General features: G+C 69.4%; 110 protein-coding genes and 1 pseudogene (2 of these 111 only partly in view). 61 read left to right on the forward strand and 50 right to left on the reverse strand.

All coding sequences use genetic code 11. From position 1 onward, the window contains the following. Positions 1 to 90: the beginning of a serine hydrolase domain-containing protein gene (locus BJ964_RS30215; RefSeq protein ID WP_188123846.1), read on the reverse strand. It extends 1,008 nt beyond the left edge of the window; only the first 90 of its 1,098 coding nucleotides appear in the window; the start codon lies at positions 88 to 90; the stop codon falls past the left edge of the window. 391 nt (positions 91 to 481) lie between these two features. Here BJ964_RS30215 and BJ964_RS30220 point away from each other — a divergent pair, with 391 nt between their 5' ends. Then, entirely contained in the window at positions 482 to 2,542 is a 2,061-nt protein-coding gene (locus tag BJ964_RS30220) for a cellulase family glycosylhydrolase (RefSeq protein ID WP_188123847.1), read from the forward strand. A gap of 67 nt (positions 2,543 to 2,609) precedes the next feature. On the opposite strand, the gene BJ964_RS30225 is transcribed toward BJ964_RS30220, so the two are convergent. Further along, complete coding sequence (locus BJ964_RS30225; RefSeq protein ID WP_188123848.1) at positions 2,610 to 4,271, reverse strand: extracellular solute-binding protein; 1,662 nt, start codon at positions 4,269 to 4,271, stop codon at positions 2,610 to 2,612. Between the two features lie 159 nt (positions 4,272 to 4,430). On the opposite strand from BJ964_RS30225, the gene BJ964_RS30230 reads away from it, so the two are divergent. From BJ964_RS30230 to BJ964_RS30245, 5 genes are all read left to right on the forward strand, one after another. After that, positions 4,431 to 5,915, forward strand: coding sequence for a glycoside hydrolase family 43 protein (locus BJ964_RS30230; protein WP_188123849.1), 1,485 nt, complete (start codon positions 4,431 to 4,433; stop codon positions 5,913 to 5,915). A 10-nt stretch (positions 5,916 to 5,925) separates the two neighbouring features. Beyond that, complete coding sequence (locus BJ964_RS30235; protein WP_188123850.1) at positions 5,926 to 6,954, forward strand: LacI family DNA-binding transcriptional regulator; 1,029 nt, start codon at positions 5,926 to 5,928, stop codon at positions 6,952 to 6,954. A gap of 120 nt (positions 6,955 to 7,074) precedes the next feature. After that, entirely contained in the window at positions 7,075 to 8,238 is a 1,164-nt protein-coding gene (locus tag BJ964_RS30240; RefSeq protein ID WP_239163898.1) for an ISAs1 family transposase, read from the forward strand. Between the two features lie 136 nt (positions 8,239 to 8,374). Then, positions 8,375 to 8,503 (forward strand): hypothetical protein, encoded by a 129-nt coding sequence (locus BJ964_RS48260; RefSeq protein WP_262479375.1) that lies wholly within the window; start codon positions 8,375 to 8,377, stop codon positions 8,501 to 8,503. A 136-nt stretch (positions 8,504 to 8,639) separates the two neighbouring features. Then, positions 8,640 to 9,173, forward strand: a complete 534-nt coding sequence (locus BJ964_RS30245) for a hypothetical protein (protein WP_188123851.1) — start codon at positions 8,640 to 8,642, stop codon at positions 9,171 to 9,173. 698 nt (positions 9,174 to 9,871) lie between these two features. Here the strand turns inward: BJ964_RS30245 and BJ964_RS47450 are convergent. The 5 genes from BJ964_RS47450 to BJ964_RS30270 form a co-directional block, all read right to left on the reverse strand. Further along, the gene (locus BJ964_RS47450; protein ID WP_223149633.1) at positions 9,872 to 10,384 is read right to left on the reverse strand and encodes an excalibur calcium-binding domain-containing protein; all 513 of its coding nucleotides are present in this window, start codon (positions 10,382 to 10,384) and stop codon (positions 9,872 to 9,874) included. A 140-nt stretch (positions 10,385 to 10,524) separates the two neighbouring features. Beyond that, positions 10,525 to 13,710 (reverse strand): BTAD domain-containing putative transcriptional regulator, encoded by a 3,186-nt coding sequence (locus BJ964_RS30255; protein ID WP_188123852.1) that lies wholly within the window; start codon positions 13,708 to 13,710, stop codon positions 10,525 to 10,527. Between the two features lie 58 nt (positions 13,711 to 13,768). Further along, positions 13,769 to 15,163, reverse strand: coding sequence for an amino acid permease (locus tag BJ964_RS30260; protein WP_188123853.1), 1,395 nt, complete (start codon positions 15,161 to 15,163; stop codon positions 13,769 to 13,771). A 56-nt stretch (positions 15,164 to 15,219) separates the two neighbouring features. Next, the gene (locus BJ964_RS30265) at positions 15,220 to 17,547 is read right to left on the reverse strand and encodes an ATP-binding protein (protein ID WP_188123854.1); all 2,328 of its coding nucleotides are present in this window, start codon (positions 17,545 to 17,547) and stop codon (positions 15,220 to 15,222) included. 43 nt (positions 17,548 to 17,590) lie between these two features. Beyond that, entirely contained in the window at positions 17,591 to 18,373 is a 783-nt protein-coding gene (locus BJ964_RS30270; protein WP_188123855.1) for an alpha/beta fold hydrolase, read from the reverse strand. 116 nt (positions 18,374 to 18,489) lie between these two features. On the opposite strand from BJ964_RS30270, the gene BJ964_RS30275 reads away from it, so the two are divergent. Together BJ964_RS30275 and BJ964_RS30280 are read left to right on the forward strand one after the other, a co-directional pair. Next, a complete protein-coding gene (locus BJ964_RS30275; RefSeq protein ID WP_188123856.1) occupies positions 18,490 to 18,696 on the forward strand; it encodes a 2TM domain-containing protein in 207 nt (68 codons plus the stop codon). Positions 18,697 to 18,760: 64 nt separating this feature from the next. Further along, positions 18,761 to 19,405: a hypothetical protein gene (locus tag BJ964_RS30280; protein ID WP_188123857.1), complete on the forward strand. Its 645-nt coding sequence runs from the start codon at positions 18,761 to 18,763 to the stop codon at positions 19,403 to 19,405. 432 nt (positions 19,406 to 19,837) lie between these two features. Here BJ964_RS30280 and BJ964_RS49460 read toward each other — a convergent pair whose 3' ends face one another. After that, entirely contained in the window at positions 19,838 to 20,341 is a 504-nt protein-coding gene (locus tag BJ964_RS49460; protein WP_328515440.1) for a transposase, read from the reverse strand. A gap of 216 nt (positions 20,342 to 20,557) precedes the next feature. Here BJ964_RS49460 and BJ964_RS30290 point away from each other — a divergent pair, with 216 nt between their 5' ends. Both BJ964_RS30290 and BJ964_RS30295 read left to right on the forward strand, forming a co-directional pair. After that, positions 20,558 to 20,887 (forward strand): hypothetical protein, encoded by a 330-nt coding sequence (locus BJ964_RS30290; protein WP_188123858.1) that lies wholly within the window; start codon positions 20,558 to 20,560, stop codon positions 20,885 to 20,887. 191 nt (positions 20,888 to 21,078) lie between these two features. Next, positions 21,079 to 21,327, forward strand: a complete 249-nt coding sequence (locus BJ964_RS30295) for a hypothetical protein (protein ID WP_188123859.1) — start codon at positions 21,079 to 21,081, stop codon at positions 21,325 to 21,327. Between the two features lie 61 nt (positions 21,328 to 21,388). Here BJ964_RS30295 and BJ964_RS30300 read toward each other — a convergent pair whose 3' ends face one another. Beyond that, entirely contained in the window at positions 21,389 to 21,718 is a 330-nt protein-coding gene (locus tag BJ964_RS30300; protein ID WP_188123860.1) for a cold shock domain-containing protein, read from the reverse strand. Between the two features lie 583 nt (positions 21,719 to 22,301). Beyond that, positions 22,302 to 22,814: a nitroreductase family deazaflavin-dependent oxidoreductase gene (locus BJ964_RS30305; protein ID WP_188123861.1), complete on the reverse strand. Its 513-nt coding sequence runs from the start codon at positions 22,812 to 22,814 to the stop codon at positions 22,302 to 22,304. A 277-nt stretch (positions 22,815 to 23,091) separates the two neighbouring features. Here BJ964_RS30305 and BJ964_RS30310 point away from each other — a divergent pair, with 277 nt between their 5' ends. Continuing rightward, positions 23,092 to 23,550, forward strand: a complete 459-nt coding sequence (locus tag BJ964_RS30310) for an SUKH-3 domain-containing protein (RefSeq protein ID WP_188123862.1) — start codon at positions 23,092 to 23,094, stop codon at positions 23,548 to 23,550. A gap of 153 nt (positions 23,551 to 23,703) precedes the next feature. On the opposite strand, the gene BJ964_RS30315 is transcribed toward BJ964_RS30310, so the two are convergent. Next, entirely contained in the window at positions 23,704 to 24,588 is an 885-nt protein-coding gene (locus BJ964_RS30315) for a helix-turn-helix domain-containing protein (protein ID WP_268248038.1), read from the reverse strand. Positions 24,589 to 24,733: 145 nt separating this feature from the next. Between BJ964_RS30315 and BJ964_RS30320 the strand changes: the two genes are divergently transcribed. The 4 genes from BJ964_RS30320 to BJ964_RS30335 all read left to right on the forward strand — a co-directional run bounded on the left by BJ964_RS30320 (position 24,734) and on the right by BJ964_RS30335 (position 29,003). Next, on the forward strand, positions 24,734 to 25,420 hold the full coding sequence (locus BJ964_RS30320; protein ID WP_188123864.1) for an SDR family NAD(P)-dependent oxidoreductase: 687 nt from the start codon (positions 24,734 to 24,736) through the stop codon (positions 25,418 to 25,420). A gap of 275 nt (positions 25,421 to 25,695) precedes the next feature. Then, complete coding sequence (locus BJ964_RS30325) at positions 25,696 to 26,055, forward strand: hypothetical protein (protein WP_188123865.1); 360 nt, start codon at positions 25,696 to 25,698, stop codon at positions 26,053 to 26,055. 13 nt (positions 26,056 to 26,068) lie between these two features. Continuing rightward, positions 26,069 to 26,410 carry a hypothetical protein gene (locus BJ964_RS30330; protein ID WP_188123866.1) on the forward strand — a complete coding sequence of 114 codons (342 nt, stop codon included), beginning with the start codon at positions 26,069 to 26,071 and terminating at the stop codon, positions 26,408 to 26,410. A gap of 73 nt (positions 26,411 to 26,483) precedes the next feature. Further along, positions 26,484 to 29,003 carry an FAD-dependent oxidoreductase gene (locus BJ964_RS30335; RefSeq protein ID WP_188123867.1) on the forward strand — a complete coding sequence of 840 codons (2,520 nt, stop codon included), beginning with the start codon at positions 26,484 to 26,486 and terminating at the stop codon, positions 29,001 to 29,003. Here the strand turns inward: BJ964_RS30335 and BJ964_RS30340 are convergent. Further along, entirely contained in the window at positions 28,987 to 30,606 is a 1,620-nt protein-coding gene (locus BJ964_RS30340) for an FAD-dependent oxidoreductase (protein ID WP_188123868.1), read from the reverse strand. The two genes, BJ964_RS30335 and BJ964_RS30340, sit on opposite strands and share 17 nt — an antisense overlap. A gap of 155 nt (positions 30,607 to 30,761) precedes the next feature. On the opposite strand from BJ964_RS30340, the gene BJ964_RS30345 reads away from it, so the two are divergent. Together BJ964_RS30345 and BJ964_RS30350 are read left to right on the forward strand one after the other, a co-directional pair. Continuing rightward, complete coding sequence (locus BJ964_RS30345) at positions 30,762 to 31,472, forward strand: alpha/beta fold hydrolase (RefSeq protein WP_188123869.1); 711 nt, start codon at positions 30,762 to 30,764, stop codon at positions 31,470 to 31,472. A 126-nt stretch (positions 31,473 to 31,598) separates the two neighbouring features. Then, on the forward strand, positions 31,599 to 32,207 hold the full coding sequence (locus BJ964_RS30350) for an LGFP repeat-containing protein (protein WP_203832785.1): 609 nt from the start codon (positions 31,599 to 31,601) through the stop codon (positions 32,205 to 32,207). 13 nt (positions 32,208 to 32,220) lie between these two features. Here BJ964_RS30350 and BJ964_RS30355 read toward each other — a convergent pair whose 3' ends face one another. Then, positions 32,221 to 34,257 carry a PAS domain-containing sensor histidine kinase gene (locus tag BJ964_RS30355; RefSeq protein WP_188123871.1) on the reverse strand — a complete coding sequence of 679 codons (2,037 nt, stop codon included), beginning with the start codon at positions 34,255 to 34,257 and terminating at the stop codon, positions 32,221 to 32,223. Positions 34,258 to 34,687: 430 nt separating this feature from the next. Here BJ964_RS30355 and BJ964_RS30360 point away from each other — a divergent pair, with 430 nt between their 5' ends. Next, positions 34,688 to 35,272, forward strand: a complete 585-nt coding sequence (locus BJ964_RS30360; protein ID WP_188123872.1) for a DUF4291 domain-containing protein — start codon at positions 34,688 to 34,690, stop codon at positions 35,270 to 35,272. Here the strand turns inward: BJ964_RS30360 and BJ964_RS30365 are convergent, their stop codons facing one another. Both BJ964_RS30365 and BJ964_RS30370 read right to left on the reverse strand, forming a co-directional pair. Further along, the gene (locus BJ964_RS30365) at positions 35,273 to 36,058 is read right to left on the reverse strand and encodes a maleylpyruvate isomerase N-terminal domain-containing protein (RefSeq protein WP_188123873.1); all 786 of its coding nucleotides are present in this window, start codon (positions 36,056 to 36,058) and stop codon (positions 35,273 to 35,275) included. A 58-nt stretch (positions 36,059 to 36,116) separates the two neighbouring features. Next, complete coding sequence (locus BJ964_RS30370) at positions 36,117 to 36,335, reverse strand: hypothetical protein (protein WP_188123874.1); 219 nt, start codon at positions 36,333 to 36,335, stop codon at positions 36,117 to 36,119. A gap of 143 nt (positions 36,336 to 36,478) precedes the next feature. On the opposite strand from BJ964_RS30370, the pseudogene BJ964_RS30375 reads away from it, so the two are divergent. Next, a pseudogene (locus BJ964_RS30375) lies at positions 36,479 to 36,724 on the forward strand (hypothetical protein); the annotation flags it as partial. Positions 36,725 to 36,752: 28 nt separating this feature from the next. Continuing rightward, positions 36,753 to 37,043, forward strand: a complete 291-nt coding sequence (locus BJ964_RS30380; RefSeq protein WP_188123875.1) for a hypothetical protein — start codon at positions 36,753 to 36,755, stop codon at positions 37,041 to 37,043. A gap of 63 nt (positions 37,044 to 37,106) precedes the next feature. On the opposite strand, the gene BJ964_RS30385 is transcribed toward BJ964_RS30380, so the two are convergent. The 3 genes from BJ964_RS30385 to BJ964_RS30395 form a co-directional block, all read right to left on the reverse strand. Beyond that, complete coding sequence (locus BJ964_RS30385) at positions 37,107 to 37,808, reverse strand: NAD(P)-dependent oxidoreductase (RefSeq protein ID WP_229807214.1); 702 nt, start codon at positions 37,806 to 37,808, stop codon at positions 37,107 to 37,109. Positions 37,809 to 37,995: 187 nt separating this feature from the next. Continuing rightward, positions 37,996 to 39,636, reverse strand: a complete 1,641-nt coding sequence (locus BJ964_RS30390) for a thiamine pyrophosphate-binding protein (protein ID WP_229807213.1) — start codon at positions 39,634 to 39,636, stop codon at positions 37,996 to 37,998. Beyond that, positions 39,633 to 40,406 carry a cyclase family protein gene (locus BJ964_RS30395; RefSeq protein WP_188123876.1) on the reverse strand — a complete coding sequence of 258 codons (774 nt, stop codon included), beginning with the start codon at positions 40,404 to 40,406 and terminating at the stop codon, positions 39,633 to 39,635. The genes BJ964_RS30390 and BJ964_RS30395 overlap by 4 nt, the downstream gene beginning before the upstream one ends. Before the next feature lie 149 nt (positions 40,407 to 40,555). On the opposite strand from BJ964_RS30395, the gene BJ964_RS30400 reads away from it, so the two are divergent. Next, positions 40,556 to 41,593 carry a hypothetical protein gene (locus BJ964_RS30400; RefSeq protein ID WP_188123877.1) on the forward strand — a complete coding sequence of 346 codons (1,038 nt, stop codon included), beginning with the start codon at positions 40,556 to 40,558 and terminating at the stop codon, positions 41,591 to 41,593. Then, positions 41,590 to 42,114, forward strand: a complete 525-nt coding sequence (locus BJ964_RS30405) for a SigE family RNA polymerase sigma factor (protein WP_188123878.1) — start codon at positions 41,590 to 41,592, stop codon at positions 42,112 to 42,114. Before BJ964_RS30400 ends, BJ964_RS30405 begins: the two co-directional genes overlap by 4 nt. Before the next feature lie 21 nt (positions 42,115 to 42,135). Here BJ964_RS30405 and BJ964_RS30410 read toward each other — a convergent pair whose 3' ends face one another. Further along, a complete protein-coding gene (locus tag BJ964_RS30410) occupies positions 42,136 to 42,738 on the reverse strand; it encodes a TetR/AcrR family transcriptional regulator (RefSeq protein WP_188123879.1) in 603 nt (200 codons plus the stop codon). A 112-nt stretch (positions 42,739 to 42,850) separates the two neighbouring features. Between BJ964_RS30410 and BJ964_RS30415 the strand changes: the two genes are divergently transcribed. Then, positions 42,851 to 43,387, forward strand: a complete 537-nt coding sequence (locus BJ964_RS30415; RefSeq protein WP_188123880.1) for a cysteine hydrolase family protein — start codon at positions 42,851 to 42,853, stop codon at positions 43,385 to 43,387. Positions 43,388 to 43,574: 187 nt separating this feature from the next. Continuing rightward, on the forward strand, positions 43,575 to 44,297 hold the full coding sequence (locus BJ964_RS30420; protein WP_188127581.1) for a hypothetical protein: 723 nt from the start codon (positions 43,575 to 43,577) through the stop codon (positions 44,295 to 44,297). A gap of 38 nt (positions 44,298 to 44,335) precedes the next feature. Here BJ964_RS30420 and BJ964_RS30425 read toward each other — a convergent pair whose 3' ends face one another. Next, positions 44,336 to 45,463 (reverse strand): flagellar basal body-associated FliL family protein, encoded by a 1,128-nt coding sequence (locus tag BJ964_RS30425; protein WP_188123881.1) that lies wholly within the window; start codon positions 45,461 to 45,463, stop codon positions 44,336 to 44,338. Between the two features lie 140 nt (positions 45,464 to 45,603). On the opposite strand from BJ964_RS30425, the gene BJ964_RS30430 reads away from it, so the two are divergent. Genes BJ964_RS30430 through BJ964_RS30440 form a run of 3 tightly spaced genes read left to right on the forward strand, consistent with a single transcriptional unit; the run spans position 45,604 to position 48,058 of the window. Then, the gene (locus BJ964_RS30430; RefSeq protein ID WP_188123882.1) at positions 45,604 to 45,960 is read left to right on the forward strand and encodes a hypothetical protein; all 357 of its coding nucleotides are present in this window, start codon (positions 45,604 to 45,606) and stop codon (positions 45,958 to 45,960) included. Next, positions 45,957 to 47,600 (forward strand): alpha/beta hydrolase, encoded by a 1,644-nt coding sequence (locus BJ964_RS30435; RefSeq protein WP_229807212.1) that lies wholly within the window; start codon positions 45,957 to 45,959, stop codon positions 47,598 to 47,600. The genes BJ964_RS30430 and BJ964_RS30435 overlap by 4 nt, the downstream gene beginning before the upstream one ends. Next, entirely contained in the window at positions 47,597 to 48,058 is a 462-nt protein-coding gene (locus tag BJ964_RS30440; RefSeq protein ID WP_188123883.1) for a hypothetical protein, read from the forward strand. The genes BJ964_RS30435 and BJ964_RS30440 overlap by 4 nt, the downstream gene beginning before the upstream one ends. A gap of 37 nt (positions 48,059 to 48,095) precedes the next feature. Here the strand turns inward: BJ964_RS30440 and BJ964_RS30445 are convergent, their stop codons facing one another. From BJ964_RS30445 to BJ964_RS48275, 3 genes are all read right to left on the reverse strand, one after another. Then, positions 48,096 to 49,073 (reverse strand): helix-turn-helix transcriptional regulator, encoded by a 978-nt coding sequence (locus tag BJ964_RS30445; RefSeq protein ID WP_188123884.1) that lies wholly within the window; start codon positions 49,071 to 49,073, stop codon positions 48,096 to 48,098. A 137-nt stretch (positions 49,074 to 49,210) separates the two neighbouring features. Continuing rightward, entirely contained in the window at positions 49,211 to 49,507 is a 297-nt protein-coding gene (locus BJ964_RS30450) for a hypothetical protein (protein ID WP_188123885.1), read from the reverse strand. 7 nt (positions 49,508 to 49,514) lie between these two features. After that, positions 49,515 to 49,649, reverse strand: a complete 135-nt coding sequence (locus BJ964_RS48275; protein ID WP_262479376.1) for a hypothetical protein — start codon at positions 49,647 to 49,649, stop codon at positions 49,515 to 49,517. A 392-nt stretch (positions 49,650 to 50,041) separates the two neighbouring features. Here BJ964_RS48275 and BJ964_RS30455 point away from each other — a divergent pair, with 392 nt between their 5' ends. Genes BJ964_RS30455 through BJ964_RS30485 form a run of 7 tightly spaced genes read left to right on the forward strand, consistent with a single transcriptional unit; the run spans position 50,042 to position 60,789 of the window. Further along, positions 50,042 to 51,325, forward strand: a complete 1,284-nt coding sequence (locus BJ964_RS30455; RefSeq protein WP_203832783.1) for an adenylosuccinate synthase — start codon at positions 50,042 to 50,044, stop codon at positions 51,323 to 51,325. Between the two features lie 36 nt (positions 51,326 to 51,361). Beyond that, positions 51,362 to 52,867, forward strand: coding sequence for an FAD/NAD(P)-binding protein (locus tag BJ964_RS30460; protein WP_188123886.1), 1,506 nt, complete (start codon positions 51,362 to 51,364; stop codon positions 52,865 to 52,867). A 20-nt stretch (positions 52,868 to 52,887) separates the two neighbouring features. After that, a complete protein-coding gene (locus BJ964_RS30465) occupies positions 52,888 to 53,799 on the forward strand; it encodes a formyltransferase family protein (RefSeq protein ID WP_188123887.1) in 912 nt (303 codons plus the stop codon). A gap of 43 nt (positions 53,800 to 53,842) precedes the next feature. Continuing rightward, a complete protein-coding gene (locus BJ964_RS30470; protein WP_188123888.1) occupies positions 53,843 to 54,898 on the forward strand; it encodes a thioesterase domain-containing protein in 1,056 nt (351 codons plus the stop codon). A gap of 35 nt (positions 54,899 to 54,933) precedes the next feature. After that, positions 54,934 to 56,214, forward strand: a complete 1,281-nt coding sequence (locus BJ964_RS30475; RefSeq protein WP_188123889.1) for an MFS transporter — start codon at positions 54,934 to 54,936, stop codon at positions 56,212 to 56,214. 13 nt (positions 56,215 to 56,227) lie between these two features. Beyond that, the gene (locus tag BJ964_RS30480) at positions 56,228 to 59,245 is read left to right on the forward strand and encodes a non-ribosomal peptide synthetase (RefSeq protein WP_188123890.1); all 3,018 of its coding nucleotides are present in this window, start codon (positions 56,228 to 56,230) and stop codon (positions 59,243 to 59,245) included. Positions 59,246 to 59,253: 8 nt separating this feature from the next. After that, entirely contained in the window at positions 59,254 to 60,789 is a 1,536-nt protein-coding gene (locus tag BJ964_RS30485; protein WP_188123891.1) for an amino acid adenylation domain-containing protein, read from the forward strand. 48 nt (positions 60,790 to 60,837) lie between these two features. Here BJ964_RS30485 and BJ964_RS30490 read toward each other — a convergent pair whose 3' ends face one another. The 3 genes from BJ964_RS30490 to BJ964_RS30500 form a co-directional block, all read right to left on the reverse strand. Beyond that, positions 60,838 to 61,398, reverse strand: coding sequence for a dihydrofolate reductase family protein (locus tag BJ964_RS30490; RefSeq protein ID WP_188123892.1), 561 nt, complete (start codon positions 61,396 to 61,398; stop codon positions 60,838 to 60,840). A 162-nt stretch (positions 61,399 to 61,560) separates the two neighbouring features. After that, on the reverse strand, positions 61,561 to 62,058 hold the full coding sequence (locus BJ964_RS30495; protein WP_188123893.1) for a hypothetical protein: 498 nt from the start codon (positions 62,056 to 62,058) through the stop codon (positions 61,561 to 61,563). Positions 62,059 to 62,074: 16 nt separating this feature from the next. Next, complete coding sequence (locus BJ964_RS30500) at positions 62,075 to 62,932, reverse strand: hypothetical protein (RefSeq protein ID WP_188123894.1); 858 nt, start codon at positions 62,930 to 62,932, stop codon at positions 62,075 to 62,077. Between the two features lie 287 nt (positions 62,933 to 63,219). On the opposite strand from BJ964_RS30500, the gene BJ964_RS30505 reads away from it, so the two are divergent. Then, complete coding sequence (locus tag BJ964_RS30505; RefSeq protein WP_188123895.1) at positions 63,220 to 63,801, forward strand: hypothetical protein; 582 nt, start codon at positions 63,220 to 63,222, stop codon at positions 63,799 to 63,801. A 26-nt stretch (positions 63,802 to 63,827) separates the two neighbouring features. Here BJ964_RS30505 and BJ964_RS30510 read toward each other — a convergent pair whose 3' ends face one another. After that, complete coding sequence (locus BJ964_RS30510; protein WP_188123896.1) at positions 63,828 to 64,361, reverse strand: hypothetical protein; 534 nt, start codon at positions 64,359 to 64,361, stop codon at positions 63,828 to 63,830. Between the two features lie 260 nt (positions 64,362 to 64,621). Here BJ964_RS30510 and BJ964_RS30515 point away from each other — a divergent pair, with 260 nt between their 5' ends. Beyond that, positions 64,622 to 65,251: an ATP-dependent endonuclease gene (locus BJ964_RS30515; RefSeq protein WP_229807211.1), complete on the forward strand. Its 630-nt coding sequence runs from the start codon at positions 64,622 to 64,624 to the stop codon at positions 65,249 to 65,251. 3 nt (positions 65,252 to 65,254) lie between these two features. Here BJ964_RS30515 and BJ964_RS30520 read toward each other — a convergent pair whose 3' ends face one another. The 3 genes from BJ964_RS30520 to BJ964_RS30525 are packed head-to-tail and all read right to left on the reverse strand — an operon-like array spanning position 65,255 to position 66,277. After that, positions 65,255 to 65,716, reverse strand: coding sequence for a YdeI/OmpD-associated family protein (locus tag BJ964_RS30520; protein WP_188123897.1), 462 nt, complete (start codon positions 65,714 to 65,716; stop codon positions 65,255 to 65,257). A 9-nt stretch (positions 65,717 to 65,725) separates the two neighbouring features. After that, positions 65,726 to 65,851 carry a hypothetical protein gene (locus BJ964_RS48280; protein WP_262479377.1) on the reverse strand — a complete coding sequence of 42 codons (126 nt, stop codon included), beginning with the start codon at positions 65,849 to 65,851 and terminating at the stop codon, positions 65,726 to 65,728. 54 nt (positions 65,852 to 65,905) lie between these two features. Further along, positions 65,906 to 66,277 (reverse strand): ArsR/SmtB family transcription factor, encoded by a 372-nt coding sequence (locus BJ964_RS30525; protein ID WP_188123898.1) that lies wholly within the window; start codon positions 66,275 to 66,277, stop codon positions 65,906 to 65,908. A gap of 44 nt (positions 66,278 to 66,321) precedes the next feature. Between BJ964_RS30525 and BJ964_RS30530 the strand changes: the two genes are divergently transcribed. The 3 genes from BJ964_RS30530 to BJ964_RS30540 all read left to right on the forward strand — a co-directional run bounded on the left by BJ964_RS30530 (position 66,322) and on the right by BJ964_RS30540 (position 69,067). After that, complete coding sequence (locus BJ964_RS30530; RefSeq protein WP_188123899.1) at positions 66,322 to 67,374, forward strand: cation diffusion facilitator family transporter; 1,053 nt, start codon at positions 66,322 to 66,324, stop codon at positions 67,372 to 67,374. Between the two features lie 10 nt (positions 67,375 to 67,384). Further along, positions 67,385 to 67,771 carry a hypothetical protein gene (locus BJ964_RS30535; protein WP_188123900.1) on the forward strand — a complete coding sequence of 129 codons (387 nt, stop codon included), beginning with the start codon at positions 67,385 to 67,387 and terminating at the stop codon, positions 67,769 to 67,771. Between the two features lie 96 nt (positions 67,772 to 67,867). Continuing rightward, positions 67,868 to 69,067, forward strand: a complete 1,200-nt coding sequence (locus tag BJ964_RS30540) for a hypothetical protein (protein WP_188123901.1) — start codon at positions 67,868 to 67,870, stop codon at positions 69,065 to 69,067. Between the two features lie 90 nt (positions 69,068 to 69,157). Here the strand turns inward: BJ964_RS30540 and BJ964_RS30545 are convergent, their stop codons facing one another. The 3 genes from BJ964_RS30545 to BJ964_RS30555 form a co-directional block, all read right to left on the reverse strand. Continuing rightward, a complete protein-coding gene (locus BJ964_RS30545; protein ID WP_188123902.1) occupies positions 69,158 to 69,859 on the reverse strand; it encodes a GH12 family glycosyl hydrolase domain-containing protein in 702 nt (233 codons plus the stop codon). 120 nt (positions 69,860 to 69,979) lie between these two features. Next, complete coding sequence (locus BJ964_RS30550) at positions 69,980 to 71,749, reverse strand: FAD-binding dehydrogenase (protein ID WP_188123903.1); 1,770 nt, start codon at positions 71,747 to 71,749, stop codon at positions 69,980 to 69,982. A gap of 99 nt (positions 71,750 to 71,848) precedes the next feature. Continuing rightward, a complete protein-coding gene (locus BJ964_RS30555; protein ID WP_188123904.1) occupies positions 71,849 to 73,018 on the reverse strand; it encodes an alpha/beta hydrolase in 1,170 nt (389 codons plus the stop codon). A 155-nt stretch (positions 73,019 to 73,173) separates the two neighbouring features. Between BJ964_RS30555 and BJ964_RS30560 the strand changes: the two genes are divergently transcribed. Together BJ964_RS30560 and BJ964_RS30565 are read left to right on the forward strand one after the other, a co-directional pair. Next, positions 73,174 to 75,552 (forward strand): penicillin acylase family protein, encoded by a 2,379-nt coding sequence (locus BJ964_RS30560; protein WP_188123905.1) that lies wholly within the window; start codon positions 73,174 to 73,176, stop codon positions 75,550 to 75,552. A 62-nt stretch (positions 75,553 to 75,614) separates the two neighbouring features. Beyond that, positions 75,615 to 76,055, forward strand: a complete 441-nt coding sequence (locus tag BJ964_RS30565) for a hypothetical protein (protein ID WP_188123906.1) — start codon at positions 75,615 to 75,617, stop codon at positions 76,053 to 76,055. Between the two features lie 34 nt (positions 76,056 to 76,089). On the opposite strand, the gene BJ964_RS30570 is transcribed toward BJ964_RS30565, so the two are convergent. Together BJ964_RS30570 and BJ964_RS30575 are read right to left on the reverse strand one after the other, a co-directional pair. Beyond that, entirely contained in the window at positions 76,090 to 76,374 is a 285-nt protein-coding gene (locus tag BJ964_RS30570) for a hypothetical protein (RefSeq protein ID WP_188123907.1), read from the reverse strand. Positions 76,375 to 76,490: 116 nt separating this feature from the next. Beyond that, positions 76,491 to 77,525 (reverse strand): YncE family protein, encoded by a 1,035-nt coding sequence (locus BJ964_RS30575; protein WP_188123908.1) that lies wholly within the window; start codon positions 77,523 to 77,525, stop codon positions 76,491 to 76,493. An 80-nt stretch (positions 77,526 to 77,605) separates the two neighbouring features. Here BJ964_RS30575 and BJ964_RS30580 point away from each other — a divergent pair, with 80 nt between their 5' ends. Continuing rightward, a complete protein-coding gene (locus BJ964_RS30580) occupies positions 77,606 to 78,535 on the forward strand; it encodes a LysR family transcriptional regulator (RefSeq protein ID WP_203832782.1) in 930 nt (309 codons plus the stop codon). A gap of 159 nt (positions 78,536 to 78,694) precedes the next feature. Then, positions 78,695 to 79,459, forward strand: coding sequence for a DUF6348 family protein (locus BJ964_RS30585; protein WP_188123909.1), 765 nt, complete (start codon positions 78,695 to 78,697; stop codon positions 79,457 to 79,459). Positions 79,460 to 79,675: 216 nt separating this feature from the next. On the opposite strand, the gene BJ964_RS47455 is transcribed toward BJ964_RS30585, so the two are convergent. Further along, on the reverse strand, positions 79,676 to 79,891 hold the full coding sequence (locus BJ964_RS47455; RefSeq protein ID WP_203832789.1) for a hypothetical protein: 216 nt from the start codon (positions 79,889 to 79,891) through the stop codon (positions 79,676 to 79,678). Positions 79,892 to 79,956: 65 nt separating this feature from the next. Between BJ964_RS47455 and BJ964_RS30595 the strand changes: the two genes are divergently transcribed. Continuing rightward, positions 79,957 to 80,265: a glycoside hydrolase family 3 C-terminal domain-containing protein gene (locus tag BJ964_RS30595; protein ID WP_229807210.1), complete on the forward strand. Its 309-nt coding sequence runs from the start codon at positions 79,957 to 79,959 to the stop codon at positions 80,263 to 80,265. Between the two features lie 31 nt (positions 80,266 to 80,296). Here BJ964_RS30595 and BJ964_RS30600 read toward each other — a convergent pair whose 3' ends face one another. Together BJ964_RS30600 and BJ964_RS30605 are read right to left on the reverse strand one after the other, a co-directional pair. Then, the gene (locus BJ964_RS30600) at positions 80,297 to 82,309 is read right to left on the reverse strand and encodes an NACHT domain-containing protein (protein ID WP_188123910.1); all 2,013 of its coding nucleotides are present in this window, start codon (positions 82,307 to 82,309) and stop codon (positions 80,297 to 80,299) included. A gap of 229 nt (positions 82,310 to 82,538) precedes the next feature. Next, positions 82,539 to 83,330, reverse strand: a complete 792-nt coding sequence (locus BJ964_RS30605; RefSeq protein WP_188123911.1) for a hypothetical protein — start codon at positions 83,328 to 83,330, stop codon at positions 82,539 to 82,541. A gap of 93 nt (positions 83,331 to 83,423) precedes the next feature. On the opposite strand from BJ964_RS30605, the gene BJ964_RS30610 reads away from it, so the two are divergent. Next, positions 83,424 to 84,065 (forward strand): hypothetical protein, encoded by a 642-nt coding sequence (locus BJ964_RS30610; protein WP_188123912.1) that lies wholly within the window; start codon positions 83,424 to 83,426, stop codon positions 84,063 to 84,065. Between the two features lie 15 nt (positions 84,066 to 84,080). Here the strand turns inward: BJ964_RS30610 and BJ964_RS30615 are convergent, their stop codons facing one another. Further along, positions 84,081 to 84,608 (reverse strand): NUDIX domain-containing protein, encoded by a 528-nt coding sequence (locus BJ964_RS30615; RefSeq protein ID WP_188123913.1) that lies wholly within the window; start codon positions 84,606 to 84,608, stop codon positions 84,081 to 84,083. A 183-nt stretch (positions 84,609 to 84,791) separates the two neighbouring features. On the opposite strand from BJ964_RS30615, the gene BJ964_RS48285 reads away from it, so the two are divergent. The 7 genes from BJ964_RS48285 (at position 84,792) to BJ964_RS30645 (ending at position 87,882) form a co-directional block, all read left to right on the forward strand. Next, positions 84,792 to 85,067 (forward strand): MarR family transcriptional regulator, encoded by a 276-nt coding sequence (locus BJ964_RS48285; RefSeq protein ID WP_229807209.1) that lies wholly within the window; start codon positions 84,792 to 84,794, stop codon positions 85,065 to 85,067. A 9-nt stretch (positions 85,068 to 85,076) separates the two neighbouring features. Then, a complete protein-coding gene (locus BJ964_RS48290) occupies positions 85,077 to 85,292 on the forward strand; it encodes a hypothetical protein (RefSeq protein ID WP_229807208.1) in 216 nt (71 codons plus the stop codon). 35 nt (positions 85,293 to 85,327) lie between these two features. Next, complete coding sequence (locus BJ964_RS30625) at positions 85,328 to 85,579, forward strand: hypothetical protein (RefSeq protein WP_188123914.1); 252 nt, start codon at positions 85,328 to 85,330, stop codon at positions 85,577 to 85,579. After that, positions 85,576 to 85,872, forward strand: coding sequence for a hypothetical protein (locus BJ964_RS30630; RefSeq protein ID WP_188123915.1), 297 nt, complete (start codon positions 85,576 to 85,578; stop codon positions 85,870 to 85,872). Before BJ964_RS30625 ends, BJ964_RS30630 begins: the two co-directional genes overlap by 4 nt. 102 nt (positions 85,873 to 85,974) lie before the next feature. Further along, the gene (locus BJ964_RS30635) at positions 85,975 to 86,184 is read left to right on the forward strand and encodes a dodecin (protein ID WP_188123916.1); all 210 of its coding nucleotides are present in this window, start codon (positions 85,975 to 85,977) and stop codon (positions 86,182 to 86,184) included. A gap of 67 nt (positions 86,185 to 86,251) precedes the next feature. Then, the gene (locus BJ964_RS30640) at positions 86,252 to 86,806 is read left to right on the forward strand and encodes a hypothetical protein (protein WP_188123917.1); all 555 of its coding nucleotides are present in this window, start codon (positions 86,252 to 86,254) and stop codon (positions 86,804 to 86,806) included. Between the two features lie 167 nt (positions 86,807 to 86,973). Then, positions 86,974 to 87,882 (forward strand): hypothetical protein, encoded by a 909-nt coding sequence (locus BJ964_RS30645; protein ID WP_188123918.1) that lies wholly within the window; start codon positions 86,974 to 86,976, stop codon positions 87,880 to 87,882. Positions 87,883 to 88,070: 188 nt separating this feature from the next. Here the strand turns inward: BJ964_RS30645 and BJ964_RS30650 are convergent, their stop codons facing one another. Then, positions 88,071 to 88,895, reverse strand: coding sequence for an alpha/beta fold hydrolase (locus BJ964_RS30650; RefSeq protein ID WP_188123919.1), 825 nt, complete (start codon positions 88,893 to 88,895; stop codon positions 88,071 to 88,073). A gap of 711 nt (positions 88,896 to 89,606) precedes the next feature. Between BJ964_RS30650 and BJ964_RS30655 the strand changes: the two genes are divergently transcribed. Together BJ964_RS30655 and BJ964_RS30660 are read left to right on the forward strand one after the other, a co-directional pair. Next, positions 89,607 to 90,650, forward strand: coding sequence for a hypothetical protein (locus BJ964_RS30655; RefSeq protein WP_188123920.1), 1,044 nt, complete (start codon positions 89,607 to 89,609; stop codon positions 90,648 to 90,650). 10 nt (positions 90,651 to 90,660) lie between these two features. Beyond that, positions 90,661 to 91,803: an alpha/beta fold hydrolase gene (locus BJ964_RS30660; protein ID WP_188123921.1), complete on the forward strand. Its 1,143-nt coding sequence runs from the start codon at positions 90,661 to 90,663 to the stop codon at positions 91,801 to 91,803. A 13-nt stretch (positions 91,804 to 91,816) separates the two neighbouring features. On the opposite strand, the gene BJ964_RS30665 is transcribed toward BJ964_RS30660, so the two are convergent. Then, on the reverse strand, positions 91,817 to 96,850 hold the full coding sequence (locus BJ964_RS30665) for a CHAT domain-containing protein (protein WP_188123922.1): 5,034 nt from the start codon (positions 96,848 to 96,850) through the stop codon (positions 91,817 to 91,819). Beyond that, complete coding sequence (locus BJ964_RS30670) at positions 96,850 to 97,680, reverse strand: hypothetical protein (RefSeq protein ID WP_188123923.1); 831 nt, start codon at positions 97,678 to 97,680, stop codon at positions 96,850 to 96,852. The genes BJ964_RS30665 and BJ964_RS30670 overlap by 1 nt, the downstream gene beginning before the upstream one ends. 40 nt (positions 97,681 to 97,720) lie before the next feature. On the opposite strand from BJ964_RS30670, the gene BJ964_RS49220 reads away from it, so the two are divergent. Then, a complete protein-coding gene (locus BJ964_RS49220) occupies positions 97,721 to 100,084 on the forward strand; it encodes a tetratricopeptide repeat protein (RefSeq protein WP_188123924.1) in 2,364 nt (787 codons plus the stop codon). Positions 100,085 to 101,184: 1,100 nt separating this feature from the next. Here BJ964_RS49220 and mraY read toward each other — a convergent pair. Next, positions 101,185 to 102,288, reverse strand: a complete 1,104-nt coding sequence (gene mraY / locus BJ964_RS30680) for a phospho-N-acetylmuramoyl-pentapeptide-transferase (RefSeq protein WP_188127266.1) — start codon at positions 102,286 to 102,288, stop codon at positions 101,185 to 101,187. A 548-nt stretch (positions 102,289 to 102,836) separates the two neighbouring features. Here mraY and BJ964_RS30685 point away from each other — a divergent pair. The 3 genes from BJ964_RS30685 to BJ964_RS30695 all read left to right on the forward strand — a co-directional run bounded on the left by BJ964_RS30685 (position 102,837) and on the right by BJ964_RS30695 (position 106,064). Continuing rightward, positions 102,837 to 103,298 carry a DUF2690 domain-containing protein gene (locus BJ964_RS30685; protein ID WP_188123925.1) on the forward strand — a complete coding sequence of 154 codons (462 nt, stop codon included), beginning with the start codon at positions 102,837 to 102,839 and terminating at the stop codon, positions 103,296 to 103,298. Positions 103,299 to 103,590: 292 nt separating this feature from the next. Further along, on the forward strand, positions 103,591 to 104,796 hold the full coding sequence (locus BJ964_RS30690) for a sensor histidine kinase (RefSeq protein WP_188123926.1): 1,206 nt from the start codon (positions 103,591 to 103,593) through the stop codon (positions 104,794 to 104,796). 350 nt (positions 104,797 to 105,146) lie between these two features. Then, positions 105,147 to 106,064: an SMI1/KNR4 family protein gene (locus tag BJ964_RS30695; protein WP_188123927.1), complete on the forward strand. Its 918-nt coding sequence runs from the start codon at positions 105,147 to 105,149 to the stop codon at positions 106,062 to 106,064. Between the two features lie 188 nt (positions 106,065 to 106,252). Here BJ964_RS30695 and BJ964_RS30700 read toward each other — a convergent pair whose 3' ends face one another. Together BJ964_RS30700 and BJ964_RS49225 are read right to left on the reverse strand one after the other, a co-directional pair. After that, the gene (locus BJ964_RS30700; protein WP_188123928.1) at positions 106,253 to 106,624 is read right to left on the reverse strand and encodes a response regulator transcription factor; all 372 of its coding nucleotides are present in this window, start codon (positions 106,622 to 106,624) and stop codon (positions 106,253 to 106,255) included. After that, complete coding sequence (locus BJ964_RS49225) at positions 106,621 to 107,742, reverse strand: sensor histidine kinase (protein WP_188123929.1); 1,122 nt, start codon at positions 107,740 to 107,742, stop codon at positions 106,621 to 106,623. Before BJ964_RS49225 ends, BJ964_RS30700 begins: the two co-directional genes overlap by 4 nt. A gap of 166 nt (positions 107,743 to 107,908) precedes the next feature. Here BJ964_RS49225 and BJ964_RS30710 point away from each other — a divergent pair, with 166 nt between their 5' ends. Continuing rightward, entirely contained in the window at positions 107,909 to 108,412 is a 504-nt protein-coding gene (locus BJ964_RS30710) for a DUF6326 family protein (protein ID WP_188123930.1), read from the forward strand. Here the strand turns inward: BJ964_RS30710 and BJ964_RS30715 are convergent. Together BJ964_RS30715 and BJ964_RS30720 are read right to left on the reverse strand one after the other, a co-directional pair. Beyond that, complete coding sequence (locus BJ964_RS30715) at positions 108,371 to 108,817, reverse strand: PASTA domain-containing protein (RefSeq protein ID WP_188123931.1); 447 nt, start codon at positions 108,815 to 108,817, stop codon at positions 108,371 to 108,373. The genes BJ964_RS30710 and BJ964_RS30715 overlap by 42 nt on opposite strands. Before the next feature lie 336 nt (positions 108,818 to 109,153). Continuing rightward, complete coding sequence (locus BJ964_RS30720; protein ID WP_188123932.1) at positions 109,154 to 109,837, reverse strand: Ltp family lipoprotein; 684 nt, start codon at positions 109,835 to 109,837, stop codon at positions 109,154 to 109,156. A gap of 304 nt (positions 109,838 to 110,141) precedes the next feature. Here BJ964_RS30720 and BJ964_RS30725 point away from each other — a divergent pair, with 304 nt between their 5' ends. Beyond that, positions 110,142 to 111,197 carry a hypothetical protein gene (locus BJ964_RS30725; RefSeq protein WP_188123933.1) on the forward strand — a complete coding sequence of 352 codons (1,056 nt, stop codon included), beginning with the start codon at positions 110,142 to 110,144 and terminating at the stop codon, positions 111,195 to 111,197. A 13-nt stretch (positions 111,198 to 111,210) separates the two neighbouring features. Here BJ964_RS30725 and BJ964_RS48310 read toward each other — a convergent pair whose 3' ends face one another. Both BJ964_RS48310 and BJ964_RS48315 read right to left on the reverse strand, forming a co-directional pair. After that, positions 111,211 to 111,384 (reverse strand): hypothetical protein, encoded by a 174-nt coding sequence (locus tag BJ964_RS48310; protein ID WP_229807207.1) that lies wholly within the window; start codon positions 111,382 to 111,384, stop codon positions 111,211 to 111,213. 29 nt (positions 111,385 to 111,413) lie between these two features. Beyond that, positions 111,414 to 111,605, reverse strand: coding sequence for a GntR family transcriptional regulator (locus tag BJ964_RS48315; protein WP_229807206.1), 192 nt, complete (start codon positions 111,603 to 111,605; stop codon positions 111,414 to 111,416). Positions 111,606 to 111,861: 256 nt separating this feature from the next. Between BJ964_RS48315 and BJ964_RS30735 the strand changes: the two genes are divergently transcribed. Continuing rightward, complete coding sequence (locus tag BJ964_RS30735; RefSeq protein WP_203832865.1) at positions 111,862 to 112,275, forward strand: NUDIX domain-containing protein; 414 nt, start codon at positions 111,862 to 111,864, stop codon at positions 112,273 to 112,275. Between the two features lie 17 nt (positions 112,276 to 112,292). Here the strand turns inward: BJ964_RS30735 and BJ964_RS30740 are convergent, their stop codons facing one another. Next, on the reverse strand, positions 112,293 to 113,006 hold the 3' portion of the coding sequence (locus BJ964_RS30740; RefSeq protein WP_229807205.1) for a tetratricopeptide repeat protein. Its footprint extends 459 nt past the window's final position; the window shows 714 of its 1,173 coding nt (coding positions 460-1,173); its start codon lies beyond the right edge, outside the window — the gene reads right to left on this strand; the stop codon is at positions 112,293 to 112,295.

Below are 113,006 nucleotides of genomic sequence, written 5' to 3' on the forward strand. Positions count from 1 at the left end.
CTCCGCGCTGCCGAAGCCGGCGTCCACGAAGGTCTCCAGGATCTGCTGGAGTTCCGGACGCTCCTGGCCGGTGGTGTCGGACTTCTGCATCGTGCTCTCCTCAGGTCGGTTCCCGCTGGCGGGGGCGGATGTCGTGGATGTCGTCGTTGAGCTGTTCACGAGAGCCACGATCGCCTGCCGCTCTGACACCGGACGGCCATCGCTCTGACACGGCCTCTGACACGGCGCCCGCGACCGTTGCCGTCTCCTCGCGAACGCCGGACGGGCGCTGCGTGGAACCGCTCCCATTGACCGGTCTGGATGTTACTTGTAGGGTGCCGAGGCAGAAACTTTCGTAGTTCACCGCGAAAGTATCCCGCCCGGAGAAGTGCCCCTTACTGCTTCTCCTGAAGGCCTCGCGTTCAGCTCGCCATCGCATGTGCACCGTTCTTGAGGCACTTCCTCCGGCCGGCCGAAGAACCACGACAAGAGGAAGAACCTCATGAACGTGCGGAGCACACGAAGAACGCGATCGCGCGCGGGTCTGGTCGCCGTCCTCGCGGCCGTCCTGCTGGTCGCGGGCGTGACGACGGCGACCAGCGCGCAGGCGGCCACCGGCTGCCGGGTGACGTACGCGGTCTCGGCGCAATGGTCCGGTGGGTTCACCGCCGACGTGCGGGTTACCAACCTGGGTGATTCGATCACCGGCTGGAATCTGGGCTGGACGTTCGCCTCCGGGCAGCGGGTGACGCAGGCCTGGAACGCGACGGTCAGTACCGCCGGTGACCGGGTGACCGCGACCAACGCGGCCTGGAACGCGAGCGTCTCCACCGGCGCGACCGTCTCGTTCGGATTCAACGGGTCCTGGTCCGGCGGCAATCCGGTGCCGGAGTCGTTCGACCTCAACGGCGTCGCCTGCACCGGCACTGTGGGCGGGTCACCGAGCCCGTCGGCGTCGGCGTCGCCGCGCCCGGCCGATCCCCAGGCCACGGTGGCCGCGATGCAGCCGGGATGGAACCTCGGCAACACCCTCGACGCGATTCCCGACGAGACGGCCTGGGGCAACCCGCTCACCACCCAGGCACTGCTGCGGCACGTCAAGGCGCAGGGCTACAACAGCATCCGGATCCCGGTCACCTGGAGCAACCACCACGGCGGCGCCCCGGATTACACCATCGACGCCGCCTGGCTGAGCCGGGTGCGGCAGATCGTCGACTGGTCCCTCGCCGAAGGGCTCTACGTGATGATCAATCTGCATCACGACTCGTGGCAGTGGATCAATGCGTATCCGTCCGACCGTACAGTCGTGTTGAACCGGTACACCCGGCTGTGGACGCAGATCAGCGCGGCGTTCCGTGACCACTCCGGCAAGCTGGTGTTCGAGAGCATCAACGAGCCACAGTTCACCGGCACCTCCGGTGACGAGCAGAACTACCAGGTGCTGCACGAACTCAACGCCGCCTTCGTCGACCTGGTGCGCGCCTCGGGCGGCGGCAACGCCACCCGGCTGCTGGTGCTGCCGACCCTCTACACCAACGCCGACCAGGGCCGCCTCGACGCGCTGACCGCGAGCTTCGACGAGCTGGACGATGCGAACCTGGCAGCGACCGTGCACTTCTACGGATACTGGCCGTTCAGCGTCAACATCGCCGGCGGCACCCGCTACGACGCGACCGTCGAGCAGGACCTGATCGGCACGTTCGACCGCGTCAAGACCACGTTCGCGGACCGGGGCATCCCCGTGATCATCGGCGAGTGGGCGCTGCTCAACTGGGACCACAACCGGCCCGGAATCATCGAGCGCGGTGAGTTCCTCAAGTTTCTCGACGCCGTCGGCTACCACGCCCGTACCCGAGGGCTGACCACGATGCTGTGGGACGCCGGTCAGTTCCTGAACCGGACCGAGCTGCGCTGGCGGGACCAGGGAGTCCACGACACGATCCGGGCGAGCTGGACCACCCGGTCCGGTACGGCCTCCTCGGACCAGGTGTATCTGCCGCGGACCGGCACGATCACCGGCAGGACGCTGACGCTCAACCTGAACGGCCTCACCTTCCAGGGGCTGCGCCAAGGGAGTGCCGATCTCGTCCAGGGCGTCGACTACACCCTGTCCGGGAACATGCTGACGCTGACCGCGGCAGCGCTCACCCGGTTGGCCGGAAACCGCGCCTACGGTGTGAACGCGACAATCGAAGCCCGGTTCTCCGGCGGGGTGCCCTGGCCGGTCAGCATCATCACCGCCGACCCTCCGGTGCAGGCCGCCGCCACCGGGACGACCGGCTCCTTCGCCGTCCCGACCCAGTTCCGGGGCGATCAGCTGGCCACCATGGAGGCGAGGTACGCCGACGGCAGCAACGCCGGACCCGCGAACTGGACACCGTTCAAGGAGTTCTGGACGCACTTCCAGCCCGACTACGCCGCCGGCGCGATCCTGCTCAAACCGGAGTTCTTCGCCGAGGTGAACGACGGAGCCGTCACGTTGACCTTCCACTTCTGGAGCGGCACGCAGGCCGCCTACCGGATCACGAAGTCCGGTACGACCGTGACCGGCGCCGTCGGCTGACATCGAGCGCGGCCGCGCTGACCTTCGTCGTGGCGGCCGCGCTTCACCCGTACCCGATGAATGGGTTTTATCGCCCGGCCTCGGACAACGCCTTCGCGAGCAGGGCACGCGCCTGCTCGCCGCCGTTCTCGCGCCACTCCCGGACGATCGCGTCCACGTCGGAGAGCGGGCGGCGGCCGCGCAGCACATCGGTGAACTTCTCCTCGAACGGCACCGCGCCGGCCTTGTACGCCGTAGGCATCTCCAGCTTCAGCCCCTCCCACGGGTCGCGCTCCAGGTATCGCACGATGCTGTTGGAGTATGTGAGCACGTCCCAAACGTAGTTCGGGGTGTCGGGGAACGGGCCGACCGACGGGTTCCGGCCGCTGATGAAGAAGTACTGGTTCACATTCTCCGTCAGGGCCAGAGGGGTCCGGACCGGCCCGTCCGGTGTCGCGGTGTGGTGCTTGCCGGTGACGCCGTAGTCGCGCAGCTGTGCTTCGGCGGTGCCGAGCGGGGCCGAGCACCAGTTGATGATCCGCAGCAGTTCGTCGACCCGGTCGGGGGAGAGGTCCTTGCGGAGGAAGGTGTAGGAGATCGGCTGGTCGGCGCCCCAGACCAGCGGATCGCCGCCGGCGGCGGCGAAGACCGGCACCGGCTGGAAGTTCACCTTCGGGTTGATCTTCTGTTGCCTCGCCTGTGCCGCCTGCCAGAATCCGAGGCCGGCCTGTGCGAAGACGATGGCGCCGGAGGCGAACAGCTGGTCCTGGTCGGCGCCCTTGCTGGCGGCCAGGGCAGGGTGGACCAGCCCGTCGCGGTAGATCTTCGTCATCACCTCGAGGGCCTGCCGGTACTCGGGTGTTTCGTATTTGAACTCCGGTGTCCGGTCCGAAGTCAGGCGCCAGCCACCTTTGGCGCCAGGCACCCGGTGGTACATCTGCATCATCGCGAAGAGGTCGCTGAACGCCCACACGCCGCGGGCCGGGTCGGTGATCTCCTTGCCGAGGGCCAGCAGCTCGTCGAGGCCGGCCGGCATCGCGCTCCCGCGTGCGTCCAGCAGATCTTTGCGGGTGAACAGGGCGTAGGGGAACGGGGTGTCGGCGGGGTTGGGGATCGCGAACAGGCGCCCGTTCCACACCGCGTTGCGCCAGGCGGCGGTGGGGAAGGAGCCGAGCATGGGGTACGAGCGGACCGCCTCGCCCCGCAGCCGATCGGTGAGGTCGGTGAACAGCAGTTGGGTGGCCTGGGCGAACCGTGGGATCTTCTCGATCTCCCAGCCCGGTACGCACAGCAGCTCGGGCACGTCGCGGGCGCCGAGCATGGCGTTGAGCTTGTCGGCGTAGGTGTTGCCGTCCTGGACGGTGAACTCGACCGGCGTACCGAGTTCGGCGTTGACCGCCTGGAGGTAGGCGCTGCGTGCCGTGCCGGGTGGTGCCGGGCCCCAGACCGGGGTCATCGCGGTGATCGGCTGTCCGCTCGTGCCGGGTTTGCCGGGGATCGCGTCGATCAGGTCGGTGGGGTAGCGGGTGTAGCCGTCGGGCACCGGGCGGGTGCCGAGGATGTCGGGCTTCACGCCTATGGCGAGATCCTGCTGAGCCGGCAGGATCGCGTCGAACGCGTTCAGGTTCTGTGCGGTGCCGGATCCGGCCGGGCTCTTGCTGCACCCGGTGAGCAGGGAGCCGGCGGTGGTGGTGGCCGCGCCGAGGGCCAGCAGTTCGAGGAAGGCCCGTCGTGAGGGTGGGGATGCCATGGGTTCTCCCGTCCATGCCGGCCCAGCTTCTTTCGCGACACCGGACCCGCCTGGGATAGAAACTTTCGAATGTCTGGCGGAAACGTAGCATGGTCATTGATCGAGATCCATGATTGAATGATCGGAAAGTTTCGCTGCGAAGTGGGAGAAGAAGACCGGATGACCTTCACCAACCCGGTGATCGCCGGCATGCATCCGGACCCCAGCGTCTGCCGCGTCGGCGACGACTACTACCTCGCCTGCTCCAGCTTCGAGTACTTTCCCGGCGTACCGATCTTCCACAGCCGCGACCTGGTCGGCTGGGAGCAGATCGGCAACGCCCTGGACCGCCCCGGACAGCTGGCCCTGCCGCCGGACACCCCCTCCTCGGGCGGCGTCTACGCGCCGACACTGCGCCACCACGACGGACGGTTCTGGCTGATCACCACCAACGTCGCACCCGGCGGCGGCACCATGATCTTCACCGCGGACGACGCCGGCGGCCCCTGGTCGGATCCGATCCCGGTGCCGGGCATCGGCATCGACCCCGACCTCGCCTGGGACGACGACGGCAACTGCTGGTGCACCTACGCCGGCATCTCCCAGGTGCGCCTCGACCCCACCACCGGCCGAACCCTCGACGGCCCGCACCGCCTGTGGTCCGGCGGCCCGCACGCCCTGGCGCCGGAAGCCCCGCACCTCTACCGGATCGGCGACCACTGGTACCTGCTGATCGCCGAAGGCGGAACCGAACGGGGACACGCCATCTCGGTCGCCCGCGCCACCTCACCGAACGGGCCGTTCGAGCCCTGCCCGGCGAACCCGATCCTGACCCACCGGGGCAGTAACCTGCCCATCCAGAACACCGGCCACGCCGACCTCGTACAGGGGCCCGACGGCTCCTGGTGGATGGTCCTGCTCGGAGTGCGGCCCGGCGGCGGAACCCCCGGCTGGCACGTGCTCGGCCGGGAGACCTACCTGGTGCCCGTGACCTGGACGGACGGATGGCCGGTGCCCGGCGACCTCGTACCCGACATGACCGCACCCTGGCCCGTGAAACCACCGGCCCTGCCACCGGCCCGCGACGACTTCGACGACCCCGAACTGCATCCCCGGTGGATCTCGGTGCGATCCCGGCCCGCCGGAAGCTGGTCCACCAAGGAAACCCCCGGCTGGCTCGCGCTGCACGCCCGCGGTCCCTCCCTCGACAATCCCGGCGTCACCTTCGTCGGCCGGCGCCAGCAACATCCCTCCTGCCGGGTACGGGTCCTGCTCGATCCCGGGGCGGGGCGTGGGGGCCTGGCCGTACGCCTCGACGAACGTCACCACTACGAGCTGGAGGCCGGTGACGGCATCGTGCGGGTCACCGCCCGCCTCGGCTCCGTGCTGCACACCGTGACCACCAGACCGCTGCCGGCCGGACCGCTCCGGCTGCGCATCGACGTCATCGCCACCCCCGACGGCCACTGGCACCCCACGCAAGGGCCGGACGAACTGCACCTCGGGATCGAGACCGCGGACGGTACGTTCCAGACGCTGGCCCAGCTCGACGGGCGATATCTGTCGACCGAGGTGGCCGGTGGCTTCACCGGCCGCGTGATCGGCATGTTCGCCACCACGGGTACGGTCCTGTTCGACTGGTTCGACTACGAGCCGATCCGGTGAGGGAGGACCAGTGACCGAACATCCGCCGACCGACACCGTCAAGCCGGTCACCATCTCCTACATCGCGCAGACCGCCGGTGTCTCCATCCCGACCGTCTCCAAGGTGATCAACGGCCGTTCCGGTGTCGCCGCCGAGACCCGGGCCCGCGTCGAAGCCCTGATCAGCCAGTACGGCTACCGAAAGTCCAACCCGGTCCAGCGCACCAACCTCATGGAACTGGTCGTCGACGACCTCGAACACATGTGGGGCCTCGAGATCATCCGCGGCGTGCAGCACGTCGTCCGCGAGCACCGCGTCGGCCTGGTGCTCACCGAGTTCGGCCCCGACCGCAACACGATCCGCTACTGGATCGACGACACCATCGCCCGCCGGCCCGACTGCATCGTCACGGTCGCCCAGCTCTCCGACACCGAGCAGAACCAGCTCCGCGCGCGGGGCATCCCGTTCGTCGTACTGGATCCGGCGAGCGAATTCCCCGAGGACGTCCCGTTCGTCGGCGCGACCAACTGGGCCGGCGGCCGCTCGGCCACCCGTCACCTGGCCGGGCTCGGGCACCGCGACATCGCCATGATCAGCGGCCCGGGGCACCTCTACTGCCAGGCGCGGGTGGACGGGCACCGCTCCGCCCTACAGGCTGCCGGCCTGCCGATACGCGACCACGACATCATCCGCGCGCCGCTCACCGAGGACGGCGGTCACGGCACCGCCCTGGAACTTCTGAACCGGCCTCAGCGGCCCACCGCGATCTTCGCGGGCAACGACCTGCAAGCGGTCGGCGTCTACCGGGCGGCACGTGAACGCGGACTGCGAATCCCGGACGATCTGAGCGTGGTCGGATTCGACGACCTGCCGATCGCCGCGATGATCGACCCCGGGTTGACCACCGTGCACCAGCCGCTCACCGAGATGGCCATGGCCGCTACCGAGTTGGCCCTCGCCCTCGGCCGCGGCGAACCCGTCTCACAGACGGGCATCGAGCTCGCGACGAAACTCGTCATTCGCGGAAGCACCGCTCCCAGGGCCCCGGCAAAGTCGTGACGGTGTCCGACTTGGGGGATCTGGAGTAGAAGCGCCGCTGTTGGGTGTAGCAAGACGGGCATGACCGGTTCGAAAGATCATCAAGGTTCCTACGCCACGATGATCTATCCGAAGTGAGTCATGCCCGCACTGCCATCATCGCTGATCTCCTCTTTGTCCTGCGCACCGGCTCTGACCGTGCCCGAAACCGCTGGCGGCCTGGTGGCAGTGCTCGATTGCCTGCCTGATCCGCGGGCACGTCGTGGGGTCCGGCACCGGTTGACGGCGGTAGTGATCGCAGCAGTCTGTGCCGTGATCGCCGGCTGCCGTTCCTATACGGCGATCGCCGAATGGGTCGCCGACGTTCCGGCCTCGACAGCTCTCGCCCTGGGTATCGCCCCTGACCGGCGCCCCTCTGAAGCGATGATCCGCCGATTGCTGCAGGCCCTCGATGCGCAGCTGCTGACCACGGCGATCGCTGTCTGGCTCGTAGGCCGGGCCGAGACCTCGACAAGCCGGCAGGCCATCGCGGTCGACGGCAAGACACTGCGCGGATCCCGCACCGGCGACAGCACCGCCCGGCACCTGCTGGCCGCCTGCGATCAGAACGCCGGCATGGTCCTGGCCAGCACCGATATCGACAGCAAGACCAATGAGATCACCCGATTCGCGCCTCTGCTGGACCAGATCGGCGACCTACGAGACGCCGTGATCACCGCCGACGCGATGCACTGCCAGCGCGAACACGTCGACTACCTCGCCGAACGGGGCGCCCATTGGATCCTGACCGTCAAAGGCAACCAACCGCACCTGCACAAACAGCTCTCCCGTCTGCCCTGGCGGCAAGTCCCGCAAGCTGCCCGCCAGGATGACCGCGGCCACGGCCGCCGGGAGATCCGCACCCTGAGGATCGTGACCGTCGCCGCAGGCATCGACTTCCCGCATGCCGTCCAAGCCCTGCAGATCCGCCGTCGTAGACGCCGCCTCGACCAGCCACGGCGCTTCACCACCCAAACCGTCTACGCCATCACCGACCTACACGTCCACCAGGCAAAACCTGCCCAACTGGCAGCCTGGATCCGCGGGCACTGGACCATCGAAAACAAGATCCACTGGGTTCGCGACGTCACCTACGCAGAAGACCGCAGCCAAATCCGTACCGGCACCGGACCACACGTCATGGCCGCCCTCCGCGACGCTGCCATCAGCGCATTACGGGCAGCCGGAACCACCAACATCGCCGCCGCCACCCGCCATCACGCCCGCGACAGCAACCGCCCGTTGACACTCCTCGGCCTCATTTAGGACTTTGCCGGGGCCCTGGCACCGCTCCGCCCATCGGATAGGGCGGTTCCGCCGATGCCGGAACTTTCAGCAACGCTCGAACGGTCGCCACCTGTCACCTGGAAGATCACCCATTCCGGAACGAAACCGACCAGCAATGAGATACCTCCGGCTCCGCATGCAACTCGCCGCCATCGAATCCATGGGCGACGTCCTCGACAGCGAGGACGATCCGGAACCAGACTCGGAAGCCGACAACGACAGCGGCGATCCCGCCCAGAGCTGACACCTGTGATCTCCGTCCGGCGCTCACCAGCCGGGCGGAGATCTGCGTCTATCGGTCAGGATCGGTGGGCATCTCGTGGGGCCAGGTGAGGAACCGCCGGTAGAGCACACCGGCGTTATCAGGTGGGAGAGTTCTGATGTCGATTGAAAGGGTTGGAGCCATCCTTCGGGCTGCGTTTCCAGACGTTGCTTCCGACGATCCGGTCGCATATTTCAAGAATGAGGGTGATGTTTTCCAGGCTCTGAGTTTCTCCTGGCTCTTCTGGCCTAGACTAGTTGAGTTGTATGGAGCTGTTTTCATCGCCCTGCACGGGAATGATGAGGTTGAAATTTCTGAACGATTGAGCAAGCCGCTAGCCGATGGCCATTCTAATTGGCCGCGAATGGTATGGTCGGATGCGGTGGACAGTTACAACTGGTTTGAGCTGGATCAACTCTTCACCAGATGGAGAGGGCCGCGTGAGTTTGTGGCTGAGGCCGAAAGTGAGCTGGCTGAGATCTTGGTTCACACGTGGCGCGCGCGGTTAGTCAGCGGGTTTCCTGATCGTAGGTTCGCTGTAACTCTAAGTCCGGCCGACGAATCGGTGGGGTTGGCAATTCGGGTACGCCAGGAGTCGCCTCAGCTGGAAGTCCCGCAAGGCTGGGACGAGCGGCGGAGGTTCATTTCCTGAACCGACCGAAGAGGGGCGCTGGTGGCAAGGCACACTGGTGGCTGCAAGAACGAGTTCTGGCCCCATCTGCGGACGTGAATCGCCAGGCAGGAAGCTGCACGAGACCAGCATCGCCGCAGAAGACCGCTGACACCGGCGGACGCCACGAATCACGCCAGCCCTTGGATGAACTCCAGATCCGGGACACCGCGTTCGGCAAGCGGCCGATGTTTCCGTACCCCGCCGAGGCCAGGTTTCCCGAATCAGAGGACTGCCGAAACCAACTTCGGTACGGTCCGCTCATGACCACCGATGGCCAGCCGGATCGTGCTGATCGCGCATGATTTCCGACCCGTTGTACGACTCGGTCGCATTCTGGCGGTCGATTGCCGCCCTCTGGCTGATTTGTATGGCGACAAGTGCTTCCAGGCTTCTCTTTCAAGGCGGTCAGCAAATATTTCACGCTGCCGTGATAGCGGCCGCAATTCCATCGATACTCTTTTGCCGATGGAGAGTCGCCTCGATCAAAGAAGTTCGCGGGTTGGAGAAGATCTATAAAATGAACCCAAGGTTCCCGCCGCCCTCCTGAACCAGGTCGTGCTGGCTGATGAGCGCCGGGAACCACGTGTACTCCTCGGCGAAGCCGTGCCCCGTTTCGCGGCCCTCGTTGGCCATGTCGCTGACGGCCGGCCGGGCCTGATCGGTCCTTCTGCTGCCGGCTATTCGCAGCCGACGCCGTCGCCGTCGCGGTCGAGGTGCCGTCCGTAGCCGGGATCACCGCGGTGGATCGGGTCGGCGCCCGCGTTCCGGACGGCGGTGCAGTTCTTGTAGTACACGGCGGTGTCCGGTTCTTCGGTGGTCGGGGCGGGTTTCGGCTTCTTTGTGGTTGGTTTCGGTGTGGGTTTTCGGGTGGTGGGCCGTACGGTCGGCTTCGACGTCTTCCGGATCGCGGGTGTCGGCGAGGTAGTCGCCGCCGTGGGTCTGGTCGTCGGCGTAGTCGTGGCCGGACCGGTCTTCTGGTCCTCGTCCGGAGCCGCTGCCGCGGTCGTGGTCAGGCCGGCGGCCCTCTGTTGTCGAGGGCTGTCGGTGAAGGTGCTGATGATGCCGGCGCCGCCGCAGCAGAGGACGAGGGCGCCGAAGGCGATGAGGCTGATGAGCGGCCAGTTTGGTCGCTTGCGTGTGGGCGGCATGGCCTTGGTGGGATGTTGCCGATGCGGCGGCTGGTGAGTCACCTGGTCCACCTTGGCGCTCTCGATGATCGGCGTCGATTCTACGTTCAGGTGGTGGCGGCTCGCTGTTCGACGGGACGGGGTGGATGTTCGGGCGGGCCGCGACAGGACTGGATCCCCTGGTGGAGGACGGTCGCAGCGAGTCAGGTCCGTGCCCCGGTGTGTGGTGAGTCGACCGGCGAGGTTTCGTCGAGGGTTGCCAGGAGTCTTGTGGCCCGTTCTGCGAAGAGGTGGTCTTCGCGCTGGGCCGACCGGGTCCGCGCCTTCTCGGCCGCGGCCCGGACCGTGGTCGCTGGTTCGCCGTTCGCTTGCAGCAGGCGTGCCCGCATCAGCAGGATCAGGCCCTCGGCGTACCGCTGGCCGTGGTCCCACACGGCCCGGTCGGCGCGTTCCAGGGCGGCGGCGGCCTCGTCGGGTCTTCCGGCGGCCAGCCACATCTCGGCGATCAGCGCGTGGTGGTAGGCGATGCCCCACTGTGGGGAGTTCAGCAGGCCGGCGGCGAGAAGCCGTTCGGCCTCGGCTGCGGCGGCGGCCGGGTCGTCGCCGGTGAGGGCTCGCGCCCAGCACTGGTACTGGCGGATGTATTCGTCGGTCAGGGTGCGGAGGCGGTCGAGGCCGGCGTCGGCCCACCGGTCGCACGCCTGTTTCGCCACGGCCGGGTCGCCGGCCATGGAGGCGATCATGGTGGTGTAGTAGACCCAGACGGTCAGGGCGTACGGGTCGCCGGGCCGGTCCCAGGTGTCGACGAAGGCCAGGGCCGTCGCGACGTCTCCGTGCAGTGCGGTGATCACGGCCCGCCAGCCGGGGCCCTCGCCCGGGATGCTGCCGTCGCGCCGCAACGGGGTGTCGTGCTCCGGGGTGGCCGCTGTGGCCGGGCGGGCGCTGTCGGGAGCCGTGAACGACCGGTAGGCCGATCCGATGTTGCCGATGTCCCACTGGTGCAGACCCCAGGCGCTGTGGCCGTACGACCGGACGGCCGGATCGCTGGACGCCTGACCGTGCTGGTGCATCCGGCGTGCCAGCGTGGCGCGTTCCTGCTCCATGGAGGTGTAGGCGCCCATCGTACGAATGAAAAGGAAGTCCGCGGCCTCGGCGTCGCGTCCCAGGCTGCGGGCCAGGTATTCGGCGCGGTCGAGCAGGTCGAAGGTGGAGCTGTCGTATCCGGAGTGCCGCCGGACGACGATGGTCAGCAGGGTGAGGGCGGACAGTTCCTGATCCATGAGGCCCGCGGTCCGCGCGAGCTGCGCGGCCAGCCGCAGCTGCCGGTCGGCCGCCTGGTAGGCCAGCTTCGACGCGGCGCGGCGGCCCGCGCGCATGAGCGCCTCCGCGGTGCGGGCCGGCTCGGCGAGGGGGCCGGCGGCCCAGAGGTGGTAGGCGAGGCGTTCGGCGGCGGCCTCGTCGCCGGCGTAGATGTGATCGAGCGCGTCCGCGACGCGCAGATGCAGCCGTACGGACCGCTGCCGTGTCGTGGTCTCGGTGATCGACTCGCGGACCAGGTCGTGCGCGAACCGTACGGTCGACGGGTCGTCCGGGTTGATCTCCAGCAGGCCCAGCGCGTGCAGGGGTTCGAGGCGTTCGAGGCAGTCGGCGGCGTCGACGGCGGTGGCCCGCGACAGCAGCCGCAGGTCGACGTCGCGGCCGATGAGTGCGGCCACGTCCAGCAGTTCGGACGTGCCGTCTTCGACGCCGGCCATCCGGTCACGGACGACGTCACGGACCGTCGACGGCACTCCGGTGCCGGGTGTGGGGTCGCCGGCGAGCAGCCGGGACAGTTCCCGGACGAAGAACGGATTGCCGGAGGTACGGGTGTGGATCGAGTGGGCGACGGCGTCCTCGGGGTCGGCGCCCGTTTCGTTGCGGATGAGTGCGGCGACCTCGGTCAGGCCGAGTGGGCCGAGCCGGAACCGGCGGTGATCGGGCAACCGGCTCGCCGCGGCCAGTACCCGGGACAGGTCCGAGCCGGGCAGGGGCGCCCGGTCGCGGAGCGCGCCCACGATCGCGGTCCGGTCGGGGAGCCGGGCCGCCAGGTGACCGAGAAGCTGTAGTGATGCGGTGTCGGCCCAGTGGAGGTCGTCGAGGATGAGAAGGGTCGGCCGCTGTGCCGACGCCTGATCGATGACGGCGACGACCTGTTCGAAGAGCCGGAACTGGGCGTTGCCGTCGGGAAGTGAACGGATGCCGGCCGTGTCGTCGCGCTGTTCGAGAAGGATCCCGAGCTCGGCGGCGAGCCATTTCTCCCGTGACGGTGCGGGCAGGCTGTCGACGACCGGCCTGAGCGCCTGCTCCCACGGCCACATCGCCGGGACGCCGTCGCCCTGGAGGCAGGCGCCCCAGACGACAAGAGTGCCGTACCGGTCGGCGATGGCGGCCGTCTCCGTCAGCAGGCGGGTCTTGCCGGCGCCGGGTTCGCCTTCGATGAAGCCGATCGCTGTGTGGCCGGCGAGTGCCCGCTCCACGGTGCCGCGCAGAATGGCGAGTTCCGCGGTCCGTCCGACGAGGCCGGCGGTCGTGGCAGTGGGCGGTGGAGCGGTGACCGGGATCGTCGCCGGGCCGGCGGACGGGGACGGCGCCGAGGTCAGGACGTGCTGGTGTGCTTCCACGAGCGCCGGGCCTGGATCGACGCCGAGTTCGTCGGCGAGGCGGTCGCGGACCGTGCGGAACACCGCCAGCGCCTCCGCCTGGCGGCCGGCGGCGCCGAGGACGCGGATGAGGGCGCCCTGGACGGGTTCGTGGAACGGCGCCATCGACGCGGCCAGCTGCACCGCCGGGAGTACCCGCTCGGGTTGGCCCTGCGACGCCGCGACCCCGGACGCCGCCGCGCACGCCTCGTAGAACTCGTCGTCGAGTGCGGCGAAGACCGGCGCCGCGGCGGTCGCGGTGGCGACGCCCCCGCCGGCCGGTCCCCGCCAGAAGGCGAGGGCCTCGGCGTACAGGTCCACCGCCGCCGGCCCGGCGGCGGCTTTCGCGCGGGCGACGAGGTCGCGGAAGGTGACCAGGTCGAGCGTGCCGGGGCCGGCGGTGAACAGGTACGCGTTCGCGCGGCGGTTCACGAACGACCCGTTTGCCCGGGCGGGGAGTTCCGGCTGGAGCAGCCGGCGCAGCGAGCCGACGTACTTCTGGATGATGTTGAGGGCGCTGGCCGGGACGTCGTCGCCCCAGATCAGGTCGATCAGCTCGGTGGTGCTGGTCGGCTGGCCGACCCGGGCCAGGAGCAGGGCCAGCAGGTACGCCTGTTGCCGGGGCCCGGTGTCCACCTCGGAGCCGCCGCGCCACAGACGCAGCGGTCCGAGGATCTGCAACCGCAGAGAGTGATGGCCAGTGATGGACACGCCAGGATTGTCTCCTGCCGGTGTTGCGTGGTGGTGTCCGTGGCCGAGGCGGATTCGGCTACGCACGGGACCGCTTACGCAGAACGGTCCGGGTCAGCGTGTACGTCACCACGATCACCAGCACGGTCGGCGCGCCGACGGTCCATGCGACCCGGAAGATGTCGACGAACAGCATGCTCACGACCACGGTGGCCATCGCTACCGCCGCCGCGGCGCTGGTGCGCCAACCGCCCGGCAGCGACAGCGGTGACCGGCGTGTCTCGTCAGCGGATCGGCGGCGGCGGAAGGCCACGTGGGTCGCGAAGATGAGGATCCAGGTGAGGGCGGCGCCGAACAGGACGATGCCGAGCAGCTTCGCGAACGCGTCGTCGGGCGAGACGAGCGACACGGTCACCGCCAGGGGCAGCCCGATGGCCGACGCGGCGATCGCGTTCACCGGTACGCCGTGGCGGTTGACCCGCCTCGCCCAGGCCGGCGCCTGGCCGTCGACGGCGAGCGAGTGCAGCGTACGCGTCGACACGTAGAACACCGTGTTGAGTGCCGACAGTGCGGCCGTGAGCACCACGAAGTTCATCACCGCGGCGGCGGCCGGAATCCCCGTCCATGCGAAGACCAGCACGAACGGACTCGCGGTGAGCGCGCCGTCCGGAGCCTGGCCGACGGCGTGCGACACCGACACCACGACCACCATGCTGAGCAGGTAGAACAGGAATACGCGCAGGATCGTCGTGCGGGCGGCGCGCGGCAGGTCGCGTCCGGGGTCGGCCGACTCGGCGGCGGTGAGCGCGAGCGCCTCGGTGCCGCCGAAACTGAACGTCGCCACGATCAACGCGACGACGAGGCCGGTGAGCCCGTGCGGCAGGTACGACGGCGCGTCGGTGACCGGTGACAGGCCGGTTGCCGGCTGGCCGGGCAGCCCGACGGTGACGAGGACGGCGCCGAGGACGAGGAACACCACGATCGCGGCGACCTTGATGGACGAGAACCAGTACTCGACCGTGCCGAAGGACCGTACCGGGAACAGGTTGACCGCGATGATCGCCGTGGCGGCGAGGGCCACCGGGATCCACAGTGGCACCTGCGGCCACCAGTAGCGGACGTAGATTCCCACGGCGACGGTCTCGGTGCCGGTGCTGATCGCGACGACACCCCAGTACAGCCAACGCTGGGTGAACCCGGCGAGCGGGCCGAGGTAGCGGTGGGCGATCGCACCGAACCCGTGCAGGCCGGGGTGGGCGACCGCCATCTCGACGGCGGCGTAGGTGAGGGCGATCGCGAGGAGCCCACCGACGGCGAAGGTGAGCAGTACGGACGGGCCGGCCATGGACACGGCGAGACCGGAGCCGAGGAACAGCCCGGTGCCGATGACCCCGCCGATCGTGAGCATGCCGATCTGGCCCGAGGTGAGGCCGCGATGAAGAGAAGACCTGGTAGCAGGCGGTGACGTAACCATGTCACCATGCAAACAACGCGGTGTGGGCCGGACAACGAAGAGCAATACGCAGAACGTCAGGCAGGACTCTCGCCGGCGAGCGTCTCCAGGGCACGGGTCAGCTCGGCATGGGCCTCGACGGCGCCGGTGGCGTCCAGTGTGGGCAGCATTGCCCGGGCCTCGTTCTCGAGCCCGCTGGGCAGGCTGTCGGCGAGCATCTCCAGGGCACGGGTCAGGTTGGCGTGGGCCTCGGCGGGCTGCCCGAGCTCGGCCTGGGCCTTGCCCTGCAGGATGAGGACGAAGGCCACCAGGTCGTCATCGCGGTTCTCGATCAACGCCGGCAGCGCCTGTTCGACCGCCCGCAGCGTCTCCTCACGGCGCCCGGCGCGGTGGAAGGTCGACGCCACGCCGTACCTCGCGTGGGCCCGGACGGCGACGGCCGGCCGGGCGCCCACCGGACGCCGGTCGAGCTCGGCCAGGGCCCGCCGGAACTCGCGGACCGCCTCGTCGGGGCGGTCCAGGTACTCCAGCGCGTGGCCGCCGCCGACCACGTGATCCACGTACAGGTCGTGGTCGCCGGCCCGGTCGGCCAGCTCGCACCCGGTCTGATGGGCCCACAGCGCGTCGTCCATCCGGCGAAGGTTCAGCCAGGCGATGCCGGCCGCACTGAGAGCGCGGGCCTGCTCCCGGAGGTCGCCGATCGACTGTGCGAGCCGGTATGCCTCCATCGCCGCCTCCGCGGCCTCCTCGTAGAGGCCCATCAGATACACCGCCGTCGAGGCGTAGAGGCTGGTGTGGAAGGCCAGCTGACGCCGGTCGGGCAGCGCGCCGGCCGCGGTGCGGGCCAGCCGGCGCACCTCCCACCAGCCGCGCCACCGCAGTGTCGACTCGGAGTACCAGTGGGTTGCCGCGGCGACGTCGGCGACGAGTTGGTTGCGGCCGTCGGCGGCGGCGGTACGCAACGCCGGAAGCCAGTTGTCGACCTCCGCCCGCAGCCAGGCGTCGGCCTCCTCCAGGGTGGCCAGGGGCGCCAGGCCGGCCCAGCCGTCGGGCAACCCGCCGTACTCGGGTTCGTACCACCGGCCGGCGACGACGGCGGTGTCCAGCAGCCAGGTGTTCATCCGTTCGGTGGTCTCCGCCCGGGTGCCGGCCGGTTCCTCGGCGCTCAGCCGCTCACCGGCATAGAGCCGGATCAGGTCGTGGAACCGGTAGCGGTGGGCGCCCTCCGTTTGCAGAAGTCCGACCTCGACCAGATCCTCCAGGAGGTCCTCGGCGTCGGGCAGCGCGGCCTCGATGAGGACCGCCGCGAGCGGCGCCGCGAAATCGGTGGCCGGAATGTGGGCGAGGCGGCGGAACAGTTGGGCGGTCGCGGCGGGCAACTGGGCGTACGACAACGCGAACGCCGTCGCCACTCCGGTGTCGCCCGCCGACAGGACGGCCAGCCTGCGGCCGGCATCGGCGAGCCGTTCGATCAGCTGCCACACCGTCCATTGGGGGCGGCTGGCGAGGCGGGTTCCGGCGATCCGCAGGGCCAGCGGCAGGTGCCCGCACAGGTCGGTGACCTGGTCGACCAGCGGCGCCGTCTGAGGGTTCGCGGCCTGGATGGCGAGGGAACGGAGCAGTCCGGCGGACTCCTCCCGGGTGAGGGGCGGCAGGGCGATCCGCAGCACCCCTTCGAGGCCGCCGAGCGTACGCCGGCTGGTCACGATGATCAGGCATCTGCCACCCGCGGGTAGCAGCGGCCGGACCTGCGCCTCCGAACCGGCGTTGTCGAGCAGCAGCAGGCATCGCCGGTCATGCAGAATCCCACGCAGTTGTGCGCAGCGTTCGTCGTCGCTGTCGGCGACCTGGTCGGGCCGGACGCCGAGCGCACGCAGCAGGCGCAGCAGGGCGTCTCCGCTGGTCAGTGGCGTGGCGTCGACCCCGCGAAGGTCGACGTGCAGACAGCCGTCGGGGAAATCGGCACGCAGTTCGTTCGCGGCCCGGACGGCCAGCGCGGTCTTGCCCAGCCCCGGCTGCCCGTGCACGACGACGACCGGCGGCAGACCGTCGCCGTCGACGGCCTGCCTCGCGGCGTGCCGGACGATCTCGATCTCGGCCTGCCGGCCGACGAAGTCCGTGACGCCGCGAGGCGGCTCGCCCAGCCGGGGGCGGCCGGCCGGGCTCGGGAAACGGGCCTGCTTCGCCGCGGCCGTGAGGCCGGCCCCGGCCTTGTCGTCGAGGCCCAACCCGCCGACGAGAGCGGCAAGGGTACGGGCCTGCGGTGCGCGACTGTGCCCACGTTCCATGTCGGAGATGGCCCTGGCGCTGACGCCGGATCGCTCGGCCAGCTGCTCGATGGTCAGGCCGGCTGCCCGGCGCAAGGTTCGAAGGCGGTCGTTGAACGGGGACGTCTGGCCCGGCACCCCGTCATGATAGATCGGCCAGGCCTCAATGGACGGCGGCGCATCAGCGTGCCGCCCGCTTGATGAGATCGACCGTCGCGGCGGGCTGCGACATCATCGCGACGTGCGATGCGGCGACCTCGGTGACCCGCGACCCGGCGCGCTGCGCCATGAACCGTTGCGCCGCAACCGGAATCACATGGTCGTCACGGGCGGCGAGATACCAGGACGGGATCGTCCGCCACGCCGGAACACCGGACGGCTCCTCGAACGTGCTCGCGTTCAGCGGCCGCTGACCCGCCCACATCAGGGACGCCGTCGCCCTCGGCAGGTCGCCCGCGAACGTGTCCCGGAAGAACGCCTTCTTGATGTACGCGTCCGCGCCCGCCGGGTGCGGACGGAAGTCGAGCGCCTCCGGGGTGACCCTGCTGCCCGGGAAGCGGTACTGCAGATCCGGGAGGGTGTCGCCCTCGTCGGGAACGAACGCCGCCACGTAGACCAGCGCCTTCACGTTGGCGTTGCCGGTCGCGGCGTTCGAGATGACCATGCCACCGTACGAGTGCGCGACGAGAACGAGCGGGCCGCTGAGGGTGGCGAGGATGCTGGCCAGGTAGGCGGCGTCGGCGGCGATGCCACGCAACGGGTTCGGCGGGGCGATCACCGGAAAGCCGGCATGGGCCAGCCCGGTGGCCACCTCGTACCAGCCGGAGGCGTCGGCGAACGCGCCGTGCACGAGCACCACCGTCGGTTCGGATCGATGGTGTGCCGGCGCCGCGGGTTCCGCGAGCACGGCGCCGGTGGCGGCGGCGGTGGTTCCGGCCAGCAAGGTTCGGCGGGTAATCCTCATCTTCGTGTCCTCGGGTTCGTCTGCGGCAGTGTGCGGCTGAACCTAGGGACGGGCACTCGACGAACAGTGAACGGTCGATTCACTCGCCGGGAAGTCGGTCCTCCTAGCGTGCCGGCATGACTTCTTCGACGAGCGAGGCGGCCCGGAAATGGGGCCTACGGATTCACGTGCTCTGCTACGTGGTCTTCAATGCGGTGCAGGTGATGGTGTGGTGGATCTTCGACTCCAGCAACCACTTCTGGCCCATCTGGTCGATCGTGGCCTGGGGAATCGGGTTGATGTTCCACATCTGGGGCGTCTCCAGACCGGCCCGGGTCGGTTGACGCCGTGTCGTTCATGCTGGAGCTCGACCTTGCACCGGCGCTGGTCCACCGTTGACGTCGACCCTTGCTCGAACCGGGGCGGCCGATCAAGTGCGGGCTGGATGATCCGGCCCGGGCCGAGCTGAGTGCCTGGCTGTGGCACATTGACCCCATGATCAATGGGATGGGCCGCTTGGCGTTCGTCGTGGCGTTGGCGGCAGTGAGCACCGGCGGTTGCAGCGATGGGTCCGGCTCCGCTGTCGCCGCGACGGAACCGGCCACCGGCCTCACGGCCTCTGCGACGGAACCGCGCATCGGTGCCGAGTACGTCGCCTTGGAGGGCACCGTTCGGACCGTGCAGATGTGGTCCTGGCAGCGTCTTTCCACGAGCCTGGACAAGGCGGACCGGGCCGGCAGTGTGCCCGCTGGGCTGTGGGACGAGGCTGTGACCGATGGGATCAGGGTCGCTGGGAACAACCATGCGGGCTGTGCGGACGCCGAACTGTCACGCAAAGAAGGCGATCGGGTCGAGGTGAAGGTGACCGACTGCACGGTCGCGAGCGGGGCAGTGATCTCGGCGGTCGGGTGCGTGGTGCTGGCCCCGCCGTCCGGAACCGCGCAGGCGGCATTGGAACAGTCCTTCCAGAACGCCGGCGGGTCGGGGATGCGGTTCGTGGGGTCGCCCGCTCAGGCCACCGCGGGCACCTGGTATGTCGGTGCCTGCGACTGAGCTTGTGCTTTAACCCGTGCGGCGGGGTTTGGTGCCCTTCTTGAGGTGGGCCGGTCGTTGATGCGCCTGGCCGGTGACCAGCATGAGTCCCACGTCGTGACGGGTCGCGGTGTGTCGGTTGCGGGAGCCGGGCGGTCGTCCAGGACCGGGTCGACTCGGTTTCGGTGCACGCGTTGGCGAGGTGCTGGTCGCGCGGAGGTTTCTCAACCCCCGCCGCACCTGGGCCGCTCCGGCGCCGTCGGGCGTTCCCATGGCTGGCGCAGATCCTGCGCGAGCGGCCGGGCCAGGCGCAGCTGAGTATGCGCGGCCGGCGTGGCGTCGACCGTGGACCACCACAGCCATGCCAGCTTCGGCTCGCCCCGGTTCGGCAGGTGCTCGACGGTGACCCGCCGGGCAGCAGATCGTCGTGGCCGACCCACGCCGCCTGGCGGGTCAACCGTGGGTGCAGCCGGTACCACGCTTGGGCCCGTGCTTGGCCGTTGAGGCGGGTGTCGGTGACCGTGACAGCCTGCTCGACACCCCAGGCGTCGGCGTGCCTGGCCGGCCGCCCAGCGGCTGGTAGACGCGCGGCGGCGTCGGGCGGCGCAGCACCCGGTCGGAACGCATCCGGCCCAAGACTTCGACCGGCAGGTCACGCAGTAACCAGGCGATGCCCGGGGCCTCGTAGCCGGCGTCCAGCACGATCAGGATGTCGCGGTCTCCGGCTTCCACTGGCCGGCCTCTGTGAGGCGGGTCGAGGAACTGCCGGATCTGCGCGCACGTGATCGTGGTGACGTCCGCGCCGGCGGCCTTAGGTGTGGCAGAACGAGCGCTGCGGACTACACGCGTCGTCGGGACGCAGCCACGGCGAGATGTCCACGGCGAGCACCAAACGGCCGCCCGCTGCCCGCAGCAACGGCGAGCCGGCCACCTTCGGCGCAGCGCGTCTACCTCTATGCGACCGTCATCGCATGACGCTCAGTTACCGAAGTCGGCTCGGAGGCGGACCTGACGAGTACACGAATCTGCCGAGATGAGGGCGTTCGATCATGCAGGCCTGTGAATGCGAGGCGTGATTGCTGTGGTAATCCTCCGGGTGGTCCTCCGTGCGAGGATCGCTGTAGTTTCCACGTCCTTCACCCAAGCCAGATCGACGGCCAAGGGAGCGCCCGCATGTGGCAAACGCTGATGATCAGCCTGCTCGCCGGTGTCCTCGGCGGCAACGGCCTGCCCCATTTCATCCGGGGCATCACGCGGCGCCGTTACCCCTGCGCCCTTGGCAACGGCCCGATTCCGAACCTCATCGCCGGATGGACGGCACTGGTTCTCGCCATGGTCCTCCTTCAATGGGCCGACTACGTACGGCATCCCTGGCCCGCATTTGCCGCCGTTGCCGCCGGAGTGCTGTTGATCGGTCTGTTCCATGCTGGACCGGGTGCCTTCGGCCGGCGCGACGAGACCTCAGGTCGCGTGGAAGCCGGCGCAGGGCCACAGGCTGGTTGATCCTCCGCGTCCTCATCGGCCGCCGTCCGCTCGCTGCGTAACGTTGCATCTGATGGTGCAGTCTGAGTGCACGGTCGCACCGAAAGAGTGCATCCGGTCGAACGTCGCGGAGTCTCACTCAGGGCGAGGACAGTGACGTCGTCCCCGGCGGCCCGCCGGTGGGGGTGCATGATCATACGGAAAGGGAACCCGTGGACCGCGTTGTCGAGGCGCTGTTATCAGCCGTGGCTGTGCTGGAGGACTTCCTCCAGCACTACTCACACGAACATCTGGCGATCAACGCGCTGGAGGAGATTGCTGACAAGCTTGGCGACATGGATTCCGACGAACGCAGGAGGTCCGACGATGCGATCGCGCGTATCGCGGCCGCGCGTGATCGAGAGACGCCAAACAGCGGCGACTGGGTTCGAGAGGTCCCAGGAAAATTAGGGCTCACATAGTCAGGTTGCGGGACAAGGACGAGGCATCCTCATTTGCCGCGTAGTGCGCGGCATGCAAGGTCTACGCCTGCGTCCCCGCCACGTCGCCCGGGTGGGGCGGATCGAATATCAGAGTCAGCGAGCTCTCGTAAGCGGCAGAGTTGCCCTGGACTCCGGGCTGGTCGGGCGGCTCACTGCCACCCATCCAGACCTTCACAGCCCGATAGGCAAACCCGTCCTGGCTCGCCGCCTCGGCGCGGAATGAAACATGCTGCCCTCGCGCCAATTCACGATATCCATCAATGGCGATGGCGGAGAAGTGCACCCAGCAACCGCCCGGCACATCTGGGCCGTCAATGACGCCCCAACCTTCGTCGGCGTCGAAGGTGCGCACTAAACCAACGCTTGTCATCAGCTCAGTCTGTATGACAGCCGTCGACGTTCTTCGCCGGGCCTGCATCCTCATCTGGTAGCCGCGAGTCGCTCGCCACGGACCGTCACGGCCGCCCGGCGTCGGCCGACGCGCGCTCGTGCCGATGAGCGCTCACGTGACTATGCCGATCCCGGCTGTCCAGCGGGGCCCAGGTAAGCCCGGCTCACGCAGCCCGTCAATTCACGGGTCGCCAGGACGGCCGCCGTGGTCCGAACCTGCGCCGCGATGCCCCGGGGGCTACGGCTTGCGCGGAGGCGGGCCGCAGCGACTGGCACATCTGGTCCCTGAACTGGGAAAACGCGGTTCCCATTCTGCCACGTATGGTCCACCCGAAGCGCGTACCTATGCGCGGCCTGCCACGGTGGTAAGTCCGCTGAGTCGAGCCGGCGTGACGACACGCGACAGGTACGAGGTCGTGCTCCTGGATGGAGGCCCGGTGCGGCTGAAGATCCAGGTCGATCGGGAGTCGGCGACAGTGCTCGATCGGCTGGGCGGGCAACTGATCTAGCCGAAAGTAGTGCGGTCGAGGACCCGCGTCTCTTCGCCGCATCTGCTGCGCCGTTCATGGGTGCGACTCCGGCTCGACGGTCCGCTGAGAGTGGGAGAACGCGACCATCGGCATCCTCGTCATCATCACAACGCGACCATCATCGGTTCCGTCGTAGCTGTTGCCCATCGAGGCGAGCAGTCGCCGCGCTGTCCGCGGATGCAGTTCCTCGTAGCGAGCAAACCTCTGGGCCGCCTCCCGCGTATCCAGTATGCGCTGGTGGGGTCGCCAACGCCGGTTGCAGACCTGCACCTGTTGGGCCGGCTGTTCAGCGATGTTGCGATACCAGTCTGCAAACAGGCCCGTACCCGAGCAGACGATGTACTCGCCTGTCTCCTGATCGTGCTCGACGACCTCGACCGGTGTACGGAACACGCGCCCGGAGATGCGGCCACGGTGGGTCAGGAGGAGAATTCGCTGCCCCATCAAGAATCCGAGCCGGGCGCGGTAGAGGTAGACGGGGAGGCGGAGCAGTCGCCTCCACATCCCGGTCGGCTTCTGACGGAAGTTCCAGTTCTTCAAGCTCATCTGACAGTCCTCGATCGAACGGGTCAGCTTCAAGACACGACGCCCATTCAAGCGCCACACGCAACGAGTGGTCCAGATGCCCGCCCCTGGTTCGGACCGATTATGTCCGTTGCGGCCCGTGCGTCGATTCGCCGCGATGGTCGTTTGGATCTGCCGCGAGTCGCTCGCCACGGACCGTCACGGCCGCCCGGCGTCGGCCGATGCGCGCTCGTGCCGAGTTGAGGACGCTCTCGTTGCGTCCTGGTACTTCATTTCGCCATGGGTTACGGTCCATGTCGTGGAGGCGTCCGCCAATTTCAGCCAACAGACTCGTGCAATCTTGGAAGTGGTTGGCTGGCGACCGGGTCGCGTTGTCAGCACGACGCGCTGGGAGGTTGAACTAGCCGGAGATGGCTTCCCCGCTCTGCATCCGGTCGCTCGTCGATTCCTCGCCGAGTTCGGAGGGCTTGCAGTTCCGCATGGTGGTCCGGGCGTCACATGCGCACGTGAGCCTGTCAGCTTCACCCCGACCGACTGCTCGGGCGAGGCTGACAGATTCATCGCATGGAGTGAGCGCGTCGGCCGCGTTATCGCCCCGATAGGAGAAGTAGCCGGCGACACCTGCGGGATGGCCTGGTTAGGCATCGACGAACACGAAGAGGTCTATCTCGTCGTGAACCGTCTGGCTTCCTTCGGCCGTCTGCCCGTAGCCATGGACCACCTCGTGCTCGGTTATATGCCTGACGAGATCGACTAGCGCTTCTCGGGTAATTCGTCGCCTGCCGCACATGTAGGTACAGCATGACAGAACGGGTTACTCAATTGCCGCTGTCATCGCGTGTCCATCGACGTGACTGGCTGTGAGGTGCCCGGCGCTTCGGGGCGCTCCCGCCTCGATTCCTTGGCGGGCTCAGCGGGAAGCGTCGTTGTCCGTCGCGGCGCCGGTCCGCTGGAGTTGCGGGTAGGAGTTTGAAGTGGGCAGGCCGACCGAGGCCAGGAGTGCCAGCTTGTCAGCGTTGCTGGTGCCGGCGTTCGGGTGGTACACGACCAGCATCAGGCCGTCGGTTCCGTCGATGCGCAGCCGCTCGCGGTTCAGGGACAGTTCCCCGACCTGAGGATGATTCAGGCGGACCGGCGCCCCTTGTTGCCCGCGCACCTCATGGCGGCCCCAGAGCTGGCGGAAGCGCGGGCTCGCCAGGGAAAGCTCGCCGGTCAGCTCGATGAAGCGGGGATCGTCGACGTCGTTACCCACGGCCTGTCGCAGGTTGGCGATGAAGCACTCCGTGACGGCTTCCCACTGTGGGTGCAGGGCCTGCTCCGCCGGGTCGAGGAACAGGTCTCTCAACTGGTTGCCACCCACGGCCAGGCCGGGAGAAAGTGCTCTCGCCAGGCTGTTCGAGGCCAGGATGTCGAAGTAGCGGTCCTCGATGAAGGCGGGCTGGACAAGGGAGTCCATCAGTTTGAGCGCGCCGGGTGGCGGGGTCTGTTTGCGCGGTCGGCGTCTGCGCCGGCGGGGAGCTTCGCATGCCAGCGTCAGCAGATGAGCGAAATGCTCCTCGTTGAGGTGCAGAACGCGGGCGATCGATTCCAGCACCTGCACGGAGGGGTTGCGGTTGCGGCCCCTCTCCAACCGCAGGTAGTAGTCGGCGCTGATGCCGGCGAGCATGGCGACCTCCTCGCGTCGCAGTCCCGGCACACGCCGCACACCCACGTCGGGAATGCCCGCCTGCTGAGGCGTCACCAACTCGCGTCGAGCCCGTAGGTACGCCCCCAGGGCATTCGTTGTCTCACGCACTCGGCCAGCGTAAAGCTCCGTGCGGGGTACAGCGGGGGCCCTGTCGTACCCCTGGCATCGCAGTGCTCTGGCTCGCGTCATGAGTCGCTCATAACGTGCCTCATGGCCCGATCGGGCTACGCGATGCGATAGGAGACACCGACAAATGACCGTCACCCTTATCACTGGAGCCAACAAGGGCATCGGTTTCGAGACAGCCCGCCAGCTCTCAGCATTGGGCCACATCGTCTACGTCGGCGCGCGTGACGCCGAGCGGGGCGAAAAGGCCGCGGCGACGCTGGGTGCGCGTTTCGTACAGCTCGATGTGACTCGCGACGAATCGGTGGCCGAGGCGCTGGCGACGATCGGTGCGGCCGAGGGCCGGCTCGACGTTCTGGTGAACAACGCCGGCATCCTCGCGAACGAGGCCCCCACCGGTCCGGCGGCTCTCCGGGCTTTCGACGTCAACGCTGTGGGAATGGTCCGCGTCACCGAGGCAGCCCTGCCGCTGCTACGCAAATCAGCGAACCCTACGGTGGTCACCGTATCGAGCAGCATGGGATCTTTCTGGGCAGTGACCAACCCCGAACGGCCGGAATTCGGCATCCCGCTGGCCCTCTACGCGGCGTCCAAGGCAGCAGCGACCATGCTCACCATTCAGTACGCCAAATCCCAGCCGGGCATCAAGTTCAACGCGCTCGAACCCGGCACCACCGCCACCGACATGACCGCCGCCTTCGGCATCGGAAGGCCCGTGCAAGAGAGTGCTGCGGTCGTCGTGCGCCTGGCCACGCTGGGCGCTGACGGCCCAACCGGAACCCTACGGGACGAGAACGGCGAGTTGCCCTTCTGAACCGCCAATCCGTGTACGCGGCGCAGCCGCGTACACGGATTGCTTCTCCCGGCCGAGGCTCACTTCTCTTGCCGCAGACAACGCGCGCTTGGTTCTGTCTCTGCCCCGGCTCCGGCACTTGCTGTAGTCGCCGTTGATGACGCAGCGGTCTAGCGCGTGGCGATGCTGCGGTGGAGCCGGAGGCTGAAGCACGAGCTCAGTGCCTGTCCCTCTGGTCCACCTGGCATGCGGCGTCGATGCGGCTGCGGCGTGATCACGGCGGATAGGGTTGGGGGGTGACCGATCCTTTCGTGCACAGTGATCCGGCCCGGCACCTGCTGGTCCAGGCGCACTACCGGCGCCTGCCGGACGGTACGCAGCAGCGCACCCCGATCGCGCTGGACGAGGCGGCGGCGAGCTTCACCGAGCTGATCGAGCTGGGCCGCCCCGCCGAGGTGCGGCTCGATCCGGACGAGGGGCGCGACGAGGTCGCGGCGTTCTCCCGGCAGCGCGCCAAGGTGATCGCCACCCTGCTCGACGAGTTGTCCCGGCGGCTTGCGCCCGGCTTCGGGGCCGGTGCTATCGAGAGTGACGGCTCGCTCAGTGAGCTCGCCGCCCGGACCGCGTGGCATCTGCGCAGCGGCACCGGGTACTGAGCAGGAGCCGGCCGTGACCATGCCCCAACCCGAACGCGACCCGGCCCAGCACTGGCTGAGCCGGTTCGCCGTCGAGCGGCACCCGGACCGGCTGCGGGCCGAACCGCTCGACGAGTACGTTGCTGCCGCCCGTCCCGCGCTGGCGGCCGGCGCGGCGATCGACGATCCCGGCGCCTCCGGCTCGCGGGACATCGTGGCGATCTCCGTTCAGCGCGCCGGCGTGATCGCCGACCTGCTGGACGAGTTGGCGGAGCGGCTGCGGCCGGGCGTCGAGGCGGGCCCGATCCGGTCCGCCGGCGAGCTCAGCGGCCTGGCCCGCGAGCTGGCCGAGGACATGTACCGCCGGGCCACCTGACCGGCACCTGTTCACGATGGTGGTAGCGGGCCGCGTTCAGAGATAGTTCAGTGGCGCCGTGTTGGTTGCGGGTATGGCCTTCGAAGAAGTCGATGCGGTTGTGATCGGGTCGGGCATGGGTGGGCTCGCCGCCGCCCGGATGCTCGCGCAGTTCGGCGGGAAACGCGTTCTGGTGCTGGAGCAGCACTACACGGCCGGTGGGATGACGCACGAGTTCGCCCGGCAGGGCCGGTACCGGTTCGGGACCGGTGTGCACTACATGAGCGGGAACGCCGGCCCGTTCCTGAACTTCATGACCGACGGGCGGGTGCAGTTGCAGCCGCTGCCCGACGACTACGACGTCCTGCACTTTCCCGGATTCGACTTCGCGGTGCCCGCCACCAGGGAGAAGTTCCGGGCGCGGCTCGTGCAGCTGTTCCCGGACGAGGCGAAGGCGATCGACCGCTACTTCCGTAAGGTGCGGCGGGCGATGGTCGGGCTGGCGGCACGCAATGTGCTGTCGTCGATGTCGTCACCCGTACGGATGATGGGTTTTCCGGTCGTTGAAAGGCTTTTTCCGGCGGCCTACAGGTCGCTGCGCGACGAGGTGCATCGCAGTGTCACCGACCCGCGGTTGCGGGCGATTCTGGAAGCGCGCTGGGGCCTGTACGGGACACCGCCGGCGACGAGCGCGTTCGGCTATCACGCGGCGGTGCCGACGACGTTCTTCATGGACGGCACCGCGCATCCGGTGGGTGGCCCGAAGGCGATCAACGAGGTGGTTCTGGAGATCCTCGCCGAGCGGGGTGTCGAGGTGCGGGTCCGGCAGCTGGTGCGGCGCATCGTCGTCGAGCGGGGCCGGGCGGCCGGTGTCGACGTGGTGGATCAGGCCACCGGGCGCGAGTACCGGGTGACGGCGCCGGCGGTGGTGTCGGCGGCCGGGGTGCGCAACACGTATGCGCTGCTGGGCCGGGAGGTGGATCTGCCCGCGGAGCCGTCCGCGGTCATGTTGTTCCTCGGGCTGAAACGTTCGCCGGCCGAGTTCGGGGTGCACGGGGAGAACCACTGGTTCATGCCGGACCTGGACGGGTCCGCGCGGGGCACGCTGTACGTGTCGTTCGCGTCGCTGAACAATCCGGCCGCCCGCTTCCACACCGTGGAGCTGCTCGAACTGGTCGACCCCGGCGACTTCGAGCGGTGGCGGGACCGGCCGGAAGGCTACGAGCAGTTCAAAGCGGAGTGGACGGACCGTCTGCTGGACCGGCTGGAGCAGCGGTGGCCCGGTTTCCGGGAGCTGGTGGACTTCGCCGAGCTGGCGACGCCGCTGACGTTCGAGAACTATCAGCACAGTGTCCGGGGCTCGTTCTACGGGCTCGCGGCGACTCCGCAACGACTGCGGTCGCGGGCCGCGGGTGCCCGTACCCCGGTCAAGGGTTTGGTGGTGGCCGGTCAGGACGCCTGGGGTTCCGGGGTGGTCGGCGCGCTCGCCGGCGGTCTGATGGCGGCGAACGCGGTGCTCAGCGGCCGCCGGACCGGCGCGATGTGGCGCGCCCTGCTCGCGCCGGTGCCGCCGGTGTCCGGTGTGTGGCGCGGCTATCTGCGGGTGGCCGCGATGGACACGGTGACCCCGCAGATCCGGAGGATCCGGCTGGAGCCGCTCGACGGTGGTGTGCTGCCGTTCGGGTTCGTCGCGGGGCAGTATCTGAAGGTCGAGCTGCCGGTGGCGGTGGAGCCGATCGAACGGTCCTACTCGATCTGCAGCGGTCCACAGGCGACGGGGTACGCCGAGATCGCGGTCAAGCGCGAGCCCGACGGTCTGGGCTCCACCTTCCTGCACGACGAGCTGCGGGTGGGGCAGGCCCTGCGGGTGGCCGGGCCGTCCGGCACGTTCACCTGGGCGCCCGGCACCGAACCGGGCGACGGCACGCTGCTGCTGATCGCCGGTGGCGTCGGCGTGACCCCGCTGATGAGCGTCCTGGCCTGTGCGGCGGATTCCGGGTATCGCGGGCGGATCGTGCTGCTGCTCGGCTGCCGGGGCGAGGTGCCGTTCAAGGGTGAACTCGACCGGTTGGCGGCCCTTCTTCCCGCACTCGAGGTGTTCGTCTTCCGCAGTGGGCCGGCCGGGTCCGGTCGTATCGATCTCGGCGTGCTGCGCCGGCACGCGGCGGGGGCGTCCCGGGTGCATCTGTGCGGGCCGGCGCCGATGATGCAGGACGTTCTGGGGCACCTCGCGACACTCGGCGTGCCGCGCGACATCGTGCACACCGAGGCGTTCGTGTCCGGCAGCAGCGGCCGGACCCGCCGGGAGCGGGCGCACGCCGTCGCGCTCGCTGCGCAGCAGGCCGGTGTCGCCGAGTACCGGATCGGTGTGGCCGGCGGCGAGTCGTTCCCGTGCCCGCCGGGGCAGACGGTTCTCGACGCCGCCAACACCGCGCGGGTGCCGTTTCCGCAGTCCTGCGGTGAGGGATCCTGCGGGACCTGCCGGGTACGGGTACTCAAGGGCGACTACGAGACCGACAGCCGGGGCATGTTCTCCGCCGCGGAACTCGACGACGGCTGGCGGCTGGCGTGTCAGACGCTGCCGACCGGTGACCTGGTCATCGAGGCGCCGTAGGAGGTCGGTCGTCGGCGAGTGCGGCGTGCACCGAGGACACGGCGCTGGCGCCCTCGCCGACCGCGGTGGCGACCCGCTTGATCGAACCGGAGCGCAGGTCGCCGACCGCGAAGACCCGCGGGCTGCTGGTCTGGAACGGCAACGCCGACCGGCCGCCGGTGTGCACGAAACCGCGGTCGTCCTTGGCGACACCGGTCAGCCAGTCGGAGACCGGGTCGGCGCCGATGAAGCAGAACAGCGCCCGGCAGTCGAGCCGCTGCCCCGGCGTCCCGTCGCGTCCCACGACGATCGACTCGAGTGTGCCGTTGCCCAGCAGATCGCGGACCGTGGCGCCGGTGTGCAGGCGGATCGCCGGGTGGGTGCGGATGCGGTCGGCCAGATAGGACGACATCTTCGCGCCCAGGTCGTCGCCGCGGACGATCAGGCGTACGGCGGCGCCGCCGGCTGCCAGCGACAGGGCCGCCTGCCCGGCCGAGTTGGCGCCGCCGACGACGGTGACCGGCAGGCCCTCGTAGCCGCGTACGTCCAGCTCACCCGCCGCGTACCGGATGCAGCCCGCCTGCTCGAACGCCGCCCATCGCGCGATGTCGAGACGCCGGTACCGTGCGCCGGTAGCGGCGATCACCGCCCGGGCCACGACCCGGGAGCCGTCGGCCAGGACGACCGCCGGGTGGCGCGGGTCGGTCAGGTCGAGGCCGGTGGCGGCACAGGGCGAGAAGATCCGTACCCCGAACTTCAGCGCCTGGACCATCGCGAGCCGGGTCAGGGTCTCGCCGCTGACACCCTGCGGAAAGCCGAGGTAGTTCTCGATGCGGGCGCTCTTGGCCGCCTGCCCGCCGATGCCGGAGCAGTCGAGCAGGACGGTGTTCAGGCCCTCGGACGCGGCGTAGACGGCGGCGCCCAGGCCGGCCGGGCCGCCGCCCACCACGATCAGATCGGCCGGCCGGTCGCCGGCCCGGTAGGTGAGGCCGAGCGCCTCGGCCAGCGCACCGGGTGTCGCCCGGCGCAGGACCGAACCGGTGATCACCGCGGCCGGCAGATCCGCCTCGGCGATCGCGGCCGAGCGCATCAGGGCGAGCCCGGAAACCCCGGACGCGTCCAGCCAGGCGTGCGGCAACAGCAGTTGAGAGACGTACGTGCGCAGCTCCCGCGCGGCGGCGTCACCGGGCCGGCCGACGATCTCCAGGGCGTTGCCGGCTGCCGCCCGGATGGTGTCGCGGCGGGCCCGGAACGCCTCGATCAGCACGTCGGCGATGTCGACCTGCTCGGCCAGCACCCGGCGCAGCGCCCCGGCGCCGACGCGGACCACCGTGCCGGCCTGCACCACCCGCGCGGTCAGATAGACGTGCTGGCCGGTGAGCAGGCTCAACTCGCCGAGGAAGTCACCCGGGCGGCCCTGATAGACGCGACGCTCCGGCTCGATCGTGGTTGCCTCGCGGACGATGTCCACGGTTGCCGAGCGCAGCAGGAACAGGTCGTAGGTGTCGTCGCCGGTGACGTACAGCCAGCGGCCGTGCTCGGCGTGCTCGATGTCGCCGTACACGGCGAGCCGGCGGAACTGCTCGTCGTCCAGGCGCGGCCCGCTCGGCAGGTTGTCGGTCATTGCCTCAGGGTGCGGGTTCGGTGTGGACGCGGACTTGACGCGGAGTCAGCGTTCGGGCACCGCCGCCTGACCACCGTCGCCCGGCGTTCAGTGCCTGTTCAGAGCACCCTTTTAGGGTCGTCGGCGTCAACGGTCCCACCGATGAGGAGAGAAGCATGAGCAAGCCGACGATCGTCCTGGTTCATGGCGCGTTCGCCGATGGCAGCGGCTTCGCCGAGGTCGCCCGCAGGCTGCTGGCGGCCGGTTATCCCGTGGTCGCGGCCGCGAACCCGCTGCGTGGCCTGTCGTTCGACGCGGCTCGGGTCGCGGCGCTGCTGGCGAGTGTCGACGGTCCGATCGTGCTGGTCGGGCACTCCTACGGCGGCGCGGTGATCTCGGCGGCCGCCGTCGGGAACGAGGCGGTGCGGGCGCTGGTCTATCTCGGGGCGTTCGTTCCGGACACCGGGGAGAGCGCGGAGCAGTTGGTGAACCAGTTCCCGGGCAGCACGGTCGGTGCGTCGCTCAAGCCGGTGCCGTTGCCGGACGGGCAGGTCGACCTCTACATCGACCCGCGGGTGTTCCACGCCAATTTCGCCGGTGACCTGCCCGAGGAGGAGGCCGCACTGTACGCGGTCACGCAGCGTCCGGCGTCCGGCGCGGCGCTCGGCGAGCCCGCTTCCGGGCCGCAGGCGTGGCGTACGATTCCGAGCTTCCACCTGATCAGCGGCGCCGACCGGATCATCCCGCGGGCGGCGCAGGAGTTCATGGCGAAGCGGGCCGGTGCCGAGGTGCGGGTGCTGGACGGGGCGTCGCACCTGCTGTTCGTGTCGCGGCCGGGGGAGACGGTGGCGTTCATCGAGGATGCCGCCCGTGAGTCGGTCGGGTGATCCGGTAGATCGGCGGTCTTTCCGGCCAGGGCCACGCGGAACCTCCGCCGGCCGCTAGGCACGAGTGGTATGCCTACCTCTTCGGCGTTCACAAAAGGTAAATGCCGGACTATTAGGAGGAATGCCATGTCCAAGCGGCTGATGTTCAGGGCGGCGACCGTTTCGGTGAGTCTCGCGGTGACCGCGCTGATCGGTTCCGCGCCGGCGCATGCCGGTGAGGGCAGCTACCACTGCGGCGTGCTCGTCTACGGCGCGATCGAGGACAAGTACCTGTCACTCAACGCGCAGAACGGCAAACTCGGGTGTCCCACGACGACGGAGGCGGACGCGGCGGGCGGCGGCCGGCAGCAGTGGTTCAAAGGCGGAAGCGTGTTCTGGCATCCGCGGACCGGGGCGCACGTCGTGTGGGGCGCGATCCTCGGGAAGTGGGTGCAGTACGGGCGCGAGAGCGGCTACGGCTACCCGCTCACCGATGAGCTGACCACACCTGACCGCGTCGGCCGGTACAACCACTTCGAGCGCGGCGGTTCGATCTACTGGACGCCGGCGACCGGAGCGCACACCGTCTACGGCGCCATCCGTGGCGAGTGGGCGGCCAAGGGCTGGGAACGCAGCTGCCTGCGCTACCCGATCGCCGACGAGGCGGACACGCCGGGAGGCGGCGGCCGGTACCAGCTGTTCCAGGGCGGCTCGATGTACTGGACGCCGAACGGTGGGGCGCACTCCACCTGCTGACCAGGTCGCGGGGTCACCTGTCCGCCGTGGGCTGGGTGGGCAGGTTGACTGTGAAGACGGTCAAGGGTTCGGCGGGGTCGCTGACGGTGATGGTGCCGCCGTGCTGCTCGACCACGGCGCGCGCCAGGGTGAGGCCCAGACCGGAGCCGGGTATGCCGCTGTGCCGGACGGCGCCACCGCGGAAGAACAGGTCGAACAGGTGGCCGCGCTCGCTCGCCGGGATCGGCTCGCCGATGTTGGCGACGTCGAGCACGGCGGCGTACGCGTCGGCGGCCAGGCGTACCCCGACCGTGGAGTGCTCCGGCGCCCAGATCAGCGCGTTGTTCAGCAGTTCGTCGGCGACCTGGCGCAGCCGCTCCGGATCGCCCCGGATCGGCATCGTGGCGGGTGCGTCGACCGTGATGGTCACGTCCCGGTCGGCGCGCCCGCGTGCCGCTTCCACCGCCTGACGGACGACGGAGACCAGGTCCATCGGCCGCCGGTGGACCTCGAGCTGGCCGGATCGCAGCCCGGCCACGTCCAGCAGCTTGTCGACGATGATGGAGAGGATGCCGACGTTGCGATGCATCACCTGCACCATGTCGCGGTGGTCGCCGTCGAGGCCGGGCTCGTCGAGGAGCAGCTCGGTGCAGGACAGGATGCTGGTCAGCGGGGTGCGCACCTCGTGGCCGACCAGCGCGGCGTACTCGTCCCTGGTGCGGTCCAGTTCGGCGGCGAGGCTGTCGCCGCGGCGGCGTTCGAGGAATCCGCCCAGTTGCGCGCCGATCCCGGTCAGGATCGCGGTCCGGGTGTCGTCGGGCATCTCGGCGGTCTCGCTGTAGCAGACCAGGACACCGAGCACGTCGGTGCCGCTGGCCATCGGGATGGCCAGCGCGGCGGGCAGCGGCGCCCGGTCCTCGTCGAGGTCCGTCGCCCAGAGCGGCTGGTTGCTCTGCCAGGCCCTGGCGGGAAGTCCGCCGTCGGGCGGCAACGGTTCGTCGGTGGCGCAGACCCGGCTGCACCCGCTGGCGTCCCAGCAGGCGGCGCGGCGCAGGACCTGCCCGACCTCGTCGACGATCCAGACCTCGGTCGCCGCCCAGCCGATCATCGAACCGACGAGCTGCACCACAGTGACGAGCACCTCGTCGGTGGGTTCGGCGCTCGCGAGGAGCTTCGCGGTCCGCAGCTCGCATTCCTGGAGGCGGGCGGCGCGCCGCAGCGCCGTCACGTCGTTCATCGCCACCACGGCGACGACGTCGGTGCGGCCTTCGATCGGGCCGGCGTGCATGAGGAAGGTACGGGCCGGGGCGTCCGGTGTACGCATGACGACCTCGGCGTCGTGGACGTGTCTGTCGTGCAGCGTGCCGACCAGCGGGTTGTCGGCCTCCGCCAGTGGATTCCCGGCCGGGTCGAACAGGTCCAGCCGCTGCGGCCACTGCTCGGCGGGGGCGCCGGCGAGCCGGTCGCCGATCAGCGCCCGGGCCGCGTCGTTGCACAGCACCGGCAGCCCGAGGCAATCGCAGCCCAGCACTGCGGCTTTCAGGCTGTCGGCGAGCACCTGCATGGTTTCGTGCTGCTGTCGTTGCAGCTGTTGGCGGGCCAGGATCTCGGCCTCCGCCTGCCCGATGCGCTGGCGTAGTTCCTCGGTGAGCCGGCCCAGCTCGCCGCCGGCGGTCTGGGCGAGCATGTACGCCGTGACGTCCTCGGGCCGTTGCACGATGAATTCCAGGTCACCGTGGGCGTTGATCAGCGGGGTGTGCAGCGGCGCCCAGTAGCGGGTCGCGAAGCCGCCGCCGGGCTGCGGGACGTCGTACTTCTGGACCGGCATCACGTCGGGGGCGCGGTCGCGCAGCACCCGCTGCAACGATGCCTCGATCGCCTCGACGCCGCGGGCCTCCGGGTCGTCGGGGTTGTCGGGGAAGGCGTCGAAGATGTGCCGGCCGACGATGTCCTCGCGCCGGGTGATGGTGGCCGCGAGGTAGGCGTCGCTCGCCTCGACGATCATCAGGTCGGGATCGAGGACCAGCAGCGGCGTCGGAGAACGCCGGAACAGGAGCCGGTAGTCGATCACGCCTTACCATTTTAAGGGAATACGAGGTATATGTCCGGTCATTGGCCCCTAGAGAGTCATTCGTGATCATGAATCGAGGGCGAGGGTGGCTGCGGTGCTCGAGCCACTCCGCCGCACAAGGTGACGACAAATAGGTTCCCGAACGGAGGAATACGGGTGATACTGCCGCCGAAAGCAAGACCGATGAACGGGGAGCCAGTATGTCCGTGAACGCTGTGGAGTTCCGTGGTGCAGACCACCGGCCAGCGCAGGACGATGCGCCGAAGCAGGAGACCGACCGCAGCGCCGAAGCGATGCAACGGCTTCGTCAACCCTTCGACCTCGACCTCGGGAGTACCCCCGCAACCCGCCGCTGAGCCGGCTGCTTCGCTGTGGGCGATGACGCCGTTGTGCGGAAATCCGGTCGCGGTGGCGACCGCGAACCTCGACCATGGGGCGCGTGAAACACGAGATCAGAGCGGTGTACGACGACAGCACGATCACCGTCTACCAGGCCTACTCGCCGCTGATCGCCGTGCCGGCCGTCAGCGCGGGACGGTTCGTGCCGCCGTTCAAGCGGGAGCGGATGACCTGGATCAAACCGTCGTTCCTGTGGATGATGTACCGCTGCGGCTGGGCCACCAAACCCGGCCAGGAGCACGTCCTCGCCATCTCGATCACCCGGGCCGGCTTCGAGTGGGCGCTCGACAACGCCGTCCTCAGCCACTACGTGCGCGATGTCCACCCCGACCGGGTCACCTGGCAGCGTGCGCTCAAGCAGGCGCCGACCCGCGTGCAGTGGGACCCGGAACGCGATCTGCACCTGCGTGAGCTGCCCTACCGTTCCCTGCAACTCGGCCTCGGCGGTGTGGCGGTGCCCCGCTACGCCGACGAGTGGATCACCGGGATCACCGACGTGACCCCGCTGGTGCGCCGCATCCGGGGTCACCTCGACGCTCGTGACGTGGACGCGGCGACCGCGCTTCTCCCGGTGGAACGGCTCTACCCGTACCACCGGGATCCGGCCCGGATGTGATCAGAAGCCGGGGAAGACGGCGCGCAGTTGGTCGAGGGTGATGTTGCCGGTCACCGTGGTGCCGTCGGGGGTGTGCTCCGGGGCGAGCCGTCCATAGAGCAGCCGCAGCACGGACTCCAGCGAGCCGGTGAACGTCGCGGTGGCGGGCAGGGTTTCGGTGGTGAGCCGCACCGAGTCGTCGATGACGATGCGGTACGCCGTGCCGCTGATCTCGACGACGGCGTGGTCGGGTGCCTCCTTCGTGCGGCCGATGAAGCCGAGCAGGAAGCCCAGGCCGCCGCTGAGGTGTTCGGCGAGGACCTCGGCCGAGCCGTCGGCGAGGGTGGCCGCCGGGTCGAGGCCCGCCCGTACGTCCCAGGTGTGGTGGGCGACCTCGCTCAGCCGAAGCGCGGCGAACGACGCGAACGGCACCGGATCGGGCAGGAAGGTTCTGACCCGCAGGTCCGCGTGACGGTCCTCGGGCACTGATTCGAGCCCGGCGACCAGCGCCTGATTCGCGTCGATCGAGCCGGTGGCCTGGTCCCGTGGGCTCATCGCGTTCCAGCGGTCCCACACGCCCTGGTTGAAGTCGGGGCCGGGCGCCTGGGCCTCACCGGTCGCGGCCCGGAAACCGGCGTGGGTGATCTCGGCGCCGCTGCCGAGGTGCGACAGCACGTCGGCGACCGTCCAGGCGGAGGCGCCCGACGGGCCGGTGAGCTGCCCGTCGGACAGCCCCGCAACCAGATCCGCGAGACCGTCGTGCTCACTGCGCAGGGCCGCGATGGTGCGGCCGGCAAGAGTCGTCATGCGGCCAGCGTATGTCCGGACGAAGCCGTCCGCGGTGGGGGAGCGAGATCGTTCAGTATCAGACCGTGACATCCAGGGTTGTGCCGATGGAACCGGTCGCCGCGGCCGAACGCTCGACCTGCTGCACCGCCTGCTCGGCCTTGGCCACGGCCGCCCGGTCGGCGTTGATCACCTTGGCTGCGGCCTTGGCCGCGAGGTCTTTGGCCAGCTGCTGCTGGTACTTGACGAGCTGCGCCCGGGCATCGCTCGACGAGGTGACTCCGCTGATGGCGTCCATCGATTCGCTCCCTCAGGATGTGCGTGGTTCGGTCACCCGCCCATATCGTCGGAAGCGGTGTCGACCTGCCCCGATCGCACCTGTGGATCACCTATGTCCTGAGCGGGCACGACCAGCTCCGGCGATCAGGACTTCCCGGTCTCGCCGGCTGTACCGGGCTGGTGATCGCCCACCGGCTCACCCAAGCCGCCGCGTGCGACCGGATCGTGGTGATGGAGCACGGCCGCATCACCGAGAACGGGACGCACTCTGATCTGATCGCCGCCGGCGGCGTCTACGCCAGGCTGTGGTCGGCGTGGGAGGCCGGGCAGGGCGCCGCGGTCCGGACGCTGCCGGTGGAGCGGGCGGCGTGCGGAGGAGGTTCTCTTCATATGATCGATCCGCGATGACCCTCATCCGAGACAGACAGGAGCCGGGATGCCGACGCTGAGCGAACACGTAAATGTCTACACGACAGCGATCGCAGTTCTGGAACAGAAAGGATTCTCGATCTGGTACGACCGGGAAAACGATACCTTTTGTGCTCAGCGGGACGGCTGGGACTTCTGGGCAGACAACCCGATTTCCCTACTCGGCCTGGCGGCGATATTCGAATACAAGAACCCAAGTGAGTACACCAACCGTTGGTGGGAGACCGAGGGCAGCATTCGCTACCCGAACGTTCCCGAGACCGCACCCGAGTACACGCCGGCCTACCGGCTCCGGTAACCGTCCGCCCGCAGCGTGAACAGCTGGGCATATGCCCTCCGCGGACGGTCCGGTGTCCGCGGCTCATCGGCTTGCGAGTGCCTCGCGCCTGATCCATTGGAGAATGGTGGGAATGCCTACGGTGGTGATGATGCCGGCGGTGGCGCGGACGTAGCGGTCGTCGGTGAGCATGGCCAGCATGCCCGCCGCCAGGTCCACGCGTGCGGTGAACCTGCCATCGGCGTGGCCCTCGACGACGGCGTATTCAGTGGCCGAATCCAAGTGGTAGAGCCCGCTCGGGCGCAGGATCGTCCAGTCGACGTCGCTGGCGCGGACCAGTGCTTCCATTCGGCGCATGTCGTCGTACATCGTCTTACCCAGCACCCGTGTCACGTAGGGCATCAGCACGCGGTTGAAGAGGAACCCTCCGTCGGAGTACGGGTGCGGATCGACGCCGCTCGAACTCACCACGACGAGCCTGCGCAAGCCGTGCCGCCTCATCGCGGCGACAATGTTGGCCGCCCCACGTGAGTAGGTGTGGATCGGCTTCCTTCCGGCCGGTACCCCGAGCGTTGAGAGCACCGCGTCCGCCCGCATCACCGCGGCGTCGACGGCCGCTGGATCGAGCACGTCGGCACCGAACACCTCGAGTCCGTCATGGCGCAGGGGGAACACGTCCGGCCGGCGTGTGACCGCGGTGACCTGATGCCCCTTCTCCAGCGCCTGGCCGGTGAGGAGACGACCGGTGGGACCGTTAGCTCCAAAGACGGCGATACGCATGACCATCTGCCCTTCCTCGTTGTGCCGGAGTGCCCGGTGCCGGTCACGGTGCGGGCGAGCGCATCCGGCGGATGGCTCCGTTTCCGCCACGCGGCGACGTCCGGGTCCTTGCTCAAGACACGGCAGCAGTCCGTTCTGTGACATGCGAGAAAGACATGCGAGAAAGGTGGGCGAGCGCGTCCGTGGTCATCCGTCAGTGGCCGCGGAACGCCTCCTCCAGCCACCAGGACGGGCGGCCGGCGGCCACCTTCGCGTCGATGACCATCGGGACGTCGCGTGGGCCGGCCAGCCACTCGCGGACCGGGGCGAGATCCTTCGGGCCGCGTACGGTGACCGCCGCGCAGCCGTGCCCACGGGCGATCGCGGCCAGGTCGGTGTCCGGGAAGACGACCGTGGAGATCGGGTGGCCGGCCGGGCCGAAGTGGTGCACCTCGGCGCCGTACGCCTCGTCGTTCCAGATGACGATGAGCATGCCGAGGCCGAGCCGGCGGATGGTGTCGAGCTCGGCGATGCCCATCAGGAAACCGCCGTCGCCGCACGCCGCGACCGGCAGCCGGCCGGGGCTCGCCAGGGCCGCTCCGAGGGCGGTGGCCAGGCCCAGGCCGATCGACTGGAACGATTGAGTGAAACAGAACCCGTGATGATCCGGAACGGACATGAACATCGACGGGTAGCCCATGAAGTTGCCCGAGTCGACGGACACCACCCGCTCGGCGGGCAGCAGGTCGTCGAGGGCGATCGCCAGCGTCCGCGGGTCGATGTGGGTGTCGTCGCCGTCGTCGTCGAACGGCACGTCACGCCATCGTGAGCCGGCGCGCAGCTTCTCCCGTACCGTATCGGTCCGATAGGAAACCCGGTGGCCGGTGAGCGCGGCAGCCACCGCGACCGCCGTCGGCCCCGCGTCACCGCAGACACCGAGATCGATGCGATGATGGGCGCCGAAGGCGGCCTCGTCCAGGTCCACCTGCACCACTACGGTGTCCGGGGCGATCAGCGAACCGTGCCGGCTGGTCCACATGTTCAGCGACGCGCCCCAGGCGACCACCACGTCGGCGGCCTGGATCAGCTCGGCCGCCACCGGGGTGGCGAAGCCGCCGGAGACGTCCAGGTTCCAGTCGTCGCCGGCGAACAGGCCCCGCGCCGCGGCCGACGTGGCGAGCAGCGCGCCGCATTTCGCGGCCAGGTCGGCGACCTCGGCGCCGGCCGTGACCGCGCCCCGGCCGGCGATGAACACCGGCCGTTCGGCCCGGTCCAGCAGATGGGCCAGAGCGGTCACCGCGTCGTCGGAGGCGCGGGGCGGCTGCACCGCCGGCGCCGGTGGCGGATCGGCCGGCTCGGCGGCGGCGGCCTGCACGTCCAGTGGCAGGTTGAGCACCACGGTCCGCCGTTCACGCACCGCGGTCCGCCAGGCCCGTGCGGTGTCGGCGACCGCGGTCGCGGCGCTGTGCACCCGGTCCGGGACCGCGCCGACCGCGCGGGCCAGCGCGTCCTGGTCCACCCGGAAGTTCGAGTTCAGCGCGGTCGCGGCCGGCTCCGCGGCCAGAACGACCATCGGGGTACGGCTTTTCGCCGCCTCCGCGATGCCGGTCATGGCGTTCGTCAGCCCGCAGCCCTGATGCACCGTGACCAGCCCGGGGCGGCCGCTGACCCGCGCGTACGCGTCGGCCGCCGTGGCCGCGCCGCCCTCGTGCCGGGTCGCCACGAACCGTGCCCCGTGCGCGACGAGCGCGTTCGTGACGTGGAAGTTGCCGCTGCCCACGACGCCGAACACCCGGTCCGCGCCGAGTTTCGCGAGCGTCTCGCCGACCAGGCCGGCCACGGTCAGGTCGCTCACTTTTCGATCAGGGCCAGGACTCGCACCGGGCTGCCGGAACCGCCGACGATCGGCAGTGGCGGCGCGATCACCACGGACCCGGTCGGTGGCAGCCGGTCCAGGTTGCGCAGCTGGGTGAGCCCGTACTTGTTCGCCCCCAGCAGGTAGGAGTGGCACGGGAACGGCGGGTCGAACGAGTGCGCGGCGCCCGCGTCGGTGCCGACCGTCTCCACGCCGATGCCGATCACCGGCGACTCCTCGGCCAGCCATCGTGCGGCCTCCACCGACACGCCGGGGGTGTGCGGGCCGGTCTCGTCGGCGTTCAGGAACGCCTGCTGGTCGCCGGAGCGGGTGTCCCAGCCGGTGCGCAGCAGCAGCCAGCCGCCCTCGGGCAGTGGCCCGTGCCCGGCCTCCCATTCGCGGATGTGCCGTACTTCGAGCAGGAAGTCCGGGTCCTTCGCGGTCCGGTCGGCGACGTCGACGACGACCGCGGGGGCGACCAGCCGTCGCGGCGGCACCTGCGACACGTCGTCGCCGTCGCGGCCGGTCACCCAGTGGATCGGAGCGTCGAAATGGGTGCCGGTGTGCTCGCCGGTGTGGATGTCGTTCCAGTACCAGGCGGGGCCGCGGTCGTCGTAGCGGCTGATCTCCTCGAGTCCGAAGGGGATCGTGTTCGCGAACGGTGGCGGCAGTTGCAGGATCGGGGTGCTCGCGGACAGTGGCGCGGTGAGATCGACGACCTCGATCGTGCCGCCGCTGAGTCCGGACAGCAGGGCCTTCAGAACGCTCATCGGCTTCTCCACGCGGGCGAGGTCGTCGGTGACGGCAGTGAGCCTACGACCGCCCCGAGCCTTTCGGCGTGCACCGACGCTCCGGGCTGTCGGAATTTCGCCGGTGCTTCCATGGAACCGAACCGTCCGGTGAGGGCTTTGGGAAGGGTATGACGGAACGGATCAGCCAGTTGTTGAACGAGGCGGTGGCCGGAGTCGAACCGGTCGCCCCGGATCCGGTCGGGGCGGTGCTGCGGCGTGGCCGGTCAGCGCGGCGACGGTCGGCTCTGATGGCGGCGGCCGTGGCGTGTGCCGGGCTGGCCGTCAGCGGTGCGGTGGTCGGCCCGCGGTTGACCGGCGGACCGGACGCCGGGGTCGTCGCGGCCGTGCCCGCGGCACCCTACGCCGACGGCCGCACGGTGGTGGCCGGTGCGGTCCGGTTCCCGGTTCCCGATGGTTGGCGGGCCGCGACCTCGGACCAGCCCTGCACGGACACGTCGAGGACCATTCTGATCCGCGTCCACCGCGACGAGCAGTGCCGGATGTCCGCGGTGGAGATCTTCAGTGCGCCGGTGACCATCACCGGCGGCCGGGTGATCAACCTCGACAGTCCGGTCATCCAGGGTGGTGTGGTCGCCCCGCCCGCCCTGATCACGCTGCCGGGCGGCGAGCCGGGCTGGTTGGAGCGCGCCTCCGGTTCCTCCGTCGTACTGACTCTGCCCTGGTCCCGGGTCAGGCTCCTGTTCCGCCTCGACAGCGCCGCCGCCGGCGAGTTCATCGCCTCGATGCGGAGTGCGCCGGCCGGCGCCGGAACCCTTGCGGTGCCCCGCACCGCGGCGGTCGCCGACCTCGTCATCTCGGACGCCGCCGGCCTGGTGCGGCCGGAGGACATCGGCCGGATCCGGGCGCCGGCGACGATCGACCGGCTGCTCGGGCTGTTGCGTGAGCAGGAGGACGCGGTCGCCGACGCGCAGGCGTGCGCCGGTAGTGCGCAGGCCACCGTGGAGATCGTCATCAAGGCGGCGGAGGGTGAAACTTCTCCGGTCCCGGAGCCGTCCCCGGCCCCGGGGCCGGGGGACACCACCGTCGTGGTGATCGCTCTCGGCGGCGACTGCCAGGAAGCGGTGTCGTCGCACGGTGGACGGGTGCGGCTCAGCGACGAGACGGTCGCCGAGCTGAAGACCATTTACGGGATCGGGGTACGGTGAACGAGGCGCCCGACTTCGCGCAGTTCGTCACTGCGCGCTATCCGGCTCTGGTCCGTTACGGCACGCTGCTGACCGGCGACCGCGGCCACGGCGAGGACCTCACCCAGGAGTCGCTGGTGAAGACGTACCGGGCCTGGCGCAGGTTGTCTCCCGAGGGCGACCCGGAGGCGTACACGCGGACGGTGATGGCCCGGGCGGCCTGGCGTTTCGGGCGGCGCCTGTGGCGTGGGGAGATCCCGGCCGCGGCGCCACCCGACCGTGCCGCGGCCGGCGACGCCTATGCCCGCCACGACACCGCCGAGGCGGTGCTGGCCGCCCTGCGCGCGTTGCCGGCCGGGCAGCGGGTCGTGCTGGTTCTGCGCTATTGGGCGGGGCTCTCCGAGGGGGAGATCGCCGCCCAGTTGGGGTGCTCGACGGGCACGGTGAAGAGCCGGGCCAGTCGTGCCATCGCCAGCCTGCGCCGTACGGACGGGCCGCTGGCCGAGGCCTTCACCCACGCCGGGACCGGCTCGGTTCGATAGCTGCCCCGCGCGTGCGGAGAGTCAGGCCATCAGGCCGTCGACGATGCCCTGGATCGGGCCGGCGAGTTCCTCCGCGGAGACGCTGGCCAGCGGCTCGAGACCGACCGCCGAGCGGAGCACCGCGACGCCGACGCCCAGCGCGACGAGCAATTCCGCCCGTAGCAGGCCGTCCGCGCTCCGGTCGGCCGGCGAGGACCCGGTGCCGAGCGCGTCCAGGATGCGCTGCGCGGCGCCCTCCAGGGCCTCGCGGCGCAGCGCGGTCACCTGTTCGTCGCCGGACGCGCGCAGCAGCATCAGGACCGGGTGCTTGTCGAACTCGGGCCAGGAGTCGGTGGCCAGTTGCCGGCTGAGGGCCTCGGCGAGGGATGCACGGCCGGCGGGGACGTCGTTCATGAGTCGCGGTGACGCGGCCAGGGCGGCCTTGAACAGGCCCTCCTTGGAGCCGAAGTATCGCTTGATCAGTGCCAGGTTGACCCCGACGTCGGCGGCGACGTCCCGCAGTGTCGTGCTCTCGTAGCCCACCTGCGCGAACCGGGCCTGCGCGGCTTCCAGGAGGGCCTGTTTCGTCGCGCCCGCGTCCCGTCGCCGCCGCCCGGCCGGCGCGGACGTTGAATCGGAAGACATTCGGGCATGATAAGTCATCAGCTGTTGACTAGGTCGGAGGTGGGCGCCTACAGTCGCCAAGTCATCAGCTGATGACTTGAAAGAGGGGGCTGTGATGCGTGCGCTGTTGGTCATGGATGTTCAAGAGGCCGTGGTCGCCCGCTACCCCGACCCCGGCTACCTGCCCCGCCTGGCCGGGGCGATCAAGAAAGCCCGTACGGCCGGCATCCCGGTCATCCACATCGCGGTCGGCTTCCGCCCGGGCGGGCCGGAGATCAGCACCCGCAACCGGATGTTCGGCCGGCTCGCCGGCTCACCGCACGCCGGCGGGCCCAACCCGATCCACCCCGAGATCGCCCCCGCCGACGGAGACGTCATCGTCACGAAGCGCCGGGTCAGCGCCTTCACCGGCAGCGACCTCGACCTGGTCCTCCGCGCGCAGAACATCGACCACCTGGTCCTCACCGGGATCGCCACCAGCGGGGTCGTGCTGTCGACCCTGCGCGAGGCCGCCGACCGCGACTTCGAGCTCACGGTCCTGGCCGACGCCTGCCTCGACAACGACCCCGAGGTCCACCGGGTCCTCGTCGAGAAGGTCTTCCCCATGCAGGCCGCCGTCACCACCGTCAGCGAATGGCAGCCCGAGACCGTCGCGGCGGTAGCCGCTTGAGCTGCGGTGTTACGGAAATCAGCCGGTCCCGTGCGATCCGGTTCCGCTGGGCCGGTCGGGGGTCACCGGACTCTCGCCAAGATGCCCCGTCCTTTGAATATGTATGAGAAAGAGCCACCGGCCCCTGATCCGGGGTGTCGGGCGAGCCTGTCCGAGGTAACGTGTCGCCGCGCCGCAGAATCGGCCTGTGACGACAACTTCTCTCGCACGGCAAGCGGTCGACCCGTCACCCTCACTGCACTACTACGTGATCCACGATCATGTCGGTGAGCTGGACGGGTTGCTGGCCGAGGAGTTTCTGCTCGCGGTGGACCACTCCTCGGCGGGGTTGGTGAGCGCCTTCTGGAGCCGGCGAGACGGTGGCTGGCGCGACGGCGCGGACACCAGTCGGCGCCTGCGCCTCGATGCCGCACTGCGGGCCCACGTGGTTGCCGTCGGCCGCGCCGCAGCAGCGGAGGTCTATCGGAACGCGTGTGGCGCCGATCTACCGGGTGAGGCCGCGTTGCGGGCGTGCTTCGGTGACCTTCCCGCTGCTCAGCCGCCGCCGCTGCGGCTCAGCGGGCCGGCGGCCACCCCCGGGTTCCGGGAGACGCGTGTCTATCGGATCCTGTTCGTCAACGAGTTGACCCGGGATGGCCTTGATGCGCTCAGCCGTGTGTGGCGGATGCCGGTCACCGGTGATCTTGCCGATCCCGGGGCCCGCGTCGTGGGAGTGGTGCACCGCCACGTGTCCGGCGATACCTTCCGCTGGGATCTGCGCAGGGTCGCCGCAGGTGCTGCCTGGGGTCTGGACGTGACCTGCGACCTGGGGGGAGAGCGGGACGAAGCGGTCGGTGTGTTGCTGCACGGCCTGACGGCGCAGATGCGGCAGCAGGGGCTGATCCCCGTCACCGTCGACCGGTTCCGCTGAGCTCAAGTGGGTTTCGTGTTCGGCCTGACCTCGGTGAGTCACTGCGTCACGAACGTGGTGTAGTACACGTCCAGGACGGTGCCGGGGTAGGCCTCCCGCAGCCGGGCCAGAAACTCGGACTTGAGCTGAGCCCGGCCGTCCTTTGACTCGACAGCGGCGATCGGGCGGCCCGTATAGGTGTCGAGGGCGGCGGTTCTGGCGGCGTCGAGATCGGGCTGGGTGGTGACGTCGTCGCTGAACTGCACCGCGAATCCCAGCTTCAGGTAGTGATCATCGGCGAGATCGATCGTCCGCGGCGGGTCCACCGGTGTCACGACGCCCTTGGCCGTCGAGGCGGCCATGACCACGTTCGGGCTGGTCGTGGTGTCCTGTTCTCTCATCGTGACCACGGCTGCGGCCAACACGCCGGCAACCAGCACCGCGGCACCGGCAGCGCCGGCCACCTTGCCCGGGCCGCCTCGACCCGTTACCGCGATGAGCAGGGCGATGGCGCCGACCAGCCCCGCGGCGGCCACCAGCCACAGTCCGAGGCCGGGTTTGACCTGCACCGCGTTACTGATGGCGGCGCCGATGCCGAGCGGGTCGTCGTGATCCGCCATCGTGGACCTCATGTCGTCGGCCTTCGACCGCAGGTCGACGAACTCCACGATCGCGAGGCCGATGAGCAGGGCGGCGACGAGGCCGGCCAGCGCGGTCACCGTGCCGGGCAGATGTCTTGGGCTCAGCCGCACAGCGGCGTAGGCGGCGAGTAGCGCGCCGAGTACGATCGAGACCCAGCCGTCCGATCCGTCGACGCCGGATTTGCTGATGGTGCCGATGATGGGCGCGCTTATCACGGCCCAGGGCAGGAATGAGCCGAGGATCGCCAGGATCCCGGCGGCCAGCACCGCCCACATGGCGACCGGCCGCTCGGCGGCGCCGGGTCCGGCCACCCCGGCGACGGGGTTGCCGCACTGCGGGCAGAAGCCGGCCGCGGCCGGAAGAGCAGCGCCGCAGGCCGAGCAGAAGTTGGCCGGTGCGGTCGCCATCTTGTGCACGATCTCGTACACGGCCTCGGGGCTGATCTGATGCTGAGCCGCGATTTCGGGAACGGGCTGACCCGCACTGTAAGCGGCGATGACGGAGTCGTCGTTGCTCAGTGGGTTGCCGGATTCGCCGGTCGACATCTCCCGAACGTAACCTCGCCAGGCCGGCACTCGCACCGGATCGGCAATCTTGCGCCGGCCGGCAGGCCGAGCCCGTACGCCGGGCTTGTTTCTTGATCGTAGGCTCTGCTGACGTTGTCATCGTGCGGGGGAGGTCGGGTTTGCAGCCGGATGTGCACATCGACGTGGAAGGGCTACGCCGGACCGGGGTCCGGGTCAGGACGCCGCTGATCGCGGTCGACCACGCCATCGAGCAGGCTGTTCCGCACCTGACGGTCGCCGGCCGGGCCGCGGAGTGGGGCACGGCGCCGGTGCTGTCGGGGGCCGCGGCGGGCTGGCGGGCCCATCTGAACGGGCTGGCCCAGCGGGTGCGGAAGCTCGGCGACGACCTTGTCGCGAGTGCGGACGAGTTCGAGGCCGCCGACCGGGCCGCGGCGGGATCCTTCCACGTTCCCGTGCCGTCACCCGCGCCGACGCGTAGCTTCAACGTTCCTGTCCCACAGGGGGACGGCCGGTGACGGTCACGCTCGCGCTGTTGAAGGAGACCGACCCCGCCGCTTTCGCGGAGGCCGCGGACGCGTGGGGACGGCTGGCCGAGGCGATGGACGACCGGCTGGACGAGTTCGTCGCCGACTCCCGTGACCTGGCGACGGTGTGGCCGACCGGGACGGAGGCCGAGCAGCGGGCGGCGGCGTTGCGGGTGGAGATCGCGGACACCCACGAGCCGTGCCGCAAGATCAGCCAGGCGTTGCGTGCCCATGGTGACGCGGTGTGGCAGTTGCAGGGGATGCTCGGCGCGATCGTCGCGGAATGTGCGGGCAACGGCCTCACCGTCGACCTGACGACCGCGACGGTCTCGCCCGCGCCGGGAAGCGTCACCGACACCGCGCAGGCGGCCCGGATGCCGGGGCTCGTGCAGGGCTACAACGAGCAGTTGCGGGACCTGGCCGCGCGGGCCGCCCAGCTCGACGAGCAGACCGGCGCCGCGGTACGGGCCTGCATGCCGGCGCCGGGTGGGCCCGGCGCCGGGCCGGAGTTCGCCACGTGCACCCCGCTCGACGAGATCAACGGCAAGACCCCCACCGAGGTGTACGACTGGTGGCAGTCGCTGAGCCGGGCGCAGCAGGACCAGCTGATCCGGGATTTCCCGGAGCGGATCGGCTGGCTCGACGGGGTGCCGGCCGCGGACCGCGACGAGGCCAACCGGACCGCCCTGGAGAACCGGAAACAGCAGGTTCTGCGGCAGCTCCAGCTACCCACCCTGGAACGGGACGCGCTGGAGAAGGAGCTGCGCAACATTCACAAGGTCGAAGAGGCGCTGAACAAACTCGGCGACAAGGGCTTCCTGCTCGGTGTCGACGCCGGGGCGTACGACGGGCACGGCAAGCTGGTCATCGCGGTGGGTGACCCGGACACCGCCCGGCACGCCGGGGTGTGGGTGCCCGGTCTGGATTCCACCCTGTACGGCGACATGGACACCAACCTGGATCGGATGATCCAGATGAACCGGGAGGCGGACAGGCTGACCGGTGGGCGGGGCGGCGACGTGTCGACGGTCTACTGGCTGGGCTACGACGCGCCGGATCTGGACAACCCGTCGGTGCTGCTGGAGGACCGGTCGGTGGCCGGCCGTGACCCGTACCTGAACTTCATGAACGGCCTCCGCGCCACCCACGAGGGCGATCCGGCGCACCTGGTGGCGATGGGTCATTCGTACGGGTCGACGGTCGTCGGTGAGGCGGCCAGGACCGGCAGCCTGCCCGTGGACGACATCGTGGTCGCCGGCAGCCCCGGCATGCACGTCGACAACGCGAGCCAGTTGCACGGCGACTCCCGGCACGTGTGGGCGGGCGCGAGCAGCACCGATCCGGTCGCCGACGCGAAGTTCCTGGGCCCCTGGGACAAGATCATGGTCGGGGCGGCGAGCCCCGTCGCGGGTGTGGCGCTCTGGGGTGCCGAGACCGCGGCCGACAGCACCCACGGTGATGCGCCGACGTCGCCCGGGTTCGGCGCCAACAACTGGGTGGCCGACACCGGCGGGCACACCAGCTATTGGAATCAGGGCAGTGACAGCTTGAAGAACCAGGCTCGTATCCTCGCGGGCATGTACAGCCAGACGACGCTCAACAGCGGTGAGCGCCCGGAGGACATTCGTTGAGATCCGTCAGAATCGGCGTTCTGGCCGTTGCCCTGCTGTTGTCCGTCACCGCCTGCTCGGGAGAATTCGTGGAGTCGAAGTCCGAGGCCGATACGACCGCGCTGGTGCAGCAGCACGCTGATGCGATCGCCAAGACCATCGGCATGCCGCTGCGCAATGCCGAGACCGGGCCGGCGCCGTGCACCGGGAAACTCGGGGAGAGCAGCAGCGACGTCTACAGCATCCTCGGGACCTACAACGTCGACGTGCCGGCCGGTGAGAACCGTCAGGTGACCGCCGACCGGGTTCGTGCGGAGTGGGCGGCCCAGGGCTACACCGTCACCGACGACCGCAAGATCGGCACTGACCAGGCCGTTCTGACCGCCGACACGGGAGACGGCTTCAACCTGGATGTGGAGAGCACGTCCGGCAGTGGGCTCGCCGTGTTCGTGCACTCGCCCTGCTTCACCCGGCCCTGACCTCACCACGGGCGCCCTTCCGGCCCGTGGCGGGGTGCTAGAGCCAGCCGTGCTGGACGGCGCGGAGTCCGGCTTCGAAGCGGCTGCGGGCCTGGAGGCGTTCCATCAGGCCCGCCATGGTTCGGCGTACGGTGCGGTGGGAGACGCCGAGCTGGTTGGCGGCGGACTCGTCGGTGTGTCCCTCCGACAGCAGTTCCAGCAGGGCGCGTTCCTGCGGGTTCAGGCCCTGCCGGTCCGGTTCGTGGGTGGCGCCGAACGGGGTGGCGATGTCCCATACCTGCTGGAAGAGCGCCAGCAGCGGGGTGATGACGCCGGGGTTGGTCAGGTGCAGCACCCCGGTACGGGTGTTGGCCGGGTCGACGGGCAGAACCGCGATGCGCCGGTCGGCGAGGATCATCCGGGACGGCAGTACGGCGGAGGTCCGGAACTCGGCGCCGTTGTCGGTGAGGAACTGGGCGTGTGCCAGGGTGGCCCGGTCGTTGCGGATGCTGTCGAGGCCGATGGCGCGTATGCGTACGCCGCGTTCGAGCAGTTCGGTGTCGTTGCGGCGGGCGTGCTCCAGCGCGTTCGGCGACTGTGCGCCGCCGGTCATGAAGGTGAGCACCTCGAACTGGGTTTCCCGCGCCATCCGGGCCAGGAGGTCCTGGACCGCGTCCATGCCGAGGATCTGCGTGGTGGCGGTGGGGGAGTGGCCCGGGTGGTCGAGGCGGCTGATCATCTGGGCGATGGCCGCCTGGCTGTCGGCGACCTGTTGCTGGCGTTCGGCGAGTTCGGCCTGCTGCTGGGCGAGTGCGGAGGTGAGGCCGATCTCCGGGCTGACCGCGCGCAGCCTGCCGGGGTGCGCGATCGAGTCCCGTACCAATGTCATCTCGAAAAGCGCGTCCAGGGCGGTGCGCAGCTCCGCCTCGGGGACGGCCAGGTGGGTCACCAGTTCCGCGACGCCCCAGTGCGGTTCGGCAAGCATCTGCCAGTAGACCTTCTCCGCCACGGCGTCGAGCCCGAAGGCTGCCAACATCTTGAAATCTCCCCGTAATTCACGCAACCGCGCGCTGATCTTGGCGGCCGCGATGGTTGCATGAATGCGAGGCGGGTGACAAGCGATGGTGATCTAGGCCGTGCTGGGTTGCGGTTTCCGGTTCGGCCCGGTTCTGGTCAGGGATTTTGCGGTACGCGGGTGCTCCGGCCGTAGCGGAGCACGAGACGCCGTCGTGGCGGTGGGGGCGACCCGGGCGGCCGCAGAGCACGCTCGACGAGTGCTTGAGCGCGGTTGTCGGACGGGCATCGAGTGAAGATCCCGATGTGAATGCGGCCCACGCCCACGCGAACGGCGATGTGCTCCACGAGATCCTTCGCCGTGGCGTTCGCCCAGAGCGCGCCGGCGATCCGGTGTTCGAGGGCGCCGGGCGGGCAGGCGTGGTCCGCGACGACGGTGGCGCGGAACAGACGCATGCGGCGGTCAGTCCCAGATGAGGCTGGCCGGGCTGACGCTGTGGGCGGCCGTGTCCCGGCTCACGTCGGCGGTCTCGATGACCGGCGTGAGGACGGCGGCCAGGGCGAGGGCGCTCAGGATGATGCGTGTGAGGCGTGACATAAAACTGCTCCGTTTCGGTGGCGCGGTGGTTCGTCTCCATTCTTAGCGCATGCGGCAGGTAGCGGAAGTGGTCGGTTCTGGCCAGGACGGCGGGGTGGCCGGAAGTGGCCATTCGAAGCGATTCGACAGTGATGAAATCGCGCTGAGAATTACCCGAAAATTGATGTTCTCCCAGCTTGCAGTGCCTGCCGTGCACTCTGTAGCGCCCGATTGGATGGCTTTTAGTCCGGTTTGGTGATCCACCGAATGGCTTGCGGCCGCCTAGGTGATCGTGCAAACTGCCAACCGGCCAATGGCGGCCTGAATGCGCGGCTCCAACGAGCATCGCACCACCTGCGTACACCGGCGTAAATGTCCCGGAATTGTATGCGAATCAGATATCCGAGGTTCTCTTGGCAACGGAACTGCACGCCGTCGTCGGCATCAACTGGGGCGACGAGGGCAAAGGCAGGATGATCGACTATCTGGCTCAGAAGGCCGATATGGTCATCCGCTATCAGGGCGGCAACAACGCCGGCCACACCGTCATCAACGAGCGCGGGACATTCAAGCTCCGGCTCGTTCCGTCCGGCATCTTCTCCGGCCGCACCGTCAACATCCTCGGGCCGGGCGCGGTCATCGACGTCGAACGGCTCGCCGAGGAGATCGGCGAACTGGAGGCCCTCGGGGTCGACACGTCACGCCTGTTCGTCTCCGACCGGGCGACCGTCTGCTTCCCCTTCCACCGTGACCAGGACGGATGGGAGGAGGACCGCCTCGCGGACGCCTCCTTCGGCAGCACCCGCCGGGGTATCGCACCGGTGTACGGCGACCGGTTCCTGAAGAAGGCGATCCAGGTCGGCGAACTGTTCGACGCCGACCATCTGCGCAACCGGCTGAAGCCGATCGTCGAATGGAAGAACCTCACCCATCGCGGGCTGTATCCGGACGCGCCGGAGATCTGTCTGGAGCAGACTCTGCAATGGGCGCTGGAGTACGGCCGGCGACTGCGCGACCGGGTCCGCGACGTCACCGACCTCACCTCGGCGGCCGTCGCGGCGGGCGACCGGCACATCATCTTCGAGGCCCAGCTGGGTGCGCTGCGCGACATCCTCCACGGCATCTTCCCGTTCACCACCTCCTCCAGCACCCTGGCCGGATACGCGCCGGTCGGCGGTGGCCTGCCGGGCCACAGCCTGTCGCGGGTGACCGGCGTGCTCAAGGCGTTCTCCACCTGCGTCGGCGAGGGGCCGTTCGTCACCGAGGAGTACGGGGCCTGGGCCGACGAACTGCGGGCCGCGTCCGGCGAGTACGGCGTCAACACCGGCCGGCCACGCCGCATCGGACACTTCGACGCCGTCGCCTCCCGCTACGGCGCGCAGGTGCAGGGCGCCACCCAGCTCGCCGTCACCAAACTCGACAGTCTCAGCGGGCTGCCCGAGCTGAGGATCTGTGTCGGCTACGACGTCGACGGCGTGGTCACCGACCGGTTCCCCATGACGCACCTGCTGGAACGCGCGACCCCGGTGTACGAGTCGATGCCCGGTTGGGACGCCGACATCACCGGCGTACGGCACTTCGCCGACCTGCCCGATACGGCAGCCGCGTACGTGCGGCGCATCGAGGAGCTGGTCGGCACGCCGATCCGGTACGTCTCCGTCGGCCCGGAACGTCACCAGCTCATCGACCTTGGATAGCGGAAAGCCCGTCGGAAGGCGATGAGAATGTCACCGATGTCCACAGGGCCCCGCTTCGGGGTCGTCGGGATGGGCGCCACCGGCGTCGGAGTCTTCGTCGAACTGGTTCAGTCCCTGATCGCCGGCGGCGACCCGTCCGGCGCGAGCATCCACCTGTTCGAGCCCCGCGACGAGCTGGGCGCCGGCGTGGCCTACAGCACGCCGGAGGACTGCCACCTGCTCAACATGCGCGCCGTGACGATGAGTCTGCGCCCGGACGACCCGATGCACTTCCTGCGGTGGATGCGCGAGCGCCCCGACCGGCCCGAGTCCGAGGAGTACGTACCCCGCCGGTTGTTCGCCGCCTACCTGCGCGAACACCTCGACGCCGCGGTCCGTGCGGCCCGGGCCGCACGGATCCGGGTGCACGTGCATCACGCGGTGGTCAGCGACTGCCGGGAGGAGAACGGCCTGGTCCACGTCATCGCGGGCGTCGACCACTTCGCCCTCGACTACGCGGTCCTGTGCCTGGGCGACCTGCCGTCCACCGACTACCTGGAGTTCTGCAAGCTGCCCACCTATGTGCACTCGGTGTGGCAGGGCTCCGGGCTGCGGCAGATCCCGCCGGACGCCCGGGTCGGTGTGATCGGTACCAGCCTGACCGCGGTCGACGTGCTGCTCTCGCTCGGCGAGCAGGGGCACCGGGGCCCGGTCACCGCGGTGGCCCGCCGCCGGTCGCTGCCCAAGGTGCAGGGGCCGCGGATGAGCCCCCGGCTGCGGCACATCACCCGCGACAACCTGGCGGCCCTCACCGGCGGCTGGTCGCGGCGGCTGGACCTGGACGACGTGGTACGGCTGTTCCGGGCCGAACTGGAGGACGCGCTCGGCCCCGTCGACTGGGCGGCCGTGTTCACCGAGGCACACAAACCGTTCCTCGACGCGCTGCGGCACGACGTCGCCCTCGCCGAGGACGGCCAGACAGCCTGGTACTACATCCTGGACGCCACCTCGGAGATCATCCCGGAGCTGTGGGACTGGATGACCGAGCAGGCCCGCGCCGAGTTCCTCGAGAACCATCTCTCGATCTGGGCGATGTTCCGGCACTGCGTGCCGCTGCGTAACGGCCGGCGGCTGCTCGCGATGGCCGAGGCGGGCCGCTTCGACGCGCTCAGCGGGCTGACCTCGGTGACCCACGACCCCGACCGGGACGAGTTCGAACTCGCCGGCGTGCACGGCGAGCCGTACCGGCGGCGCGTCGACTACCTGCTGAACGCGACCGGCACCGGCTTCGCCCTCGAACGCAGCGACTCGTCGCTGCTGCAGAACATGCTGATGCGCGGCGAGATCAGGCCGCATCGCCTCGGCGGCGTCGACGTCGAATTCGACACGATGCGGGTCATCCGGCCGGACGGATCCGCCTCCGAACGCACCTTCTACGTCGGACCGCTCACCCGCGGCGTGCACTTCTACACCAATTCCCTGGAAACCAACCTCACGAACTCCCGGCGCGCGACCGCGGCCATGACCGCGCACCTCGTCCACCGCCGGCCGGACAACCGCTGACCAGAAACCACGGGGGAACCATGCGGATCGCATTCTTCGTAGGAAACGACGTCACCTCCCATCTCATCGTCAGTGGACTGGTCGACGACCTGCTCGCCCAGAACCACACCCCGTACCTCTTCTTCACCGGCCAGCGGGCGAACCCGAACGCCGAACCGGAACTGCGTGACCTGTTCCGGTACGAGCGCTCGCTGCTCAACGACTACGTGTACCCGTACCTCGACAGCCGCCCCGGCCTCCAGGTGGGCCGGCTGCTGTCCCCGGCCGGCATCGCCAAACTGCACCAGGGCCGAGTAGTGGTGCGGGTGGTGCCGGACGTCAACGACAGCGCCTTCGTGTCGTACCTCGCCGACTCCGGCGTGCGGGCCGGCTTCTCCATCCGCTGCTACCAGAAGTTCCGGCGGCCGCTGATCGACCACTTCCGGCCCCGCCCCGGCGAGGCCCCGCTCTTCGCGAACCTGCATCCGGGCCTGCTGCCGGCCTACCGGGGCGTGCTCACCTTCGCCCGGTCGATGCTGCAGGGCGAGAGCCACGCCGGTTTCACCCTGCACCGGGTCAACGAGGAGTGGGACGCCGGAGCGGTGATCAACATGGCGTTCCGGCGGCTCGACTACGACCGGTCCGTGCTGGAGAACATGTACGACCAGCGGGACCTCGCCCAGGACCTGCTGCGCACCGCCATCACCGGGATCACCGCCGGCGGGCAGTGGACCGACCAGCCGCAGGACGGCTCCCAGGCCCGCTACTACTCCCACCTCACCCGGGCCGACCTCGACGAGCTGCACACCCGCGGCATCGACCTGGTCCGTCCCCGCCGGCTCGCCGACCTGCTGGCCGCGCAGTTCACCCACCCGGAGACCCGCGAACGCTACGAGCTGGCCGGCATCCTCGCCGCCCTCACCAGCCACCGCGCGGATCTGGCACTCGCCTGATCCGGCCCGCAGCACCTCACCCCGCCCACCGGAAGGAACCACCATGCCCACCACCGTCGCCGTCATCTGCGACATCTGGTCCGACCTGCTCGACGTCGACGTGGAGCCCGACGACGACTTCTTCGACCTCGGCGGCTACTCGCTGCTGATCGTCAACGTGGTCGCCGAGGCCCGCCGCCACGGGATCGAACTGACCCCCGAGCAGGTCTACACCCACAAGACGCCGGCCGCGATCGCCGCGAGCCTGGGATCCGGCACCCCGGCGGCCGGCACCGATCCCGGCTTCGACGAGGTGTGGGCCACCGGCCTGAGCCCGCTCACGGCCCCCGGCGCGCCGACGCTGGTCCCGCTGGCGCCCGACGGCACCGGCACCCCGGTCTTCACCTTCCACTGGGGCACCGGCAACGTCGGCTTCCAGCGTCGGCTGGTCGACCGGTTCCGCGGCGGCCGTCCGGTCTACGGCATCCAGTCGGTCGGCATGGCCGACCGGGAGCGGCCGCCGCTGTCGCTGGTCGAGATGGCCGCCCGCTACCTGCGCGACATCCGTACCGTCCAGCCGCACGGCCCGTACCTCTTCATCGGTCCCTGCGCCGGCGGCCGGATCGCCTTCGAGATCGCCCGCCAGCTGGAGGCGGCCGGCGAGCAGGTCGCCGCGCTGATCATCGCCAACACCATGCCGCCGGGGTCGACCGAGATGGACCCGGGCTGGGGCCTGCGGGAACTCTACGACTTCCGGCTGGCGGCGCTGCGCGGCCGTTTCGAGCTCACCGACCTGAGCGCCCAGCAGGAGCGGCTGCTGGCCGGCATGGTGGACGTCGCCTGGCTGGACGACGACCAGCAGCCCGGGGACCTCTACTGGAAGCAGGCGGTGTGGGCGGCCGGCATCTTCGCCCAGGAGCACTACGAGCCCCGGCCGTACGCCGGCGACGTGACCGTCTTCCAGCTTCCCGAACAGGCCGGCAACGACGCGGCCCGCTGGGACCGGGTCGCCCCGAACACCGAGGTGCACACGGTGGACGCGCCGAACACCCTCACCCTGCTCCAGCACGACGTCTTCGCCGACCTCGTCGCCAAGCAGCTCGCCGCCCACCCGTTCTGATCTGCCGAACCACCGTTGATGAGGAGCACGAATCCGTGAACCAGAGCCGAGCCCTCGCAGCCGTCCAGGGATGGGCACGCGAGCTCGTACCCGATCCCGGCCCCGCCCGGCGGCTGGCGGTACTGACCACCGTCCAGGCGCTCGGATTCGGGCTCTTCCTCAGCTCGGGCGCCATCTACCTCAGCCGTGAGGTCGGCCTCAGCGCCGGCCGCATCGGCCTCGGACTGTCCGCCGCCGGACTGGCCGGGCTGCTGTGCACCGTCCCCCTCGGGCGGCTCGCCGACCGGATCGGCGCGCGGCCGCTGCTGCTGGTGACCTACGCGGCGCTGGCGGTGCTGTTCGCCTCGTACAGCGTCGTCGGGAACTTCACCACGTTCGTCGTCGTCGCCTCGCTGATCTCGATCTTCGAAACGTCGTCGCACCCGCTGCGGATGACCCTCACCCACGCCCTGTTCGATCCCGGGGCGCGGGTCCGGGTCGCGGCGCAGATGCGCAGCCTGTTCAACGTGGGCTTCATGGCCGGCGCCGGCATCGCCGGCGTGGCCCTCGCGGTCGGCACCCGGCCGGCGTTCGTCGCCGTGCTGCTGCTCACCGGCGCCGCACACGCCGCCTGCGCCGTGATCACCTGGCGCACCGCCGCCACCACGCCACCACAGCCGGCCACCGGTCAGCAGACCAGGACCCGCTCCGGGCTGCGGGACCTGCACTTCGTCGCGCTGGCCCTGCTCAGCGGCATCATCGAGCTGTACCAGCCGATCCTCACCGTCGCGCTGCCGCTGTGGATCCTGCATCACACGCACGCCCCCGGCTGGCTCACGTCGGTGCTGCTGGTCCTCGACACCATCCTGGTCATCGCGTTCCAGGTCGCCATGAGCCGCGGCGCGGAGACCGCCACCGGAGCGGCCCGCCTGCTGCGCCGGGCCGGAGCGCTGCTCGCCCTGTGCTGCGCCATTTTCGCCTTCACCGGCGATCTGCCCATGGTGCCGGCCGTGCTGGCGCTGGTGGCCGGCACCGCGGTGCTGGTGCTCGGCGAACTGGGCCAGGCGGCCGGCGGCTGGGGGCTGTCCCTGCACCTGCCGCCGCCCGGACGGCAGGGCGAGTACCAGGGCGTCTTCGCGCTCGGCCGCGGATTGCAGCAGACCGCCGGACCGTTCCTGGTCACTGTCCTGGCGATCGACCACGGCCGTACCGGCTGGCTCGCGCTGGCCGCCGTGCTGCTCGTCGCGGGCCTGCTCTGCCCGCCGATCACCGCCGCCGCGCAGCGCAGGACCCGGGTCGTTCCGGCCACGCCGGCGACTGCCGACACCCTCGCCTAGGAGAAAGCCCTCCATGCCAGAAACCCTGCACGGTACGGTGCAAGCGCTCGCCGGCACCGCGGGAGACGCCGTCGCGCTCATCCACGGCGACCGGCGCCTCACCTACCGGGAACTCGACCGGGCCGCCACCACCTACGCCGCCCACCTGACCAAGTACGAGGTGGGCCGCGGCGACGTCGTACCCCTCCTGCTGCCCCGCGGCATCGAACTGATCTGCGCCATGCTGGGCGTGCTCAAGACCGGCGCGGCGTACGCGAATCTCGATCCCACCTGGCCGGACACCCGCATCGGCGACGTCCTCGACCAGCTGCGGCCGAAGGTCGCGGTGACCGCCGGCGCCCGGCGCATGCCGGCGCCGGTATGGCAGGCCCTGCCCGCCGCCGAAGCCGCCCTCGACACCCCCACCCTCGCACCGGTCCCGGTGACCGGCACCGACCCGGCGTGTGTCTTCTTCACCTCCGGCACCACCGGCCGCCCCAAGGGTGTCCTCAGCCCGCACCAGGCCACCCTGCGCCTCTTCGGACCGGACTCCTTCGCCCGCTTCGACACGAACACCGTCATCCCGGTCGCCGCCCCCACCGCCTGGGACGGCTTCTCCCTCGAGATCTGGGCCGCGCTGCTCTCCGGCGGCACCGCCCTGCTGGTCGAGGAGCCGTTCCTGACACCGCAGGCACTGCGCGACGGCGCCCGCCGGCACGGCGTGAACACCGTCTGGCTGACCAGCGGCCTGTTCAACGCGATCGTCGACGAGGACCTGGACGCCCTCACCGGCATCGGCCAGGTGATGATCGGCGGCGAGCGGCTGTCCCCGCCACACGTCGCCCGCTTCCTGGCCGCCCATCCCGGCACCCTGCTGCTCAACGGGTACGGGCCGGTGGAGAGCACCGTCTTCGCCACCACCCACCGCATCACCCCGGCGGACTGCGACCGGCCCGGCGGCATCCCGATCGGCCGGCCCGTTCCCCGTACCAGCGTGTATCTGCTCGACGGTGACCGCGAGGCGCCGCCCGGCGAACCGGGGGAGCTGTGCATCGGCGGCGACGGGCTGGCCGTCGAATACGCCGGCCTGCCCGCCCAGACCGCTGAGAAGTTCCCGACCCTCCGGTTGGGTGGCGCGACGGTACGCGTCTACCGCACCGGCGACATCGCGGTCCGCGACGACGACGGGCTGCTGCACTACCGCGGCCGCGCCGACCGCCAAGTCAAGATCCGTGGGCACCGGATCGAACCGGCCGAGGTGGAACGCCAGATCGAAGCCTGCCTGCCGGTCCGCCGCTGCGTGGTGATCGCCCGCCGCGACGACCACGGCACGGTCCAGGACCTCGCCGCCTTCTGCATCCCCACCACCCCCGGCGACCCGCTGCCCGGCGCCGCCGGCATCCTGGCCGACCGCCTCGTCGCCTACCACCGGCCCGCCGTGATCCACAGCGTGGACTCGCTGCCGCTGACCGCCAACGGCAAACTCGACGAGCGGGCACTGCTCGCCCTGACCCGGCCGGAGCCCGCCGAGCCCGGCCCGGTGACCCCGCCGACCGACGCCTTGACCCGCCTGGTCGCCGAGGTGTTCGCGGACGTGCTCGGCCGCACCGCCGTCGACGCCCGGACCGGCTTCACCGACCTCGGCGGATCCTCACTCGCCGCCGTCCGGGTGTGCGCCCGCCTGTCCACACAGCTCGAACGGCCGGTGCCGGTGTCCGCCCTCTACGACCACCCCACCGCCGACAGCCTCGCCGAACACCTGCGCACGACAACCGAGGGGTACGGCGAGGGCGGCGCCGACGTACCGCGGGAGCTGCCGCTGTCCGCCGCCGAGAGCTCGTTCCTGACCCAGCACCTGCTGCATCCGGACAGCCTCGCCGGGCACTGCCTGGGTACCTGGATCGTCACCGGTGAAGTCGACCACGAGGCGCTGCGGCAGGCGGTCGCCGACGTCCACGACCGGCACCCGGCGCTGCACGCCCACTACGGCCACGGCCGGCGCGGCCTCTACCGGACCGCGGATCGCACCGGCGTACCCCCGATGACCACGCTGCCGTCGGCCGCCGACGTCGCCGGCGCCGTCGCCGCGGCCCGCGCCGAACTGTCCCGGCCGTTGGCCGTGACCGCGGGCGAGGTGTGGCGGACCGTCGCGGCCCCGGTCACCGGCACGGCGACCACCGTCCTCGCCTACGCGGTGCACCACGTGGCCTTCGACGGCTGGTCCGAGTCGGTCCTCGCCGACGACCTCGCCACCGCCTACCGGGCCCGCGCACACGGCGACCAGCCGCAGTGGCCGCCGGTCGCCGACCTCGGGCGGCTGCACACCATCCGCACCGCCCACCGTGCCGCGGCCGGAACCGGCGACCAGCTGCGGCGGCGCATCGACGGACTGAACGGCCTTCCCGAACTCCAGGTCCCGGCGGGCGCCGAATCCGGCGGGCCGGCCCAGGTCACCCGGGAACTCTCCGCCGCGACGGTCCACGCGCTGACCGCCGCCGCGGACCACCACGGGCAGAGCCTCTTCCAGCTGCTGCTCTGGCTGTACGGCCGGGCGCTGGCCGAATGCACCGGACAGCGGGACTTCGGCATCGGCGTCCCGGTGGCCCAGCGCGTCGACGCCCGCATCGAACACATGGTGGGCTGCTTCATCACCATGGCATGCGTACGGCTGCACGGTCGCGCCCTCGGACCCGACGGCGCCGCCACCGCCGGCCGGCTCATCCAGGACGCCATGCGCGATGTGGACGTCAGCATTCCCGAGCTGGTCCGGGCACTCAACCCACCCCGGTCCGGGCGGGCCCCACTGTTCCAGACGATCTTCGCGTTGCAGAACAACACCACGCCGCACATGGACCTGACCCCGGCACAGGCCACCTTCCTGCGCCAGCCCTACCTGGGCATCCCCACCGAACTACAGGCCGAGGTGTGGCCGCACGACGACGGACTGCGCCTGGTGATCACCACCGATCGCGCCGCCGTGGCCGACGACTTCGCCGCGACGCTGGCCGACACGTTCACCGCTCTGGCGACAGCCCTCCCTCCGACCTCCTGAGGAACTCCATGACCACCGAGAACACCAGCCTCGCCGGCCTCTTCCGGAACGTGGCCCGCCGCCGGCCCGACCGCGTCGCGATCATCGACCGCGACAGCACACTCACCTACCAGGAACTCGACCAGGCCTCCGACCGGCTCGCCGCCCGGCTCCAGGAGCGCGGCGTGCGGCCCGGCGACTACGTCGGACTGCTGCTCGGCCGCTCCGCCCAGGTGCCGGTCGGCATCCTGGCGGTCCTCAAGACAGGCGCCGCCTACGTGCCGCTCGACCCGACCTACCCGTCCGACCGGCTGCGCTACATCGTCGAGGACGCGGCCATCCGTACCGTCGTCGGGGAGGCCTCCGACGCCGGGCTGGTCGGCCTCACCCCGGGCGACCTCGTCGACCCGAACGCCGGCGGCGACAGCGACCGGTTGGTGGAGCCGGCCACCGCACCCGGCGACACCGCCTACGTCATCTACACCTCCGGTTCGACCGGCCGCCCGAAAGGCTGCCTCGTCACCCACGCCAACGTGCTGTCGCTGCTGCGGGCCGCGCTGCCGCTGTTCGACGTCGACGGCGACGACCGGTGGGCGCTGTTCCACTCGTTCAGCTTCGACGTGTCCGTGTGGGAGTTCTGGGCCAGCATGAGCACCGGCGCCACCGCGGTCGTCGTGCCGCAGGAAGCCGCCCAGTCCCCGGCCGAGTTCCTGCGGCTGCTGCAGACCAACCGGGTCACCGTCCTCGGGCAGGTGCCCTCGGTGTTCCGGTCGCTGGCGCTGGCGTACGACGACGCCGGCCGCCCGCCGCTCGACCTGCGCTACCTCGTGTTCGCCGGGGAGAGCGTCGACCTCGAGGTCATCGCCGGATTCCGCAAGGCGTTCACCGGCGGGCCGGTCGTACCGGTCAACATGTACGGCCCGACCGAGACCACCGTCTACGCCACCCACCGGATCCTCACCGAGGCCGACCTGTCCGGGGCGGTCCGCTCACCGATCGGCCACGGGCTCGCGAACACCGTCATCGAACTGTGCGACGACCAGCTCAACCCGGTCCCGGACGGGGAGGTCGGCGAGATGCTGATCGGGGGAGAAGCGGTCGCGGCCGGATATCTCAACCGTCCCGAGTTGACCGCGGAGCGCTTCGTCACCCGCCCCACCCGCTTCTACCGCACCGGCGACCTGGCCCGCCGGCTCCCCGACGGATCGCTGGAGTTCCTGGGACGCAACGACGCCCAGATCAAGCTGCGCGGCTTCCGCATCGAACTCGGCGAGATCGAGGCCGCCCTGCGGACACATCCTTCGGTACGGGACGTCGCGGTGACCGTGACGACCACCGGCGTGGGCGCGCAGTTCCTCGTCGCCTGCGTCGTCGTGAACGGGCCGGCGCCCGCCCGGCTCGCCGACGAGCTGAAGCCGCACGCGATGGTGACGCTTCCCCGGTACATGGTTCCGGACCGCTACAAGGTCATCGAGGCGCTTCCGCTGACCGGCTCCGGAAAACTCGACCGCAACGCGGTGCGCGAACTGGCCTCCGCCCGTTCGCCGCGCCCCGCCCGCGGGTAGCCGGGTCATGGCCGCGTGAGCGCGCCCCCGGGATCACCGGGGGCGCGCTCACCCGTCGACGCGGTAGCGGAGGTGTACGACGCCGTTCTGGAATCGGCGCTCATCGAGAAGCTCGAACTCCGCGCGCATACCGGTCGGCAGCCCCGGCTTACCCCCGCCGAGGACAACGGGCAGAATGACCAACCGGCACTCGTCGACCAGCCCCGCCTTCAAAGCCTGCGCCGCGAGGTTGGCGCCGCCCACGGTGAGATCGCTGTCGGCCGTGGCCTTCAGCTCGCGGACCGCGGCGGGGTCGAAACGGCGTTCGATACGGGTGCCGGCGGTCGACGCCGCGGCGAGGGTCGTGGAGTACACGACCTTGCTCGCCGCCTGCCAGGCGCTCGCGAAGTCGGCCATGAGGTCGGACCGCGCGGCCAGAGCGGCGTCGGTCTCCCAGACGGCCATCGCCTCGTACAGGCGCCGCCCGTAGAGAAACGTGCCCGCAGACCGCAGGAGGTCGGTGTGGAACGCGAACACCTCGTCGCCGATCGGGAACCAGTCGATCGCGCCGCGTTCATCCTCGATGTAGCCGTCCAGCGACACGTTCGTCACGTAGATGAGCTTGCCCATGCCGTCACCCCTCGATGGTCGATCGAACCAGATCAAGTACCGGGCCCTCTGCCCCGACTGCCCTCACCTGTTCTACGAACGACCTACGGCAGATCCGACACCCTGCCGGGAGGTGGGCCCGCACGTCGCAAGCCGCCGGGCACGGTATCGCGGCTTCGCGCCTCAGCCGTCCTGCGGAGAACGGACCTGTCCAGGAAGCTGCTGGACGGAGATCGTCACGTCGGCGAGTTCGTCCCACGGGACGGTGCCGTAGTGGTAGTCGTCGTTCTTTTCCCAGATGAACCCGGCCGGGATGGTTTGAGCCATGTCCGCGTTGTCCCCGCGCCACCAGGTCGCGCGCACCGTGCCACCGTCGCGGGCTTTGAGTTCCAGCAGGCCGTCGTCGCGGTGCCGGGCCGTCGTGGTGAAGAAGACCCGAAGGGCGATTCGCTGGTACGGCACGCGCGTAACCCAGCGTCCCGACGGCTCCTCGCCGGCACCCGGATGGTCCGGGCGCACCACCACGGTGAGTCCGTCGGCATCGCCGGATGAGTACGCCTGCTTCAGCAGTTCCCCGTCCACCAGCACGTACCGGCCGTCCAGCACGCCGTCGCGGGCGGAGGCGCGTGCACGGGCATCGAGGAACGCGGCGTCTGCGAGATCGGCTGCGGGCGTACCCATGCCGGCATGCTATCGGCTACGAATGTGGCGCCGGGTGGGTGAGGGTGACAAGCCGTTCGAGATAGGTCTCCCACAGTTCCAGTTGCCCGGCCATGATGATTCCCAATGCGCCGAGCGTCAGGGTCTGTGGCAGGCGCCGCGACGACAGGTTGATCATGTGCGGGTTCGCGAGATCCCAGACCGGGTCCGTGCGTAGCTGGTTGACCACGTGCGCGTCGACACGGAGGGCTCCGCCCAGGTCGACCGGTCTGCCGGCGATGTCGAGCGTTCCGAGCAGGGCGACGAACGCCTGAGCCAGGTTGACCCTGAGGAACACCTGCAACGCGCGACGCCACTGTTCGAGTCCGGTCTGTCGCCCCACCCGCCGAAGATGATCGAGGCTCAGAAGCTTGAGAGAGTCGATCAGGCTCGCATCGCCGCTGAGCTCCGCAGCGCGTACCCCGTCCTGTATTTGATCGAGAGTCTCGTCGGGCAGTCGCAGGCCGACGGCGAGCCAGTTGATCACGTCGTCGGTCACCGCGTCGTCGTCGCCGGCCAGCACGTCGACCATGCCGGAGAAACCGGAGCGGATCCGAGCGGCGGAGGGCTCGGTGCGAGCCGGCTCGCCCTCGACCGCCTCGAGCAGATCTTCCCAGCGTACGGGTGCGATGGCGCGAGCCTTGCGAATGCGGTCGTGACGTTCCTGCCAGGCCTGATCTCCGCTTCCCCGATCGATGCCGAACAGTCGGCCGACCTCGGCCAGGCAGTCGTCGATCGCTTGTCCCGCTTCGTCGTCAGCGACGGGGATCCCGAGTGCGAGGCGCTCGATGGGATGCGATCCGACACGCCGGGCGCCACGCCGAGAGGTGGCGGCCAGCATGATCGTCCGCTGCACCGTCTCCTCATCCGGGGGCTCGGAGTGGGCGCCTCGCCCTCGGCCCAGCCCGTGACGTACCGGTCTCGGAAGGTCTCCGGTCGCCCGCCACCGCTCGATCTGGTACCGGGAGACCGTCACTCCGCGACCGGCCAGCACCGCGATGAGCTGCGCGGTTGCGCCGCCGACTGCTCCGCGTGGCACGCCCCTCCTTAGAACCCCGCAAACTTCCTTCGAAACGCCAATATAGGCCGTGGCGTAATCGAGTGGTGCCGGGTCTCGCCCGGAAGAGACGGAGGAGTACGTACGTGTTGTATTGGCAGCTCAGCGACGGCCACCGCCACTACGACCTGACCGCGACAGCGGACCGGGAGACGCTCACGGTGGAGGTCACGGGCGCGGACTCCGACGGACGGATCATCGCGCACCTGAACGGGACCGTCCCACGCGCGGATCTGAGCGTGCTGGCCCGGCTGCTGTTCGCCGCCGCCGATCCCGGGCCTCAGCCGCAGAGCATGCGGACGCCGTCGGTCCAGCGGGGGCGCAGCTGGTCAGCGGAGGAGACCGCGCTGGTCACCCGTCTGCACCGTGACGGTTGCGACGTCGATGGCATCGCGGCATCGCTCGGGCGCACGGCGAACAGCATCCGGTACAAGCTCCATGCCCTGGGCCTCGGCCCGCGTCCCGGTCCGAAGCAGCCGCCCGCCTACACGATGGACGACCTGCGGCAGAACCATCCGAACTCCCACCGGCTCTGGACGCCGGAGGAGGAGCAGCGGCTCGCCCGCCGGGCCGCAGAGGGAGCGACCGTGCCGGAGCTGATGGCCGAGTTCGGCCGCAACGAGAACGGCATCACCGCGCGCCTGGCCCGCCTCGAACAGCGACCTTGATAGCTGTCTGATCTTGTGGGCAGACCTCAGTGGCCCTCGCCCAGCAGGGTGTCGGGATCGAACAGGTCGGCCTCCATCCGGGTGATCAGGTCGGCGTCGATCAACTCGGCGACCGGTCCTGACTCGGTGGAGATCAGCAGGTCGCGCATGTTCTCCAGGCTGATCAGCGTGATCAGTGGCATTCCCGGCACGGGTGCCAGGTCCGGCCCGTACAGCGCCGCGTGCTGGGCGGAGACCCTGATGACGCCGGTGAACGGGGGATACACCTGCCACCGGTAGCCCGACGCGAGGACGATCGTGACCGCCGACTCGGGTCGCAGGACCTGGATGCTGATGCCGTCACGTTCGCCGAGCAGCCGCTGCAAGTCCTCGTGCAGGGCATCGACCGGCGATGCGGCGGCGGCCACGCTCTCCGTGACGGCCAGTACGGCATTCTCCGTACACGCGGGGCAGGCCAGAGCCAGGGCCAATGCGTCGACGCCCGCCGCGGTGTTCCGGTCCGTGCCGCAGCTGGCACAATGCTCCCGCCGCGGAGCCCGTGGGGGGTGGGAATCCGACATCAGCGCCTCCTCTACCTGGTGTCAGCAACGATCGGTGCGGTCAATCGCCAGCCCGGAACTCCCCGGATGACGACCGAGCACGCTGACCTCACCAACGGCCGACAGCCGGCGAACTTGAACCATCCGCGGGAAGAGAAGACCGCCCGAAGCCCGCGCGGCCGGACCCGGGTGTGCGGGATCACCCGCGCACCGGTCCGGCACGACCGCGTGATCGGTTATCGGGTTGTCCGCCGTCGTCCGCGAAGCCGATGATGGCGACCATGCCACCGCAGTGGAAGGACCGTCGCCGGGAACGCGACCGCCGGGTGCTCGCCGGGTATGTGAGCGGACCGGCCGCCCCCGTCGAGGCGACGGCCCGCGCGCTGGCGAAGGCCGGCACCGCCACCGCGTTGATCCTCGTCGAGGGCATCAGCGACCAGATCGCGGTGGAGACGGCCGCCCACCGCCGCGGCCGCGACCTCGACGCCGAGCACGTCACGGTCGTCCCGATCGGCGGCGCCCACGCGCTCGGGCGGGTCCTCGGCGAGCTGAACACCCGGGTGCTGGCCGGCCTCTGCGACCTGCGTGAGGCCGGCATCTTCCGGCGCGGGCTCGGCCCCGCCCGTACGCATGTCTGCGTCGACGACCTGGAGGACGAGCTGATCCGGGCCGTCGGCGCCGACGTCTTCGCGGCGCTCATCGACGCGCAGGGTGACCTCGGCTCGTTCCGTGCGCTGCAAAGCCAGCCGGCCTGGCGCGACCGGTCCGTGGACGACCAGATGCGGCGGTTCCTGACCAGCGGCTCCCGCCGGAAATCCCGCTACGCCCGGCTGCTCGTCGAGGCAGCCGTCGACCGGGACGTCCTGCCGAGGCCCCTCGACGACCTGCTGTCCAAGGTTGCTCCGTGCTGAATATCAGCGATGCCGGCCTTCACGGAGCATCTCGACGGTCTTGGCGACCCGCTCGACCCGGGTGGGCTCACGCTTGGCCTCGGTGATCCAGCGGACGAACTCCTTGCGATGCGAGTACGCCAGTTTCTCGTACGCCGTCTTCGCGTCATCGTCGGCGGCGAGGGCGGCCGCGAGTTCCGGCGGCACCTCGACCGTACGTTCCCCGGTCTCCGCGGCGATCGACACCTGGTAGGCCACGCCGATCTCCACCCCGGCCTGCTCTCGCGCCGCCTTGGCCAGCCCGATCAGGTTCTCGCCACCCATCCGGGCCAGTCGCAGCGGCAACGTCACGTCGCGCACGGTCACCCGCACCGGGAACGCCTTGCGCCCCTCCCCGACAGCGGCGGCCTGCTCGTCGGAGAGGACGAAGGCGCCGCCCGGGCCGCGTGCCTCCAGCGTCAGGTTCAGGTTCAGGGTTTCGGCCACCCTGACACCCTAGCGGCGGGTCAGCACGATGGCGCCAATGATCGCCGCCACGATCGTCACCAGGACGAACATTACGGCCGCGGCGAGGGACAGGACCACGAGCACGCTCAGTATCAACATCATGGAGGTCAGCACGGCCGTACCGTACATCGTACAAAATGGACGCTGTTTGCTCGGCCTCGCCGAAAATCAGGTAGGGATCGATGTCGACCGGGGGCGGCCGGGCACCCGGTGCCCGGCGGTGTGCAGCGCCTCGGTGACCAGGCGGCCGACGTGTGGGCCGGCGAGCGCGTACACCTGGCGGCGGCCGTCGCGGCGTACCGTGACCAGGCCGGCCAGCCGCAGTTTGCCGAGATGTTGGGAGACCGCCGGGCGGGCCGCGCCGACGGCGGCGGTCAGTGCGGTGACGTCCTGCTCGCCGTGGGCGAGGCAGGCCGCCAGCCGCAGGCGAGTGGGGTCGGCGAGCATCCCGAGCAGCACCGTTGCTGCCTCCACCACGGCGTTGCCCGGAACGCGTTTCTGCAGGTCATTGGCATCTGCAACATTGTCGCGTGCGCGCATGAGCACATATTATGGGCTGTCTCGACCACGAGGGAAGGCCTGCGATGTCCGCCCACGAGCACCACCATCACGGCACCGGCCATCATCACCGTCACGGATGGCGGCACCGGCTCAAGCACGTGGTCACCCCGCACTCGCACGACAGCGCCGACAAGGTCGACTCCGCCTTGGAGGCGTCCCGCGAGGGCATGCGCGCTCTGTGGATCTCCCTGGTCGGCCTCGGCGTGACCGCGCTGCTGCAAGCGGTCGTCGTCGTCCTCTCCGGCTCCGTGGCGCTGCTCGGTGACACCCTGCACAACGTCGCCGACGCGCTCACCGCCGTCCCGTTGGGTATCGCGTTCTGGCTCGGCCGACGGGCCGCCACCCGGGCCTACACGTACGGGTTCGGCCGCGCCGAAGACCTGGCCGGCATCGTGATCGTCCTGGTCATCACCGCCTCCGCGGCGGCGTCCGCCTGGTTCGCCGTCGACCGGCTGCTCGACCCGCGAACCATGACCCACCTGCCGTGGGTGTTCGCCGCCGGGCTGATCGGGTTCGCCGGCAACGAGATCGTCGCCCGCTACCGCATCGCCGTCGGGCGCCGGATCGGCTCGGCCGCGCTCGTCGCCGACGGGTTGCACGCCCGTACGGACGGCTTCACCTCGCTCGCCGTCGTCCTGGCCGCCGGTGGGGCCTGGCTCGGCTGGGGCTGGGCCGACCCGGTCGTCGGCCTGGCCATCACCGCCGCCATCGCCTTCGTGCTCAAGGACGCCGCCCGCGAGGTCTACCGGCGGCTGATGGATCGCGTCGATCCCGAACTCGTCGACCACGCCGAACGGGCGCTGCGCGCGGTTCCCGGCATCCGCGACGTCTCCGGGCTGCGGCTGCGCTGGATCGGCCATCGTCTGCACGCCGAGGCCGCCATCGTCGTCTCCGCCGAGCTCAGCCTGCTCGCCGCCCACGAGATCGCCGCTGACGCCGAGCACCAGCTCACCCACGACGTGCCCCGCCTCACGGCCGCCACCGTGCACGTCGACCCGGACAGCCACCCGGGCGACCAGCACCACCACGAGTTGTCACACGTTCGGCGGGACCGTCTCGCCGCATTGTCTGGTTAGGCTGGACGACATGACCGCGCGCCCGCACGGGTTCGCCCGGGCCGGCCGGGAAGGGCCGGCCGGGCTCGTCGCCGTGGTCATGATCGTGCTGCTGCTCGCGGCCGCCGCGCTGTTCTCCGCGGCCAGCGCCCACCATGCCGCCGGTGGCCACGTGCACATCGAGGCCGCGACCGGCGCGGTGGTCGCGGTCCATCACCACGAGACCGTGCACGAGCACCAGCACGGCAACACCTGGACACCGCACCTCACCCAGCGCATTCGGGTGACCGCCGACGCCGTACTCCTAGCGGTGATCCCAGCGGTGCCGGCGCTGATCGATCAGGGCGCAGCCGCTACCGGGACGGCCGCCGCGGCCCCGGACTCACCGCTGAGCCTCCTGGGTGTTCTGCGCATATAGGAACGCATCCTCCCGAGCATGACCTCGCGCCCGCGGCCTGACGCCGCCGTGGCGCCTGCCCGCGTTCCCGCAGATCAGAAAGACGATCGGACTCCGATGGTCAACTTCCAGACCCGCAAACCCTGGGCATTGCTCGCACTCGCGGCCGTAGCCGTGACGGGCGCAGGACTGTTCGCACTTCGCGCCACCACGCCACCGCCCACCACCGCTGCCGGCCCGGCCTGCTCGACCGAGAAGTCACCGGTAACCGTGCTGCCGGTGTCGCACTGGGAGAAGCGGTACCTCGAGACATGGCAGTTCGAGCGCACCGAAGCCCTGCCGGCCAGCCGCACACCCGACAGCTGGAGCCACTACGACCTGTCCTATTCCGTCGACGCCAACACGGCGATGTTCCGTGCCACCGGCAACATCCGGTATCTGGACCGTGCGCTGGAGTACATCACCGGCGTGGTCTCCACCGCCCGGCCGTCGAAGCGGCTTCCGACCAGCCAGTACCGCGACGCCTACCTCGGCTGGGTGTCCAACCGGGAGGACCTGCGGCCGACCGGCGTCGAGGTGCCGCTCTACGAGAGCTATTTCTGGCGGCACGCCACCACCACTCTGCGGATCATGCGGCAGACCGCGGCCGTTCACGACGAGCCGGAATACCGGGAACAGTACGAGAGGCTGCTCGCCTTCGCCGAGAAGAACGTCTTTGACAAATGGCACACCAGAGGAGCAAACGACAACATCTACCGCAATCGTACGCACATGGCGTCGCACTGGGCGGCCATCGCCCTCAACCTGGCCGCGATCACCGATGATCCGGCCCGCCGCGCCCGCTATCGCCAGGTCGTGGACGACATCGACCGGAAGCTGCCCAACCATCCGACCGGGCTGCGCGGCCAGATGCGACCGCACCCGGCGGACCCGTCGGCGTACTTCTGGAACGACGAGTGGGGCGCCACCCAACGGCCGGGTCAGGATGTGAGCCACGCCAACGGCGTCCTGTCGTACGTCGTCGAAGCCGCCGACCAGGCCGACTTCTGGACCGACGCCGACATGATCGCCTTCGGCGCCCTCCTGACGAAGGTCATCTGGCCCGGCGGCAGCCGCTATGCCGCGTTCGTCGACGGCAGCGGCAGCGACAACGGCTGGTTCTCCGACGGCCTCGTCAAGCTCGGCCGCTACGACCCTGCCGTGCAACAGCGCCTGGAACGGCACGAGGTCGTCAACGGACAGTTCGCGGCCAACATGGCCCTCAACGCCACGATCCTTCAACGCCCCCGTACCCCGGAGCCGGCCTGCCCGGCCTGAACGCCTCGAATCCGAGGGTTTCGATGCCGGACCACAGCCCTGACAGGCCTGCGGCCGGCCGGTCGGGGACCCGGCCGGCCGCAGGAGGGATCATCCGGTGACGGAGAAGGAGTTGGTGATGAAGTCCTTGCCGCCGGCCGACGAGGTGATCTCGTATCCGAACTGCACGTTGCCGACCGTGACGTCACCCCACCAGCCCGCGGACCGCAGCCACTGGGCGATCGCCCGGATGTCGACGGTGCCGGAGCTGGTGTTGCTGGTGCGGACGAAGGAGAAGACCGCGTTGGATCCGTTGGAGCCGCGGTAGATCCTCCAGGTGTGCCCACCGACGGTGGCCGTCGTCTGCAGGGTGCCGAGCGGGCCGACGGCGCCGTACGCGTTCATCCACAGCATGATCTCGTAGGCGTTGTCCGACGACCAGATGTCATAGGCCGACGTGAACGCGGCGCCGCTGGTCGGCACGGTGACGTTGAAGCTGCTGGTGGTGGTGCCGAGTGCGCTCACCTTCTTGCCGAGGTACTTCGTGGCGTTCGGGTAGGCCTTGATGCCGCCGGTGGCGGGGTGGGCCGCCCAGACTCCCCAGTTGCTGTAGGAGTTCGCCCAGATCACCTGGGTGCCGGCGCCCGAACCCCAGATGTTGTTGTAGAGCGTGTAGCCGCCGTTCGACCAGGTCGCCCACTGGGCCGAGGAGTTCCAGGTGGCGGCCTGTGCGGGAGTGGCGAGCTGCACCGACACGGCGGTGACCAGCAGGGTCACGACACTCGCCACGGCGATGCGGAGGGAGCGGATCATGGTGCCTCCTTCGATGGGGGAGGGGACGAGGGCACTCGTCGCCGAACATTAGGAGGGACTCCAAACTAAGTCAATCGAGGTGCAACGATTGATAGTCCGGTGAAACGCTGAAGCCCCCGCCTACCCCGCTGCCGCGGCGGCGCGTCCGGCGGCACGTCCGGAAAACAGGCAGCCGCCGAGGAACGTACCCTCCAAAGATCGATAGCCGTGCACGCCGCCGCCGCCGAAACCCGCCGCCTCGCCCACCGCGTAGAGGCCGGGGATCGGGGTGCCGGAGGCGCCCAGGACCCGGCCTTGCAGGTCGGTCTGCAAACCGCCGAGGGTCTTGCGGGTCAGCACGTTGAGCCGGACCGCGACCAGCCCGCCGGAGTCCGGGCCGAGGATCTTGTGCGCGGAGGCGGTACGCCCGAGCACGTCACCGGGGTAGGACAGCGCGTTGCGAATGCCCTGGACCTGGGCGTCCTTGCTGTAGGCGTTGTCGATCTCCCGGTCGCGGGCCTCGATCTGCCGTTGCAGCGCGCCCAGTTCGATCAGTCCGGTGCCGGTGATCCGGTTCATCCCGGCGACGAGTTCCGGCAGTGTCGCCGCCTTCACGAAATCCTCGCCGTACTGCTGGAATTTCTGGATCGGGCCGGGCGTCTGCCAGACCCGGCTCAGCAGCAACCACAGATTCTTGCCGGTCAGGTCGGGGTTCTGCTCCGAGCCGGAGAGTGCGAACTCCTTGTCGACGATCTTCTGCGTGGTGACGAACCACGAGTAGTCATAACCGGTCGTGGTGATCGACCCGAGCGTGTGCAGGGTGTCGTAGCCGGGCCAGTCCGGCGCGGGGAACCGCCTACCGGTGGCGTCGAACCACATCGACGACGGGCCGGGCAGGATCCGGATGCCGTGACCGGGCCAGATCGGATCCCAGTTGCGCAGGCCCTCGGTGTAGTGCCACATCCGGTCCGGGTTGACGATCCGCGCGCCGGTCCTCGCGGTGATCGCGAGCATCCGCCCGTCGACGTGCGCGGGCACCCCGGTGATCATGGTGGTGGGCGCCTTGCCGAGCCGCGCCGGCCAGTTCTGCCGGATCAGATCATGGTTGGCGCCGATCCCGCCGGAGGCCACGATCACGATCGGCGCTTTCAGATCAAAATCAGCCACGACGGTACGGGAGCTCGGCTTGCCACGCGCGGCGGTGCTGGCTTCGAGGACCTTCCCGCGTACGCCGGTGACCGCCCCGTTGGTCTGCACGATCTCGTCGACCCGGTGCCGGAACCTGAACGCCACCGTGCCGGCGGCGACCCCGGCGCGCACCTTCTTCTCGAACGGCTCGACGATCGCCGGCCCGGTGCCCCACGTGACGTGGAACCGGGGAACCGAGTTGCCGTGCCCGTCGGCGAGGCCGCCACCGCGTTCGGCCCAGCCCACCATCGGGAACCATTGCAGGCCGAGCCCGGCCAGCCAGGAGCGCTTCTCACCGGCGGCGAAGTCGACGTACGCCTGGGCCCACCTGTACGCCCAGTAGTCCTGCCCGGCCGGATCGTCGACGCCGCGGTCGAACCCGGCCGTGCCCAGCCAGTCCTGCCAGGCCAGGTCGTGACTGTCCTTGACCCCCATGAGGCGCTGCTCGTCGGAGTCGACGAAGAACAGGCCGCCGAACGACCAGTACGCCTGTCCGCCGAGGTTGGCCTCGTTCTCCTGGTCGAGCAGCAGCACCTTGCGGCCGGCCGCGGCGAGCTCGGCCGTGGCGACCAGCCCGGCCAGGCCGTGACCGACCACGATCACGTCCGCGTCGGTGGCGGCGGCCGCCCCGAACGCCGGCGGCGTGGTTGCCTGGGCGATCGCCGCACCCGCCACCACACCACCGGCGACACCGAGCGCCTGACGCCGACTGACCTGTTCCATGAACGCCTCCCGCGATACGCCATCGGTGACAGTCGATGAGTTGCGCGGAAGTTACGCCCCGGTAACGAAGGCCGTCAAGCGTTCAGGCGATCATTCCCGTCAGTGAAAAACCTCGCCGGTATCCGACTCGGGGCGCTTCGTCTCACCGCCTCGCGACGATGTCTTGGCCGCGGCGCCGAACGCGGCGACGGCGTCGATCACCGCCTCGAAGCGCGGCGAATGGAACAGGTCGAAGGTGTGCTGGCCGTACGGCAGCTCGAGGAAGTGCACCGGGCTGGTCGAGACCGCGGCCAGACGCTCCGCGAACCCCCGGGCGGCCGCGGCCGGGACCATCAGGTCGTTGCCGCCGTGCACGATCAGGAACGGCGGCGCGTCCGGGCGCAGGTAGCCCTCCGGTGAGGTCGGCACATCCAGGTCCCGGTCCAGCTCACCGAGATAACCGCCCAGGCTGACGGCGGCGGCCACGCCGGTGTCGGCCGCCTCGAAGCCCGGCTGGAAGCGCGGGTCGCCGGGGGTCAGCGCGCACAACGCGGCCAGGTACGCGCCCGCCGAGCTGCCCGCGACGATCACGGTGGCCGGGTCGCCGCCGTATTCCGGGCCGTGCTCGCGGGCCCAGGCGATCACCCGTTTGGCGTCGCTCAGGTGATCGTGGAAGCCGAACTCCGGCTTGAGCCGGTAGTTCGCGCTGATGCACACCCAGCCCCGGGCGGCCAGCTGGTAGAGCAGCGGCAGCGACTGGCTGTCCTTGCGCCCGGTCGCGAAGTGGCCACCGTGGAAGTGGATCAGGATCGGCGCGCCGGCCGGGGCGGACCGGCGCCGGTACAGGTCGAGCTGTTGGCGGCGGCCACCCGGCCCGTAGTCCAGCCCGCGCAGGTGCTCGACGTCGCCACGGCGGCGCAGGAACGGGGTCAGCATGATCCGCGCCCAGGGCCAGCGGCGCTGCGGGGCGGCCAGCCCGGCGGTGCGCAGGAAGTCCCGGACCACCGCGCGGGCGCGCAGGCCACGGGCGAAGATCAGAGCGAGACCGGCCAGGCAGAGCACCGCGACGGCCACCATGATCCAGCCGGCCGGCGAGGTGATGTCACCACCCGCGACGCTCAGCACGGTGGTCAGCGCCAGCAGGTAGAACGCCAGCTGGGACAGCTCGCTGAGGACCAGGCCGGCCCACATGCCGACCCCGCCGAGCACCCGCGGCCGGCGCGGCAGGACGAGGACGGCCAGGGTGGCCACCGTGAGCAGGACGACCGGAAACACGAACCCGAACGGCATCTTCACTCCTCGATGGACAGACGCCTCAGCCTATCCACCGAAAGGGCCGGCGGGACCGGTCCCCTAATGGCTCGGATGGGGGCCTGCCCTGATTGATCGAGGTCACTGCGTCGAATAGACAGGGTAGGGATGGCGGCCGAGCCCGGGAGGAATCGATGTCATCACGGGGATTCGAGCGCGGGCCGACCGGGTGGAGACGCGGGATCGCCGGCGTGGCCATCGCCGGCACGCTCGTGGTGGGGGCGCCGATCGGGCCGGCGCACGCGGGTGCGGACCCGGTGGCGGGCAGCCGGGTGGTGGTGATGCGCACCGAATTCGGCATCCCGCACGTGCTGGCGGCGTCCTACCGTGACATGGGGTTCGGTGCCGGTTACGCGATCGCCGAGGACAACCTGTGCGGCCTCGCGGACGACATCCTGACCGTGTCCGGCCGACGTGCGCAGTTCCTCGGTGCCGACGCCACCACCCCGGACGGGGTGAACAACCTCGACAGCGACATCTACCACGCCGCGGTCGACCGCTCGGGTGTTCTCGACACCGCCCTCGCCCAGCCCGAGCCGTCGGGCCCCAGCGCCGCGGCCCGCGACATCGTGGCCGGGTACGCGGCCGGAGTGAACCGGTACCTGGCCAAACACCCGGTGGCGGGCCTGCCGGATCCGACCTGTCGCGGCGCGGCCTGGGTACGCCCGATCACCGCCCTGGACGTGTGGCGGCGCATCAACGAGATCGTCACCTCGCTCGGTGGTGCGGCGTTCGCGCAGGCGATCGCGACCACCGCTCCGCCGACCGCCGGCCGGGCTCGAACGGGGCGCCCCGTCGGCGTACCCGATCGGGGTTTCGGCAGCAACGCGTGGGCCGTCGGACGGGACGCGACCGCCGACGGCACCGGCATGCTGCTGGCCAACCCGCACCTGTCATGGCGGCCCGCCACACGCTTCCACCAGATGCAGATGACCATTCCCGGGCAGTTGGACGTCAGCGGCGCCACCCTGTTCGGGCTGCCCGTGGTCATCGTCGGGCACACCGCCGGGGTCGCGTGGACGCACACCATCTCGACGGTCGTCCCGGACACGCTCACCCAGCTGACCCTGGTGCCCGGCGATCCGACCCGGTACCTGGTGGACGGTAGGGCACGGTCGATGCAACCCCAGAAGATCACCGTACGGGTACGCGATGCGCGCGGCGTTCACCCGGTGAGCCGTACGCTCTACCGCACCCCGGACGGCCCGGTCCTCGTGGTACCCGGGCTCGACTGGAGCGCCGAAACCGCGTACGTGCTGCACGACGCGAACGCCGGAAACGTCCGCGTGGTCGATCAGTGGCTGGCCTTCAACCGGGCGCAGAGCCTCGCCGACCTGCGGGCCGCTCAGCGTAGGCACCATGGCCTGCCGTGGATGAACACCATCGCCGTGGAGCGCTCCGGGACCGTGCTCTACAACGACGCGCAGGTGGTGCCCGCCGTCAGTGACGCTCTCGCGGACCGCTGCGCCACCGCGCAGTCCGAGCCGGTGTTCCAGCAGACCCGCCTCATCGTCCTGGACGGCAGCCGGTCCGGCTGCGGGTGGGGCACCGACCCGGCCTCGGTGGTGCCGGGCCTGTTCGGTCCGGCCTCGTTGCCCAGCCTCACCCGTACCGACTTCGTGGCGAACTCCAACGACAGCCCGTGGCTGACGAACCCGGCCGCGCCACTGACGGCATTCCCCCGGATCGTCGGCGATGTGGGCACGGAACGCTCGTTGCGGACCCGGCTCGGGCTGGACATGATCGCCGATCGGATGGCCGGCACCGACGGCCTCGGGCCGCCCGGTTTCACCCTGGACACCCTCCAGGCGACCATGCTGGGTGACCGCAACCTCGGCGCCGAACTGGCCCAGCCCGCCGTGGCAGAACTGTGCGCCCACACCGCCACCCTGCCGAACAGTGACGGGGCGCCGGTCGACGTGCGGTCGGCGTGCACCGTACTGACCGGATGGGACGGCCGGGCGACAGCCGGTAGCCCCGGCGCGGTGCTGTGGCGCGAATTCTTCCACCAGGCCTTCGCCGCGACCGCCGGCGACATGTGGCGAACCCCGTTCGACCCGGCGCGGCCGCTCACCACACCGCGTGACCTGAACACCGGCCTGGCCGAGGTGCGCACCGCGCTCGCCGACGCGGTCGAGACGGTCACCAAGGCCCACCTGCCGCTGGACGCGCCCATCGACGCCGCGCAGCGGTACCAGGCGATCGGCCTGGGCGGCTGCACCCAGGTCGAAGGCTGCTTCAACGCGATCGAGCCGCCCGGCAGCCTGGACGCGAACGGGCACTATCCGGACGTCGACTTCGGCACGAGCTTCCTGATGGCGACCCAGTTGACCGCCGCCGGACCGCGGACGCGCACCCTGATGCTGTACTCGCAATCGGGCAACCCGGCCTCCCCACACTTCCTCGACCAGACCAGGCTCCACGCCGCCGGTCAGTGGGTGACCGAACGCTTCACCCGGGCGGAGATCACCTCCGATCCGGCGCTGCGGGTGGAGCTGCTCGACCCACGTTGATCGTCGCCACCACCTGACCCCGCGGCCGTCCGCCTCCCCGGTGGCGGGTAGGTTCGTGACCGATGAGCTCCCTTGACGAAGTGGCGAAGCGCGACGAATGGCGCTGCTGGGTGTGCGACGAGCCGGTCGACGCCGGCATGTCGGTGAACGACCCGCGGGGCGCCAGCGTCGACGCCCGGACCGCCGACCGGAAAGCCAAACTCGCCGAGCGGCTCGCCCACCGGGCCTGCAACTCCCGCAAAGGCGCGGTCAAGATCGTCATCGCCTGGCCGGACCGGCTCAACGTGATCGAGCCCGCCCCGCTGCTCACCGTCGCCGAACGCCTGGAACGCAAGGGCGGCCGGGAACTGGTGGCCCGCTGCCCGAGCCGCAAGGACGCCCAGGAGGCGGCGGACTGGCTGGCCGACCGTTTCACCCGCCTCGTTCCCGGCCTCCCCGTGACCACGACCGTCGAACCGGGCGGCGGCCAGTTCCTCGTCGCCCTTTCCACCGGCCGCCGCTGAACCCGGCCCCGCGGGCCCGTCGCGGGGCAGAGGCTCAGGCGACCCGCGGAGTCAGAGCCGTGGGGAGTGCCAACATGGAGACGTCGCCGGTCTGCTCCGGCGACGGCAACGGCGACGGGACCTCGGCAGTCGCGGGAGCGACCTGTGCCAGCAGCGCGGTGAGGCGGCCCACTTCGTCGGCGGCCAGCTGAAACGATCCGCGGCACACGGCGTCCGCCCACAACGACACCACGACCACCTGACGGTTCTCGTGGTAGCTGACGCGCATCGTCCGGCCGTCGCCGCGTACGTCGGTGAAAACCTCACCGACTGTCGGCATCGGATACACCTCACCCATGTCCGGCAGCCTCTCCCACGGACACCCGGTTTGGAAAGATCGCGGAACTGAGTCCGTGCTACGCCAACTCCGATGACGGCTGTAGCGGAGATCAGGCATCAGCGGCTGATGAAGGTGAGTCCGTGTGCGCCTTGGCCGTACCGTTTGCCGGTGGTCCTGCCGCTTCGGTCGACAGTGAGAACAGTGAGCGTCCGCATGCTGGGCAACTCCACGACGCTGACGGTGCCCGAGTTGAGGTTGGACACGAAGGCTCGTCTCCCGGAGGGGTCGCTGCGGATGTTGATCGGCAGACGTTGGGTGTCGGTGGTGCCGGTGAGGGTCCAGTCGTCGGTGTCGTAGGTGTTGAGCACGCCGTCGAGGGGTGTGAACTCACCGTCGGTTCCGATGGTGTGTCGCCACTGCCCGGCCAGGAGGGTTCCGCCGGTGGTCACGTGCAGAGGGCTGACCGGCAGGGCGGTGGCGATGGTGTTGATCACCCGGTGGGTGGTGGTGTCGATGACCAGGATGCGCCCGCCCGCTTCCGCGGCAGTGGCCGGGTCGATGGCGGGCGCGGCGGCGTAGACGTACCGGCCGTCCGGGGTTGCGGTGATCTCCTCCGTGCCGGGTACGGGGATGCGGTTCACGATGGTGCCGTTGCCGAGGTCGAGCACGGAGATGTACGCGGCTCGCTTGTTGGCGGTGTAGGCGGTGGCGCCGTCCGGGGTGACGGCGAACCAGTGTGGCTGGTCGGCCTCGGCGTCGATCCGGCCGACGACCTTACGCCGGGACGCGTCGAGGACGAGGAGACCGCCCGGACCCGCCGGTCCCGCCTCAACGCTGACGTACAGCAGGTCGCGCCCGGCGTCCAGATGCAACCCGTGCGGGGCACGCTCGGGGGCGAGGTCGAGAATGTCCACGATCTGCCGGCTGTCGACATCGATGATGCTGAGCTGCTGGGCGTGGCCGGTGTGGTCGAGGTAGTGCCCGGAACGGTACGTATGGCTGACGTACAGCAGCCGCCTGGCGGGATCCAGAAGTACTTCGTGCGGCTCGGGAGGCACCATGACGGAACCGAGGTGCCGATACCTGTCCAGCTCGAAGAACTCGACGGTTTCACCGCTCTGGCTGGCCACCGCCAGCATGTCGCTCGTCATGCCGACGACGCTAGAGACGGGCAACGGTTACCGCCAGTGCAACATTGATAGGGCTGGCTTGCATTGGTGATAATCGGCAGGTGACCATCGCCCGCGCCGACGCCGCAACGATCGACTACAACCTCCTGGTCGCCCTCGACGCGATGCTCGATACCAGCAGCGTCACCGCCGCGGCCGGACGGCTGCGCACGTCGGTCCCGGCGATGAGCCGAACCCTGGGCCGGCTGCGCCGCCATTTCGGGGACCCGCTGCTCGTCCGGGCCGGCCGTAACCTCGTTCTCACCCCGTTCGCGACCCGGTTGAGGCCGCAGGTGCACGACCTCGTCGCTCGCGCCGCGGCCCTGCTGTCGGATGGACCGGACACCCCCCGGTCAGCCTGGAGCCAGACGCTGACGATCCAGATGAGCGACGTGATATCCGCCGACGTCGTGCCGCCCCTGCTGGCAGCGATGCGTGCCGAGGCTCCGCGCGTACGATTGCGCCTGACCTCGGACGATTCGGAGGGCGCCACCGCGCTGCGCGACGCGGCGATCGACCTCGAGGTCGGCGTCATCGACCACAGCGACCCGGAGACCGTGGTCGAGCCGCTGGCCACATTGACCGTGGCTGCCGCCGTCCGGGCCGGCCACCCGCTCACCCGCGGCCGGTTGACCGCGAAGCGCCTCGCCGCCGCCGAACATGTCAGCGTCTCCCGCCGTGGCCTGGCAACCGGGCCGCTCGACGATCAGCTCGCCCGCCTCGGCCTGCATCGCACTGTGGCCGTGGTTGCTCCCACCCACACTGCCGCGATCCTCCTGGCCCGTAACAGTGATCTCGTCTGCCTCACCCCGAATCAGAACGGGACTGCCGCCCACACAGCCGGGCTGCACGTCCTGCCGATTCCGTTCGACCTACCGCCCATCACCATCAGCATGGCCTGGCATCCTCGTACCGGATCCGAACCCATCCATCAATGGCTGCGTTCCCACGTCGCCGAGACGACCCGAACGTTCATCGGCAGCCCGCGATAGTGGTGCTGATTGGGGCTCGGTGCTATAACCGCGCCGCTCGTCCTCGGGGTGTTCCCGCCGGGGATCGCTGGTGGACCGGACGGAATCGCCGCGGGTCCGCCGGATGACTTCGAGGCGATCGGGCTGGCCCCTTGTTGATCTTCCGATTAGGGTGCGGGCGTGTTCTGGAACCGCAGCAAGAAGGCGCCCTCGCCCACCTATCCAGCCCAGCCGCCGGTCAACCCGTCCGCACCACCCCAGCCGGCCGACGGCGAACTCCTCCTGCGGCTCTACCACGAGATCGGCATGCGGGCGCCCGAGCTGGCCCGGGAAGCCATCGCCAGCGACGGCATGCTGTTCGGGCGCCACACCGGCTGGGTCGTCATGTTGCTGGACATTCACGAGGGCGCCCCGACCCACCGGGACATCGGGTGGACGCTGAAGGCCAAGAAGGGCCGGCCGACCGTGGTCGACTGCGTGACCGGCTTCGGCAGCGACCCGGCCGCCACCGCCGCGCAACTGTGGATCAGGACCTCGGGCGCCTGCTTCCTGGAGATGGCCACCGGCTCGAAGGGACGCTTCGCCGAGACGCTGCACCGCGAAGGCTGCGCTCCCGGCGTTCCCGGCTGGCACACGATCTCGTCGAACATCGTTTACTACGGTGAGCAGCCGGATGAGTTCGAGGCGCTCAGCGACGCCCTGCGCGACGCCGAAATCCTCGGGCGGGCCGACGTCGCCGACCTGCTCGACCCGGCCGGCCCCAGCGGTATCAAGGTGTTCGTCAACCGGACGCCGGACCAGTTGACCGCCGAAGTGCTGGTCAACGGAACGCGGGCCGACGACGCCTCCGACCTGCTGGCGGCCCATCCATGGCCGGAGGTCACCGGCTCGGCCACCGCCCGCTTCTCCGCCGTGGCGGTACGCCCGCTCCAGCGTGAGTCTTGACCTCACCGCGTTCAAGGTTCCGGCCGTCGAGCGCTGATCGCCCCTGATCCGATGGGGGGATCGGCCGGAGAAGACGCGCGGCCGTGCACCGGCCCGGCACCTGGGTGAACCCGAGCCGGGCGGCCCTCGCCGCTGTGCACTGGCTGTGCTCGGCCGTACCGATGACTCAGCCCGAGAAGCTGTCGCCGCGGTCGCGGCCTCTCTGGGGGGCGGGCGTCACGGCCATCGCCGACTGGGCCGACAACCACCGCTCGCGATGAGCGCCGAGACTCGATCAAGGACTGACGGGCGACGTCGTCGGGCAGGGCCGGCTGCGGCACCGGTGGCGACGGAGGTCGCCATCGCGTTCGTGGTGTCGTGGAAACCGTTGGTGAAGTCGAAGGCCAGTGCGGTGACGACCACCAGCACGATAAGGACTGCGGTTTCGGTCACTCCTGGATCGTCATCCCGGTGACGGTCGGCGGAAAGCCGAGGCGGCCTTCCGGGTCAGGAGTTCGATGCCGGGCAACCTGCACTTCACCCGACGCCCGGCCCGGTGCCGGCGCTCAGGCTACGCGTCGACGGAGCCGGGCAGCAGCCGGCCGGCGGTGCTGACCCCGCTGGCCGGGCAGGTGGCCGCGCTGCTCGGCACGTTCGGCGCCGGTGACGAGGCACTGCTGGACGTGCTGTTCGGCCGTGCGCCGACCACCGGGACCCTGCCCTTCGAACTGCCCTCCTCGACGGCGGCGGTCGAGGCGTCCCGCGAGGACGTTCCGAACGACACGACGGACCCGCTGTTCCCGTACGGTCACGGTCTTTCGATCTGAAGGGTCGGCGAACCGCCTGGCAGGCCCCTGATCAGGCTTCCCGGCTTGCGAAGTAGTAGCGCAGGATCTGGTGGCTGAACGCGAACTCGCCACCACCGGTCCGCTGCAAGAGCGAGAGCCGGGCGGCCTGCCCCAGAAATCCCGGCAGGTCCTCCGGGATGAGCCCGTCATCGCGGAGCAGCGCCTCCACCACCGCGATCTCGACGCACACGCCCAGCAGCGTCACCAGCACGACCACGAATGCCACCGCCGCGACGAGCAGCCCCTCGCCGGCCGCCGGCCTCAGGTTCACCGGTTCTCCCCAGTGCAGGATCAACCCGGCGGTGGCCAGGACCAGCACGGCGCCCGTTCCGACGAAGACCGCCCCGATCGCCGCCCACCGCAGCACCCGTATCAGGTAGCGCCCGAACGGCCGCGGTTCCATCGACGCCGCCCATTTCCCGGTGTCCACCGCCTCCAGCGTCCATCCCTGCACGAACCCGAGACCGCTGACCGCCAGCACCGCTACCAGCGCGAACACCAGCACCTGACGCTGTTGCGCGGCATCGTGGGCGGCCCATCCGGGAACGTGTCCCCACAGTTGGTACAGATCGAACAACACGCAGGCGATGGTCACGAACCCGATCGGCCGCCGGAAGCCCCGCCGGAACTCCCGCACCGACCACGACCCGTGCAGCCGGAAGGTGTGCACCGGCTCGGTCGTGGCCGGCCAGTCCGGCAGCCGCACGCCGACGCTGAGCAGGAAGAGGCCCGCCGCCACCAGAAAACCCACAGGCTGATGCCGCGGCACCAGGATCACAGCCGTGGCCGCCGCCTGGACCAGCCCGAGCAGCACGCCGATCAGGATGCCGACGGCCCGGCGGCGGCCCTTGCCCGGCAGCCAGCCCGAGACCAGGTAGTCGTGGAAGTAGAACGTTCCCATCCGCTCCAACTGCTTCGCGATCCAGCTCAGGCGGCTGAGAAACGGCTCGGGGTCGGTGAGGTCAGGGTCGCGCGCGAGCATCGATTCGACGTACGCCCAGATGATCGCCTCCCGCGGATGTTCGTGAGCCGACCGCGCCACCCGGCTCCCACCGCGATCCGGAAATGCCAGCAGCGCGGCGGTGAGAAAGAGCCGGTTGCGCAGCACCTCGACCAGCGCCGTCGACCCGGCGGCCACGTCCCGCAGTTCCTGGTGGGTGTTCGCGGCCCGGTCGAGATGCAGCAGCACCTGCTCCCGGCTGACCGGTTCGACGGTGACCGTCCGCAGACCCAACGCGTCCGTGTGGTCGTCCTCGTTGGCGCAGACCAGCATTCCGATCGCCGGATACCGTTCCCGGAAGGTGTTCAGCTCCTCGATCACCTTCCGCCGTCGGGTGGCCGGTAGCCAGCCGAGGTTGTCGACCAACAGGTAGAGCGTCCCCTCAGCGAGCCACCGGTCGGTGATCCCGGGCGGAATCGCGTGGGCTCGCAGCGTCTCGCGCAGGTGGGCCGCCAGTTCGGTTTCGCCCCGCCAGGCGCCCGCGTCGACCGGCACCGGCACCACGGCCTCCTCGCCGCGTTTGCGTTGACTGTCGGCCTCCTCGACCAGATGCCAGCCCACGTCGCGCAGCAGGGTGCTCTTGCCCGATCCCGGTTCACCGACGACGACCACGGAGAACCCGCCGCGTTCCTCGCCCACGGTCCGCACGAGGTCCGCCGCGCCGGTGATGCCGTCGTTCCCCGCCCTCAGCGGAAGCGGCAGCCGGGCCAGCTCACCGAGCTGCACCCCAGCCTCCGCGGCGATCGAGCCACGGTCCATCCCGTCCAACGTGCGCCGGATGCCACTGATCAGCCGTTCCGCGTACAGCCGGTCCTTGCCGACCGGCCCGCCGCCGGTCTGCCGCCCCTGCCGGACCATGTCGGCCGCGACCACCGCGAACGCCACCACCAGCATCGGCAGCAGCAGAAACGGCGATCTCAGCCAATCGGGAGCCTGATCGGTCAGCAGGTTGATGATCGTCGGAATGGTGAGAAGGCTGGATGCCAGAACCCCGACGGCCACCAGCCGTGCCGGCTTCACCATGCGCCCTCCCCGCCCGTCACCGATCTCTGACGGACAGGCTTTGTCCTCCCAGGTCACCGGTCCGGGTTCGATCAGGGCCGCTCCGGTCACCCGCTGGCAGCGGCGACCATGCCGCCGGTTACCTCGCCGCGACCGGGACCGCGCAGCAGTCGGCGGAGATCTCTGGCCACACCTCAAACAGGGGCTGGAGCAGCGGATCGACGTAGGCTCGGCCGGGCGGAGCGGTTCGTCACCGTGCCGGCTCCTTCACAGCGGAACGCCTTCCACGGGCGAGCATCACGACTGCCTGTGACACCAGTACCCCGGCGATCGCTACGGCGAATGCTCCGCCGACACCGGCGGGCACCAGCAGCACCGACACGAGGAAGCAGAACACCGCGAATCCGGCCAGCCCCTGTAGCACTCCGGCCATGGTGCGGGCCACCGCTGCCGCACCGTCCTGGGCGTGCACGAACGCGGCCACCACACTGGTGGCGATCGGGAACGGCGCCAGGATTCCGGTCACCACCGGCCCGGCCGTGCTCGCGATCCCGGTCACGAACAGCACCAGCGTCGCGGTGGCCGCCGCCCGGCCCGGCAGATCCCACCACGGCGGCCGCAGCCGTCCACCGCCGGCCGAGCCCTCGTCGACGGCGGTGAGCAGCCACCGCCCGGTCACGATCGCTACCGTGACCAGCGTCAGCGCCCATCCCGCCGCCAGATTCTGCCCGGCCAGCACCACGTCGGCGATCCCGGTCGCCAGCCACGAGACGGCCACCGCCGCAGGCCACCGCCACCGGCGGGCGGCGTAGGCGAAGACGACCGCGAAGACGGCCAGGGAGACCAGGCCCAGCAGCGACGCCGCGGCCGCCCGGGCGCCGAACGCCACCCCCTGCTCCAAGCAGGTGATCAGCAGGATCGGCCCGGCCACGATCGGGAACGCCACCAGCACACCCGTCACCCGGTCACCCCACCGGCGGCCCGCCAGCGACGACCCCGTCACCAGCAACGGCGCGAGCACGAGTTTCAGCAGCAGCGTCACCGCAACACCCTAATCAGCGGTTCACCGGCCGGGCCGGGGACGTCGGTCAACTCTGCTCTGTGATCGGTGCTGACCTACCGGTTACCGTGGGCCATGGCCATCCGGATGTCCGCCCGCATCGCCGGTCTTGTCGTTCTCGTGGCCGAGGCGACGGCTGTCGCGCCACACGTTGACGACACCGGGGCCGGGCTGTGGTTCTGGACCGTCCTCCTGGTGCTCCAACTCGCCGCGATGCTCTGGGCCACCGATCGGCGGTCGTCGGCGGCGCTGAGGACGGCCGTGCCTGCCCCGCTGACCGCGGTCGCTGTGGGTGCGGGGTGGACCGCCCTCGCGCTGGCCGTTCCGGTGATCGCGACCGGTAACACGGTGGCGCTGGTGGCCATCCTCGTGGTTGGCCCGGCCATCGCCGTGGCATCGCGCCGCACCGCCGGCCAGCGGCGGTTGCCCCTTGCGCTGATCGCTTCGGCCGGCACCGCGCTACTGATCTTCCTGGCGATCTCGTGCGTGCTGCCGATGGTCCCCGGCTTCGTCGGCACCAGCCATCCGCCGACCTTCACCGACGTGACCCGCCTGGTCGACCCGGTCGGTGAGTTGGGCATCTTCGTACTGCTCGCCGCAGCCCTCGGCGTCGACCTGCTGCGCACCCGGATCCGGACCCGCCGCGCCGCCTCGCGAGCACAGGGCCAGGGTTACGGCGCCGGCCCCAACGAGATGATCATCGAGCGCACCGGCTGAGTCCGTCCCGGCCCGTCAAGTCGACTGCAACCGGTAGAGGGTCAGCGCGGCCAACGACGGCGCGTCCACCACCTGCCCCGAACGGATCATCGCCACGATTTCGGCGTCACTGAACCGACGGTGGATCATGTCCTGCTCACTCGCCTCCCGATCGGGCGCGCCTTCCTCGAGGTCCGTCGCGAGATAGACATCGAATCCCTGGGTGGAGAAGCCGTACGCCTCGTACAGGTGCCCCAGGTGCGCCATCGTCCCGGCGCGCAGGCCGGTCTCCTCGGCCAGTTCCTGCCGGGCGAGGGCGACCTGATCTCCGGCGGCGCCCCGGCCCCAGCTGCCCTGCGGAAACTCCCACGCCCGCCGCCCCACCGGATAGCGGAACTGTTCCACCATCCAGAACCCGCCGTCACAGCGCGGCAGGACCAGCGCGAAGTCGGGCTTCTCGACCACCCCGAAGATGCCGGGACTGCCGTCCGGCCGCCGGATCTCGTCCTCCCGGACCGTCATCCACGGATTGCGATACACCACGCGGCTGTTCACCCGTTCCATCACGTGATGATCTCAACGAGACGCAACTGATCTTGTCGCCCGGCAAGTCAATTGCTAGAGTGCAACGTTTGTTCGTCACGCGCTTGGTTACTCGGCGGTGATGGAGACGATTACCTCGCAGGTACTGATCTCCCGGCTTGCCGACCGGGGCGTCGACGCCGTGTTCGGTGCAATTATGACCCTATGCAAGCTTCGCCCGACCGTGCCGGCGTCGTGCAGGCGCTGGCGGCGGCCAGCCGCGCGTTCGTGGGGATAACCGCCCGCTCGCTGGCCGCGGTCGAGGGCGACATCACGCTGCCGCAGTTCCGGGCGCTGGCCGTGCTCGCCGTCCGCGGATCGCAGCGCGGCAGCGACATCGCCGAGGAATTGCGGGTGAATCCGTCGACCGCCACCCGGATGCTGGACCGGCTGGCCCGTAAGGGCCTCATCCGGCGATCACGGTCCGCGACCGACCGCTGAGTGGTGAAGGTGAGACTGACGCCGGCCGGCCACGACGTCGTGGACCAGGTGATGACCCGCCGCCGCACCGAACTGGAACGCCTGGTCGCGGTGACCGCGGACCGGTGGCGGCCGGAGGTCACCGCCGCGCTGACCGCCTTCGCGTACGCCGCCGGAGAGATGTCGGAACAGGACTGGTGGCTGGGCTGGGGCGCACACCAGGACGACCTCGCCACGGCGGAGTAGGCACCGCAGCCGGCAAAACTTGCACACTGCAAACGGTGATGCGCGCGAAGAGCGGGGAAGCGCGTACTGATCCGGTGAGGGAGGACCAGATGGCTCACAACACGCAACACCACGTGCCTCGAATCGATGACACGGCGACCGGCTCGACGCTGCACGAACAGGCCGAAGCGGTAGCGGTGCCGGACTTCGACCACCTCGAGCAGATGATCACGGGCGTCGCCGCCGGCCTGACCGACCGCCCGGCTCACGAACGGACGTACGGTCCCGCCGCCCGGCCCGCGCCTTGATCACCGTCGTCGCCTCCGAGGGCGCCACACCGGACCGGTGGCGCCTGGTGAGCCGGTCCGCCACCAGCGCCGACGTGCTCGCCGCCGGCCCGCGGCGGTCGCTGCGGCAGTTGAGCGACGGCGCGGGCGAACTGCGCATCGTCGCCACCGTGGACGGCCATTTCCGGTGGACGCTCACCGCGCCCGACGGAGGCATGATCGCCGAATCCCCGGCGGAGTATCGCGACGCGGACAGGTGCCGGCAGGCCTTCATCCAGGCGCAGCACGCCGCCCGTACGGTCTTGGGCCGGTAACGCCGGCACCGATGTCGCGTTCCGGGCGTTCCCGAGCGGACGGCGGCCGCGTCGCCCACCCTTGATGTAAAGGCTTCGGCCGCGAATTGAGGAGGTCTCGTCGTGACGCATCACGTGTACCGGCTCACCGAAGTCGTCGGCAGCAGCCCGACCAGTGTCGACGACGCCATCCGCACGGCTGTCACCAAGGCCGCGGAGACGATCCGCAACATCGAGTGGTTCGAGGCCAAAGAGATCCGCGGTCAGGTCGTCGACGGCGAAGTGGCCCACTACCAGGTGCTGGTGAAACTCGGCTTCCGCGTCGACGACTGATCGGACACCGCGAGATCAAGATCGGGCGCGCGGATGCACGAATCGCGGATGCCGCGACGATGTCGGCGTGGAACGGACGTTGAGCCGGCAGGAGACGTCGGTCGCGGTCGCTCCGACGATCCAAGATGGAAAGTGGTCAGGGCCGGGCGACGGCACGTTTTCGGGACCTGCCAAGCTCTCCGCCATGTCTACCAAGATCCGCAGGTCTGCTGGTTCCTTCACGCCCCTTGAATCGTGGCTTGACCGCGCGGGCATCAAGCGCCGTGATCCGGCCCGGGATGTCGCGGATTTCGGCAACGGGCAGGCCTTCAAGGTGTTCTGCATGACATGGACCCTCGGCCAGGTCCGCAAGAGGCGCGTCGGCGCGGCCGAGATCGTCGTAGCGAAGGGTGGCTGGCTGCACCTTACGCCGGGCGCGGAGACCGTGTGGAGGAGTTCACCCGCACGCGAAACCATGATCATCCCGGCGCAGGTCGCGCTCGCCCCGTCAGGCCGGCAGCTCTACTTCCGTAACCAGGCGGCATTCACGCTGGTGACACCCGGCGGGGAGCACGACATCGCCATCCGCAAGGTCGACGAGGACCTGGTCAGGTTGGCGTTGGTGGCGACCGTCGGCGTATGAATCCGGCCGATGCGGACAAGCGATCAAGTGGCCCGCGAACGACGTGCGCAAGATCAACCCTGGCTGCCGGTCACCGGCTGAGTAGCCAGATCTGTTCAACGAAGGGGATTCCATTGTTCAAGGCAGCGATCTCGCGTACCGCGGTGGTGGGTGGCTTGGTGATGGCCATGATCGCGAGTGGCCCGGTCACCGCAGCTCAAGCTGCCTATTACAACACGTACACCGACATCGCCGGCACGCCCGATCTGGATTGCTGCGGGCAGGTACAGGGATTCGCCGCCGGAGCCACCTACCTCTATTCGATCAAGAACGACAACGACACCAACGCCATCTCGGCCATCTACCGTGTCAACAAGGCCACCGGCGATCGAGTGGTCATGTGGAACGGTACCGACGACAGGTCGACCAACACCTGGCTCGGGCACGGGAACGACATGACGATCGTCGACATCGACGGGGTGCACCACATGTTCATCGTCACGATGGACACGGACGCGGCCGACATGCAGCTCGTGAAACTCCGCTACGACGGCACCACCTACGAGTACGCCGGGGCGTACCAGCTGCATCTGGACGGGGACGTTCTGCCGGCGTCCGGGATCAATCGAGTCTCGGTCACCAGCACCTCGATCACGTTCATGTTCAAGAGCGGCAGGACCGTCTACAACGGCAGCCTCCCGCTGCGCGCCGACTCCGGGAGCATCGAGGTGACGAAGGCGTTCGACCTGCAGGTCGACGATGCGCTCGTCAATGGCGCCACGGTGCCGGACCTGGGGACCTTCAAGGCCCAGGGCTTCTTCTACGACCAGACCAATCACGTTCTCTACAACCCGCTGACCAAGGACAAACGCAGCATCGTGCTCGTCTACCGGAACGTGTCGCCGGCGACGACCGGCACCGCGCCCGCGGCCACCGACCTCTCCTTCCGCATCACGTCCTCGATGTATTCGCAATTGTTCGAGATCGAAGGCGTCGGAATCAGCGACGGCAAGCTGTACTTCAACACGAACCGCAGGGACGCGGACGGCGCCGGCCACGACGGGGTCCACGTATTCAACGACTACGTCGTGTCCTAGCGCCCGCCACGGCGAGGACTCGCTGCGGCTCGGTGTCCGAGTCGCAGCGGATCCCGCGCACACCCGAATCCCGGGGACTGCCCGGACGAGGCCGGAAACCTGCGCTGTTCCAGCTCCTGATTCCGCCCCGGCCGTTCTCGTAGGCGAAGACCACGGCCAGGCGGGTCGAACCATATTCCCGGGTGTGCTCAGCCGGAGAACGAGGCGGAGACGGCCGGTGAGGCGGCGCCTGTGGTGGTGAGGACGGCTGCGATCAGGCTGTAGAAGTCGGCCGGATTATCAATCATCGGGAAATGGCCGGACCGGTCGATGGAGTGCATGGGAATGCCGCGCAGCCGGTGTGTCAGGTGACCGATCTCGCTGCGTGCGCCGTAGAGGTAATGTGCTGATTCCAGTTCGGTCAGGAGGTCGACCAGTTTGTCGTTGTCGCACGATTGAACGAGGGAGCCGGCGAGGCTGTGCAGGCCAAGAGGACTGCAGCGTTCGTACCATTCAGCCCAGAGGCGGTGGCTGAGCTCGGCTGATTTCTTGAGACCGGCGACGAACCTGGCGAAGCCGTTTTCGTTGAATTCTGTCGCCTCTTGTTCGGCTACGCCGCGGGTGACCAGGCCGCAGTCCTCGGCGATCAGATTGCCTTCGACGCTGATGAAGTCTCCCATGCGCGTGCCGAGGTCCTGGGCGGCCAGCAGACCGATCGCGCCGCCCATGCTGTGGCATACCAGATGTACGCGTTCATGGTGTGTCCGTCGTAGCAGGGATGTGACCGCGTCGGCCGCTCCCTCGATACCGGCGTGTGCACCTAGTGACCCGGATCGGCCGTGTTCCGGTAAATCGAAGGTGAGCAGCGAGTACTCCAGTAACGCGTCGCTTCGGAACGCCTCGTCGAAGCTTTCTCTGGCGCAGCCGAAGCCGTGCAGGAACGCGATGAGTTCGCCACCCTGGTCGCGACGACGCACCTCGATCGGGACGTCCTTCGCCGAGCGGTAGGACACGAAATAGGTCGCTGCAGTCACAATCATTCAACCTTGCCCGTAGTTGATCTTTCGGTTCGGGGCTGTTCGCCGAGCAGCCCGCCTCAATCCAACGCCGCACCGGATGCGCTCGCACCGGTTCTGACCAGGTAGAAGCGCCTGGCTACAAGGTTGACCCCGGTGGAGTGACGGCCGTGGTCAAGTCACGGAGTATTCCAACGTCCGTCCGGCAACGGAAGAGATGAACGACCTCATCGTCGTGGCGGGCCAGTCCCGGTGATGCGATCCGCACCGGGTCGTGCAGGCCGCCCGGCGGACACACTGCATCATGCGCCAACCCTGCAACGTCGGACATGCTGTCGTCGCACAAAGTGTCCGCCTTCACCTGTTATTGAACGCCGGATGTGTGATCAATGGCTCGGGCCCTGAGCGGATTGCCCGCCTCCCGAGGAAGGCCTCTTCTTTCCTCATTTGAGATTTGCATTAATGATCCACGGTTCTGTTCAGTCACTCCCTTGCAAGGGCCTGCAGGATGCCAAGGAGATCCAATCGGCAACCGTCTATCACGATTAGTGATGCACGTGATACTGTGCGCGGTGCATAAGCTGAGGAGATGGCGATTACCCAAGAATGCAGATATAGATCATCAGATGCTGTGCAAGGTCCAGTCATCGCGCGGCCTTGCCCGCCACCGATCTTGTTCGTTGCGGCGAGCACTTAAGGGTGAAACGGCGGCGAGATGGAAGCGAACCGGTGACCGTAATCGCAGATGCCCGCACGGCGGCCCGCCGATTGGGCGATCATCCCCAGGACCACGGGTGGCGTGAGCTGTACAGGCTGTTCGCCTACGGGCTCGAGCGAGAGGCGCCCGAACTCACCGAAGCCGTTGCCACCCTCTGCAAAGCCCGCTCGGAGTGCAGCTCCACGCACCTGCTCACCCTGCTGGGAATCGCGGTCAAGGAAGTCACCGGCGATGGCTTCGCAACGCTGATCGAGCCGTCGGCCCCGGCCACACAGCGGCTCGGCGCCCTGGAAGCCACGCTGCGGGACCGCGGTGAGCAGATCGCGGGCATCCTGACCATGCGGCAGAACTCGTTCACAGCCGCCAGGCGGTTCATGGTCGTCCAGGTACTGCTCGGCGCCTACTTCCGGATCCCGCCGACACCTCCGGTCAACTTCGCCGACCTGGGTACGGGACTGGGCATTCTGCCGCGGCAGCTGAACTCGCGGGCGCTCTTCGAGCGGTACAGCGGCGAGCTGCGCTGGGCTGGGCGGAAGCCGGCCTTTCAAGCGGTGCCGCTCAACGCGCGCTTCGGCGTCGAACGCGGGCCGCGGCCCGACCTGCGCTGGGTGCGGGCCTGCTATGGGGCCACCGACTATTACCGCCGGCTCTTCCAGGAGTTGGAGCTGTCGCGGCGGGTTCACGAGGTCGAGCAGGCTCAGGTCACTTACGAGGAGTTCGACATCCTCGATTACCAGGAGCTCATCAGATTCGTCAGCCACCGGGAGATCAACGTTGTCAACCTCAGCTACGTTCTCTATGAGATAGATGCCGAGCGCCGTAGCCGTATCATCGAGGTACTTCGTGAGAATCTGCGCCCGCCCGGAATCATCATCGTCACCGAACCGGTCGCCGAACTGACCAAGCCTGGATGCACAGTGAGCCTATACGACGAATCCCGTGCGGATCCTCAGCGTCTCTGCACCGTGTCGGACGGACATTTCCGGGGCGACGTGCAGCCCCTGGAGGACTACGCCTCGTTCGCCAGCCGATATCCGATCTCTTTCGCGATGTGACGAGGTGACCGTGGGCCCGTTCGCGCCACAGAAGGTCGACAGTTCACCATCCAACCGCTTCCGCATCCCGCCGTGGCTCGCAGTCGTCTCCGGCGTGATCGGGAGCGTTATCGGTATTGCCACGAACCTGTACTCTGCGGAGTTCCGCGCGGCCCTGGAAGGCTCCGGCGCTCTCAGTCCGACCGTGATATCAGTGCTGATCACCGCGGTCGTCGCCGGTGCGACTACGGCCGGAGTGTACCGACTTTCGCTTCAGCGCCGGCAACAGCCGGGTATCACACCCGGAGTGATCACCATCCAGCCGGCAGCCCGTGAATTCGCCGACGCCGGTCTGGACGAGAAAGTGGTGTCACGCAGCCTCCACTATCTGGAGGCCAAGCGAGACTCTCAGGATCTCGTGGTCTTCCTGCACGGTCTCGGGCTCGATGCGAACGACTTCCGGGCATACATGGCGGAGAGCCGGTATCACTGCATCGCGCTGACCTTCTACGGCTTCAACGACTTCGAGAAGGACGACGACCACTACGCCCCGATCTCACTTTCCTCACATATCGCGCTGCTCGGTTACGCCCTCGACAAGCTGCACCGGAAGTACCCGAAGAAGCGCATGACGCTCGTCGGGTTCTCGTTCGGTGCTGACATGATCCTGTTGCTGGACGAATTCACTAGGAAAACGACGAAGGTCTTCAAAACCATACCCATCCACAAGACGGTGCTCCTTGACCCGAACATCACCACCCGGACGACCACGATCTCGTCGCGGATAGCGAAGGTCGATCAAGCCGAGCCCAACAAACTGCTGGAGCTTCTGAGCTCGGCGTCCAGGCTCGACGAGTTCCGCTATCTCTGCGAATACCTGTACAAGATCTTGGACAAGGACTTTGCTCAGGTGCAGCGTCATGCCCGCGATGTGGTCGAGAAGTGGGACGTGGACACTCCGACGCTGTTCCTGGACCGGCTCGGGCGATTGATCAGGCAGACCCGTGGTGTGCACGTCATCCTGTCGTACACCTTCGAGGACCTGTTTTCCGCTGTGAACGAGGGCGCCGACGCGCGAGGGCTGGATGCGAGCAGTCTGGACTGCTCGCAGGTCGATCACTTCGAGCTGATCGGAGCAGCGTTTCTCAAGGAGCGCCTGGAAGGCCTGCTCTGACCTCGCGGGCGGCTCAGCGAACTCCCCGCGATTCATCCGGGTCGCCGCGTTCCCACGAGCGTTCCTGGCCGCCTCCGGGATCGGTGGCGGCCGCGGCGGCCTCCGGATCCCACACCGCCCACATCCGCAACGCCTCCCCGGCATCACCGAGCAGCATCGCCAACTGCGCCCCGCGCAACAGCGAAGCCTCCTCCGCCCGCACCACCTGCCCGGCATCGGTCGCCGACAGGGTCGCCAGCGCCCGGCAGGCGCGCCGATACAGCTCGAGCGCCTTCCACTGCTCCCCGAACCCCTCGTCGAACACTTGCGCCAGATGCAGAACAGCGACGACCCCGAACACGTTCGGCTCCGAACCGGCGAGCTGCGACGCCCGCCGGGCCACCGCGAGAGCACTGTGGGCGTCCCCGCCGGTGAGCAGATACGGCGCGGCGTTCACGGTCAGGTTCAACTCGTGCCGGCGGCTGCCCGCCCGGCCCGCCAGAGCGAGCGCGACATCCAGCGCCTCCCGCGCCTCCGGCGACCCGGAGGGCAACAACGTCAAAGCAAGCTCGGTACGGGCATCAAGCTCCGCCTCCACATCACCCTCGGTGACCGCGGCCGTGACACGCTGCCGTACCGCTTCCGGATCGCCGGCGTCCCCGGCCACCAGACGCACCCGCGACCGCACCTCATCGCCCGCCTGCCGGGCCAGATCCGCCGACTCCTGATCACCGGCCTCGGCGAACAGCGCCGCCGCCCGCCCCGCCGACTCGGCTGCCTGATCCGCCCGATGGTGTTCGCTCTGCGCGGCGGCCAGCCGCAGCCACGCCCACGCCAGCACCTGTCGCGTCTCGTCATCGTCGGTCGGCGCCACCCGCTCGTCGGCCGACGCCAGGACCCGCTCGGCGCTCGTGACATCACCTTCGTCGGCCAGCGCCCCCACCCACCGGCGGGTCACTTCCGCACGGTTACGCCGCAAGATCGCGGCCAGCTGCGGGGCGCCGGCGAGCGCGATCGCCTCGTCGAGGTATCCGGCCGCCTCCGCATACTCCTGCCCCTCGGCGTGGAACTGACCGAGATTGCCCAGCGCCGCCGACACCTGATAGCTGTTCCCGCTGCGTTCGGCGGCCTGCCGGCCCTGCTCCAGCAGGGTGCGGGCGTCGTCGCGGGCGCCGCTCTCGACGTACAGAAGAGCGAGGTTCTGCGACCACCGGCTGAGGTTGGCGTGGTCACCGACACGACCGCATAACGCGATCGCCTCCTGATACGTGCGCACCGCCGCCGCCCGGTTCCCGAGCCGGCGCAGCACCACCGCGAGATCACCGAGCAGCCCACAGCACCGTTCCGGGTGGCCGGACGCCTCGAAACGGCGGCGGGCCTCGCTCAGCCACTCCACGGCTCCCGCCAGGTCGCCGTCGTGCATCCGTTGCGAACCCTGCTCGCTGATCGCCTCCGGGTCGTCGGGGAAGACCGGCGCCGGGCCTACCGGCTGCCGGCCGCCGACCTTCTCCGCCAGGGCCCGCGCCCCGGCGACGTCACCCTGCATGACCAGTACGTTGACGGCGGAGGAGACCGAACCCGCGTCGACGTCGGCGACCCCGATGCGGACGGCCTCGGCGGCGAGGTCACCGTCCCCGGTCGCCGCGGCCAGTTGGGCGACCAGCAGCGCGGTCATCGCCCGCTTCTTGCGGTAGGCGGCGTCGGTGGCGACCAGCGACGTGTAGGCCGCCAGCGCCGTACGGGCCTCACCGAGGGCGGCGAACGGCAGGCCGTCACCGGTCGCGGCCCGCTGCGCCCATACCGCGCGGAAGTAGGCGGCGGCACCGGCCGCGCCCAGCTCGTCGGCGATGCCGGCGGCCTCCCGCAGCTCGTCCGGGCTGACCTCGGTCTCGCCGCTGGTCACCGTGTCGAACCGCAGGAACAGGTCGATGACCCGGGCCTCCGCGGTGCCGTCGAACGCGGCGGTCACGGCGGCCGCGGTGCCCGGGTCGACCTCGCCCGGCCCGCTGAACTGCTCGATCAGCGTGACCAGCGCCCGCTGCCGCTCCGGGGTGATCCGGAGGTCCCGGCCGGCCTGGTCGATGGCGCCGGCCGCGTCCGCCATCGCCTGATGAGTGCCCGCGCCGATGGTCCGCAGCAGCCACCGTGTCCAGTCCCCGCTGAGTAGCGCCCGCGGATCGGCCCGCCGCACCAGCAGGCTGTGCAGCATGCGTTTCTGCGCCTGCCGGTCGCCGGCGTCCGCGTCGCGGTACGTCTGCGCGTCCACGCCGGCCACCGAGCCGACGTCGAAGAAGAGCGACCCACGAACGCGTTCGGCCATCTCACCGATCGCGTCCCGTACCATCTCGAGGTCTTCGTCGGCGCTCAGCCACCGCAGACGCCGCGCCGCACCGAGAAGCCTGCCCCGGCCCTCCTGACAGATGTAGGTCGTCAGCCGCCGGTCGATCTCCCGGATGCCCGCGAGCAGCAGATACGTGTCGCACAGCAGTGGCTCGGTGGCGACCAGCGTCCCCATCGCCGCGTGCACGTCCTGCTCCGGGCGGCCGTCACCGGTCCGCAGCACCCCGAACGCGTGCACCACCGCCGCCGCGATCATCGCCTCCGCGTACTGGTCGAGGCCGTCCACCGTGTCACCGTCGAACCGGTCCCCGTCACCGTCACGCAACGCCACCAGGTCGGCGTCGAGGTGGTCACGCTGGGCGACGGTCAATCGGTCGTCGCGACCCAGCGCCGCCCGTGCCTGATCGAACGCGGCCGCCGTGCCGGTCGCCAGATATCGGAACACGTGCGACGTCCAGGTTCGCGCCGCCTGCCGGTGCGGCGCCCGGATCGACACGCCGGGCCGCCCGAACAGCACGAAGCATGACCACGCCGCCGGATGGTGACCTTTCGCTGCCAGAGCCTGACGGGTCTGCAGGGCGGCCCGCTCCACCGGCGACTCCCCGGCGAAGTAGTACAGATACGACCAGAACGCCTGGGTGATGTGATCTGGCAGCAGATACTTGGCCGCCAGCACCGCCGGCGCCCCGGCCCGCAGCAGCGTGGTGGCGAAACCCTGCTGTTCACCGGTCCGCAACTGCCGCCCCCGCCCGGTCAGGCAGGCGCTCAACACGGTCACCGGTGCGGGCGCCCCGCGCAACGCCGCGATGTCGCGGGCGCTGACCGACCGGCCCGGCCCGAGCGGCAACTCCTCACCGACCTTGTCCGCGAGCCCGTGCCCCACGTAATGCAGCAGGTCAGCGCCACCATCGAGAGTGTCCAGCAGCTCCCGCCGATCCGGTGAGGCCAGCCGCCGCGGCCGCGCCCCGAGCGCCTCCACGGCGCCCTCGACCACCACGACCTCCTCGTCGGCGTGCGGCAACTCGTCGTCCGCGCGCACGATCACCGCCGATCCGGTCGCCGCCGCGTTCACCTCGTTCTCCCCGAGCAGGGCGTTCATGTCCCGCAGCGACGGCGCCTGCACCACACACGCCCGCAACCCCAGATAGGTGACGCCGTCGTGCAGCAACTCCACCGGGAACAGATCCAAATCGGTCTGGAAGTCGACGTTGAGCAACACCGTGTCAGCCGCCGCGAGATCCGCCCGCACCCGCTCGGGCAGCGCCGTCCACGCCCGCCGGCAGACATCCACGAACGCGTCGTCCGCCGCGGCGACCACCGGCAGCACCCGATCGGAGAGCGCACTCGCCATGCCCTCCGCCGCCCGGATGAGATCCTCGAACGGGGTGACCCCGGCCCGGTCCACCGTCGCGACCTGCACCCGCTCATGCCATGGCCCGTCACCGCCCGCGAACGTGACGATCAGCAATGCGTCGGCCGCCTGCTCCAGAATCAGCAGCACGCTCCCCGGCCGGGCCCGGATCCGGTCCACCAGCACACTGATCTCCGACAGCACCGTCGCGTCCGGATGATCGGCCAGCCGCCGCCACAGCCCGGCGATCTTGCCTTCCTCCTCCTTCAAAGCAAAGATCAGAAGCAGAAACATCTGTACGTCACGCGCGTTCCGAGCCTCGAAGCGGTCCGCCAGAACCCGGCACCACAGCCGGTAGACGCGATCCAGCCCCTGCCGCGCGTTGATCTCGTCCGGCGCGCTGTCGGCGGCCCGCAGCTCGTCCTCGTAGTCGGCGGCCGGCTCGGCCAGCTCGTCCAACCGCGGATCCAGCGTGCCTCGCAGATGACGGAGATGCGCCACCGCATACCGGACCCGCAGCACCGCCTCCCGCTCACCGAGACGCGACAACTCCCCGGACGCCGCCGCGTACCCGGCCTCCGCCTCCGCCCACCGGCGCAACCGGGCCAGCTGATTGGCCCGGTTGAACCGCAACTGCGCCGCCGTCAGCTCCCCACCCGGTAGCGGCGACTTCCCGATCCGGTCCAGGGCGTCACCGAACACGGTCAGGGCACGCGAAGCGTCCCCGCAGCGGGCGTACACGTCCCCGAGCGTCAACGCCATCGCGCCCAGCACCGCCGCCAGCTGTTCTTCGTGGGGCAGCCAACGCTCGGCCCAGGCCGCGTGCGCGTCGGCGACCGCCTGCGCCTCGGCGACCGCGTGCAGATCCCCGTACAGCGACATCGCCAGGCGGGCGCTCTGCTCGAACTCGGGCGCCAGCCGGTCACTCATCCACGACACGTACAGGTCGGCGTCACTCAACTCCGGCGGCTCGTGCGGCCGCGACAGAACATCCAGAAGCAACCGCATCGACGGTACGACGTCCTCCGTCAACGGCGCACCGGCGAACTCCAGCCACCGTCGCCACGCCTCGTCAGCGAACCCGATGGCCTCACGCGGCTCGTCCAGCCAGTTGTGCACCTGCGCGTCGAGCGTCACCAGCTCCAGGTCACAGATCGGATCCGGATGCTCCCGCAGACACCGCCCGGCCAGCCGCACCCATGCCGACGCCAGCTCCGGCCGCGTGGCCCGCTCCGCCCGCTTCGCCTCCAACCAGGCCAGCCACGCGTCCTGCGGCTCGTACTCCGCACGGTCGGCGAACTGCTCGATCCGCTGACCGGGATCGATGGCATCGGTCTGCGCACAGTAACGGTCGATCAGAATCCGCAGCGCGGACATCACGATCGACCCCAGAAAGGCAGATCAAGACCAGGCAAGATCTCCGTGTACGCGCGGAAGCACGCGTTCCCCGGAAACCGGTAAGTGGCGGTGCAGGTACTCGTCACCGACCGGCTGCACGTCAGCCCCGGCGTCAACCCACCGAGATCCACACCCGGGATCTCCAGGCCGATCTCCAGATCCGACGCGTTCAAGGTCTCGTGAGTCAGCGTCTCGGTCAGACCGTGCGGGTCGTCCTCCAGATCCCACTCCCGGTCCAGCTTGCGCGGCTGCGGACCCGGCTCCGGCGCCCGGAAACAGAACCCGCACGGCACCCGCGACGCCAGCGACGTGCCGACCACCCGCTCGACATCCACCTGAACGCTGTCCCGGCCGTCGTCGGCGTAGACCCGCAGCCGTACATCGAGCTTCGCCCCGAGCGTGAAACAGTCCGCCCGGTCCCCGAAATCCTGCTCGGCGCCGAGCGTGACACTGCGTCCCGACCCGGAGCCCAGCCCCATGAACTTCAGCGTCACCCCGCCCTTGCGTTCGACCTGCCGTTCCAGGACCAGCTGAGCGCTACCGCCGGGCGGCACATGGAACCGCAGCCACGGCACCTCCGCCGGATGCACACCGAGATCCGCACGCAGCACACGGCCCCGCAACCGGTCCAGCAGCCGTTGCAGCCCACCCGGACCGCGAGCGCCGGGGACGGCCAGCCCGTACCCGGTCATCCGCTCCTCGATGGCCGCGGCCACCACCACATCGTCCGCGCCGTCCATCTCCGCCAGCGTCGCGGCCGGCCCGGCAAGATAGGCGTCCTCAAGGATCGGCAAGGGTTCGGCGCTCATTTTCGCCCCCTGGGTCGGACGACCGGCACCCTCACCCTAGGTGGCCCCCAGGGCCGGGGTTACGGCCGAACGGGCATCGGCCAACGCTGATCAAACGTCCCTCGAGGGGATTTTACTGGACCGGTACGGGCGACCGGTGAACGATGCTGGGATGCCGCAGACCGACCTGATCGACGACCTCGACCAGCGGCGATCCCGGTGGGAGGCCGGCGATCCCGGCGGTGTGCTGAGCGCGGAGGCCCTCGCGGTCGCCGAACGGCTCTGGCACGAAGCCCGGGAATGCGATCCGGCCCACCTGGTGGACGCCGCTGTCGCGATTCTGGCCCTTCACTGGTGCCGGGCCCATCAGGAGACGGCCGGCCGGCCGCACGACATCGCCGTGGTGATCAGTCTGGGGATGGTGCTGGGCCGGTTCGATGCCGACCGCGTCCCGGCCGAGATGCACATGATGCTCGGCGGTGTGCACGACGATCGGACGCTGACGGCGCTCCGCGGCATCGACGATCCGGCGGATCTGGCGTATGCCGCCCATCTGGGCCGGGCACTCGCCGGAAGCATGCCGGACGACGATGCCCGGCTCGGAGGAATCCTCGAATGCCTCGTCATCATGCTCGAAGCGCGATTCGCGGCCGAGCCCGCCGACGGCGCCCTTCAGGACCTGATCCACGCGACACGGCGACTGCGTGATCGAGCGGTGGGGCCCAGCTATCTGAGCAACACCGTTGATGTGGCGGGGTGGCTACGCCTTCGATACGAGCGGACCGGCGCGACGGAGGCTCTGGAGGAATCCGTCCAACTGCTCCGCGAGGTGGCGGCTCAAGCGCAAGACGACCCGTCCGCGTACGCGAATCTCTGTTACCTGCTCGGCCTCCGTTTTCAGGAGAACGGAGACGTGACGGATCTCGACGAGGCGGTGGCCAGCGGCCGCCAGGCCCTCGCCATGGCCGGTGACCAGGGCCCACAGGTGTCCGTCCTGCTCGGTAACCTCTGCCAGGCTCTTCGTCAGCGGTATCAGCGCCAGGGAGACCTCGCGGACCTGCACGAGGCGGTCGCCCTGGGGCGGCGCGGCGCCGAGAAGGCCCAGGACGACGGTATGCGTGCCATGGTGCTGAACGGCCTCGGGCTGGCGCTGCGCGCCCGGCATCGCCGCCTGCACGCCTTCCAGGACATCGACGACGCCGTCGCCACCGGGCGCGGCGCCGTCGCGGCCGCCGGCGAACGACACCCCGACCGGGGGTCGTACCTGTCGAATCTCGCCCTGGCCCTGCGTGTCCGGTTCGATCTCAGCCATCAGCTCGTGGACCTGGACGAGGCGATCGTGGCGGCCTCCCACGCGGTCGAGGCGCTGCCGCCCGGACATCACAACGCGAAGCGCACCCTCAACAACCTGAGTCTCTGTCACCGGGCCCGGTTCGACGCCACCGGCCGGATCGAAGACCTCGAACAGGCGGTGGCCATCGCCCGCCGACTGCTCGATTCCACCTCCCGTGACCACCCACAGTGGGCGGAGCATGCGAACAATCTGGGATTGGCGCTGGAGTCCCGGTTCGCCGCCGGCGGCGTCCTCGACGACCTGAACCAGGCCGTCGACTCCTTCCGGGAGGCCGTCGAGGTGACACCGTCCGGCGCCCTCGACGCCGGCGGACGTTTGAACAATCTGGCCCGTACGCTGCAGAAACGTTTCCGGCTGGACGGCGATGTCGCCGACCTTCGAGCGGCGATGACCGCGTGGGAGGCGATCGTCGGCCAGCGGCTGTCGCAGACCGGCATCCGGCTTCTGGCAGCCGTCTCACTTGCGGAAGTCACGGCCAGGACGACCGGCCTGCCCGCCGCGGTCGCCGCCTACCGGACGGCGGTCGAGCTGCTGGCGACCGTTCCGTGGCTGGGACTCGCCCGCGCCGACCAGGAAAGGCAACTGGCCGGCGGCCCGACCCGGGTCGCGGTCGACGCCGCGCGAGCGCCGGCGCCGGTGGCGCGCCCGGGACGGCGTGTGAACTGCTGGAGTCGGGTCGTGCCGTGTTGTGGACCCAGCTCCTGCACCAGCGGACCGATCTCGGCGGACTACCCGAGGACCTGGCCGGCAGGCTCGAACGCTGCCGGGACGCGATCCGCACCACCTCCTCCGGCACGTCAGACCCAGCGGAGGAATCGCGATGAACACGGTTGTGCCCGAGAGCGCTCCGGCATATGTCCTGCTCGGCCGGCTCGTCGGCAGGGTGGCTCGCATCAGGGGCGACCGAGAGCCGCCCGGCAGCGAGAAGTGGCCCTGACCACGCGACTGATCATCCCCGGCTGCAACCGCGCACCCCGGAGCCGCACCAGCTCGTCGAGCGCTTCCTCCGTACCGATCAGTTCCAGGGTGAGGATCGCGGCGTTGGCCACGACCATGTCACGCGCGCCCTGACCACGTACCTTCGTCGCGGCGTACTCGGCCAGCGCGCCGACCGCCTCCGCGTCCCCCGGGACGGGCTCGGTGACCGCGAGTAGAAACAGCAGCCCGCGCAGCACCGTCGCGTTGTACGCGTCGATATGTTCATCGGCGTCGATGTAGTCGAACCGTCGGAAGCCGATCGTGCGGGGCTGCGGCACCAGCGAGAACCAGCGGTGGATCCGTAGCCGCCACCCGGCGGGCAGGTCGAGCTCGCGCGCCTCCCGGCTCCACCGCACCAGCGGGCGGGGTCCCGTCACGCGCAGCGCGTGCGCGAGCATCGGGCGCGCCTCGGGATCCGCATCGGCGGTCTCCGCCCACGGCTCACCGGCGTTGAGCAGGCCGTCGTCCTTCGCGATCCAGGGCAGCAGCAGTGTCGGGTCGTGGCGGTAGTGCACGGTACGCCGCATCACCGCGATCAGCCCCGGCGGCACCGTGCCGGTCTCCCGTTCGGCGACCACCGCCAGCACGTCGAGGTCGCGGGCGAGACCGGACGTTTGCGCACTGGCCGCGCCGATCAGATGCCGGGCGGCCGGCCAGGGCATCTCGTCCGGATCGAGGTCGCGGGCGATCACGCGCAGCAGTTCGCAGACAGCCGCCGGCGCGCTCGCGCGATCACCGATGGCGATGATCAGGGCGTGCCGGCGGCGGGCCGGCAGGGCTTCAAGGTGGCGCAGCACCATGGAATCGTCGTAGCGCCACGAGTCCTCGTTCGCCGTACCGAGCGCGATCAACTCCTGCGCCAGGACGTCGTCGGCGCCGGCATCGAGCAGATCACGGACACGGCCGAGCCGCTGCGGGCCGGGGAGCGAGGAGAGCACGGCGGACAGCATAGGCATGGTGACCTTCCCATGCCCTCATCGCTGGCGCTCTCGCCTGCACGCAGGCTGATTGAGGTGATGTTGACCGAAAGGTGCTGTTCGCTCAGCATCATCAGATGCGCGACATGCCACCGACCCAGCCGTTGTTCGTCACGCCGACCGGAGCCGAGATCGTCCGCCCTGGTGCCCGCTACCGCACCGTGGCTGGTGCCGGCAGATCACCGCCTGAGGTACGACCCGGGCGTGTCACGGGCGCTATCCGACAGCCGCCAAGAAGTCCGAGTAGAACAGGCCCAAGCCGACTGCGACGCAGATGCCGGCCACGGTCCAGAACCGGACCACGATGTTGACCTCGCTCCACCCGGCCAGCTCGAAGTGGTGGTGCAGCGGCACCATCCGGAAGACACGTCTACCGGTGGTTCGGAACGAGACGATCTGGATCACCCAGGTGACCGTGATGATGAAGAAGAGCCCGCCGATCAGGATCGACAGCAGCGTGGTGCGGGTCGCTACCGCGAGCCCGCCGATCAGGGCGCCGAGCCCGAGCGAGCCGACGTCGCCCATGAAGATCCGCGCTGGGGACGTGTTCCACCACAGGAAACCCAGGCATGCGCCGGCCGCCGCTGCCGCGATCATGGCGATCTCCAGGGGATCCCGAACCTGGTAGCAGTAGTCGTTTGCGCGGGCGTACGTTTCGTCGGCGCACCAGTGCCGGTATTGCCAGTACCCGATCAGCGCGTACGCGCCGAGTACCAGGGTCGACGCGCCGGTGGCCAGGCCGTCGAGGCCGTCGGTGAGGTTCACGCCGTTCGACATCGCCGTGATCACGAAGACGAACACGATCACCGAGCCGACCTTGCCGACGTTCAGCCAGCTGATGTCCCGGATGAGCGAGATGTGTTCGCTGGCCACGGTCTGGCCGTTGGTGCTCGCCGTGTAGAGGGCGGCGATGCCGAACCCGCCGCCGACGATCGCCTGGCCGAGCAGTTTGCCCTTGGCGGACAGGCCGTCGGAGTTGCGCTGGCGCACCTTGAGGAAGTCGTCGACGAAGCCGATCACGCCGCAGAAGACGAACAGGCCCAACAGGATGAGGGCCGTCATGGTCGGCTTCTCCTGTGCGATCTGCCGCTCGGGCAGCGTGGTCAGCGCAAAGTGGCCGGCGACGTACGCGAAGAGGGTCGCCACGATGAACACGACGCCACCCATCGCAGGGGTGCCCGTCTTGCCCTCGTTCGAAGCGAGCCCGAGGGAGCGGATCGGCTGTCCGGCCTTGAGCGCGGTGAAGACCCGGATCGCGACCGGCGTGCCGAACAGGGAGATGACGAACGCGACCGCCGCCGCGACGATGACCGCCCTCACGGGCATGCCTCCACGGGATGAGAATTTCTCGCGGCGCGCAGTCCCGGCATGCGGCGAGCCGCCAGCAGTTTCCAGGCCGGCGACTGACGTTTCGACCTGAGCCGGCCGTGCAGGTGGTCCTTCGCACGATCATCGATCACGGGGCACGATCTTGCCATCCGATGGCAACCGGGGCAGCCCCGTACCGCGCGGCGATAGGCCGTTTGTTCCGTCTCGGGGAATCTGTCCGTGTTCCATTGGGTCTGTTCTGGCTGTCAGATAGCTTCCGGAAATCTGAACCGGGATGTCCGGCTTGGGTGATTCGGGGTGGGGTGGTGACGGCTGTGGTTCGGGCTCCTTGACAGGCGGAATTCCTGGTCGAGTTTTCTGACAGTGCTGGTCAGCGGCCGTCGAGAGTCGTTGCGAAGGGCCGAGGCCGGGGTGCCGGGTTGTACGGAAAGCCGGGCGAGATCAAATGCAAGAATGGCAAAGCAATTTACTTGCGTCGATTTGTAGCGCGGTAGAGCCTTGGGGGGAGCAGATCTAGTCAGACCAGACATGGAGGATCGATGATCCGATCACGACTGCTGCGCTCCGTTCTCATCGTCCTGTTCGTTGCCGGAGCCGGACTCTTTGCAACTCCCGGCGCGTCGTACGCCGCGCCGTATGACGGGCAGAGTCCAGAGACATCCGGCTGCGCCAACACCGCCACCACGCCCCGCTCGGCGTCCATCTATGTGGGCAGCGTGAAGGTAGGGGTCGTCCAACTGCGATACAGCACAGCCTGCCGCACCGTATGGGGGCGGACCATCGCCTACTACTCCTCCAAGGGGCTCACCCAGGTCTACCGCAACAGCGACGACGCCTACCAGAGCTGCTATCCGTTCACATGGGTTGCCAGCCTCGGCGGCTACTCCTGCTACACGCCGATGCTCAACGACGCGGGCGTGACGTCATACGCGACGGGCTGGGCGTGGACCTCGGGCAACACCAACGTGGGATCGGCCAGCACCGGCAGCTACCTGCTATAGCGGTCGTAGACGAGGCGGCCCCGGGCTCTGCGGGACGGGTGCGGTCACCGTGCCCGTAGAGCCCACGCCGGGACACCTTTGTGCCACCTCATGAAGTATGTTCCCGTCTCATCGGGTTTGTCTCAGCCGCCGTCCCGGGTGAGGCGGGGACGGGGCTTGCGCTTCCGACGGTCACCGATCCTCGGTGCGAGGTAAGTTACGAACGGGGGTCCTCGCCGGCGACAAGCTGTCTCGCCGGCGACACGCCTTCACGCCCGGCGCCGCGTTGACAGGTGTCATCCCCCCGCACTGCATGGACAACCAGAACTCGACCGGGGGGATGATGGCAACCGATTCCGTGTCCGATCCGGGTGCGGCGCTCGAGTGCCAAGCACACGATACGCAGATCGGAACAGAGCAGTTGCTCGCGCTGATCGACAACACATCGGCTGTCATATACATACATGACCAGGACGGCCGGTACGTGCTCATCAATCGCGAGTACGAGCGGCGGTTCGGTGTTCGGCGTGAAGACATCGTCGGGCTCACCGACCACGACCTGTTTCCCCCGCACGTGGCCGATGCCTTCCGGGCCAATGACCGGCTCGCGCTCCAGGTCGGCGGCCCGGTGCAGGTGGAGGAGACCGCCCCTGGACCGGACGGGCCGCACACCTACATCACGGTCAAGGTCCCCTTGATGGACGGCGCGGGGCACGCCTGTGCCGTCGCGGGCATCTCCACCGACATCACCGAGCGCAAACGAGCCGAGGAGGAGGTACGCAGGCTCAACACCGAGTTGGAGCAGCGGGTACGAGAACTCGAGGTATTGACCAATGAGCTTGATACATTCGCATACTCGGTGTCGCATGACCTGCGGGGCCCGCTGGGATCAGTGGCCGGCCTTGCCGAGATCCTGATCGAGGACCACACCGACCGGCTGGACGAGGAGGCGCAGAGCTACCTGCGCCGCATCCACGACAACGCCGCGCGCATGTCCCAACTCACCGACGACCTGTTGCGCCTTTCCGGCGTCACGCGTTCGGAACTGCGCCGCGAGCGCGTCGATCTCAGTCGACTGGCACATGCGGCTCTGGCGGACCTGCGTGACGCCGACCCGCGTCGCGAAGTGAATGCGTCGATCGCCGACGGCCTGGTCTGCACGGGCGACACGCACCTCATTCAGCTCGCCCTGAACAACCTGATCTCCAACGCGTGGAAATTCACCGGCGGGCGTCCGGACGCCCGGATCGAGGTCGGGGCCACGCGACTGGACGGGGAAGAGGTCTTCTTCGTGCGCGACAACGGTGCCGGTTTCAGCATGGGCGACGTCGACGGGCTCTTCCAGCCGTTCCAGCGACTGCACGCTGCCAGCGACTTCGCCGGCCACGGCGTCGGTTTGTCGATCGTTCACCGCGTCCTGTCCCGGCACGGCGGCCGCATCTGGGCCGACAGTGCGCCGGGGGCGGGTGCCACCTTCTACTTCACCCTGACCGACCGGCACGCGGAGCCGCAACCATGAGGATCCGGTAGGTGGCTTTCGAGCGGTCCACAGCGGATGTTCGGCATTGGTGATTCGGGGCGGTCGACCTCATCACGCCGGGCAGTGGACTATCCACACTATGTCGCCGGTTCCGGAGTCCACCATGACGACGTCTCCGTCCGAACCGCCATGAGCCGAGAATGGGGAGCACACGTCCGCCTCGTCGACAGGGCTCGCCGAGCCCTCCGGTTCCCCGGTGAGGCCGAAGAGCAGCGATCCGACTGCCAGTGCGATCAAGGCCGGCAGGTGCCGCCGAGACGGCCGGCTCGGCATGGTCTGCGCATGATGGTCAAGATCAATGATAGGCACGCCCGGGATCCTAGTCATCGATGCGGATCGTCGCGCATCCGCAAACGAATCCACCGCGCGTGAACGGCAGGGCAAGATCTGGCTGCCTGGTCACCAACAGCGAGTTCCTCTGCCGGGTGCGGAGGTCGCTCGTTGCGCGCACCACGCCTCGACCTCGGCGGCCCGTCGACGAACCGGGAGCAGCGGCTGGCGTCGGTATGGTGATCGGCATGCTCGACGGTCTCGACGAATTGTGTGCAGGCGATCGGCACCGGGGGTGGGATTTCGTCCGGGCGATGACCGCGGCCTTCGGCTACCCGGTGGTCGAAGGAGATGGCGTCGACGCAGCCCTGCTACAGGTGGGCGAGGACCGGATCGGCTTCACGCTGTCGGCCGCATTGCGTGAGGCCTATCTGTTGTTCGGCCGTCGGAGGGACCTGACCGCCACTCAGGACAGCCTGGTGCCGCCGCAAAGCCTTCGGGTCGACTCCGATGGCGTCCTGGTTTTCCGGGTGGAGGCCCAGGGCTGCGCGTCGTGGGGCGTGTCCGGCCACGTCATCCATCAGGACGACCCTCCGGTCGTGCTGAACATCGGAGACGGCTGGGTTCCCTACTCGGACCGGCTCTCGCTGGCGCTCGTCGAGATGGTGATGTCGGAGGCGATGCTCTCCGCGGACGAACACCACTTCGACGACCGGGAGCTGGACGACACCGCGAACGCGCTGGTGACTGCCGTGTTCGAGCGCCTTCCGCTGCCGGTCTTCCCCTTCTGGGCCGGGATGGACGGGCCAGGAGTCCGCTGGTTCGCCGGACCTGATGTGCTGCTGCGGAACCACGGAGACACGTGGCTGTCGGTCCATGGCCGAACACCGGCAGCGGTGCAGGCGGTGCGGGAGCGGCTGCCGGGCGAGTGGCAGACGGTCCCGGACGACGAGGACGACGAGGAGTTCGAAGACTGAGTTCCTGGCTGCCGGTGAGGAATGCGCAGGGGTAGCGTCGACGACATCGATCCGGTCTGCGGACCCCCGTATCCGCCGGAGCAGCTCGTCGCCGGTTGGGACGAACGAGTGGCACGACTGCGGTGACCACCGGCCATGTGTCCGGTCTCGCGGATGTGCAACGCGTCGGCTGACATCCGGGGCGGGCGTCACGTGACGCGGTGGGTCTGGTAAGCCCAGATGGCGAGTTCGACGCGGTTGCGGGCGCCGAGTTTGGTCATGAGACCGGTGAGATGGAACTTGACCGTACTCATGCTGATGTGCAGGTCACGGGCGATCTCGGCGTTCGTCCTGCCGAGCGCGACTTCAGCCAGTACGTCTTCCTCCCGGTCGGTCAGGGCGTCAACGGGCTGGGCCGGTGTGCTGGCAGGGCCGCGGGTGGCGAACGTGGCGAGCGCGACGGCCGTACGTCCGTCAGCCGCCTGCCCGACAACCTCGAGGCCGGGCTGACCGTTGAGGATCGTCGACAGCCCCGCCCGTACGATGCCCTGGTCGTCGGCGATGAGGACGCGGATGGTCATGTCGCGGCGCCCCGGCGGGGAAGGACGGCCCGGACGGTCCAGCCGCGATCCGGATGCGGGCCGGCGGTGAGCGTGCCGCCCAGGAGCGCGATCCGTTCGGTCATGCCGACCAGACCGAATCCGGACGGACCGGCGGCGGACGCGATACCGGCGCCGTCGTCGCTGACTGTCAGCTGGACGTCGGTGGTGCTGCCGGTCACCTCGACCCGGACCCGGGTCGCCTGCTGGGCGTGACGCTGAGCGTTGGTGATCGATTCCTGCGTTACCCGGTAGAGCGCGCCCTCTACGGCCGGCGGGAGGTTCGTCAGGTCACCGTGCAGCTCGACGCCGATGCTCAGCGCCTCGGTGCTGTCGGCGGCGAGAGCCTCGATGTCGGCGATCCGGTGCCGGGGGAGCAGAGGCGGCCGCTGCCGGTGGTCGCGCAGTGCGCTGACCATGGTGCGCATCTCCGCGAGCGTCCGGGCAGCCTCGCGGTTGATGGTTTCGAGGGCCTCGGTCGCTCCGCTCAGTGACGATGACCGGGCCAGGAACAGGCCGGCCTGCGCCTGGATCGCGATCGCGGAGACGTGGTGGGCCACAGTGTCGTGCAACTCCCGCGCCAGCTGTTCGCGTTCCTGCAGCTTGGCCTGCACGATCAACTGTTCGCGGGCGATGCTGCGGTAGCGCATGGACGCCCCGAGGGCGGCGGCCAACAGCACGATGGCGATCCCGGCGGTCGTCTCGGCGATCCCGGGGAAGTCGACGCTGACGATGACGGCCAGCCCTACCGCGATGACCGCCATCCCGATGACCGCGTCGCGGCCGGCACGCCAGCGCAGTAGGGAGTAGGCCAGGACGAGCACCACCCATCCGCTGTTCAGGACCACGGGTTCGGTGCCCACGACGTACGCGGCGAGATCGAGGACCGCGAACCCTCCGAAAGCGAACACCACCGCCGCCAGGGGACAGGTCCGCCGGACCAGGGTCGCGAGCGCCAGGCCACATCCGAATGCGACGGCCACCGGAGGCCAGGTCAGGTCCCGGAAGGCGGCGTCGAACACCAGCACGGCCAGCACCGGTGCGGCGAGGCTCCAGTCGCGCCGCCTGGCGGCTCGCAACGTCGTCGCAGCGTTCCACACGCTTGTCACGGTAGCGATCGGGCGCTGCCGCCGAACCCGTCGTCCGACCAGCCGCTTCCCTGGCCGATGGAACAGGACGGCGTCGGCCACAGGACTCGGGCGTCACGCCTCCGGTGCGGTCGAGACTGGGACCACCACCGCCACCGCTACACGAAGGAGACGATCCGTGAACGGGATCGACACCAGGGTCGTGCTCTGCGGCCTATGGATTACCACGCTGTTCGTGTTCGCCTACGTCGACATCTTCGGCTTCTACCGCGCTGATGTGATCAACGGAGTGCTCGCGGGTGAGGTGCCCGGCACCGGGTTCACCATCGACCAGACGTTTCTGCTGCTCACGACGCTGTACATCGTGGTCGCGGCGTTGATGGTCGCCGTCTCGCTGCTCGCCCGGGCGCGGATCAACCGGATCGCCAACATCGTCGTCAGCCTGTTCTACGTGGTAACCGCAGGGGCCACTCTCATCGGTGAGCTGGGTCTACTACATCGCCGGGACCCTGATCGAGATAGCGATTCTGCTGGTCATCGCCCGGGTCGCTTGGGTGTGGCCGAAGAGCACATAGGCGAGTCTCTGCCACCCGCGAAAGGTCCGTCCGCCGCCACCATGATCACAATCATGGCTGGGGCGCTAATCGTCCGAGTACTTCTTAACCGTCGCGGTGATGAATGAATCCGAGGGAACCTTCTTGCCGGCCTTGAGGTCCTGCGCCAGGACGACCCAATTTGCATCTATGAGCGGGAGGCGATGCGCGCCGGTGGCGTCCGTCGCGGGCGCAACGTGCAGCCCAGCCGCTCGCCACAAGTCCTGAGCTGACTGATAATCCATTCCAACACCGTTGGGAACCTTGACCTTCGATGCCGCCGACGGCGTCGAAGCCTTCTTGGTCGGCGACTTCTTCGTCGTGGACTTCTGGCTCGGAGCCTTCTGGGTCGGACTCGCCTCCGCCGAAGCGGACGCCGTGATCGGACTGCCTGCGGCCTCAGGGGTGTCGTCCGTCTTCGGGGTGCATGCGGCCATGGAGAACATGGTGGCTGCTGCGGCAGCCGCCGCTACGGCCGTCTTGATAACGCTCATCATTCTTCACCTTCTCTTCATGAATACCGGTGACCAGATCGGTCAGCCACCTGAGGGCTTGAAGAGTTCTTGGCGACGACGAACGCGACTCTCAGGAAGGCAGGCAAGCGAGGCGTCTCGCGGATACCTCGTTCAGAGTTCATGCGGCGCGGCAGGTCACAGCGCCCACAGGAACCTCATTCGGGATGGAGGGGCCGTGGGTTGAAATCCCGCCGCCTCGACCGGAGTTGCAGCAGTCCAGGGCCGGTCTCCGGAAACGGAGAACCGGCCCGAAATTGAGTCGATCCCTCGAAAGCGTATTTGATCGACCTGACACAAGCCTTGCCCAAAAGGTGTTCAGAGGCCGGCTTGATTCACGCCGTACGTTGCCTGCGCGGTGGTGAACCCTTCGTACTTCAGCTGGTCGATGAGGCCCTGCCGGGAGAACGCGGAGTATTTCAGATAACTCTTTGCCATCTTGGCGGCCTGCTTCTTCCAGTTGGCGTGCTGCGCGTCTACTCCGTAAGTAGCAAGCTTGGTGCTGAAACCCTCGTACTTCAGTTGTTCGATGAGTCCCGAGCGGGAGAACGCGGAATACTTGAGATAGGAGGCGGCCATGCGGGCGGCGTTCTTTTGCGCGACCGACTCCTTGGCCGCCGAGTAGGAGACGGCAGCGGTAGCGTGAGGGGTGGCGGCCTGTGCGGCCGCTGGGCTGCCGACGAGTCCCAGGGCGATAAACGCCGTTGAGACAGTGACCAGAATCTTTCTCACCGTAGACTCCTTCGAGCCGAGCAGGAAATAATGCTTTCCGTCGGCTGCAACTATCGGCAGGGCGTCACCAAACTTTAGCTGATTCTCTACCTCCAGTTCCGGGGCAAATCCGCGCGCGCGGAACTCGCTTGTCTGCCGACCTGGATATTCAAACGGGTTAGCAATCTTCGGCACGCCATTCCGGCTGATGGGGATGCGCAGGCTGAGGACGTCCCAGGGGCACCCGTACCCGAAGGAGCGAGCTCCGATGGAGCAGAACGCGTACGGCATGGCCCAACGCGTCGCCGACCCTGGAGGCGTTACTCGGCCTTCCGCAAAGCCATGGCGGCCGATCGGCTCCCGGCTGAACACCGGCTGTGCCACGTGAAGTCGGCCGCCGCTTCTCGGACTGTCTGGATGTCGAAGGGATTTCCCCGGCCTGCCTGGCGGACCATCGGGCTGCAAGATCACCCGCCGGGACGACCGGTGGGGCATTCGATTCAGGCGGTCAGCACGCGCCTTCTAGCGTGGGAATGCTCGAGCGGGTTCGGCGACTTCGCGCGAGGACGTCCCACGGCCCAGGGAAGGAACGCGGATGCTCGGCTCACAGGCATTGGAGACCGCGATCGGGCTCGCGTTGCTGCTCTGCGTCCTCTCCTCACTCGCCTCAGCGATCGTCGAGGGACTCGCGCGGATTCTGCGAAAGCGTGCCAGAGACCTCGAAGAGACGATCGGGCAGATGCTCAGTGGCAGCACCACCTTCGACAAGGACGCGAAGGACGCCCTGGAGAGGTTCAAGAACACCACTGTCTACCAGAGCGCGACCATCGCGTCCTCCCGCGGGCGGCGCCTGTTCCGAACCCATGCCGGCCCCGCCTACCTCTCCGCGAAGTCGTTCGCGAATGCGATCGACGAATTCACCGACAAGGCGTCCGCGGCGCCGGCCAAGGGCCTGAACGCCCAGATGGCCATCCTCAAGCCCGACCGTCAAGGGCTCAGCGTCGAAAAGAAGGCGGCCATCGAGAACTGGTACGACGAAACGATGAGCCGGCTCAGCGGCGCCTACAAGCGGTGGGCCACCGGTGCGCTGTTCGCCGTCGGCCTGGGTCTGGCGGTAGGCGGCAACGTGTCGATCTTCCACCTGGCGCAGATTCTCTGGCAACAACCGTCGGTCCGGCAGGCGGCGCTCGATGCCGCCGAGCAGGCCGCCGCGAAAAGCACGTCACCGGACGACCTCATCGACCAAAGCGTGAAAGCCGTGGAGGACGTGGCCGGAATCGGCATACCCGTCGGCTGGCAGAGCGGCACCGATTGGTCCAGCCCGGCGTGGGCCACGGCGCACGTCGCCGGCTGGCTGGCCACCGCCCTGCTGGTGATGCTGGGGACGCCGTTCTGGTTCGACGCGCTTTCCCGGCTGGTTTCGCTGCGGACGACGGGCGCGAAGCCGCCATCCGCGACGCAGGATTCAGCGGCGGCCACCTCCGTGCAGGCCTCGGCCGGGGCGTCGGGGGCTCCCGCAGCGGCCATAGCGAGCGCAGTGGCGACCGCACTCCAGGCGGTAGCCGAGCATCGCGACCGGCACGGGACGGCGCCACCGGCTCCGGCCCTCGACGCCGGGCCGAGTGCGGCGCCCGATGACGGCTCGGACTAGGTTCTTCCGGCGCTCAGCTGACCTCTGGAACGCTCTGGGTCAGCGCCGCTTGGACGATGCGGACGGCCTCGGTGGTGTCGATGCCGAGGCTGGCGATGACGGCGGCGTACTCGGCGGCGTACTCGGCGGCGTACTCGGCGGCGGCGCGGCGGGCCCGTTCGCGTCCCTGTTCACCGGCCGCGGACACGAACGAGCCGGCCGCGCCGCGGGTCTCGATCAGCCCCGCCTCCTCCAGTCCCGGTAGGCCCGGCCGACCGTGTTGACCGCCAGGCCGAGGTCCGCGGCCAGGCGGCGGATGGTCGGCAGCCGGGTGCCCACGGCCAGCGTGCGGTCCTGAATCTGCCCGGCGAGCTGGGCGCGCAGCTGCTCGAACGGTGGTACGGGCGAGGCCGAGTCGATGAGGTTCATGCGGCTCACCGGGTGCTGGGGCCGTGCTGGGCCGCCAGCGCGCTCCGCCCGTCCCACTTGTGCCGCAGCCGACGATCGCAGCGGACTGAGGTGGAGCAAGGGGGCGGTTGATAGCCTGCGGCGGTGCCGACCATCATCCACTTCGCCGCCACATTCGACACGCCATGACGCCGAATCCGCGCCGCGCCGTCCGCGCGATCCTCCTCGATGAGGACGACCGGATCCTTCTCTGCCGGTTCGTTTTCCTCACCCGGCGGTGCCCGAGGAGGCGAAGGTCGTTTGGGCGGCCCCGGGCGGCGGCATCGAACCCGGCGAGGACCAGCTGACGGCTCTGCGCCGTGAACTGCGTGAGGAGACCGGACTGGCGGTCACCGCCGATCCACCGCACGTCTGGCACCAGGAAGTCCTGGCCGCCGATCATGCGCCGGGCGTCGGCGGAATCATCAACGACTACTTCCTCATCCGTACGAGCCACTTCCTGCCCCGCGGTGAGTGGACCGACGACCAACTCGCCGCGCAGGAGAACCTGGCCGGGTTCCGGTGGTGGCGCCTCTCGGAGATCGCCGGCTATTCGGGATCTGAGCTGTTCTCGCCCCGCGACCTCACCACACCCTTGGCAGCCCTTCTCACCGCGGGGATACCGGACCAGCCGGTCCAACTCGGCCTCTAGCGGCCGCACCAGTGTGATCAGGCTTGGGTACGGGTCTGTGCCAGTTCGCGGCGTACCTGCTCGAGCATGGCGATGTTGCGGGCCAGGCCGGGGTGTTCGATCTGCCGACCGAGGTCCACGGCGCGTTCGAGTTCGGTGACGGCCAAGGCGAGGTCGCCGTCGGCTCGGTGGATCATCGCGATGTTGTACCGGGTGACCGCTTCGCTGGTTCGGTCACCGACCTCCCGGAGGATGGGCAGGGCCTGCTCGAAGCAGTCCAGTGCCCGAGGCCGGTCGCCCATCCCGTGGTACGCGCTGCCGATATTGGTGAGGGTGACCGCCTCGCCGGCCCGGTCGCCGACCTTCCTGAAGACGGGCCGGGCCTGCTCGAAGTAGTCCAGTGCCTGCCGCCAATCGCCCACCCCGTTGTACGCGCTGCCGATGCTGGTGAGGGTGATCGCTTCGCCGACCCGGTCGCCGACCTCCCGGAAGGTGGGCAGGGCCTGGTGGTAGTGGTCCAGTGCTTGCCGCCGGTCGCCCAGCCCGTCGTACGCGCGGCCGATGCTGGTGAGGGTGGCGGCTTCGCCGGACCGGCTACCTACCTCCCGGAATATAGGTAGGGCCTGGTGGTAGTGGTCCAGTGCTTGCCGCCGGTCGCCCAGCCCGTCGTACACGCTGCCGATGTTGATGAGGGTGGCGGCTTCGCCGACCCGGTCGCCGACCTCCCGGAAGGTGGGCAGGGCCTGGTGGTA

It is taken from the genome of Actinoplanes lobatus, assembly GCF_014205215.1.
GTDB lineage: Bacteria > Actinomycetota > Actinomycetes > Mycobacteriales > Micromonosporaceae > Actinoplanes > Actinoplanes lobatus.

What these genes read in the sequence shown, in the direction of transcription:
- BJ964_RS30220 (WP_188123847.1), top strand. Translation starts at nt 482, where the DNA reads ATGAACGTGCGGAGCACACGAAGAACGCGATCGCGCGCGGGTCTGGTC.
- BJ964_RS30225 (WP_188123848.1), bottom strand. Translation starts at nt 4,271, where the DNA reads ATGGCATCCCCACCCTCACGACGGGCCTTCCTCGAACTGCTGGCCCTC.
- BJ964_RS30230 (WP_188123849.1), top strand. Translation starts at nt 4,431, where the DNA reads ATGACCTTCACCAACCCGGTGATCGCCGGCATGCATCCGGACCCCAGC.
- BJ964_RS30240 (WP_239163898.1), top strand. Translation starts at nt 7,075, where the DNA reads ATGCCCGCACTGCCATCATCGCTGATCTCCTCTTTGTCCTGCGCACCG.
- BJ964_RS48260 (WP_262479375.1), top strand. Translation starts at nt 8,375, where the DNA reads ATGAGATACCTCCGGCTCCGCATGCAACTCGCCGCCATCGAATCCATG.
- BJ964_RS30245 (WP_188123851.1), top strand. Translation starts at nt 8,640, where the DNA reads ATGTCGATTGAAAGGGTTGGAGCCATCCTTCGGGCTGCGTTTCCAGAC.
- BJ964_RS30260 (WP_188123853.1), bottom strand. Translation starts at nt 15,163, where the DNA reads ATGGTTACGTCACCGCCTGCTACCAGGTCTTCTCTTCATCGCGGCCTC.
- BJ964_RS30270 (WP_188123855.1), bottom strand. Translation starts at nt 18,373, where the DNA reads ATGAGGATTACCCGCCGAACCTTGCTGGCCGGAACCACCGCCGCCGCC.
- BJ964_RS30275 (WP_188123856.1), top strand. Translation starts at nt 18,490, where the DNA reads ATGACTTCTTCGACGAGCGAGGCGGCCCGGAAATGGGGCCTACGGATT.
- BJ964_RS30290 (WP_188123858.1), top strand. Translation starts at nt 20,558, where the DNA reads ATGTGGCAAACGCTGATGATCAGCCTGCTCGCCGGTGTCCTCGGCGGC.
- BJ964_RS30300 (WP_188123860.1), bottom strand. Translation starts at nt 21,718, where the DNA reads ATGACAAGCGTTGGTTTAGTGCGCACCTTCGACGCCGACGAAGGTTGG.
- BJ964_RS30305 (WP_188123861.1), bottom strand. Translation starts at nt 22,814, where the DNA reads ATGAGCTTGAAGAACTGGAACTTCCGTCAGAAGCCGACCGGGATGTGG.
- BJ964_RS30320 (WP_188123864.1), top strand. Translation starts at nt 24,734, where the DNA reads ATGACCGTCACCCTTATCACTGGAGCCAACAAGGGCATCGGTTTCGAG.
- BJ964_RS30335 (WP_188123867.1), top strand. Translation starts at nt 26,484, where the DNA reads ATGGCCTTCGAAGAAGTCGATGCGGTTGTGATCGGGTCGGGCATGGGT.
- BJ964_RS30340 (WP_188123868.1), bottom strand. Translation starts at nt 30,606, where the DNA reads ATGACCGACAACCTGCCGAGCGGGCCGCGCCTGGACGACGAGCAGTTC.
- BJ964_RS30345 (WP_188123869.1), top strand. Translation starts at nt 30,762, where the DNA reads ATGAGCAAGCCGACGATCGTCCTGGTTCATGGCGCGTTCGCCGATGGC.
- BJ964_RS30350 (WP_203832785.1), top strand. Translation starts at nt 31,599, where the DNA reads ATGTCCAAGCGGCTGATGTTCAGGGCGGCGACCGTTTCGGTGAGTCTC.
- BJ964_RS30360 (WP_188123872.1), top strand. Translation starts at nt 34,688, where the DNA reads ATGGGGCGCGTGAAACACGAGATCAGAGCGGTGTACGACGACAGCACG.
- BJ964_RS30365 (WP_188123873.1), bottom strand. Translation starts at nt 36,058, where the DNA reads ATGACGACTCTTGCCGGCCGCACCATCGCGGCCCTGCGCAGTGAGCAC.
- BJ964_RS30370 (WP_188123874.1), bottom strand. Translation starts at nt 36,335, where the DNA reads ATGGACGCCATCAGCGGAGTCACCTCGTCGAGCGATGCCCGGGCGCAG.
- BJ964_RS30380 (WP_188123875.1), top strand. Translation starts at nt 36,753, where the DNA reads ATGCCGACGCTGAGCGAACACGTAAATGTCTACACGACAGCGATCGCA.
- BJ964_RS30385 (WP_229807214.1), bottom strand. Translation starts at nt 37,808, where the DNA reads ATGGTCATGCGTATCGCCGTCTTTGGAGCTAACGGTCCCACCGGTCGT.
- BJ964_RS30395 (WP_188123876.1), bottom strand. Translation starts at nt 40,406, where the DNA reads ATGAGCGTTCTGAAGGCCCTGCTGTCCGGACTCAGCGGCGGCACGATC.
- BJ964_RS30400 (WP_188123877.1), top strand. Translation starts at nt 40,556, where the DNA reads ATGACGGAACGGATCAGCCAGTTGTTGAACGAGGCGGTGGCCGGAGTC.
- BJ964_RS30410 (WP_188123879.1), bottom strand. Translation starts at nt 42,738, where the DNA reads ATGTCTTCCGATTCAACGTCCGCGCCGGCCGGGCGGCGGCGACGGGAC.
- BJ964_RS30415 (WP_188123880.1), top strand. Translation starts at nt 42,851, where the DNA reads ATGGATGTTCAAGAGGCCGTGGTCGCCCGCTACCCCGACCCCGGCTAC.
- BJ964_RS30425 (WP_188123881.1), bottom strand. Translation starts at nt 45,463, where the DNA reads ATGTCGACCGGCGAATCCGGCAACCCACTGAGCAACGACGACTCCGTC.
- BJ964_RS30445 (WP_188123884.1), bottom strand. Translation starts at nt 49,073, where the DNA reads ATGTTGGCAGCCTTCGGGCTCGACGCCGTGGCGGAGAAGGTCTACTGG.
- BJ964_RS30450 (WP_188123885.1), bottom strand. Translation starts at nt 49,507, where the DNA reads ATGCGTCTGTTCCGCGCCACCGTCGTCGCGGACCACGCCTGCCCGCCC.
- BJ964_RS48275 (WP_262479376.1), bottom strand. Translation starts at nt 49,649, where the DNA reads ATGTCACGCCTCACACGCATCATCCTGAGCGCCCTCGCCCTGGCCGCC.
- BJ964_RS30460 (WP_188123886.1), top strand. Translation starts at nt 51,362, where the DNA reads ATGTCCACAGGGCCCCGCTTCGGGGTCGTCGGGATGGGCGCCACCGGC.
- BJ964_RS30465 (WP_188123887.1), top strand. Translation starts at nt 52,888, where the DNA reads ATGCGGATCGCATTCTTCGTAGGAAACGACGTCACCTCCCATCTCATC.
- BJ964_RS30470 (WP_188123888.1), top strand. Translation starts at nt 53,843, where the DNA reads ATGCCCACCACCGTCGCCGTCATCTGCGACATCTGGTCCGACCTGCTC.
- BJ964_RS30480 (WP_188123890.1), top strand. Translation starts at nt 56,228, where the DNA reads ATGCCAGAAACCCTGCACGGTACGGTGCAAGCGCTCGCCGGCACCGCG.
- BJ964_RS30485 (WP_188123891.1), top strand. Translation starts at nt 59,254, where the DNA reads ATGACCACCGAGAACACCAGCCTCGCCGGCCTCTTCCGGAACGTGGCC.
- BJ964_RS30490 (WP_188123892.1), bottom strand. Translation starts at nt 61,398, where the DNA reads ATGGGCAAGCTCATCTACGTGACGAACGTGTCGCTGGACGGCTACATC.
- BJ964_RS30495 (WP_188123893.1), bottom strand. Translation starts at nt 62,058, where the DNA reads ATGGGTACGCCCGCAGCCGATCTCGCAGACGCCGCGTTCCTCGATGCC.
- BJ964_RS30510 (WP_188123896.1), bottom strand. Translation starts at nt 64,361, where the DNA reads ATGTCGGATTCCCACCCCCCACGGGCTCCGCGGCGGGAGCATTGTGCC.
- BJ964_RS30515 (WP_229807211.1), top strand. Translation starts at nt 64,622, where the DNA reads ATGCCACCGCAGTGGAAGGACCGTCGCCGGGAACGCGACCGCCGGGTG.
- BJ964_RS30525 (WP_188123898.1), bottom strand. Translation starts at nt 66,277, where the DNA reads ATGCGCGCACGCGACAATGTTGCAGATGCCAATGACCTGCAGAAACGC.
- BJ964_RS30530 (WP_188123899.1), top strand. Translation starts at nt 66,322, where the DNA reads ATGTCCGCCCACGAGCACCACCATCACGGCACCGGCCATCATCACCGT.
- BJ964_RS30535 (WP_188123900.1), top strand. Translation starts at nt 67,385, where the DNA reads ATGACCGCGCGCCCGCACGGGTTCGCCCGGGCCGGCCGGGAAGGGCCG.
- BJ964_RS30540 (WP_188123901.1), top strand. Translation starts at nt 67,868, where the DNA reads ATGGTCAACTTCCAGACCCGCAAACCCTGGGCATTGCTCGCACTCGCG.
- BJ964_RS30545 (WP_188123902.1), bottom strand. Translation starts at nt 69,859, where the DNA reads ATGATCCGCTCCCTCCGCATCGCCGTGGCGAGTGTCGTGACCCTGCTG.
- BJ964_RS30550 (WP_188123903.1), bottom strand. Translation starts at nt 71,749, where the DNA reads ATGGAACAGGTCAGTCGGCGTCAGGCGCTCGGTGTCGCCGGTGGTGTG.
- BJ964_RS30555 (WP_188123904.1), bottom strand. Translation starts at nt 73,018, where the DNA reads ATGCCGTTCGGGTTCGTGTTTCCGGTCGTCCTGCTCACGGTGGCCACC.
- BJ964_RS30560 (WP_188123905.1), top strand. Translation starts at nt 73,174, where the DNA reads ATGTCATCACGGGGATTCGAGCGCGGGCCGACCGGGTGGAGACGCGGG.
- BJ964_RS30565 (WP_188123906.1), top strand. Translation starts at nt 75,615, where the DNA reads ATGAGCTCCCTTGACGAAGTGGCGAAGCGCGACGAATGGCGCTGCTGG.
- BJ964_RS30570 (WP_188123907.1), bottom strand. Translation starts at nt 76,374, where the DNA reads ATGCCGACAGTCGGTGAGGTTTTCACCGACGTACGCGGCGACGGCCGG.
- BJ964_RS30575 (WP_188123908.1), bottom strand. Translation starts at nt 77,525, where the DNA reads ATGACGAGCGACATGCTGGCGGTGGCCAGCCAGAGCGGTGAAACCGTC.
- BJ964_RS30595 (WP_229807210.1), top strand. Translation starts at nt 79,957, where the DNA reads ATGCCGGGCAACCTGCACTTCACCCGACGCCCGGCCCGGTGCCGGCGC.
- BJ964_RS30600 (WP_188123910.1), bottom strand. Translation starts at nt 82,309, where the DNA reads ATGGTGAAGCCGGCACGGCTGGTGGCCGTCGGGGTTCTGGCATCCAGC.
- BJ964_RS30610 (WP_188123912.1), top strand. Translation starts at nt 83,424, where the DNA reads ATGGCCATCCGGATGTCCGCCCGCATCGCCGGTCTTGTCGTTCTCGTG.
- BJ964_RS30615 (WP_188123913.1), bottom strand. Translation starts at nt 84,608, where the DNA reads ATGGAACGGGTGAACAGCCGCGTGGTGTATCGCAATCCGTGGATGACG.
- BJ964_RS48285 (WP_229807209.1), top strand. Translation starts at nt 84,792, where the DNA reads ATGCAAGCTTCGCCCGACCGTGCCGGCGTCGTGCAGGCGCTGGCGGCG.
- BJ964_RS30645 (WP_188123918.1), top strand. Translation starts at nt 86,974, where the DNA reads ATGATCGCGAGTGGCCCGGTCACCGCAGCTCAAGCTGCCTATTACAAC.
- BJ964_RS30665 (WP_188123922.1), bottom strand. Translation starts at nt 96,850, where the DNA reads ATGTCCGCGCTGCGGATTCTGATCGACCGTTACTGTGCGCAGACCGAT.
- BJ964_RS30670 (WP_188123923.1), bottom strand. Translation starts at nt 97,680, where the DNA reads ATGAGCGCCGAACCCTTGCCGATCCTTGAGGACGCCTATCTTGCCGGG.
- BJ964_RS30685 (WP_188123925.1), top strand. Translation starts at nt 102,837, where the DNA reads ATGATCCGATCACGACTGCTGCGCTCCGTTCTCATCGTCCTGTTCGTT.
- BJ964_RS30690 (WP_188123926.1), top strand. Translation starts at nt 103,591, where the DNA reads ATGGACAACCAGAACTCGACCGGGGGGATGATGGCAACCGATTCCGTG.
- BJ964_RS30695 (WP_188123927.1), top strand. Translation starts at nt 105,147, where the DNA reads ATGCGGATCGTCGCGCATCCGCAAACGAATCCACCGCGCGTGAACGGC.
- BJ964_RS30700 (WP_188123928.1), bottom strand. Translation starts at nt 106,624, where the DNA reads ATGACCATCCGCGTCCTCATCGCCGACGACCAGGGCATCGTACGGGCG.
- BJ964_RS30715 (WP_188123931.1), bottom strand. Translation starts at nt 108,817, where the DNA reads ATGAGCGTTATCAAGACGGCCGTAGCGGCGGCTGCCGCAGCAGCCACC.
- BJ964_RS30720 (WP_188123932.1), bottom strand. Translation starts at nt 109,837, where the DNA reads ATGCCGTACGCGTTCTGCTCCATCGGAGCTCGCTCCTTCGGGTACGGG.
- BJ964_RS30725 (WP_188123933.1), top strand. Translation starts at nt 110,142, where the DNA reads ATGCTCGGCTCACAGGCATTGGAGACCGCGATCGGGCTCGCGTTGCTG.
- BJ964_RS48315 (WP_229807206.1), bottom strand. Translation starts at nt 111,605, where the DNA reads ATGAACCTCATCGACTCGGCCTCGCCCGTACCACCGTTCGAGCAGCTG.